Origin of the sequence: Pseudoprevotella muciniphila, assembly GCF_003265305.2 — a bacterium.
Taxonomy (GTDB): Bacteria; Bacteroidota; Bacteroidia; order Bacteroidales; family Bacteroidaceae; genus Alloprevotella; species Alloprevotella muciniphila.
Window position 1 is genome coordinate 1,672,474 of the sequence record NZ_CP033459.1, and the last position, 115,343, is coordinate 1,787,816.

95 protein-coding genes and 2 pseudogenes (1 of these 97 running past the window's edge) are annotated in these 115,343 nt (G+C 43.8%); 50 read left to right on the plus strand and 47 right to left on the minus strand.

Annotation, left to right across the window (positions count from 1 at the left end; genetic code table 11):
- Window positions 1-225: the final stretch of a M60 family metallopeptidase gene (locus C7Y71_RS06755; RefSeq protein WP_146739407.1), read on the plus strand. Its footprint begins 2,829 nt before the window's first position; only the last 225 of its 3,054 coding nucleotides appear in the window; the start codon falls outside the window, past its left edge; the stop codon is at window positions 223-225.
- Between the two features lie 118 nt (window positions 226-343).
- Here C7Y71_RS06755 and buk read toward each other — a convergent pair whose 3' ends face one another.
- Both buk and C7Y71_RS06765 read right to left on the minus strand, forming a co-directional pair.
- Window positions 344-1,453, minus strand: coding sequence for a butyrate kinase (gene buk / locus C7Y71_RS06760; protein WP_111898401.1), 1,110 nt, complete (start codon window positions 1,451-1,453; stop codon window positions 344-346).
- A gap of 31 nt (window positions 1,454-1,484) precedes the next feature.
- A complete protein-coding gene (locus C7Y71_RS06765) occupies window positions 1,485-2,393 on the minus strand; it encodes a phosphate acyltransferase (RefSeq protein WP_111898356.1) in 909 nt (302 codons plus the stop codon).
- 164 nt (window positions 2,394-2,557) lie between these two features.
- On the opposite strand from C7Y71_RS06765, the gene C7Y71_RS06770 reads away from it, so the two are divergent.
- The 10 genes from C7Y71_RS06770 to deoC all read left to right on the plus strand — a co-directional run bounded on the left by C7Y71_RS06770 (window position 2,558) and on the right by deoC (window position 18,698).
- Window positions 2,558-3,835 (plus strand): histidine phosphatase family protein, encoded by a 1,278-nt coding sequence (locus C7Y71_RS06770; RefSeq protein WP_111898355.1) that lies wholly within the window; start codon window positions 2,558-2,560, stop codon window positions 3,833-3,835.
- A 227-nt stretch (window positions 3,836-4,062) separates the two neighbouring features.
- A complete protein-coding gene (xerD, locus tag C7Y71_RS06775) occupies window positions 4,063-4,950 on the plus strand; it encodes a site-specific tyrosine recombinase XerD (protein ID WP_111898354.1) in 888 nt (295 codons plus the stop codon).
- 171 nt (window positions 4,951-5,121) lie between these two features.
- Window positions 5,122-8,955, plus strand: coding sequence for a CotH kinase family protein (locus C7Y71_RS06780; RefSeq protein WP_111898353.1), 3,834 nt, complete (start codon window positions 5,122-5,124; stop codon window positions 8,953-8,955).
- A 208-nt stretch (window positions 8,956-9,163) separates the two neighbouring features.
- Window positions 9,164-12,355 (plus strand): CotH kinase family protein, encoded by a 3,192-nt coding sequence (locus tag C7Y71_RS06785; RefSeq protein WP_111898352.1) that lies wholly within the window; start codon window positions 9,164-9,166, stop codon window positions 12,353-12,355.
- A gap of 193 nt (window positions 12,356-12,548) precedes the next feature.
- Window positions 12,549-14,426 (plus strand): tRNA uridine-5-carboxymethylaminomethyl(34) synthesis enzyme MnmG, encoded by a 1,878-nt coding sequence (gene mnmG, locus C7Y71_RS06790; RefSeq protein WP_111898400.1) that lies wholly within the window; start codon window positions 12,549-12,551, stop codon window positions 14,424-14,426.
- 67 nt (window positions 14,427-14,493) lie between these two features.
- Complete coding sequence (locus tag C7Y71_RS06795; protein WP_111898351.1) at window positions 14,494-15,027, plus strand: adenine phosphoribosyltransferase; 534 nt, start codon at window positions 14,494-14,496, stop codon at window positions 15,025-15,027.
- Window positions 15,028-15,062: 35 nt separating this feature from the next.
- Entirely contained in the window at window positions 15,063-16,907 is a 1,845-nt protein-coding gene (gene uvrC / locus C7Y71_RS06800; protein WP_111898350.1) for an excinuclease ABC subunit UvrC, read from the plus strand.
- 26 nt (window positions 16,908-16,933) lie between these two features.
- Window positions 16,934-17,386 (plus strand): D-aminoacyl-tRNA deacylase, encoded by a 453-nt coding sequence (gene dtd, locus C7Y71_RS06805; protein WP_111898349.1) that lies wholly within the window; start codon window positions 16,934-16,936, stop codon window positions 17,384-17,386.
- Window positions 17,387-17,393: 7 nt separating this feature from the next.
- Window positions 17,394-17,717 (plus strand): nucleotide pyrophosphohydrolase, encoded by a 324-nt coding sequence (locus C7Y71_RS06810; RefSeq protein ID WP_111898348.1) that lies wholly within the window; start codon window positions 17,394-17,396, stop codon window positions 17,715-17,717.
- A 45-nt stretch (window positions 17,718-17,762) separates the two neighbouring features.
- Window positions 17,763-18,698, plus strand: a complete 936-nt coding sequence (gene deoC / locus C7Y71_RS06815; protein WP_111898347.1) for a deoxyribose-phosphate aldolase — start codon at window positions 17,763-17,765, stop codon at window positions 18,696-18,698.
- A gap of 69 nt (window positions 18,699-18,767) precedes the next feature.
- On the opposite strand, the gene C7Y71_RS06820 is transcribed toward deoC, so the two are convergent.
- Window positions 18,768-19,742, minus strand: a complete 975-nt coding sequence (locus C7Y71_RS06820) for a polyprenyl synthetase family protein (protein WP_111898399.1) — start codon at window positions 19,740-19,742, stop codon at window positions 18,768-18,770.
- A gap of 99 nt (window positions 19,743-19,841) precedes the next feature.
- Here C7Y71_RS06820 and polA point away from each other — a divergent pair, with 99 nt between their 5' ends.
- Both polA and C7Y71_RS06830 read left to right on the plus strand, forming a co-directional pair.
- Entirely contained in the window at window positions 19,842-22,673 is a 2,832-nt protein-coding gene (gene polA, locus C7Y71_RS06825; protein WP_111898346.1) for a DNA polymerase I, read from the plus strand.
- 26 nt (window positions 22,674-22,699) lie between these two features.
- Window positions 22,700-23,614 carry a hypothetical protein gene (locus C7Y71_RS06830; protein WP_146739406.1) on the plus strand — a complete coding sequence of 305 codons (915 nt, stop codon included), beginning with the start codon at window positions 22,700-22,702 and terminating at the stop codon, window positions 23,612-23,614.
- A 65-nt stretch (window positions 23,615-23,679) separates the two neighbouring features.
- On the opposite strand, the gene C7Y71_RS06835 is transcribed toward C7Y71_RS06830, so the two are convergent.
- Window positions 23,680-24,204 carry a nitroreductase family protein gene (locus C7Y71_RS06835; RefSeq protein ID WP_111898344.1) on the minus strand — a complete coding sequence of 175 codons (525 nt, stop codon included), beginning with the start codon at window positions 24,202-24,204 and terminating at the stop codon, window positions 23,680-23,682.
- 5 nt (window positions 24,205-24,209) lie between these two features.
- Window positions 24,210-25,199, minus strand: a complete 990-nt coding sequence (gene ribD, locus C7Y71_RS06840) for a bifunctional diaminohydroxyphosphoribosylaminopyrimidine deaminase/5-amino-6-(5-phosphoribosylamino)uracil reductase RibD (protein ID WP_111898343.1) — start codon at window positions 25,197-25,199, stop codon at window positions 24,210-24,212.
- A 20-nt stretch (window positions 25,200-25,219) separates the two neighbouring features.
- Here ribD and prmC point away from each other — a divergent pair, with 20 nt between their 5' ends.
- Window positions 25,220-26,044: a peptide chain release factor N(5)-glutamine methyltransferase gene (gene prmC / locus C7Y71_RS06845; RefSeq protein WP_111898342.1), complete on the plus strand. Its 825-nt coding sequence runs from the start codon at window positions 25,220-25,222 to the stop codon at window positions 26,042-26,044.
- On the opposite strand, the gene C7Y71_RS06850 is transcribed toward prmC, so the two are convergent.
- The 4 genes from C7Y71_RS06850 to C7Y71_RS06865 all read right to left on the minus strand — a co-directional run bounded on the left by C7Y71_RS06850 (window position 26,038) and on the right by C7Y71_RS06865 (window position 30,463).
- The gene (locus C7Y71_RS06850; RefSeq protein WP_146739405.1) at window positions 26,038-27,894 is read right to left on the minus strand and encodes an SEL1-like repeat protein; all 1,857 of its coding nucleotides are present in this window, start codon (window positions 27,892-27,894) and stop codon (window positions 26,038-26,040) included. The genes prmC and C7Y71_RS06850 overlap by 7 nt on opposite strands.
- A gap of 10 nt (window positions 27,895-27,904) precedes the next feature.
- Window positions 27,905-28,534 carry a DUF4294 domain-containing protein gene (locus tag C7Y71_RS06855; RefSeq protein WP_111898340.1) on the minus strand — a complete coding sequence of 210 codons (630 nt, stop codon included), beginning with the start codon at window positions 28,532-28,534 and terminating at the stop codon, window positions 27,905-27,907.
- A 211-nt stretch (window positions 28,535-28,745) separates the two neighbouring features.
- The gene (locus C7Y71_RS06860; protein WP_111898339.1) at window positions 28,746-29,366 is read right to left on the minus strand and encodes a nitroreductase family protein; all 621 of its coding nucleotides are present in this window, start codon (window positions 29,364-29,366) and stop codon (window positions 28,746-28,748) included.
- Window positions 29,363-30,463, minus strand: a complete 1,101-nt coding sequence (locus tag C7Y71_RS06865) for a glycerate kinase (RefSeq protein ID WP_111898338.1) — start codon at window positions 30,461-30,463, stop codon at window positions 29,363-29,365. Before C7Y71_RS06865 ends, C7Y71_RS06860 begins: the two co-directional genes overlap by 4 nt.
- Before the next feature lie 139 nt (window positions 30,464-30,602).
- Between C7Y71_RS06865 and C7Y71_RS06870 the strand changes: the two genes are divergently transcribed.
- From C7Y71_RS06870 to C7Y71_RS06920, 11 genes are all read left to right on the plus strand, one after another.
- On the plus strand, window positions 30,603-31,133 hold the full coding sequence (locus C7Y71_RS06870) for a hypothetical protein (RefSeq protein WP_111898337.1): 531 nt from the start codon (window positions 30,603-30,605) through the stop codon (window positions 31,131-31,133).
- 33 nt (window positions 31,134-31,166) lie between these two features.
- The gene (uvrA, locus tag C7Y71_RS06875; protein ID WP_111898336.1) at window positions 31,167-34,040 is read left to right on the plus strand and encodes an excinuclease ABC subunit UvrA; all 2,874 of its coding nucleotides are present in this window, start codon (window positions 31,167-31,169) and stop codon (window positions 34,038-34,040) included.
- A gap of 450 nt (window positions 34,041-34,490) precedes the next feature.
- A complete protein-coding gene (locus C7Y71_RS06880; protein WP_111898335.1) occupies window positions 34,491-35,030 on the plus strand; it encodes an RNA methyltransferase in 540 nt (179 codons plus the stop codon).
- A 133-nt stretch (window positions 35,031-35,163) separates the two neighbouring features.
- Complete coding sequence (gene nhaD, locus C7Y71_RS06885; protein WP_111898334.1) at window positions 35,164-36,462, plus strand: sodium:proton antiporter NhaD; 1,299 nt, start codon at window positions 35,164-35,166, stop codon at window positions 36,460-36,462.
- 33 nt (window positions 36,463-36,495) lie between these two features.
- Window positions 36,496-37,128, plus strand: a complete 633-nt coding sequence (locus C7Y71_RS06890) for a porin family protein (RefSeq protein WP_111898398.1) — start codon at window positions 36,496-36,498, stop codon at window positions 37,126-37,128.
- Window positions 37,129-37,247: 119 nt separating this feature from the next.
- The gene (locus tag C7Y71_RS06895; protein WP_111898333.1) at window positions 37,248-38,177 is read left to right on the plus strand and encodes a rhomboid family intramembrane serine protease; all 930 of its coding nucleotides are present in this window, start codon (window positions 37,248-37,250) and stop codon (window positions 38,175-38,177) included.
- Window positions 38,178-38,395: 218 nt separating this feature from the next.
- On the plus strand, window positions 38,396-39,505 hold the full coding sequence (locus C7Y71_RS06900; RefSeq protein WP_111898332.1) for an endonuclease/exonuclease/phosphatase family protein: 1,110 nt from the start codon (window positions 38,396-38,398) through the stop codon (window positions 39,503-39,505).
- Window positions 39,506-39,516: 11 nt separating this feature from the next.
- A complete protein-coding gene (locus tag C7Y71_RS06905; protein ID WP_111898331.1) occupies window positions 39,517-40,650 on the plus strand; it encodes an endonuclease/exonuclease/phosphatase family protein in 1,134 nt (377 codons plus the stop codon).
- A 243-nt stretch (window positions 40,651-40,893) separates the two neighbouring features.
- The gene (locus C7Y71_RS06910) at window positions 40,894-44,049 is read left to right on the plus strand and encodes a type I restriction endonuclease subunit R (protein WP_111898330.1); all 3,156 of its coding nucleotides are present in this window, start codon (window positions 40,894-40,896) and stop codon (window positions 44,047-44,049) included.
- A 3-nt stretch (window positions 44,050-44,052) separates the two neighbouring features.
- On the plus strand, window positions 44,053-45,693 hold the full coding sequence (locus C7Y71_RS06915) for an HsdM family class I SAM-dependent methyltransferase (RefSeq protein WP_111898329.1): 1,641 nt from the start codon (window positions 44,053-44,055) through the stop codon (window positions 45,691-45,693).
- Complete coding sequence (locus tag C7Y71_RS06920) at window positions 45,686-46,891, plus strand: restriction endonuclease subunit S (RefSeq protein ID WP_226943411.1); 1,206 nt, start codon at window positions 45,686-45,688, stop codon at window positions 46,889-46,891. The genes C7Y71_RS06915 and C7Y71_RS06920 overlap by 8 nt, the downstream gene beginning before the upstream one ends.
- Here C7Y71_RS06920 and C7Y71_RS06925 read toward each other — a convergent pair.
- Window positions 46,824-47,426: a restriction endonuclease subunit S gene (locus C7Y71_RS06925; RefSeq protein WP_111898328.1), complete on the minus strand. Its 603-nt coding sequence runs from the start codon at window positions 47,424-47,426 to the stop codon at window positions 46,824-46,826. The two genes, C7Y71_RS06920 and C7Y71_RS06925, sit on opposite strands and share 68 nt — an antisense overlap.
- Window positions 47,427-47,479: 53 nt before the next feature.
- On the minus strand, window positions 47,480-48,469 hold the full coding sequence (gene xerA / locus C7Y71_RS06930; protein WP_111898396.1) for a site-specific tyrosine recombinase/integron integrase: 990 nt from the start codon (window positions 48,467-48,469) through the stop codon (window positions 47,480-47,482).
- A gap of 38 nt (window positions 48,470-48,507) precedes the next feature.
- On the opposite strand from xerA, the pseudogene C7Y71_RS06935 reads away from it, so the two are divergent.
- From C7Y71_RS06935 to C7Y71_RS06970, 8 genes and pseudogenes are all read left to right on the plus strand, one after another.
- Window positions 48,508-49,278: pseudogene (locus C7Y71_RS06935) on the plus strand (restriction endonuclease subunit S); the annotation flags it as partial.
- A gap of 496 nt (window positions 49,279-49,774) precedes the next feature.
- Window positions 49,775-51,307 (plus strand): glutamate--tRNA ligase, encoded by a 1,533-nt coding sequence (gene gltX, locus C7Y71_RS06940; RefSeq protein WP_111898325.1) that lies wholly within the window; start codon window positions 49,775-49,777, stop codon window positions 51,305-51,307.
- 31 nt (window positions 51,308-51,338) lie between these two features.
- A complete protein-coding gene (locus tag C7Y71_RS06945) occupies window positions 51,339-52,628 on the plus strand; it encodes a 3-deoxy-D-manno-octulosonic acid transferase (RefSeq protein WP_111898324.1) in 1,290 nt (429 codons plus the stop codon).
- Window positions 52,629-52,708: 80 nt separating this feature from the next.
- On the plus strand, window positions 52,709-53,881 hold the full coding sequence (locus tag C7Y71_RS06950; protein WP_111898395.1) for a MalY/PatB family protein: 1,173 nt from the start codon (window positions 52,709-52,711) through the stop codon (window positions 53,879-53,881).
- 37 nt (window positions 53,882-53,918) lie between these two features.
- Window positions 53,919-54,626: an AlkZ-related protein gene (locus C7Y71_RS06955; RefSeq protein ID WP_111898323.1), complete on the plus strand. Its 708-nt coding sequence runs from the start codon at window positions 53,919-53,921 to the stop codon at window positions 54,624-54,626.
- Window positions 54,627-54,682: 56 nt separating this feature from the next.
- Window positions 54,683-55,774, plus strand: a complete 1,092-nt coding sequence (locus C7Y71_RS06960) for an acyltransferase family protein (protein ID WP_394366597.1) — start codon at window positions 54,683-54,685, stop codon at window positions 55,772-55,774.
- A gap of 113 nt (window positions 55,775-55,887) precedes the next feature.
- Window positions 55,888-58,911, plus strand: a complete 3,024-nt coding sequence (locus tag C7Y71_RS06965; RefSeq protein ID WP_111898321.1) for a beta-N-acetylhexosaminidase — start codon at window positions 55,888-55,890, stop codon at window positions 58,909-58,911.
- Window positions 58,912-58,950: 39 nt separating this feature from the next.
- Window positions 58,951-59,475 (plus strand): ferritin, encoded by a 525-nt coding sequence (locus C7Y71_RS06970; protein WP_111898320.1) that lies wholly within the window; start codon window positions 58,951-58,953, stop codon window positions 59,473-59,475.
- 79 nt (window positions 59,476-59,554) lie between these two features.
- Here C7Y71_RS06970 and crcB read toward each other — a convergent pair whose 3' ends face one another.
- The 4 genes from crcB to C7Y71_RS06990 all read right to left on the minus strand — a co-directional run bounded on the left by crcB (window position 59,555) and on the right by C7Y71_RS06990 (window position 64,419).
- A complete protein-coding gene (gene crcB / locus C7Y71_RS06975) occupies window positions 59,555-59,911 on the minus strand; it encodes a fluoride efflux transporter CrcB (protein WP_111898319.1) in 357 nt (118 codons plus the stop codon).
- Between the two features lie 27 nt (window positions 59,912-59,938).
- Window positions 59,939-60,622, minus strand: coding sequence for an SPOR domain-containing protein (locus tag C7Y71_RS06980; protein ID WP_111898318.1), 684 nt, complete (start codon window positions 60,620-60,622; stop codon window positions 59,939-59,941).
- Window positions 60,623-60,708: 86 nt separating this feature from the next.
- Window positions 60,709-63,327 carry a DNA mismatch repair protein MutS gene (gene mutS, locus C7Y71_RS06985; protein WP_111898317.1) on the minus strand — a complete coding sequence of 873 codons (2,619 nt, stop codon included), beginning with the start codon at window positions 63,325-63,327 and terminating at the stop codon, window positions 60,709-60,711.
- A 123-nt stretch (window positions 63,328-63,450) separates the two neighbouring features.
- Window positions 63,451-64,419 (minus strand): glycosyltransferase, encoded by a 969-nt coding sequence (locus C7Y71_RS06990; protein ID WP_111898316.1) that lies wholly within the window; start codon window positions 64,417-64,419, stop codon window positions 63,451-63,453.
- A 322-nt stretch (window positions 64,420-64,741) separates the two neighbouring features.
- On the opposite strand from C7Y71_RS06990, the gene C7Y71_RS06995 reads away from it, so the two are divergent.
- Window positions 64,742-66,559, plus strand: coding sequence for an aminotransferase class I/II-fold pyridoxal phosphate-dependent enzyme (locus C7Y71_RS06995; RefSeq protein ID WP_111898314.1), 1,818 nt, complete (start codon window positions 64,742-64,744; stop codon window positions 66,557-66,559).
- Between the two features lie 21 nt (window positions 66,560-66,580).
- The gene (locus tag C7Y71_RS07000) at window positions 66,581-67,540 is read left to right on the plus strand and encodes a Rossmann-fold NAD(P)-binding domain-containing protein (protein WP_111898313.1); all 960 of its coding nucleotides are present in this window, start codon (window positions 66,581-66,583) and stop codon (window positions 67,538-67,540) included.
- Window positions 67,541-67,548: 8 nt separating this feature from the next.
- On the opposite strand, the gene C7Y71_RS07005 is transcribed toward C7Y71_RS07000, so the two are convergent.
- The 18 genes from C7Y71_RS07005 to C7Y71_RS07090 all read right to left on the minus strand — a co-directional run bounded on the left by C7Y71_RS07005 (window position 67,549) and on the right by C7Y71_RS07090 (window position 88,840).
- Window positions 67,549-68,355, minus strand: a complete 807-nt coding sequence (locus C7Y71_RS07005) for a LicD family protein (RefSeq protein ID WP_111898312.1) — start codon at window positions 68,353-68,355, stop codon at window positions 67,549-67,551.
- A 36-nt stretch (window positions 68,356-68,391) separates the two neighbouring features.
- Window positions 68,392-69,081, minus strand: a complete 690-nt coding sequence (gene ispD, locus C7Y71_RS07010; RefSeq protein ID WP_111898311.1) for a 2-C-methyl-D-erythritol 4-phosphate cytidylyltransferase — start codon at window positions 69,079-69,081, stop codon at window positions 68,392-68,394.
- A gap of 30 nt (window positions 69,082-69,111) precedes the next feature.
- Entirely contained in the window at window positions 69,112-70,794 is a 1,683-nt protein-coding gene (locus C7Y71_RS07015; protein ID WP_111898310.1) for a putative transporter, read from the minus strand.
- A 54-nt stretch (window positions 70,795-70,848) separates the two neighbouring features.
- Window positions 70,849-72,762 carry an LTA synthase family protein gene (locus tag C7Y71_RS07020; protein ID WP_193215864.1) on the minus strand — a complete coding sequence of 638 codons (1,914 nt, stop codon included), beginning with the start codon at window positions 72,760-72,762 and terminating at the stop codon, window positions 70,849-70,851.
- 25 nt (window positions 72,763-72,787) lie between these two features.
- A complete protein-coding gene (locus C7Y71_RS07025; protein ID WP_111898394.1) occupies window positions 72,788-74,620 on the minus strand; it encodes an ABC transporter ATP-binding protein in 1,833 nt (610 codons plus the stop codon).
- A 72-nt stretch (window positions 74,621-74,692) separates the two neighbouring features.
- Complete coding sequence (locus C7Y71_RS07030; RefSeq protein WP_111898308.1) at window positions 74,693-75,364, minus strand: ribonuclease H1 domain-containing protein; 672 nt, start codon at window positions 75,362-75,364, stop codon at window positions 74,693-74,695.
- Between the two features lie 9 nt (window positions 75,365-75,373).
- The gene (locus C7Y71_RS07035) at window positions 75,374-76,333 is read right to left on the minus strand and encodes a DNA-methyltransferase (RefSeq protein ID WP_111898307.1); all 960 of its coding nucleotides are present in this window, start codon (window positions 76,331-76,333) and stop codon (window positions 75,374-75,376) included.
- 20 nt (window positions 76,334-76,353) lie between these two features.
- Entirely contained in the window at window positions 76,354-78,171 is a 1,818-nt protein-coding gene (argS, locus tag C7Y71_RS07040) for an arginine--tRNA ligase (protein ID WP_111898306.1), read from the minus strand.
- A 154-nt stretch (window positions 78,172-78,325) separates the two neighbouring features.
- Window positions 78,326-79,663, minus strand: a complete 1,338-nt coding sequence (locus C7Y71_RS07045) for a transglutaminase domain-containing protein (RefSeq protein WP_111898305.1) — start codon at window positions 79,661-79,663, stop codon at window positions 78,326-78,328.
- A gap of 176 nt (window positions 79,664-79,839) precedes the next feature.
- Window positions 79,840-80,349 carry a hypothetical protein gene (locus C7Y71_RS07050; RefSeq protein ID WP_111898304.1) on the minus strand — a complete coding sequence of 170 codons (510 nt, stop codon included), beginning with the start codon at window positions 80,347-80,349 and terminating at the stop codon, window positions 79,840-79,842.
- A gap of 105 nt (window positions 80,350-80,454) precedes the next feature.
- Window positions 80,455-80,799 (minus strand): hypothetical protein, encoded by a 345-nt coding sequence (locus C7Y71_RS07055; protein WP_111898303.1) that lies wholly within the window; start codon window positions 80,797-80,799, stop codon window positions 80,455-80,457.
- Window positions 80,800-80,803: 4 nt separating this feature from the next.
- Window positions 80,804-81,166 carry a YkvA family protein gene (locus tag C7Y71_RS07060; protein ID WP_394366598.1) on the minus strand — a complete coding sequence of 121 codons (363 nt, stop codon included), beginning with the start codon at window positions 81,164-81,166 and terminating at the stop codon, window positions 80,804-80,806.
- Between the two features lie 159 nt (window positions 81,167-81,325).
- Window positions 81,326-82,147 carry a hypothetical protein gene (locus C7Y71_RS07065; RefSeq protein WP_111898301.1) on the minus strand — a complete coding sequence of 274 codons (822 nt, stop codon included), beginning with the start codon at window positions 82,145-82,147 and terminating at the stop codon, window positions 81,326-81,328.
- Entirely contained in the window at window positions 82,144-85,230 is a 3,087-nt protein-coding gene (locus C7Y71_RS07070; protein ID WP_111898300.1) for an ATP-binding protein, read from the minus strand. The genes C7Y71_RS07065 and C7Y71_RS07070 overlap by 4 nt, the downstream gene beginning before the upstream one ends.
- Before the next feature lie 4 nt (window positions 85,231-85,234).
- Window positions 85,235-87,112 carry an Hsp70 family protein gene (locus C7Y71_RS07075; protein ID WP_111898299.1) on the minus strand — a complete coding sequence of 626 codons (1,878 nt, stop codon included), beginning with the start codon at window positions 87,110-87,112 and terminating at the stop codon, window positions 85,235-85,237.
- Window positions 87,113-87,188: 76 nt separating this feature from the next.
- A complete protein-coding gene (locus C7Y71_RS07080; RefSeq protein WP_111898298.1) occupies window positions 87,189-87,989 on the minus strand; it encodes a hypothetical protein in 801 nt (266 codons plus the stop codon).
- A 6-nt stretch (window positions 87,990-87,995) separates the two neighbouring features.
- Window positions 87,996-88,271, minus strand: coding sequence for a hypothetical protein (locus tag C7Y71_RS07085; protein WP_111898297.1), 276 nt, complete (start codon window positions 88,269-88,271; stop codon window positions 87,996-87,998).
- Window positions 88,268-88,840, minus strand: a complete 573-nt coding sequence (locus C7Y71_RS07090) for an RNA polymerase sigma factor (protein ID WP_111898296.1) — start codon at window positions 88,838-88,840, stop codon at window positions 88,268-88,270. Before C7Y71_RS07090 ends, C7Y71_RS07085 begins: the two co-directional genes overlap by 4 nt.
- 465 nt (window positions 88,841-89,305) lie before the next feature.
- Between C7Y71_RS07090 and C7Y71_RS07095 the strand changes: the two genes are divergently transcribed.
- Window positions 89,306-89,665, plus strand: coding sequence for a hypothetical protein (locus C7Y71_RS07095; protein ID WP_111898295.1), 360 nt, complete (start codon window positions 89,306-89,308; stop codon window positions 89,663-89,665).
- Window positions 89,666-89,919: 254 nt separating this feature from the next.
- On the opposite strand, the gene C7Y71_RS07100 is transcribed toward C7Y71_RS07095, so the two are convergent.
- The 3 genes from C7Y71_RS07100 to C7Y71_RS07110 form a co-directional block, all read right to left on the minus strand.
- On the minus strand, window positions 89,920-90,807 hold the full coding sequence (locus C7Y71_RS07100) for a serine O-acetyltransferase (protein WP_111898393.1): 888 nt from the start codon (window positions 90,805-90,807) through the stop codon (window positions 89,920-89,922).
- Window positions 90,808-90,871: 64 nt separating this feature from the next.
- Entirely contained in the window at window positions 90,872-91,798 is a 927-nt protein-coding gene (cysK, locus tag C7Y71_RS07105) for a cysteine synthase A (RefSeq protein WP_111898294.1), read from the minus strand.
- 107 nt (window positions 91,799-91,905) lie between these two features.
- Entirely contained in the window at window positions 91,906-92,445 is a 540-nt protein-coding gene (locus C7Y71_RS07110) for a hypothetical protein (protein ID WP_146739404.1), read from the minus strand.
- Between the two features lie 208 nt (window positions 92,446-92,653).
- Here C7Y71_RS07110 and C7Y71_RS07115 point away from each other — a divergent pair, with 208 nt between their 5' ends.
- Complete coding sequence (locus tag C7Y71_RS07115; protein ID WP_111898292.1) at window positions 92,654-93,121, plus strand: nucleoside deaminase; 468 nt, start codon at window positions 92,654-92,656, stop codon at window positions 93,119-93,121.
- A gap of 49 nt (window positions 93,122-93,170) precedes the next feature.
- Here the strand turns inward: C7Y71_RS07115 and C7Y71_RS07120 are convergent, their stop codons facing one another.
- The 6 genes and pseudogenes from C7Y71_RS07120 to C7Y71_RS12215 form a co-directional block, all read right to left on the minus strand.
- Window positions 93,171-93,953 carry a DNA/RNA non-specific endonuclease gene (locus tag C7Y71_RS07120; protein ID WP_111898291.1) on the minus strand — a complete coding sequence of 261 codons (783 nt, stop codon included), beginning with the start codon at window positions 93,951-93,953 and terminating at the stop codon, window positions 93,171-93,173.
- An 85-nt stretch (window positions 93,954-94,038) separates the two neighbouring features.
- Window positions 94,039-94,935, minus strand: a complete 897-nt coding sequence (folK, locus tag C7Y71_RS12170; protein WP_151908891.1) for a 2-amino-4-hydroxy-6-hydroxymethyldihydropteridine diphosphokinase — start codon at window positions 94,933-94,935, stop codon at window positions 94,039-94,041.
- A 19-nt stretch (window positions 94,936-94,954) separates the two neighbouring features.
- Window positions 94,955-96,010 carry a tRNA preQ1(34) S-adenosylmethionine ribosyltransferase-isomerase QueA gene (gene queA / locus C7Y71_RS07130; protein ID WP_111898290.1) on the minus strand — a complete coding sequence of 352 codons (1,056 nt, stop codon included), beginning with the start codon at window positions 96,008-96,010 and terminating at the stop codon, window positions 94,955-94,957.
- Window positions 96,011-96,098: 88 nt separating this feature from the next.
- The gene (gene truB, locus C7Y71_RS07135) at window positions 96,099-96,806 is read right to left on the minus strand and encodes a tRNA pseudouridine(55) synthase TruB (RefSeq protein ID WP_111898392.1); all 708 of its coding nucleotides are present in this window, start codon (window positions 96,804-96,806) and stop codon (window positions 96,099-96,101) included.
- 56 nt (window positions 96,807-96,862) lie between these two features.
- The gene (locus C7Y71_RS07140) at window positions 96,863-97,708 is read right to left on the minus strand and encodes an undecaprenyl-diphosphate phosphatase (RefSeq protein ID WP_111898289.1); all 846 of its coding nucleotides are present in this window, start codon (window positions 97,706-97,708) and stop codon (window positions 96,863-96,865) included.
- 158 nt (window positions 97,709-97,866) lie between these two features.
- Window positions 97,867-98,070, minus strand: a pseudogene (locus C7Y71_RS12215) (DUF3098 domain-containing protein); the annotation flags it as partial.
- Between the two features lie 470 nt (window positions 98,071-98,540).
- Here C7Y71_RS12215 and C7Y71_RS07150 point away from each other — a divergent pair.
- The 13 genes from C7Y71_RS07150 to C7Y71_RS07205 all read left to right on the plus strand — a co-directional run bounded on the left by C7Y71_RS07150 (window position 98,541) and on the right by C7Y71_RS07205 (window position 109,965).
- Window positions 98,541-99,482 (plus strand): WYL domain-containing protein, encoded by a 942-nt coding sequence (locus C7Y71_RS07150; RefSeq protein ID WP_111898287.1) that lies wholly within the window; start codon window positions 98,541-98,543, stop codon window positions 99,480-99,482.
- Between the two features lie 161 nt (window positions 99,483-99,643).
- Complete coding sequence (locus C7Y71_RS07155; protein WP_111898286.1) at window positions 99,644-100,135, plus strand: 3'-5' exonuclease; 492 nt, start codon at window positions 99,644-99,646, stop codon at window positions 100,133-100,135.
- Window positions 100,136-100,147: 12 nt separating this feature from the next.
- The gene (locus C7Y71_RS07160; protein ID WP_111898285.1) at window positions 100,148-100,891 is read left to right on the plus strand and encodes an AAA family ATPase; all 744 of its coding nucleotides are present in this window, start codon (window positions 100,148-100,150) and stop codon (window positions 100,889-100,891) included.
- A 124-nt stretch (window positions 100,892-101,015) separates the two neighbouring features.
- A complete protein-coding gene (locus C7Y71_RS07165) occupies window positions 101,016-102,335 on the plus strand; it encodes a PD-(D/E)XK nuclease family protein (protein WP_111898284.1) in 1,320 nt (439 codons plus the stop codon).
- 2 nt (window positions 102,336-102,337) lie between these two features.
- Window positions 102,338-102,850, plus strand: a complete 513-nt coding sequence (locus tag C7Y71_RS07170) for a phospholipase D family protein (RefSeq protein ID WP_111898283.1) — start codon at window positions 102,338-102,340, stop codon at window positions 102,848-102,850.
- A gap of 6 nt (window positions 102,851-102,856) precedes the next feature.
- Window positions 102,857-103,372 carry an HAD domain-containing protein gene (locus C7Y71_RS07175; protein ID WP_111898282.1) on the plus strand — a complete coding sequence of 172 codons (516 nt, stop codon included), beginning with the start codon at window positions 102,857-102,859 and terminating at the stop codon, window positions 103,370-103,372.
- A gap of 143 nt (window positions 103,373-103,515) precedes the next feature.
- Window positions 103,516-103,887: a hypothetical protein gene (locus C7Y71_RS07180; RefSeq protein WP_146739403.1), complete on the plus strand. Its 372-nt coding sequence runs from the start codon at window positions 103,516-103,518 to the stop codon at window positions 103,885-103,887.
- Between the two features lie 108 nt (window positions 103,888-103,995).
- On the plus strand, window positions 103,996-104,166 hold the full coding sequence (locus C7Y71_RS11835) for a hypothetical protein (RefSeq protein WP_193215865.1): 171 nt from the start codon (window positions 103,996-103,998) through the stop codon (window positions 104,164-104,166).
- A 5-nt stretch (window positions 104,167-104,171) separates the two neighbouring features.
- The gene (locus C7Y71_RS07185) at window positions 104,172-104,672 is read left to right on the plus strand and encodes a hypothetical protein (protein ID WP_146739402.1); all 501 of its coding nucleotides are present in this window, start codon (window positions 104,172-104,174) and stop codon (window positions 104,670-104,672) included.
- A 9-nt stretch (window positions 104,673-104,681) separates the two neighbouring features.
- Window positions 104,682-105,515, plus strand: a complete 834-nt coding sequence (locus tag C7Y71_RS07190; protein ID WP_111898279.1) for a hypothetical protein — start codon at window positions 104,682-104,684, stop codon at window positions 105,513-105,515.
- A gap of 23 nt (window positions 105,516-105,538) precedes the next feature.
- The gene (locus C7Y71_RS07195) at window positions 105,539-106,036 is read left to right on the plus strand and encodes a leucine-rich repeat domain-containing protein (RefSeq protein WP_111898278.1); all 498 of its coding nucleotides are present in this window, start codon (window positions 105,539-105,541) and stop codon (window positions 106,034-106,036) included.
- Window positions 106,037-106,326: 290 nt separating this feature from the next.
- Complete coding sequence (locus C7Y71_RS07200; RefSeq protein ID WP_111898277.1) at window positions 106,327-108,075, plus strand: DUF262 domain-containing protein; 1,749 nt, start codon at window positions 106,327-106,329, stop codon at window positions 108,073-108,075.
- 9 nt (window positions 108,076-108,084) lie between these two features.
- Window positions 108,085-109,965 carry a DUF262 domain-containing protein gene (locus tag C7Y71_RS07205; RefSeq protein ID WP_111898276.1) on the plus strand — a complete coding sequence of 627 codons (1,881 nt, stop codon included), beginning with the start codon at window positions 108,085-108,087 and terminating at the stop codon, window positions 109,963-109,965.
- 246 nt (window positions 109,966-110,211) lie between these two features.
- On the opposite strand, the gene C7Y71_RS07210 is transcribed toward C7Y71_RS07205, so the two are convergent.
- The 5 genes from C7Y71_RS07210 to C7Y71_RS07230 all read right to left on the minus strand — a co-directional run bounded on the left by C7Y71_RS07210 (window position 110,212) and on the right by C7Y71_RS07230 (window position 115,285).
- Window positions 110,212-110,901, minus strand: coding sequence for a hypothetical protein (locus tag C7Y71_RS07210; protein WP_111898275.1), 690 nt, complete (start codon window positions 110,899-110,901; stop codon window positions 110,212-110,214).
- A 158-nt stretch (window positions 110,902-111,059) separates the two neighbouring features.
- Window positions 111,060-112,055: a quinolinate synthase NadA gene (gene nadA / locus C7Y71_RS07215; protein ID WP_111898274.1), complete on the minus strand. Its 996-nt coding sequence runs from the start codon at window positions 112,053-112,055 to the stop codon at window positions 111,060-111,062.
- Window positions 112,056-112,302: 247 nt separating this feature from the next.
- Complete coding sequence (locus C7Y71_RS07220; protein ID WP_111898273.1) at window positions 112,303-113,316, minus strand: calycin-like domain-containing protein; 1,014 nt, start codon at window positions 113,314-113,316, stop codon at window positions 112,303-112,305.
- A gap of 17 nt (window positions 113,317-113,333) precedes the next feature.
- Complete coding sequence (locus C7Y71_RS07225) at window positions 113,334-114,149, minus strand: porin family protein (protein WP_111898272.1); 816 nt, start codon at window positions 114,147-114,149, stop codon at window positions 113,334-113,336.
- Window positions 114,140-115,285, minus strand: a complete 1,146-nt coding sequence (locus C7Y71_RS07230) for a PCMD domain-containing protein (protein WP_111898271.1) — start codon at window positions 115,283-115,285, stop codon at window positions 114,140-114,142. Before C7Y71_RS07230 ends, C7Y71_RS07225 begins: the two co-directional genes overlap by 10 nt.
- Between the last annotated feature and the right edge of the window lie 58 nt (window positions 115,286-115,343).

Below are 115,343 nucleotides of genomic sequence, written 5' to 3' on the forward strand. Positions count from 1 at the left end.
GAAGGTCGTTACTCTCTTGTTGCTTCGCTTGGCGACGACACAGACTTGTTGCTTAGCGGTCCTCCCACTATTTATACAAACAATGAAACGACAGGCATTTCTTCAATTCGAGATGAACAATTCGCAAACAACAGTTGGTACACCATTGGAGGCGTAAAACTAAACGGCAGACCTACTGCAAAAGGTGTTTATATTATCGATGGTAAGAAGGTTATAATTAAATAAGAATTCAGTAGTTAACATACTTTTCAAAATACCCATCCGAAATGCTTATTATAGGCATTGCGGATGGGTAATTTTTTTCTTCTGACTTTTACCGGTCAGCAATAACTTATTATTCTTCCTAAGATTGTTCTTCCGCAAAGAGGTTTTTTGTCTTACGGAAAACACTATCGTTGAATTCCTTTATTGGCAATTCACCTCGCAACACTGCAAGTGCATTGCCTGCCAACGCCTTCATTTCGTCTTCTCCCGGGAATACATGTACGGGGGCAATGTGCTGTATGCGCTCCACGATACCCTCTCTGATGTATTGGTCTTTACAAAGTCCTCCCGTGAGGAGAATGGCATCTACCTTTCCATAAAGAACCGTTGACATTCCTGCAATTTCTTTTGCCGTTTGAAGAATTAGTGCGTCCATAACGAGTTTCGCCTTGTAGTCGCCCTTCTCCACCCTGTCCATCACCTCAAACATGTTGCTCGTGCCAAGATATGCCCTGACACCACAATTCTTAAAGAAGAAGTTGTCGAGTGTATGTTTGTCGTATTTTCCGGAGAAACAGAGTTCCACTACTCCACGTGCCGGCAGCGATCCGCTTCGCGTGATAGAGAAAGGTCCGTCGTCGCCCATGCCGTTGTTTGAATCGACAGCACGCCCGTGGCGGTGCACTGCTATTGATGTGCCTCCGCCCAGGTGACAGACGATGAGATTGAGTTCTTCATACTTTTTGCCTGCCTGCTTGGCGTATGTGCGTGCTATGGCTCGCTGATTAAGCGTGTGCCAGAATGGTTCTCGCTCGATGAGCGGAAAACCGCTGATACGGGAGATTTCATCGTATTCGTCTGTCATGCCCGAATCGGCAGTAAGTGCCATACATCCTTCTATCTGTTGCGCCAGGATGTAGGCAAGAATGGAACCGAAGTTGCAGGGATGCTCACGTACGGGGTGTTGCAGCGCCTCGTACATTCTGTCGTTCACCTCATACACACCGCCTTCTATGGGACCGAGCAATCCTGCACGCCCCACAATGGCGTCAAAGTTGAAGTCTATGTTTGCATCCACAAGTTCCGTAAGAATATGGTTGCGTCGATAGTCCAGTTGTTGTGCTATGGTCTTTAATTTTTCAAGTTCGCTGAAAGAATGGTTGATGCCTTTTTCAAAAACCACTTGTTCGTCTTCGTAAACGGCGATTTTTGTACTTGTCGAACCTGGATTTATGGCCAATATCCGCATATTTTGTTTTTGTTTATTCGTGTTTATTTGTTTATTTACCAACAACAGCCGCCATGGCTAAACTATAGAATTTCGATTCTCCGTCATCTCCCCGTGATGACACCACCACCGGGCACGATGTGCCGCAGAGTATGCACGCCTGCTTGGCTTCTCCGAAAAAGGAAAGTGTCTTGTAGAATGCATTTGCTGCTTCGAGGTCGGAAAAAATAAGCGCGTCTGCACGGCCTGCTATAGGCGACTTTATGCCCTTTACCTCCATGGCTTCCGAGTCAACAGATGTCCTGACATCCAGAGGCCCGTCGATGATGGCTTTTCCCCATTTTCCTTCCCGCGACTCCTGGGACAGATCGGCATAGTCCACAGAACATGGGAATTTCTCGCTGACTTTCTCTGTGAAATGTATGAGCGAGATGCGTGGTTCTTCTATTCCGAAAGCGTTGCAAACGTCGATGGTGTACTTCACCTGCCACTCGCGCTGTTTGCGGGTAGGTACAGGTATGACAGCCGGGTCGGAAAAGAAAAGAAGTTTGTCGTATGCTGCCGTTTCTGCCACAGCAATGAGTGTTAGGATGTTTCCTGCGGGTAACAATCCTTTTTCCTTGTCCAGGACTGCCCGTAACAAGTTGTCGGTATGAACCAGCCCCTTCATCAGGAAATCTGCCTTGCCTTCGCGAACGAGAGTCACGGCAAATTGTGCTGACTCGTCTTCATCTTCCATGGGAAATTGCTGTATGTTAGCCTTATGGGGTAAAAACTCCTGATGCTTTTCAAAATCGGGTATCTGCCCAACAAAGATTACATCGATAAAACCAGCCTCAAGCCCACGATGAAGGGCATAGAGGGTGCTCTCGTCTGTACCTGAAATCACAGCGACACGTTTGCGTTGCTCCATTTCGTTGAGGTGGCTGACAAGTTGCTTGAAACTTTTAATTCTTTCCATCTTTTACAAATACTTAGGTGGCAAATTTAACACTTAATCGATAAGCGAGAAATAATTGTTGAGATAAAAGTTTTATTTTTAACCTTTTGGCGTGCGCGTTTTCTAAAAACGACTTGCCGACTTTACAATAAAAGCACTAACTTTGCACAAAACATCTCTACATCATGAAAAAAATTTGTTTATTCCTTGTTGTTGCTTTGTCGTTGGGTCCCGTTTTCGCCCAGACAGCGCGTGAAGAAATCTATGAGGACGTACATTGTTCTGCAGCCAATTATTATGCCTACCCTGACCCTGTCGGTGTGAAATATACCACAGCACCTAAAGGTTACAAGCCATTCTACATCAGCCACTATGCCCGCCACGGCTCACGCTGGCTGATTGGCAAGAAAGAATACTCGGGTCCGGCAGAAACCATGCGCAAGGCATACGAGGCGGGTGCATTAACAGCCAAAGGCATGGAAGTGATGCACGTTCTCGATAGTCTGGACCACATGTCGAAAGGGCGACTGGGCGAACTCACCCCTCTTGGCGCTCGCCAGCACCGCGGCATAGCCAAGCGTATGTACGAAAACTTCCCGGAAGTATTCGCCGGCAATGCCCCCATCGATGCCCGCTCAACCGTAGTAATCCGCTGCATCCTCTCGATGATGGCAGAATGTCTGCAACTTCAGACCATGAACCCCGACCTTCAGATCAAGAACGACGCCAGTTATCACGACATGTACTACATGAACTATGAGCACGACGACAATATCTCCAAATACCGCAAAAGCGAGGAAGCCCAAAAGGTGCGCACAGATTGGTGGAACAAGACTATCCAACCCGACCGCTTCATCAGCATGCTGTTCTCCGACACAGCCTACGTCAGCCAAAACATCAACAAAGGTGGCCTGATGTGGAACATCTTCGACATAGCCGCCAACATGCAAAGCCTGGACACTGACCTCGACCTTTATCCGCTTTTCACAAAAGAAGAATGCTACGCCATCTGGACGAACAAAAACCTAAGTTGGTATCACAACTACGGACCTTCAAAACTCACTCAAGGTAAGTTGCCCTACTTTGAAGCCAACCTGCTGAAAAATATCGTTGAAACCGCTGATTCCTGCATCAAGTTGAATAAACCCGGTGCCACCTTGCGCTTTGGTCACGAAGTGGTGGTCTATCCGCTAACTTGCCTTATGGAACTCGGCGACTACGGCACCACAGAAGAAGATCCTGCCAAACTCGACGAGAAATGGCGAAACTATAAAATCTTCCCGATGGCAAGCAACGTGCAACTCGTTTTCTACCGCAAGAAAGGCAGCAACGACATCCTCGTAAAGGTGATGCTCAACGAACACGAGATGAGTCTCCCGGTGAAGAGCGACATGGCACCTTACTACCATTGGTCCGATGTGTCAGACTACTACAAAGACAAACTCAGCAAGATGTCCTTCTGAATTGGGTAATAGTCAAGAATTTGAGAATTATAGAATTTAAGTTTCGTAGCGTAGCATTCGCGTCATCGCCGAGCGAAGCAATGGCAAAAATCGAAAACATTACGACAAAGTCTGTTTAATCCGTGTCCGTCGCGTTCCAAAAACTGTCGTCATTAGCATTCTAACTATAGCGAAGCGAAAGATGCAAAATCTAAATTCTATAATTCTCTAATTGAAGATAATTGAAAATGGTTGATAAATACCGCACTTACATCCTTCTTGAGCAAGGTCTTTCGGAAAACACGCGAGAGGCCTACCTGCGCGATGTGCGGAAATTTCTCGACTACCTCAAGGACGAAAACATCGACGTCAAGGACGTCAACCTTGAAGTGATCCACCGTTTTTCTTGGACCCTTGTTGACATCGGCATTTCGCAACGCAGCATAGCGCGCCAGCACAGTGCCTTGCGGTCTTTCTTCAAATTTCTTGTACTCGACGGTTTCATCGACTCCGACCCCACCGAACTCTTGGAATCGCCAAAGAAAAGCAAACACCTGCCCGAGGTGCTTACTCTCGAAGAAGTGGATGCCATCATCAGCACCATCGACCTGAGCCAACCTTTCGGACAGCGCGACCGCGCCATTATAGAGATGCTCTACAGTTGCGGGCTGCGTGTGAGCGAACTCTGCAACCTGAAACTGAGCGACCTCTTTCTCGACGAAGGCTTCATCCGCGTTGTAGGAAAAGGCGACAAACAACGTCTTGTGCCCGTATCACCCCGTGCAGAACAGGAACTGAAACTGTGGTTCATTGACCGCAATGCCATCACTCCAAAAGATGGCGAAGAAGACTACGTTTTCCTAAGCGAGCGCCGCCGCCAGCACCTCTCACGCATAACGGTATTTCACAACATCAGGCTATACGCAGAAGCCGCCGGAATAACAAAGACCATCAGTCCGCACACCTTCCGACACACCTTCGCCACCCATCTGCTCGAAGGCGGGGCTAACCTCCGCGCCATACAGGCCATGCTGGGCCATGAAAGCATAGCAACGACTGAAATCTACACCCACATCGACCGCAGTTTCCTCCGACGTCAAATACTCGATTATTTCCCACGCAACAAAGAGAAGTGATTTCTAATTATGTATGTCTTCTTCTTTCTACGAGTATTTTACATTTTTTTATCGAGAATTTTTGTTCACTCGTACTAATTTTGAGCACGTTTATCAATTATTATCACTTTGATTCTTTTTTATAATCAGTTTCCCGTAATTTTGCGGCGCTTTTATATACATCACTCTAACATGAAGAAGTTTTTACTCTTACACTTCGCTTTTATGCTATGCCTCATCAGCTTAAAAGCACAATCTTATTCTTCAGCCACACTGTCGAATTATTCCTCCACTGCGATAACTTCGCTATCTGACATCACAGAAGGTAGCCGTTTCCTTGTGTGGAACAATGGGCGCAACTGCTACATCTATGAAAGTTCCTCAAACCAAATGATGCAGAACAGCATGCCAGACATCTCATACGTGCTAACATTCGACAATGTGACCAACTACGGTTCATACGTTACCGCCAATATCCGCGCAGCAAGCGGCAACTTATTGCCCGACCTGAGCAAAAGCGCTAATGTTTATACTTCTTCTACAAAAGTGCTCTACACCATCACGATGAGCAATAATCTGTTCCAGTTTGTCAGTCCAAGCGGCATAGGCTTGAACGGCAATGGGTCAAATGGTAGTGGCAACGGGTCGAATGTTATAGGCTGGACGGCAGGCAACGGTTCCAATGGTTCTTTCAAACTCTACAGCGCTACGATTGATGGTGATGAACAAAGCGTTTTCAACGAAAATGAGACCTATCGCCTGTGTTGCAAAAGTTATGATGGTGCTATCGGTTTGGGAGCATACCACAACACCTCCATACTCATCTACTATGTAACCGGTCAAGACGTTCAGGACGAAGACTGCTGGTGGAACATCATCCCCGACGGCGACGCAGGCTATATCATCCAGAATGCCCTTACCGGCGACTACCTGAAATACGTAGGCGAATATGGTAACACAGTAAAATATCTCACTACAACCGATGACCCTTCTACAACTGATGCGCTTTGGACGTTTACATACGACGCCACCAACGAGGCATACTACGTCACCAATGTTGCCCAGCCAAATTATCGTTTCAACCTGAGGACAAGCGGATCAACAGCAAACCTGTTAGGTTGTTACAGCAACACCAGCAAACCGACAAATAATGAACTTTTCGCTATATACGACAGCAACGGGAACCTTATTACAGGCACACAGAGTTCCTCGGGTGGGAATTCCGGCGGCAGCGAAACAGTTGACGTGGGCAACTTTGCCATCTATGTGGATTCGCTCCAATTCAACGACAAATGCCTCATCTATGACAACTACGGCAATGGGCGCTACATGTTCTCCCTGCCGCAGTCAGTGCGCGGCGGCGGCGACTTTACGGCAACCTTGAAATTCAAGAACCTGACGAACGATGACATCTCCTTTAGGATTGACGGTCAGACCGTATCGAATGGTGGTACATTCACTTTAAATAACGTTACCTGCCAGTCTGCGTACGACCTGTACATTCTCGTGAACGGCACTCCGACACGCAAATGTAGCCTGAACTTCACTTTCATGCCTATCGTTTCGGTGAATGTGAGCAGTTGCGGCACAAGTTATTACACCGCCGGCACTTTCCATCTCCTCGATGGCGATGCGGCAACCGACGACAGTACCTACTATGCCAAATACCGCCACCGCGGTGCCACGGCATCTGGAAAGCCAAAGAAAGCATACGCTGTCAAGATGATAGACGAGAACGGCAACAGTGTTGACCGCAGTTTCCTCGGTATGCGCTCGGACAACAACTGGATTCTCGATGCAGCATACGTTGACCCGAGCCGTATGCGCAACCGCGTCAGCACAGACCTTTGGAACGACTTCGCACACGACCCCTACCAACAAGCGTTCGAGAACAAAAAAGTTTCTACAGGCACACATGGCCAGTTTGTAGAAGTCCTGCTCAACGGCACATATCGCGGTATATATTGCTTCACAGAGAAGATGGACCGCAAGCAACTGCGATTGGAGAAAACGGACTCTGTTTTTGACATTTTCACAGATGAAACGGAAGTTACCGTGCGTGGCACACTTTATAAAACCACGAGTTGGGGTTACGAAGTATTTATGGGACACAATACAGGCTCAAAATCGTATCCACGGACAGCACCTTCTTCCTATAGAAACACATCTGCGTCATGGTGCAGCTATGAAGGAAAATATCCCGATGTGGAAGATGGCGAGAAATTTGACTACGGACCAATCTGGCGAGCAGTAAACCTCGTAGCAGCAGGTTCTGACCAAGAGTTTGTGGATAGTTTTGCTTACTATTTCGACAAACCCGTACTCGATGATTATTACCTCTTCATTGAACTTCTCCTTTCCACCGACAATCACGGCAAAAATATGTACTATTATGCTTACGACACCAATCCTTCTACTAAGAAACTCAACAAAGGTTTTACGGAAAAGGATAAAATAGGTGTGGCTGTATGGGACCTTGACGGGACTTGGGGTTGTCGCTGGGAAGGTTCTACGAACGTTACCAACACCACCAATTATAAAAAATACGACACATACGATGATTTCCTTTGGGCTTACGAACATGGACAGTTGACCTACTTCACCCGTCTTCGCGAACTTTCCGCGTTCGACTGGGAAAACACACTCGCCAACCGCTATGCCGAACTGCGCCGCACATGGTTCCAGCCCGACAGTCTCTGCAAGCGTTTTACAGACTATTACAGCCTCTTCCAGGAGAGCGGTGCCGACTCGCGCGAAAACACACTGTGGAGTACCAATATCAGTAACAACATCAGTTATACCACTCAATGGATTCAAGACCGCATAGCCTACCTCGACGAGCAATACGGTTACAGCGAAAGTACCATTTCGCTGACCATGCCTGCCGGCGGATTTACCACATACTATAGCAGCAATGCGCTCAAACTTCCATCGGGGCTTACAGCAGGCATCGTAACTGCAGTCACATCCGATGAAGTAACCATCGATTGGCTCTATCCTGAAGGAAGTGTGGTACCGGCGGGTACAGGCATCATACTCAAAGGCGATGCAGGAACATATACCCTCGTGACATACGCCGCCTATTCGGGCGAAACTGCACCAGAAGGCAACCTGCTGCATGGCAGCGACGTGGCAGCAACAACGACCGGCGGAACCTACTACTACCGCATCAATAACAGAAGCAACGCCCAAACAGTAGGTTTCTATCAGGCTAACAGCAATGCCGGTGCATTTACGGCTAACGCACACGAAGCCTACCTCGCGCTCGATGAATACATAGGAACTTCTGTTCTCCTGAACAAGACTGTGCTTCTTGGCGACGCTAACGAAGACAACAGCGTAAACGTTAGCGATATCGTGGCTACAGTGAACTACATACTTGGTTCCACGTCCTCCACATTCAACACCACCAACGCTGATATCAACAGCGACAACGCCGTAAACGTGAGCGATATTGTGGGCATCGTAAACATTATTCTCGGCAACACAACAAGTGCTACAAGCAAACTTGAGTCCATGACCGAAGAAACTGCTATTGATCAACTCACGATGCAACTCTCTTCTACCAACAAACTGTTGATGATCCTCAACAACGAGAACGACTTCACCGCCTTCCAGTTCGACCTCGTCCTGCCCGAAGGCACCACGCTGCAGGATGCCAGCCTGAAACGCAGCAGTGGTCATAGTGTGGTTTTCGCACCTCGTGGCAATAATCGTTATACCATCCTCGCCTACTCCGTCTTCAACGCATTGCTTCCCGGCAGCATGGGCGACCTGCTCGAACTCACCCTCAGCAACCAACCCCTCGGAACCATCACAGCCGGCGACATCACGTTCAGCACACAAAGTTCCGAGAGCCACCAGTTCAGCCCGCTGACACTCATCATCGACAGCACCACAGGCGTAAACACTGCGGCACAGAGTTCCGACTCAAAGGAAACGCTCTACGATCTTCATGGCAGACGCGTGAGAAATACGAACGCAAACGGTATTTATATCGAAAACGGAAAGAAAGTGTTGAAATAAACATTGTTCATCTATTAACACCCTATCGGCAGGAAAGCACTGGCTAACCTGCCGATATTTATTCGATTGTACCAGATTAGCACCTAATTATATACTTTTTTTCTCAAAAAACTCACAAAAACAGCGAGCAGTTCTTTTTCTTTTGTAATTTTGCCTTTTACTATAAACTGTATAAATAATTTACCTGAAAAGGTCAAAAAATAGAATCATGAAAAGATTTATCTTCTTGATGTTTTCTTTGTTCGGACTATTGGCGGTAAACGCCCAGATAGACTTCGATGAAACAAAAGAATACTACATCAAATCCATTTACAACAACGGTTGGATTGGGCGCGGCGCACAACATAACGCCACCCCTCAAATCTACTGTGTAACCACAGGTGCTGTGGATTACGATGGGTGGTGGATTATCAAAAAAACAACTGACGGTACGAGTTATACCATTCAAAATTCGCAATCGGGCGAATATCTGGTTTTTGATGCCGTTACCTACAACAGCACGAACAAATACCTCATGCTCTCCACAGACGGCACTTCTGACGAGGCTAAATGGACTTTTGACTATTATTCTTCACAAAACGCACTTCGTGTCATCAGTGTAGCCGACAATGAATATGTGTTCAATTTAAGAACAAGCGGGACCCCAAATCTCCTTGGTTGCTACCGAAACGTGAACAGTGCATCAAACAACGAATTGTTCCAGTTTATAGACAAAGACGGCAACCAGGTTCCCACTACAGAAGTTAAACCGGACGACCCCGACCCAATCACCGGATCTTTCTCTGAATATGTGGACTCATTACAATTAGACAACAAGAACCTTGTTTACAATAAAAGTAGTGAGACTTTCATGATGTCGCTTTCCGAATCATTGCGCGGCGGTAAAGACTACAAACCGACAGTCAGTTTTAAACAAATCAGAAATGGAAACATACGCATACGCATCGGAAACAATTATGCCGGCAATGGTGAAGAACTGTCTATTCCTGCCGTAACATGCGCATCGCCTTACAATATCGCTGTGGAACTCAACGGTGAAATTGTGGCATCGACTACGCTCTCATTCACATTCCTCCCCATCGTGCAAATGAATGTGGCATCATGTAACGGCAGTTACTACACGAACGGCACATTCCACCTGCTCGACCCTGACCGCCTGTTTGACGACAGCCTCTACACCGCTAAATTCAAATATCGCGGTGCTACGGCACAAGGCTACGAAAAGAAAGCCTACAACGTGAAGATGATTGACGCTGCGGGCAACAAGGTGGACCGCACGTTCCTCGGTATGCGCGAAGACAACAATTGGGTGCTTGATGCCATGGCGATAGATAAAGCAGATATGCGCAACCGCGTTGCCACAGACCTTTGGAACGACTTCTCGCACGAGCCATATCACCAACCCTTTGAAAATAAGAAAGTTAGCACAGGAACTCACGGACGATTTGTGGAGGTTTTCCTCAACGGCGAATACCGCGGCATCTATTGTTTTACAGAAAAAGTGGACCGCAAGCAACTGCGTCTTGAGTCGCTCGATACAGATCTGTTTACAGAAGAACAAACCATCCGCGGCACCCTTTACAAAACCACAAGTTGGGGCTACGAAGTGTTCATGGGACATGAGACAGACAGATCAAATTTTCCTCGCAGGGCTCCGAGTTCCTACAATAACAAGAGCACATCGTGGTGCTATTACGAAGGAAAATACCCTGACGTGGAAGACGGTGAGCCTTTTGATTATGGACCTATCTGGCGTGCCGTAAACATAGTGGCTGCCGGATCAGACGAACAGTTTGTTGACAGTTTTGAATACTACTTTGACAAACCCGTCATTGACGACTATTATCTCTTCCTTGAACTCATCCTTGCCACCGACAACCATGGCAAGAATATGTTCTACTATTGTTACGACACCAACCCTTCTGCAAAAAAACTGGCAAAAGGTTTCACGGAGAAAGACAAAGTGGGCATTGCCGTTTGGGACCTCGATGGCACCTGGGGCAGGCGCTGGGATGGCGGAAACTCTTACACGAGCAATCCGCAAACCGATTTCGAGACCTTCATCAGCAGATATGAACACGGGCAACTGACTTACTTCACACGTCTGCGAAACATATCCTATTTCAACTGGGAAGAGACACTTGCGAGCCGATACTGCCAGGTGCGCCGCACATGGTTCAACCCCGATAGTCTGTGCAAGCGTTTTACCGACTACTACAGCCTCTTCGAAGAGAGCGGAGCAGACACCCGTGAGGAGGACAGATGGTATTCCTACCATTACTCTGTAGGCATCGGAGAAGACGTGGAATGGACATGCAACTGGATACGCAACCGCATTGCATATCTTGACAATAAATACGGCTATGCAGAAAGCACGGGAAGCATCACCATTTCTGCCAGTGGCTACAACACACACTTCAGCACGGAAGCCTACCGCGTTCCTGAGGGCGTGGAAGCAGGTGTGGTTACTGCCGTGAGAAACGACTCTATGAACATTGACTTCTGCTACCAGCCGGGAAGCATTATTCCCGCAAAAGCGGCAGTGATTGTTAAGGGTCAACCTGGCACATACAACACCACGATCTATGGTTCTACCTTACATGAAGAAATGCCAGAAACGAACCTCCTTAAAGCCTATGTACAAAGTGCAATAACCACAGGCGGAGCCGGCTACTTCCGCTTCAGTCATTCCAATGACTCAGCGTTAGTGGGCTTCTACGCACAAAGGAGTGCCCAAGGTGCATGGCAAGCAAGAGCCGGAGAGGTGTACCTTGTTACACCTACAAAGAATTCTGCAGACAGTGTGCTTATCAACCACCCGCAAAAACCTGTCATAGAAGAAGTAAGTATCACCATCAGCGAAGGTGGATACACCACCTACTTCAGCAGCAATTCCTATACCCTGCCAGCAGGTACAGAAGCAGGTATCGTAACCGCAGCCAGCAACACGGACATGACGGTGGATTACATCTACAAAGCAGGCGACGTCATCCCCGCCAACACGCCTGTAATCATAAAAGGCGCAACAGGTAACTACACCATTGCCATCATTGCTCCTGAAGGCACAGCGCCCTCTCCCAACCTACTCGTCGGTAGCGATGAGCCTACAGCGGTAACAGGCGATTACACCTATCGTTTCGACAAGGAAAACAGCGGAGAAACAATAGGTTTCTATAGGACAGATACATTTACGACTGGTGCACACGAGGCCTATCTCTCATTGTCAGCATTCAGTGAGGCAGACGCCTACTTGCTTAATGGTGGTGTGATTTCTGGTATCAACGAAATCAATGAAATGAGCAAGACAGGCATTGTTTACGACTTACAGGGTCGTATCGTGAAGAAGCCTGTGCGAGGAGGTATTTACCTCATCAACGGCAAGAAAGTTATTCTTAAATAACTATCCTGAACTATCATCTTTTAGCAAGCGCTCCTTTTTGGTGCGCTTGCTTTTTTTGGCAGAGAATTGTGCTTTTGGTAAAGCAAAACGTCTGATGGTTGCTTAATCCGAGTTAAAACCGTAAATTTGCATATCAAAACAAGGATCCGTTTGCCGGAAGGCATTGGAAGACATTGCTCGTACGACAAATTTCATGCAACAAGATTTCAAATACGACATCATTGTGGTTGGTGCCGGTCACGCCGGGTGCGAAGCGGCAGTTGCCGCTGCGCGCATGGGTGCCCGTACATGCATCATCACCATGGATATGAACAAGATTGCACAAATGAGTTGCAATCCTGCCGTAGGAGGCATTGCCAAGGGGCAGATCGTTCGCGAAATAGACGCCTTGGGAGGTCAGATGGGTCTTATAACCGATGCTGCATCCATACAGTTCCGTATGCTTAATCGCTCCAAGGGACCTGCAATGTGGAGTCCACGTGCACAGTGCGACCGCATCCGCTTCATACAAGAATGGCGCAAGGTGCTGGAGAATACGCCCAACCTTCACATTTGGCAAGATGAAGTTTGCGAACTGCTGACAAACAAAGGGCAAGTGAACGGTGTCCGCACCATTTGGGGTGCAGAATTCACTGCACGCTGCGTCATCATCACGGCAGGCACTTTCCTCAACGGCCTAATGCATGTGGGACGAAAACAGATTCCCGGCGGTCGCTGTGCCGAACCAGCAGTGCTTCACCTTACAGAGTCCATCACACAGCACGGCATCCGTGCGGAACGAATGAAAACCGGCACACCTGTCAGAATAGACAAGCGGAGTGTGCATCTTGACGAAATGGGATTAGAGCCTGGGGATGAAGACATGCGGACATTCTCATACATATCCGAAGGTCATCCCCTACCCCAACAGCCTTGCTGGACTTGTAACACAAACGAAGATGTGCACGATATTCTGCGCGGAGGATTGCCCGACTCTCCACTCTACAATGGCCAGATTCAAAGCATAGGTCCGAGATATTGCCCATCGATAGAAACCAAACTCGTTACCTTTGAGGGACGAGACCACCACCCGCTTTTTCTTGAGCCCGAAGGTGTCGACACCAACGAGATGTACCTCAATGGATTCTCGTCAAGCCTTCCCATGGATGTTCAGATTGAGGCATTGCGAAAAATACCTGCTCTGCGTGATGTGGTTGTCTATCGTCCTGGCTATGCCATAGAGTATGACTTCTTCGACCCGACCCAACTGACTCACAGTTTGGAATCCAAGCTCATAGACGGCCTCTTTTTTGCAGGTCAGGTAAATGGTACCACAGGCTATGAAGAAGCGGCAGGACAAGGTCTTATGGCAGGAATTAACGCTGTTTTGAAGTGTTCCGGTAACTCTTCCTTCACATTAGGACGCGACGAGGCATATATAGGTGTGCTGATTGACGACCTTGTAACCAAGGGTGTCGATGAGCCTTATCGTATGTTTACTTCACGCGCCGAATACCGCATCCTGCTCCGCCAGGACAACGCAGACATGCGGCTCACTCCCCACGCTCTCCGCTTAGGGTTGGCTACTAACAAAAGACGCTCTGTCTTTGAAAAGAAGGAAAAAGACATTCAAAGCCTGATGCAGTTTGTAAAAGAGACTGTTATACGCCCCGAATTCATCAACAACTTTCTTCAAAGCGTCGGAAGTTCTTCACTTAGAGGAAGTTGCAGGCTTTCTGATTTATTGGCTCGTCCTCAGGTAAACATGAACGCCCTGGCTGACAACGTGCCTATACTTCAGCAACACCTCGACCAGGTTTCTACTCGCAGGAAGGAAGTGGCCGAGGCTGCGGAGATAGAAATCAAATATGCTGGCTACATCTCCCGCGAGCAACAGTTGGCTGAGAAAATGCAGCGACTGGAGGATATAAAAATTAAAGGACATTTCGACTACGCCTCGCTTCATGAAATATCCACCGAGGGGCGACAAAAACTTATTGCAATAGATCCGGAAACACTTGGACAAGCGAGCAGAATTCCCGGCGTTTCGCCAAGCGATATCAGCGTCTTGCTTATTCTTTCAGGAAGATAAACGAAATGTTTCACGTGAAACAAAAAAAACAAGCAAACCGTTTCACGTGAAACAAAATATTTATAAAATGAATAAAGATTGTATTTTAGAAAACTTAAGAAACATCCCGAACTACCCCAAGCCTGGGATTCAATTTCAAGACGTCAGCACAATTTTCAAAAACGCTGAATGCCTAAAGGAAATGGCTGACGAGATTGTAAACCTTTACAAAGACAAAGGCGTCACCAAGGTTGTTGGTATAGAATCGCGAGGCTTTGTTCTCGGCGCGATTGTTGCATCACGATTGGGTGCAGGGTTTGTGATGTGTAGAAAACCCGGAAAACTACCCGGCACAACGCGTAAAGCATCGTACCAAAAAGAATATGGATACGACTGCATAGAAATTCACGACGATGCCATCAACGAAAACGACACTATCCTAATACACGACGACCTATTGGCGACAGGCGGTTCTATGTTGGCAGCATATAATCTGGTGAAGTCATTCAAACCGAAAGACATCTACATCAATTTCATCATTGAACTTTGCATGGAGGGTCTTGGGGGAAGAAAAACACTTGAGGGTACGAACCTTACCACACTGTTGCAAGTTTCAAGATAACAGATATGTTATAAAATCGTGTTTGTTTGAATAAAATGGATGCGGCGTTAGAGAGTAAATTAAAAAACATCGTAACAAACTTACCGGAGTCGCCAGGAAGTTATCAATACCTCGACGAAACCGGTAAAATTATCTATGTCGGCAAGGCGAAAAACCTTAAACGTCGTGTAAGTTCATATTTCAACAAAGACCAACAGTCACAGAAGACAAAACTTCTTGTTTCAAAAATACGTGATATACATTATATCGTCGTTAAAACGGAAGAAGACGCGCTTCTGCTTGAAAACAACTTAATCAAGCAACACAAGCCCAAATATAACATTCTTCTCAAAGACGGCAAGACGTACCCGTCAATTGCTGTAACAAAGGAATTTCTGCCACGGATTTTCAAGACCAGGAACCGCAATCTGAAACACGCTCTCCTATTCGGTCCTTACAGCCACGCGGGAACAATGTATGCTTTATTAGATTTATGCAAGGAACTTTATCAAGTACGCCCCTGCATGACACCCATAACCAAGGAGGGCGTTGAAACCGGAAAATACGACGTCTGTCTCCGCTATCATTTGCACAAGTGTAAAGCCCCATGCTGTGGCAGGCAAACCCATGAAGAATATGTCGCAAACATCGGACAATGTATTGAAATATTAAAAGGCAACACAGCAGAATTATCACGAAATCTTCGGAAGAAGATGGAGACGCTAAGCGAAGAATTGCGATTTGAAGAAGCCGAAGAAATAAGAAAAAAATACGAAATCATCGAAAATTTCCGTTCAAAAAGTACGGTTATTTCGAGTGTTGAGCACAACATTGACGTTTTCAACATTGACAGCGATGAAAAGGCGGCTTATGTCAACTACCTGCACGTAGTAAAAGGTTCCATTACGCAAGCCTATACTTTAGAATGTAAAAAGAAACTAGACGAATCCAACGAAGAAATTATAGCATACGCTATTATTGAACTGCGTGAAAAATTTGCATCAAACTCTAAGGAAATCGTTGTGCCATTTAAGGTAGATATTCCCGAATCCATCGCTATTCAAACCATACCACAACGCGGCGACAAATACCATCTGCTTGAACTTTCTGCGCTCAATGTAAAACAGTACAAGTTTGACAAACTTAAACAGGCTGAAAAACTGAATCCTGAACAGAAATCAGTACGACTGATGAAGGAGATACAAAAAGACCTTGGATTGAGTTCCCTACCCTATCGCATCGAACTGTTCGACAATTCAAACATCAGCGGTGAGGACGCTGTGGCTGCGTGTGTTGTGTTTGAGAAACTGAAACCTGCAAAAAAAGAATATCGCACTTATAATATTAAAACAGTTACAGGTCCTGACGACTATGCATCAATGAAAGAAGTTGTCAGAAGAAGATACAGCCGTATATTTGAAGAACTATCTTCCCTACCCGACCTGATTATTGCGGATGGCGGCAAAGGGCAAATGGAAGTGATACGCGAGGTTACAGAGGATGAACTAAAACTTAACATCCCTATTGCCGGACTTGCAAAAGACAAACGTCACCGCACACGCGAACTTCTGTTCGGTTTTCCGCAGAAGAGTATAGGAGTAGACCCTTCTTCACAACTCTTTCGCACACTTACCCAAATGCAGGACGAAGTACACCGCTTTGCCATCAAGTTCCACAGAAACAAAAGAAGCAAAAGACAGGTCGCCAGCGAACTTGATAAAATCGATGGAATCGGCAAAAAAACGAAAGAATTGCTGTTGAAGAAGTTCGGCAGCGTCAAAGTGATTAAAAACGCCGATGAAACCGCGCTTCAGAAGATTCTTGGACCTATAAAGGGTTCGAAGATATACCACAATTTACATAAAGGTGACATTTCTTCAGAGAAGATAAACGACATTTAAACTTTTCTGCTTAATTTTGTGTTACAATGAGAGTAGTCATACAGCGTACACAATCCGCATCTGTTAAAATTGATGGAAAAACCAACGGTGAAATCGGCAAAGGTTTGCTGATTTTATTGGGCATCGAACCATCCGACACACAAGAAGATGTTTTATGGTTGGTAAAAAAAGCGGCAATGCTGCGCATATTCGATGACGATGAAGGCGTGATGAACAAATCCGTTATTGATATAAATGGCGATGTCATGGTGGTGAGTCAATTCACTCTCATGGCAAGTTATAAAAAAGGAAACCGACCATCGTATATTCGCGCAGCAGGTCCTGAAATCGCCATACCACTCTACGATTATTTCTGCAGCGAAATGGAAAAAACTATAGAAAAACCCGTTAAAACCGGTGTTTTTGGTGCGAATATGCAAGTTGAATTGCTAAACGATGGCCCTGTAACCATCTGCATGGATTCTAAACGAAAAGAATAGTAGTGGCATGACAATAGAAGAAGCCCAGAAAAAAGTAGACCAATGGATAAAGACATTCGGTGTTCGCTATTTCAGCGAACTTACCAACATGGCATGCCTTACAGAAGAAGTGGGTGAATTGGCAAGGATTATTGCCAGAAAATATGGCGACCAATCTTTTAAATCCGGTGAGAAAGAAGATTTGTCCGATGAAATGGCAGATATTTTATGGGTTCTGATTTGCCTTGCCAACCAAACTGGCGTTGATTTGACCGATGCTCTGAAAAAATCATTCGACAAAAAAACCAAAAGAGATGCTAAGCGACACCTAGACAATCCAAAACTGAAATAAATAACATATTTTTTAGGCAACAAAAATAATAATCTTCAAATAATTATGGCAAATAATTGTAACTGTGGACACGACCACAACCATGATCATCTTGGCTGCAAAGACAAATACAGCCTGGCCTTTGAAAAGTTTGACCTCCACCGACACGATGAAATAGTTCATGAAGAGGTTACTAAACTCATTGAGAAAAACAAGGGAAAATACAACACACCGGAAGTGATGCTCCATCTGCTTCAGGCTGTAGAATTGACTACGCTGAAAGTAACCGACAGCGAAGAAAGCGTTCTGGCTATGGTTGAGCGCGTCAACAAGTTTTATGATGAGCGCCCGGAACTTCCACCGATGGCCACCATCTGCGTATATCCCAAATTCGCAAAATTAGTCAGTCAAAGCCTCGAAGTAGAGGGTACAGAAACTACGGTTGTAAGCGGTGGTTTTCCTTCTTCACAAACCTTTGCAGAAGTAAAAACCATCGAAACGTCGCTGGCTGTACACGATGGCGCAGAACAGGTAGATTGTGTCTTGAATGTTGGTGCTTTCCTTTCTGGCGATTATGAGACTGTTTCCGATGAAATCGCCGAAATTAAGGCAGCATGTAACGGTGTTCCACTGAAAGTCATTCTCGAGACCGGAGCGCTTCAAACGGCAGAAAACATCAAACGTGCCAGTATTCTCGCTATCTATGCCGGTGCAGACTTTATCAAGACGAGTACTGGAAAAATAGAGCCAGCAGCCACTCCTGAAGCAGCACTGATGATGTGCGAAACCATCAAGGAATACTACAAACTAACAGGAACGAAAATTGGCTTTAAGGCTGCCGGCGGACTGAAAACCATTGACGATGCCCTTAACTACTACACAATAGTTATGGAACTTCTCGGAAAAGAGTGGATTGACGACAAACTATTTCGTCTCGGAACAAGCCGTTTGGCTAACAAAATTGTTTCTAAGGTGGTTGGTGAAGAAATTAACCCTTTCTAAAGCAACTGTGATAAAGGTCCAAATAAAAGCGATGAATCTTACGGTTTCATCGCTTTTATTTTTATATTTTTACATCTCGCGTCCTACCACATAGTCTATATAGAGTTCCAAAGAACGACGCACGTCCGAATCTTTGCAACGTATAAGATAGGATAGGGCGTTGTTTCTGTATTGCATCATTGTTTCTCGTGCAGAATCTATACCACCTTGTCCCTTGGTGAACTTAACGAGTCGCTCGATGTCGTCCTTGCTTGCTTTCATCGCCCTCACCTTTGCTGCCAAAGCGTGTATTTCTTCATCGTGCGTATTTTGGAGCGCTCGCAGAACCGGCAGAGAAAGTTTACCTTCACGCATGTCGTTGCCCGTTGGTTTTCCAATCTTTGCATCGTCAAAATAATCAAAGATATCGTCTCGTATTTGGAAACAAATACCCGCGGTTTCACCGAAAAGTTTTGCTTCTTCTATTGTTTGCTTATCTGCACCGACAGACAAAGCGCCAAGTTCGGCACAAACACCGAAGAGTGAAGCCGTTTTGTGCCTTATTATTTGCATATAAGTCTCCTCCGACAATTTCGGATTCAGATTACTCGGCAACTGAAGCAACTCTCCTTCAGCCAAATCGGACCCAAGCCTACCTATTGCAGATATGGGCTCCATACTATTCATCTTGGCAGCCATCTGAATAGTCTTTGACAAAATGTAATCACCTATCAGGATAGCAGGCTTGTTGTCAAACACCTTGTTTAATGATTTGTCGCCTCGTCGCTCCTGACTCTCATCTACAACATCGTCGTGAATGAGACTTGCAGTATGCAACATTTCGAGAACTACAGCCGAGGTATATGTGTTATCGTTTACTTCGCCCAAGGCTTTTGCAGTAAGCAATACGAGTATGGGGCGCATCAACTTACCTTGCTTGGCACGCACATGTTCAAGTGCAGAACCCAACAAACTGTTTTGGTGGGTAAGAGTAGCGTTGAACAATGCAGAGTAGTGCTGCAATTCTGCCTCGATGGGCTTACGGATCCGTTCTAAATTATTCATCATTACCAGTAAATCATTGCAAAATTACGACATATTTTGCAAGTCGATAAATTTTTGCGTACATTTACAACGAAAAAACCAAAACAAAAGTAATACCACATGCAAAAACTTTGCCTTCTCGATGCATACGCTCTGATTTATCGCTCCTATTATGCGCTCATACGCTCACCGCGTATCAATTCAAAGGGAGAAAACACATCGGCAATATTCGGATTTGTCAACACGCTTGAAGATGTCCTAAAGAAAGAAAATCCCGATTTCATCGGCATTGCTTTCGACCCAAAGGGCAAGACTTTCCGTCATGAAACATATCCTGAGTACAAGGCTCAGCGTGAGAGCACTCCTGAAGACATAAGGTTTGCTGTGCCCATCATCAAAGACATCATACGTGCCTACAACATTCCCATTCTTGAAGTTGAGCGTTATGAGGCAGATGACGTAATTGGTACTATTGCAAAAAAGGCGGCTTCATCGGGACTTTTTGTAGAAATGATAACCCCCGACAAGGACTATGGACAACTTGTGGAAGAAAACATCATTATGCTCCGGCCGGGACATGGTGCCAGTCCTATGGAAAGGATGGGGGAGAAAGAAGTTTGCGAAAAGTATGGTCTGCAAAAAACTTCTCAAATTATCGACTACCTCGGACTTATGGGTGATGCGTCAGACAATGTGCCCGGCTGTCCTGGGGTGGGAGCGAAGACTGCCGCTAAACTCATAGAGCAATTCGGCGACATAGGGCATTTGCTTGAGCGGACCGATGAACTTAAAGGCGCCTTGAAGACAAAAGTAGAAGAAAACAAGGAAAAAATTCTCTTTTCCAAATTTCTTGTTACAATAAAAACCGATGTTCCCATCGAACTGAATCTGGATGAACTCAAAAGAAAGGAACCAGACAAGGAAAGTTTGAAAAAAATATTTGAACGTCTCGAATTTCGCTCGTTTATTTCAAAAATGTTCAAACCTGAAACTATTCAAGGAGAACTATTTCAAAACCCAACTAAACCACAATACATTCAAGGCGATCTCTTTGGCAATCCCATAAATTCCGTTGCAAACGAAACTAATAGTTCTGAAGTTTTATTTGACGCTGGTAAGGAAATCGTGGTTGCAGAAAATCTCACAGATTTAAAAAACACAAAACATGAATATCATCTAATTGATAATGAGGAAGAATGCCTTCAATTGTGTCAAAAATTATTGACAAATAAAATTTTGAGTTTTGACACAGAAACCACATCTACCGACGCTATCAGTGCACGGCTTGTTGGTTTCAGTTTTTCTGTGAGACCTTTTGAAGCATATTATATTTCTGTCCCTCAAGATTTTGAAGAAGCAAAAAAAATTGTTGGCATATTCAAGCCACTCTATGAATCGGAGGAGATTTTGAAAGTAGGACAAAACATAAAATACGACATAATTGTACTGAAGCACTATGGCATAAACGTGCGCGGTCCACTTTTCGACACCATGCTGGCGCACTATGTTGTTCAGCCAGAATTACGACACAACATGGACTACCTCGCTGAGATATATCTTCATTACCGCACCATACACATAGACGAACTCATTGGTCCTGCAGGCAAAAAGCAGAAAAACATGTCAGAACTCAAACCCGAGGAAGTATATGAATATGCCTGCGAGGATGCTGATGTTACTCTACGCCTGGTAGAACCTCTCAAGAAGGAGATGGATAGGGTAGGGGCGACAAAAATTTTCTACGAACTTGAAATGCCTCTTGTTCCTGTTCTTGCAAAAATGGAAATGGACGGAGTGGTGCTCGACACAAAAGCCATCAACGAAACAGGCAACCTCTTCCGCGAGAGAATGAAAAATCTCGAAAGGGACATTTACACGATGGCTGGCCACGAATTCCTGCTTACTTCGCCAAGACAAGTGGGCGAGGTTCTCTTTGGAGAAATGAAATTGTCGGAAAAAGCAAAGAAAACTAAAAGCGGGCAATACCAAACTTCTGAAGCCGTGCTGGAAGGATTGAAATCCAAACATCCCATTGTAGAAAAGATTCTTGCACACAGAGGGCTAAAAAAACTCATCAGCACATACATTGATGCACTCCCCAAACTCATCAATCCGGAAACAGGACACCTGCACACATCTTTCAACCAAGCCGTTACTGCCACAGGGCGGTTGAGTTCATCGAACCCCAATCTGCAAAACATTCCTGTTCGCGGCGACGATGGAAAAGAAATCCGAAAGGCTTTCGTTCCGGAGTTTGGATGCATATTCTTCTCTGCCGACTACTCTCAGATAGAACTTCGCATTATGGCACATCTGAGCGGCGATAAAAACATGACAGAGGCATTCTGTCACGGAGAAGATGTTCACGCAGCCACAGCCGCGAAAATATACAAAAAAGCTTTGTCAGAAATCTCTATAGACGAACGACGTAAAGCCAAGACAGCCAATTTCGGAATCATCTACGGCATCAGTGCCTTCGGTCTGGCAGAACGAATGGAAGTTTCACGTACAGAAGCCCGCGAACTCATCGACAACTATTTCGCCACCTTCCCTGCCGTAAGTTCCTTCATTGAGACCTGTAAGGAAAAGGCGCGCAGACAAGGCTATATAGAAACCGTATTTGGCCGGCGTCGCTATCTGCCCGACATCAACAGCGGAAATGCCGTGGTCAGGGGTTATGCAGAGCGAAACGCCGTGAATGCACCCATACAAGGCACAGCAGCCGACATCATCAAACTCGCCATGATACGCATTGCTCAAAGGTTTGAAAAAGAGCACATCCGCTCAAAGATGATACTGCAAGTGCACGATGAACTCAATTTCTCCGTTTACCCGGAAGAACTGGACCGAGTACGCAGCATTGTCATCGGAGAGATGGAGAATGCATACAAGATGACCGTTCCTCTCATTGCAGACTGTGGAGTCGGCCAAAACTGGCTTGAGGCACATTGAAAATCTATCTCATTAAATACATACCCATGAAATATTCTAACAAAACCATCTTGCTGCTCGTGGCTTTTATTGTTTCTACGGCAGCGTTTGCCACTAACGAAGAACCTGACGACACTATCAAAACAGTGCTCGAAAACATGACAAAAAGTTATTACAGCACACTCTCGACAGTCACAAAATATTTCAGCAAACGAACCTACGATGTCATGTATGACACAGAAAAAGCAGAAACCCTGCCTGTCATGAAAGGTTACGTGCCTTCAGAAGACTTTAACGTGCGCTACGGGAGAAATTGTCCCACTTCTTCGCCAATAAGAATTCTTGACATCAATTATCCTCATCGCGACACAGCCATCGTCAGCGTAATCGTTACTTACAGCGGAGACGACGGTATGGCACACAGCGACAATTTCGACTACCGCATGGTTAATGAGAAAAAATACGGATGGGTGGTGGACGACATCTCTAACTTCAAAGGCGAGATGGGTGGTCTGTGGATGACGGAAGTGCTCAAAACCAAACAAGAAGATGTAAAAAAATTCATCGACCCAATCGACAAAAGGCTGAACGAACTGTTCTGTCAACAGTATAGCGACAGCCTGATGGACGAGTTCTATTCCAAAGAATTAGCAGGTTTGTGCCGTAAATATGCCAAAGAAAAGAACAAAGACTTTTTTAAAAACTTTGCACTCTATTTAGGCTTGGAACCTGTGGCTGTAACACATGGATTTGGTCTACGTTGGCATTATTATGAAGAAGGTCGTCTTAAATTTGTTTACGACGCCCCTTATCGCAATCGCGCGAACTCCGGCCCGTTAGTGGGAGAAATAGTTTACTATCTCAAAAACGAAAGAGGTAAATGGCGAATAGACGATGTTAATGCCTATGGTTACGTCCTATCTCTTAAGGAAAGATTAACAGAAAGTTTGAAAAAAGAATAAATCCAATCATTAATATGCCCGCCAATAATGCTTTTTGTGGCGGGCATTTTTTTCTCCTTTTGTGCTTACTTTATGATGCGATAATACCCCTCTTTGCGTGGATAAGCCTGTCGCATTGGCGCAGCAGGATAACCCAACGATATAGAACCTACACCAACGATGCCTTCAGGAAGTCCCAATTCCTTACGCAAGACTTCACCTTCGTCCGTGGCGAACATCTTATCCACACGGTTTATCCAACACGAACCTAGTCCGACGGCATGTGCTGCAAGCATCATGTTTTCAAGTACACAGGACGCATCGCGCTCCGCATTGGTGTTGTCGGCAGAAGCCACCACCAACACTATTGTCGGCGCCCCATAATAAGGATCGCTTGTAGTACCCATTATCTCGGCATTCAGTTTTACAATCCTTTCACGTAAAACAGGGTTTTGCACAGCAACAATCCACGGGTCTTGCGTATTCTTACCTGTAGGAGCATAGGTGCCCGCTTCAAGCACTGCTGCAAGTTCTTCATTCTTTATCTGTTCTGTCAAATATTTACGACAACTGCGTCGTGTTTTTATCAAATCCAAAAACTCGTTCTTCATATCTATTACTGTTTTATGTTTTTGTAATGCTTTATTGTTACATTCCATATTTCCTCTTCTTCACAATCATCCAGCGGCATTTCTGGAGCCTCCACACCCGAACCTAACACCTTCGCAGAACATTCTTCATGTGCCTCGTCCCAAAGTCCGTTGTCGATGAAAAACTGCAACGTCTTCCGCCCGCCTTCCACCAACAACGATTGTATCTGTCGTTCATAAAGGGAAGCCAACAATGTTTCTGCGCTTTCAAAAGTCTCAAATCCTTCCGGCAGTTCTTCTTGCGGAACATGGCCTAACACGCATTTCAAGGGTTGGGGTCCATCCCAATGCACCACATTCAGGTGTGGATGGTCGAGCAACAGCGTGTTGTGCCCTACGAGAATAGCCTGATGCTCTGCGCGTAACCGATGTACGCGAAGCATTGTGTGAGGAGTGGATAGTTTTGCTGCTTCTCCGTCGTTTCGAATTAAATCTATATACCCATCTGCAGAACGTGCCCATTTCAGGGTGACATAGGGCCGTTTCTTTTCGTGAAAAGTGAAGAATTTTTTGTTCAGACTGCGGCATTCGTCTTCCAACACACCAACTATCACCTGAACTCCTGCATCGCGAAGCATGGAAACGCCCTTACCTTTTACTTTTGCAAAACTGTCCACACAACCTACTACAACCCGTGGAATACCTGTTTTAATTATCAATTCTGCACAAGGCGGTGTTTTCCCATAATGCGCACAAGGCTCAAGACTGACGTAGATGGTGCTTTCTGGCAGAAGGGCTTTATCTTCCGGTTTCACACTGTTCACTGCACTCACTTCTGCATGTGCCTCGCCACACCGTGCATGATAGCCTTCGCCAATAATGCGTTCACCATGAACAATGACAGCACCTACCATTGGGTTGGGAGGTGCTCCGTACCTGCCGTTTTTCGCCAACAGCAGACAGCGAGACATATACTTCTCCGCCAATAATTGCTCAAAAATTATTCCTTTACTCATTTTTTTCTACTTTTGCAGCAATGAATGCCATCTATCACAAACTCCTTTCTGTTCTCTCGCTTTATTCAGAAGAAAGAGAAGCGCGTGCTGAAGCCTTTTATATCCTCGAAGAAGTCTTCGGCATCACACGTACAGACGTTTATGCTGACAAAGTTAGGAATTTATCAGGTGAGGAGCAACGTCTTTTCAACGAAATAGTTGACAGGGTGGGGCAGGGTATGCCTGTACAATACGCTGTTGGGCATTCTTGGTTCAAAGGCAGAAAATTCTCAGTAAACCCTGATGTTCTCATTCCCAGACCGGAAACGGAAGAACTTGTGGACATGGTTGCTGCCTGGTGTAAAAACAAATCATATACCATCCTTGACGCAGGAACAGGGAGCGGCTGCATAGCCATCAGTTTGAAACTTGCCTTACCACAATGCACCGTCACGGCGTGCGACATCAGCGAAAAAGCGCTTGCCACTGCCAGTGAAAATGCTGAAAGACTTGGTGCAGATGTTATTTTAGAAAAACAGGACATTCTCTGTTTTCCTTCTGATAAAACATTCGATATATTAGTGAGCAATCCACCTTATGTATGCGAAAGCGAAAAATCAAGCATGCAACGCCAAGTCATTGGCTTCGAACCGCATACGGCACTCTTCGTCAGCGACAAAGACCCGCTCATATTCTACAAATCTCTTGCCGTTATGGGAAAAACGGCAAAAGGTGTTTTCTGCGAACTCAATGCTGCATTAGCACTACAAACACAATTTTTATTCGAAGCCGAAGGTTATAAACACGTCGTTATCGAAAAGGATGCTTTTGGAAAAAACAGATTTCTGAAAACTGAGTTTCACTGATTTTCCTTTTTCGTGTCTTCTTTTTGCTTTAATCTTTTCTGCCAGAACAAAGCCCTTTCCTTGTCTTTTTTTCCTATAATTCCATTCTCATATATTTGAATCAGCATGTTCATGGCATCTGTGTCGCCATTTTCGGCGGCACGCAACCACCACGTCATGGCTTCCACATCACTCTTTTCTACATATCTTCCTATAAAATATAAATTCGCTAAATATGTCTGTGCAGGCGGATAGTTGCCTTCTGCCGCTGAACGATAGAGTTGGAAAGCCTTTGTTGTATCTTTTTCTACCACTATACCATCCGCATAATAGTATGCCAAATGATATTTTGCTCTGTAATTGCCTTTTTCTGATCCCTTTTGATATAATTCTACCGCCTTGCGTTCATCTTTATCCACCCTGATGCCATTAACATAATAATAAGCCATTTCCACGTATGCATCGGTTTGGGCGTTTTCAACAGCCTTGCATAACCATTCATAACTGCGTTCTTCATTCTTGGCAACACCATAGCCTTTGTAATACTTTTTTGCTATATAATACTGTGCATCTGCATCACCTTGTTCGGCAGCCTTTTCCATCCAATAAGCGGAATAGGTATCATCTTTTTCGCAACCATAACCCATTTCGTAGAAATAAGCCAGTTTCATCTGTGCTTCTGCCAACCCTTGCTTAGCCGCTTTCTCGCACCATGCGAATGCTTTGAGCGAATCTACAGGAAGACCGTCTCCCAACATGTAATAGACAGACATATTCCATTGGGCATCAGCAATATCTGCTTTTGCAGCCACTTCACACCAACGCATGGCAAGCGGCATATTAGGTGATGTGCCGTAACCTTTACGATAGTATTCAGAAAGCGGAAAAGCAGCCATTGCGTTTCCTTCTTCTGCAGCAGTCTTTATCAAAGAAAAGGCTTTGTATGGATTTTCTTTCCTTCCGCCTTCACCATACAAGGCAAAGGCTAAAAAAACCTTTGCATCACTATTACCCTGATCAGACGACTTAAGCAAGTATTTTTCACCCAAATCTATATTTTCAGGAACATATTCGCCCAATACATACAATTTTCCCAAATTGTACTGCGAATTGCTGTAACCTCCATCGGCTGCCTTTTGCCAAAGTGCCAAAGCCTTTTCCGGGTTGCGTCTCTCATAAATGCTGTCCATATATAAAGAAGCCAGAGCATCTGCTGCCTGTAAAGAACCAGCGTTTGCAGCCTTTTCCATCCACACTATGCTTTTCTCGAAATCAGCAGTTTCGGCATCTGCATCCAAATACAGCCGTGCCAAAAATATCATGGCATCTTCCAATCCTTTATTTGCTGCATCTTCCAACAAAAACATACCCTTTTCTTTGTCTTGAAGAAGACCTGCACCATTTAGATAACAACATCCTAAGTTGAACTGACTCAACAAGTCTTTCTGTTTGTATCCTCTTTCAAACCAAACAACAGCCTCCGATGTGTTTTTCTCTATACCTGTCCCAGTCAGATAACACATACCTAACCAATTCTGCGCTTCAGTATTGCCGGCTTCAGCACCTTTTCGAAACATCACAACAGCGGCTACGGGATTGTCGTGCTGCATCAAATAATAGCCGTAAGCAGACATTGCAGGCGGATAATTATTATTGGCAGACTCTTGATACTGCAGGGCTGCTAATGTTTCGTCCTTTTTCACATACCAACCGTTTTCATAGCATTTTCCTAATTGGTAGAGTGCCTTTGCATTACCTTTGCCTGCTTTCTTCGATATTGTGGAAAATTCCTTTTCCGTAGGCTTATCCTGAGCCCTTAGAAAAGGAATATTTATCAACAAAAACAGGATGAATAAAATTTTTATTCTCATTTCTGCCTTTTTATATTTGTCCGCTTTCAACGAGTTTTACCAAACGCTCTGTTATTCTGTCTGCACCTTTCGGATCATAACGTCGCTTAAGGTCCTGTCCGAACATTTTTCCTAATAACTGATATTTACCCGCATCAAAAGATCCCAGGAATGTCTTGGCTATCTCATAACCACTCATCCCACATTCGCGGTCAATCAATTTTGTAAGCAAAACACCCTCCGAAGTACTGAGTTTCTTGAAAATTGGCAGATATTTTGAACGGAGTTCTTTTTCAAGTATTTTAATATGTTTCTTCCGCTCCTTCTCATCCATGCATTGAAGCAACTGATAAGTTTCCAGAATCAGTTGTTTCGCCGACACTGCATAAGGCAATACTTTCTTAATGTGCTTGACGAGTTTGTAATAATTCTCACGCGACCGCTCGTCTGCAAAGGCAGGTGGTGGTATTTTCAGAACTTTCGGCAATGTGATGCAAAGGTATTTTCCATTCTCATCAGCAACGGTATCTACCAAAAATTGAATGGGTATCTGATAATCCATTTCTGTGGCTTCTATGCTGTCCTTATCTGCATTTTGCGCTCTGACATTCAGCGACTGAACAGCCAACAACATAAAAAATATGATATGAATTTGCTTCATTAACCCTTTGTAATTAAGGTATATTCTATTAATTCTTCTATTTTTTTACATCCTTCGGAAATGTTCCATATTGACCGTTTTATAAAACGTCTCAACATAATTAATAGAACATACCTTAAATGAATGCAAAAATAACTATAAAAAATCCCTTACTATTCCTTTTAGAAATAAAATGAGGGATTTTTATGTTTTTTTTGCTTTTACACCTTAACTATTTTGGAAAACCTATAGGATTGTTCAGTATTAAAATTTGCTTGTCGGTCAGATGAAGTTCTTTTTTGAGTGTTTCTTTGTCCATACTCATGCGTGGCACTGTGGCAAGTCCGAGAGCCGTACAAGCCAAACAGATGTTTTCACTTACATATCCGGCATCAATCATTCCAATTGTCTCGGCATTACCGTGCCTAAACTTTACACCATCGCTAACCATAATCAGACTTACAGGTGCTTCGGCTGCAAAAGTCTGATTGCCTGCCACTGCTTTTCGTAAATCAAGATCTGATACTTTTTCAAGCGTATTGTCAATGGGATGGTAAAGATAAGCCCCGTCAGCACGACATACATATACCAATATATCCTGAGCATTTATGGCTGAAGGTGCCGTTATTTTCTTTTCTTCAGGACGATTGATGCCACATGCAGACCACAGAATGGTGGAAAGCGTTGCATCGTTTATAACTATATTACTGAAAGACCTTTCAGACTTACGCTGACTCAAGACCTGAAAAAAACTTTTCGATGAAGAATTGAGGTCGGGTGCGGGTAATTGGATGGTTTGTGCATTGCTGCTCAATCCTAATACAAAAAATACTGAAACCAATAATTTTCTCATTTCCTTTCAAAATTTATCTGATGAATAATTCTTTCTATATTTTTCTTGGTATTTGAAGGGTTTATGGCTTCGCTCAATGTCTGGTTGCGTGGCGTTATTTCGAAAACATCATCAAAAACTGTCTGCAATACTGTTTTGTCTTCTATTCTGCCAGATAGCAATATAATACGCTTTTGGTGTTTCTTTGCCAATCTGCCAACTTCGTATGCCACTTTTCCCATCAATGTCTGTCGGTCGCTCTTGCCTTCTCCTGTTATTATTAAATCTGCATTTTTTACGGCAGTTTCCAAATTCATTTTTTCAAAAATAACATCCGTTCCATGGCATAATTCTGCTCCCATAAAAGCATGTAAACCACCTGCCATACCACCCGCACTACCACTGCCTTCTATATGCTGCAAATTTATGCCTTTTTCTGAAATAATCAATCCATTGAAATGATGTAAACCTTCGTCAAGTTCTTCCACCGCGTCTTCAGTAGCACCCTTTTGACGCGCAAAAACCTTTGCAGCACCCTTACTACCATAAAAAATATTACGCACATCGCAGAGACACACTATTTTTGCAGGTACATTTTTTTCTTTTTCATCAAAACTACTTATACCTTTCAGAAATTGTCCGCCAAATCCTATATTTTCCCCCATTTCATCGAAAAATTTTACACCTAATGCCTGCAACATTCCTACTCCTGCATCATTTGTAGAAGTACCGCCAAGACCTAAAGCAATTACTTCGCAACCCTTTTTTACCGCATCATTCACCATCTGACCAACACCGTATGATGTAGTAATAAGGGGATTGCGCTGACAGTGAGGAATAAGTTGGAGTCCGCAGGCTGAAGCAGATTCTATGTATGCCGTACTGCCTACTATGCCATACTCAGCAGAAATCATTTTTCCAAGCGGACCACATACATTTACAGAAACTATTTTTCCTCCAAACTGTTTTGTCAGTATTTGAGCAAAACCTTCGCCACCATCACTCAACGGCATAGAAATTATTTCATAATCCTTAGATAACAGAGTAGCAACAGTCTCGCAAACTTCACCTGCAGAAAGACAATCCTTAAAACTATCAAAAGCAAGAAGAATCTTCATTATATAATCACTTTTCAAGGGTTTTATATAGTAGTTTTAAATAAATCATATTTGAATGATAAAAAAATAAATTATTAGCATCAACTTGTAAACCGCCATTTTTGCGTAAATTTGCCAATTACTAAAAGGAATTACAAAAATGAAAAATATTTTTTACACTTTTATTGTTAGTGTGTGCTTTTTTTGCATACATACATCGGTAAATGCCATCGGTTATTTCCGTAATGACCCACCGGCTGATGCTTTTTTTACACAAAATATAGGCGGGTTTTCTATTTGTATTCCCAACAACTTCAAGTTAACAAGAATAGATTCTGAAAACCTAAATTATGAAAATGGGGTTTTCGGTATTGAAATAACTGTTTTCCGACTTGGAGAAGAAAAAGTGAAAGGTGGTAAATATAAGTCCCTTCAGGATGCATTTGAAACCAACGCAGACTTCTATAGTAAATTCGGACTTATGCTCGACAAGGAAAACTACGATAATTACACAAGTAACGATACTTGTTTTGCATACGGACCGAGAATGTATCAACTGGGGTTAAGAAAGGCTAATAATTTCTGTATCATCAATATATATCATGATGATGAAAATCCTGCCAATGACGAAAAAAACATGGCTTACATTAAAGAAATTATTGAATATTATTTCCCTTACATAAAACAATGAATTTCTTAATCAAGAAATTATTTTTCTTTACAGATGAAGAATAAGGATAACGATTTTATCGTCATCAAAGGTGCTCGGGCAAACAACCTGAAAAACTTTGATTTAAACATACCTCGCAACAAACTCATCGTTATAACAGGTCTGAGTGGTTCAGGAAAATCATCCTTGGCATTCGATACGCTTTATGCCGAAGGGCAACGAAGATATGTGGAAAGTCTTTCTGCATACGCCCGACAATTCTTAGGCAGAATGCATAAACCTGAGTGCGACTATATAAAAGGACTTCCACCGGCAATAGCCATAGAACAAAAAGTAACAAGCAGAAACCCAAAATCTACTGTAGGTACATCAACAGAGATATACGACTATCTCCGCCTGCTTTTTGCCAGAATAGGACATACTTTTTCACCCATCAGCGGAAAGGAAGTAAAACGACATTCAGAGCAAGATATAGTAGATTGTGTGCTCTCGTATTCAAAAGGCACTAAATTCACATTGCTTTCACCTCTGAAAATACGTCATGAAAGAACGCTTAAGGAACAACTTCAAGTCAACCTGAAACAAGGTATCACACGCCTTGATGTGGATGGAGTTATCACACACATTGAGGATGTAATAGATATATTTGAAAATGCTGAACAAAAGAAAGAAGAACTTGAAGTATTCAATAAGCAAATAGAATCAGGAAATATTTATCTGCTCATAGATCGTCTTACTGTTGACGACAGTAAAGAAAACATATCCCGTATTTGGGATTCCGTTCAAACCGCATTCTATGAAGGTGAAGGTGAATGTATGCTGAGATTTTATCCGGCAAGAACATTACACTATTTCAGTACTCGTTTCGAAGCCGATGGCATCACTTTCGAAGAACCCAACGACAACATGTTTTCCTTTAATTCTCCTCTCGGTGCATGTCCCGAATGTGAAGGATTTGGAAAAATAATTGGCATAGACGAAAATCTTGTCATACCCGATAAAAATCTTTCGGTATATGATGGTGCCGTTATGTGCTGGAGAGGAGAAAAAATGAGTATGTGGACAAAAGAATTCTGCAGACGTGCGCTGAATAACAATTTTCCTATATTCAAACCTTATTCAGAACTGACAAAAACTGAAAAGGATATTCTCTGGTATGGCGATGAAAAGGAAAAACAACTGCCAGATGAAGAAAGAGTTACTATAGACGCATTTTTTAATTTCCTGCAAAGAAACCAATACAAAATACAATACCGTGTGATGCTTGCAAGATACAGGGGAAAGACTACCTGTCCCAAATGCCGTGGCACACGACTAAAAAAAGAAGCAAACTATGTAAAGATATGTGGCAAAACCATAACTGAACTGGTGGATATGCCTATAAATGAATTACAAGTCTTCTTTAATGAAATAAATATTTCAGAACATGACGAAAAAGTAGGTAAAAGATTGCTTACTGAAATAAGAAACCGACTTAAATTCCTTTGCGATGTAGGATTAGGTTACCTCACGCTCAATCGTACTTCAAACACACTTTCAGGCGGTGAAAGCCAAAGGATAAACCTCGCTACCTCTTTAGGAAGTTCGCTTGTAGGTTCACTATATATACTCGATGAACCAAGTATAGGCTTGCATAGTCGCGATACCTCACGACTTATCAATGTCCTCAAAGAATTGCGCAATATAGGAAACACTGTAATCATTGTTGAACACGATGAAGACATCATGCGTGCTGCAGATTATGTCATAGACATAGGTCCTGAAGCAGGAAGATTAGGAGGAGAAGTGGTGCTAAGCGGTGAGATGGAAAAAATAAAAAAAATGACAGAAAAAGATGCTGAAAAAAGTAAAAGTCATACGGCAAAATACCTGAACGGCATCGAAAAAATAAATATACCAACTACACGCAGACATTGGAATAAGTTTATAGAAATAAAAGGTGCCCGAGAAAACAATCTTCGTGGAATAGACGTAAAAATACCGCTAAACGTGCTATCTGTCGTAACGGGTGTGAGCGGTTCTGGTAAAAGCACACTCGTACGCGACATTTTTTTCCGTGCCATGCAGCGCGAATTGGACATTACATCCGAAAGACCGGGTGATTTTTCTTCTATAACAGGCGATATAAAAACAATAAAACACGTGGAATTTGTAGATCAGAATCCTATAGGCAAATCTTCACGTTCAAATCCTGTTACCTACGTAAAAGCCTACGATGAAATAAGAAAACTAATGGCAGATCAGCCGCTGTCTAAACAAATGGACTTCACCGCAGCCTATTTTTCATTCAATGCTGACGGAGGAAGATGCGAAGAATGCAAAGGAGATGGAGTTGTGAAGGTGGAAATGCAATTCATGGCAGATCTGGAACTTACTTGCGAAGCCTGTGAAGGAAAGCGTTTTCAAAGACAAATACTCGAAGTGAAATACCATGACAAGAATATCTACGATATTCTGGAAATGACCGTAAACCAAGCCATAGAATTTTTCACAGAACACAATAAAAGGAAAATAGTAAAACTACTCAAACCGCTTCAGGACGTAGGTCTCGGATACATCAAACTGGGACAATCATCCAACACGCTGTCCGGTGGAGAAAACCAGCGTGTAAAACTGGCATACTATCTTGCACAGGAACAATCTGAACCTACACTGTTTATATTCGATGAACCAACCACTGGTCTGCATTTTCATGACATAAAAAAACTGCTTGATTCTTTCAATAGTCTTATAGAAAGAGGACATACCATACTTATCATCGAACACAATATGGAAATTATAAAATGTGCTGATCATGTCATCGACTTAGGACCGGAAGGAGGAAAAGAAGGCGGACAAGTGGTTGCTGTAGGCACACCGGAAGAAATAGTAAAGAAACAAAAAGGATATACCTGGAAATATCTGAAAAAAGCAATAGATTTCAACTGATTTCTATTTTTCTACAATCCATAATTATTCATTATTATTGTTTTATTTTTTTCTTTTAAATAAAATTATTAAAAATATGATGATTTAGATGATGTGGTGTGGATAAGGTTGAAAAAAAATAAGGTAAAAATTCTTATATAAAGTTATTAACTTGAGAACAATTATTTTACACTTATATTTCACATTTAATGAAGAAAATTCTAACGTCTGAAAAATAACTGATTAAGTATGAATATTCAGATTTTATACACTTCTATATTGATAACTCCAAAAATTACAAAAAAGTACGCTTTCATCGGTGAATTTAATGTATAAAAATATATTTTTAAAGTATAAAAACAATTAAAATTAGTGGATAAAAAATGAATTCTACAATTATAAAGAAAACTTATTTTTTAAGGTTTATTTCCACAAGTTTTACACATAAAATAAATCACTTATAAACAGCAAATGCAAAAACTTACAGTAGAAGAACTCAACAGAATAAGCATCGAAAATTTCAGGGAGGCTAAAAAACTTCCCCTTGTCGTAGTACTCGACAATATAAGAAGTTTACACAACGTAGGTTCTGTTTTCAGAACAGCCGATGCCTTTCGTCTGGAGGGAATTTTTTTATGTGGTATTACAGCCACACCGCCTGCTATAGAAATACATAAGACAGCGCTTGGTGCTGAAGACAGTGTGGAATGGAAATATGAAGAAAAAACCATAGATGCAGTAAACAAATTAAAAGAAGACGGGTATGTGGTATTAGCATTGGAACAAGTGAAAGAAAGCAAAATGTTGGATAAATACAAGTTTGAAGGTTCGAAGAAATATGCAATTATATTAGGTAATGAAGTTAAAGGCGTGCAACAGGAAGTTGTTGATGCTTGCAACGACACCATAGAAATACCTCAATATGGCACAAAACATTCTCTGAATGTAAGTGTAAGTGCCGGTATAGCCATTTGGGAAGTTTTTTTTCAATTAAGAGAAAAATTGATGTAAATTTGAAACATTCACTTATCAAAAATGCAAATAATATAAAACCTTTCTATATGTTTAAGTATTAAGTAGTTGAGTTATAAAAAGTAATTTTATATAAATGCTTAATTTTGTGCAGAATTAAGAATAAAAAATTATGGAATTGACAACACTTTTCATTATTATTGTTTTCGTAGTGGGATACGTTTGTATTGCTATTGAGGATGCCATAAAGGTAACAAAGTCGGCTACTGCACTCCTGATGTGTGCCATTACATGGACTCTTTATTCATTAGGAACTGGTGATGGTTTTGATCTTCATGCTTTAGGTGATACAAGCCAAACTATATTCTTTCTGATGGGTGCCATGACCATCGTTGAGGTGGTTGACCAGCAAGGCGGATTTAATTTTGTGCGTGATGCTTTGAGCACACGTTCCAAGCGGTCGCTTCTCTGGCGTATTGCTTTTATGACATTTTTCCTTTCAGCATTGCTCGACAATCTTACAACGAGTATAGTAATGATTATGGTGTTGCGCAAACTTGTTGCCGACCACAAAGACCGTATCATCTATGCAGCACTCATTGTGATTTCAGCAAACGCAGGTGGTGCGTGGAGTCCTATAGGAGACGTTACAACAATCATGCTATGGATAAATAAAAGCGTAACTTCTCTTGGTGTAATGAAGGAAATTATTATTCCAAGTTTGATTGCAATGATTGTTCCTGCATTAATACTTCAATTCCAATTAAAAGGTGATTTACAAAAGCCACAAGCAGACATGAGTCTTGCTGAACTCGACTTCAGTAAGCGCGAGCGCGACTTGGTGTTTTGGATTGGTGTAGGGGGGTTAGTTTTTGTGCCTATTTTCCATAGTGTTACAAATCTGCCTCCTTTCATGGGTATCCTTTTAGCCTTGAGTATGATTTGGATTGCTACAGAATTACTCTATAGTCGCAAAAAGCAGAAGAATAACAAAAAGAAAAAACGTGTTGCAGCGCTTGTAAAGCGTATAGACATGTCAACGTTGCTTTTCTTCCTCGGTATTCTTCTTACTGTTACTACGCTCGAAAAAACTCATGTATTAGAAAATGTAGGTATTTGGTTAAATAATGTAAGTAACGGTAATCATTATCTTGTAACGGGAGTTATAGGTGTCCTTTCATCTATTGTAGATAATGTACCACTCGTTGCATGCTGCATGAAGATGTATGCAATAGATCCCAATGTAGCATCCGACTTTGCTCAAGATGGTATATTCTGGCAACTGTTGGCTTACTGTGCAGGTGTGGGTGGTTCCATGCTCATCATTGGTAGTGCTGCCGGTGTGGTAGTGATGGGACTTGAAAAAATAAGTTTCGGCTGGTATATGAGAAAAATAACGTGGATAGCCTTTGTGGGTTATATTGCAGGTATTGCATACTACTGGTTGGAACGCTCTGTTTTAGGATTATAAAAATTATTGTCAACCTATAAAAAAATGAAAGTTATGAAAAAAATGATGTTTTTGTTGGCAGCCGCTATGCTGTTGTCAGTATCCACTTCCCAAGCACAGATACAGTGGGGAGTAGTAGCAGGTACAAACCTTTCGAAGGTGAATTTCTCCAAAGATTTGGACAGGTTTGCACACGACAATCTGAAGTCGAAGAACATGTCGGGATGGTATGTAGGTCCGAAAGTTAATGTAAAAATACCTTTAGTAGGTCTCGGACTTGATGCTGCACTGGAATATTCTCAGAAAAAACTGCAGACGCACAACAATACTACGGGTGGTAGTTCAAGCAAGACTTTCCGTTCCGTAGAAATACCTATAAACCTTCGTTACAACTTCGGTGTAAGCAAATTGGCTTCGGTTTATTTGGCAACCGGACCGCAGTTTGGTTTTAATGTAGGAAATAAGAATTGGACCTTGAAAAATGTAATATCTACTTCAGAACAAACTTTCAAAAAAAGCAATATGAGTACAAGTTGGAATGTAGGTGCCGGTGTGAAAGTGCTCAACCATTTGGAAGTAGGTCTGCTCTATAACATTGCACTCAGCAAATACTACAAGGCTGCAGGCAATGACGACTACACTTTCAAGAGCAACAGTTTCCAAATTCAGGCTGCCATCCTGTTCTGATACAAAAACTTTGTTTTAGAAATTCTTAATAAGGCAAATAAAGAGACCGGGAACACTTTTTGCATAAAGTTTCCTTGTCTCTTTGTTTAAAACAATACCGGTAATAATAAAGATAACCTATGTATAAAAACATTCCGCCAGTAACGCGAAATCTGCTGATAATAAATTTCATAGTCTATCTCGCCCAAATAGCCTTTGCAGGTCATAACACCGACTTGGCAGACGTCTTTGGCTTGCATTTCATTCTGGCGTCCGATTTTAGGATTTATCAGCTCTTCACATACATGTTCCTTCATGGCGGATTCACACACCTTTTCTTCAACATGTTCTCGCTTTGGATGTTTGCACGCATCATAGAGCAGGAATTTGGAAGCAAGAAATTCCTGATTTTATACATAGTAAGCGGCGTAGGTGCCGGCATCTGTCAGGAGTGCTGGCAGTTGGGGCAATACTACATAGAAGGTTGGGGAAACTATGCCGTAGTAAATACAGGCGGGTCTGTAATGTCAATGGCAAATTATCTCAACATGATGACTACCGTGGGCGCCAGTGGTGCTGTATATGGCATACTCCTTGCCTTCGGCATGCAGCACCCGAACGACACCATTATGCTCATTTTCCCGCCCATTCCGCTCAAGGCGAAGTACATGATAGGTGGTTTTATCGTCATAGAAGTGCTGTCGTCATTCAGTTCCAACACCAACGTGGCGCATTTTGCACACCTTGGCGGTATGCTGTTTGCCTGGTTGCTTATCCTTTATTGGCGGAAGAAATATAGGACGCATACAAGCAGTTTCAGAGGGTGGAACACATGGACTCCGGAAAGTGAAAACACCACTATCCTGCAGCGCATACGAAACCTCTTCAAGCCGAAGGAAAAACCGACATACAAACAGAACACCACCACCCATTCTGCCGACTACAACTACAATGCGCATAAGAGGGAAAATGAGAAAAGAATTGACGAAATACTCGACAAGGTAAAGAAATCAGGCTATCAGAGCCTTACGGAGGACGAGAAAAAAGAACTGTTCAGACGAAGCAGGTAAAAAAGCATTTCAGATTTCTGAAGTTAACGCTTCGCTCGAAGTTAACGAAGTTAGAGAAGTTAACGACGATACTTTGGTACGATAAATAACAAAGAAAAGAAAAAGATATCAGTATTAGGTAACTCGTTAACTTCAAGTAAAGCGATATCTTCAATAACTTCGTTAACTTCAAGCAAATGAAATTTGCTAAACCAGAATAAAACATTTCATCAGACGTTATGGCAAAAAGAAAAAGTAATAATAAATGGCTGCAGCGCAAGCGCGATAAAATAGTGCTGGCATTTGGCATAGTTGCCGTTGTTTTGCTTTTGCTCAGCAGTCTGGCTGTCTATGTCAATCCTGCCGGTTTTCCTGTTGCTGCATTGTTTTGTCTGGCATTTCCATTCTTTGCTGTTCTGCTCATTGTGGCAATCATTATTTCGCTTTTAGTCAACCATAAACTGGCAATAGTTCCGGCGCTTGGATTGCTGATGTGCTTTCCGGCATTGAGAAACTATTGTCCAATAAATATATTTTCGGATAAATCGGCTGTAGATAGCATAAAGGTGCTGTCGTTCAATACGCGCAATTTCGGAGGCCATGAAAGCGACGATTTAGGGAAAAACTATGTGTTGAGCCACATGATGGACAGCAAGGCGGACATCATCTGTTTTCAGGAAGGTGCATGTGAGAGAGCGTATTATGAGCATGTGATATTTCCGGAACTAAAAAAAATCAAGTATTACTACTCAGTAGCGCGTTCAGGACGCTACAACACTATAGGCATTTTTTCCAAGTTTCCCATCATACGTAAGGAGAAAGTAAACGTTACGGGCTACAATATAGTGATGGCTTACACACTTCGGCTGAACAACGGAGACTCGTTGCTCGTGGTGAACAACCACCTCGTGAGTAATGCGCTGTCTGAAGAAGACAGAAGTGTTTACAGCAGCGTGGTGAAAGGTGAAAAAAAAGTGTCGCAACAAGCCGTTGGAGAAAGTTCCAAAAACATTCTGAAAAGTCTCATCAGTTCTGCTAAGCGAAGAGGCGAACAGGTGGACAGTGTAAAACTCTTTCTGGACCGGCACAAAGGGCAGAGCATGTTGGTTTTGGGCGATTTCAACGACACACCCGTCAGTTATGCCCACCAGCGCCTGAGCGATGGCTTGACCGACTGCTTCCGTGCCGCAGGGAACGGCATAGGCAGGTCGTTCAACAAAGACGCGTTCGTCGTACGCATCGACCATATTTTCTGTTCAAAGGACTGGGAGCCAGCCTCCTGCAAAGTGGAAAGAGTATATACTTATTCCGACCACTTCCCTGTTGAATGTGTGCTCTATAAGAAATAAACAAATTTTTCGTGGCAAAAAAGAAGGACGATAAAGAGAAAAATGGCGGTTTCATCGATGTTTTCAACATAATGAAACAACTCCTTTTCGTGCTCTCCGTAGTGAGTGCATCGCTACTGACGCTCTGCTCGCTCAGCGTCTTTGTCAATCCTGTCAGAATGCCTTGGTTGGGCGTTTTCCAACTGCTCTTTCCCGTCTTTCTCATCTCCACGGTGGTCTTCATCTTGCTCTGCCTTATCTTCGTGCGCTCAAAGGTATGGCTGCCGGCACTGATTCTGCTGCTCAATTTCTTCAGCATAAGAAACTATATCCCCTTCAACATCCCAGCCGAGACACCGATGGGCAGCATAAAAGTGATGACCTACAACACCATGGGCTTCGCACTCGGCAAGACAGAAAAGGACGGGCGCGACATGATGGCAAAATACATCGGCGACCAGGACGCGGACATCATTTGCCTGCAGGAAACAGCCATACACCATGACTATTTTACAAACAAAATAAAAAAAGAAATAGAACGCGGCAGAACGATGTATTTGGACTCCATATCCAACCAGACGGAAGACATCAGTCCCATCACCTGCTTCTCTAAATACCCCATCGTGGGCAAGAAACTGCTGGTCAGGCAGAAAGGCAATGTATGTGCTGCGTTCGAACTGCTGCTGGCACCCGGCGATACCCTCAGTGTGGTGAATTGTCACCTCTCGTCAATGGATTTGTCCGACGACGAAAAATCCGGCGTCTCCGGAATCATCCACAACGAGGACAGCGAGAGGGCAGGGGAGGCGAAAAAGAGTGTCGTCATGCTGACCACAAAAATAAGCGTAGCATCGGTGAAACGGGCAGAAATGGTGGAGAAAGTGTGTAAATACCTGAGCGAAAACCGCGGCAAAAACATCATCCTCATGGGCGACTTCAACGACACACCAATCAGTTATGCCCACCAGCGCTTTTCCTATTATCTCACCGATTGCTATGTGGCATCAGGACAAGGTTTCGGACGCTCGTTCAACAAAAACTCCATGGTAGTGCGCATAGACAACATCTTCTGCAGCGCACAGTGGAAACCCTACAACTGCTATGTTGACAATAGCATTTTGTGGTCAGACCACTACCCCATGATCTGCTACCTGAAGCGAGACTGAAGCCACCGCCCCTCCAAACACTCTGAACACTCTGATAATTCAGACCCCTCCGACCCCCTAATTTCCAGAAAACCACACCCAACCCCCGATTTCCGCAAAAATTTTATTATTTTTGCGCTTACAGCATACCAATCCTGCACCACTGACCGCAAAACACTAACAACTTCACACAAATAACCCTCCCGTAGCAATAGGCATGGTCGGCACGCAGGGGCTGCGGGGGAGAACCTGAAATTGATAAATATGAAATTTAACGAAGCAACACGTGTTCAGATGCCTGCTATGGTACACCTAACACGGTTAGGATATAAATATTTCGGGAAAATTCACGAAGAGACCAAAGGTATAGTCTATGATGGCGATACCAATATTCTGTTGGAGGTGTTCAAAAAGAAGTTTGAGGATTTGAACCCCGGACACGAAGGAGAGTTTCTACAACTATTACGCGACATTCGTAGAGAGTTGAATGACGATGACCTCGGTAGAGGTTTTTATAAGCGTCTTAAGTCTGTTTCTCCCGTCCGCTTGATAGATTTTGAGAATCCTCTGAACAACGAATTCCATTTCACGGCAGAGTTTACGTGCAAGAATGGGCAAGATGAATTTCGACCTGATATTACCTTGTTTGTGAATGGTCTTCCACTTTGCTTTGTTGAAGTGAAAAAACCAAATAATCATGGGGGGATGGTTGCAGAAAGCACCCGTATGAACAAGGAGCGTTTTCCTAACAAGAAATTCCGCCGTTTTATCAACATAACCCAACTGATGATATTTTCCAATAACATGGAATACGATGCATTGGGTGGTATAGTGCCGATACAAGGGGCTTTTTATTGTACAGGAGCAAGGAAATTTGCGCCATTCAACTGTTTCAGGGAAGAAAACCCAAGCAGCATGAAAGTGGCACCCTACAATAAAGATTTTCCTTATCTCAATATAGATAGAAATACCGAGAAGAAAATTTTGAGCGACTATAATTGTCAAGTAATTCATACCAGTCCGGAATACCAGACAAATCTCGGAGAGAATACCCCCACAAACAGAATACTCACATCTATGTGCAGCCCTGAACGTTTGCTTTTTATTCTTCAATATGGCATTGCATACGTACGGATGGAGCGCGAGGTCGATGGTAAGATAGAATCTACAGACCAAAAGCACATAATGCGTTATCAGCAGATGTTCGCGGCATTAGCTATCAGAAAAAAACTATCTGAAGGCGTAAAATCAGGTGTGGTATGGCATACGCAAGGAAGTGGTAAAACAGCTCTTTCATACTATCTTACCTATATTCTTAACGATTTCTATGCAAAACAAAATAAAGTAGCCAAGTTTTACTTCATTGTTGACCGTCTTGACCTTCTGGAACAAGCCAAGCAAGAATTTGAAGCACGTGGTCTAATTGTGGCGACAGCAAACACAAGAGCGGAACTGATGGCACAATTCAGGCAGAATCAGGCACAGCAAGGAGCAAGCGGACAGGCAGAAATCACGGTAGTCAATATCCAACGTTTTGCAGAGGACAAAGAAAAAGTCAACATAACCGATTATGCAACTAATTTACAGCGCATCTTTATTCTCGATGAGGCACATCGTGGATATAAACCTGGAGGTTGTTTTCTTGCTAATTTGTTTGATGCAGACAAAGAATCTATAAAGATTGCTTTGACAGGTACTCCGCTACTGAGAGAAGAGCGAGCTTCCTGCAAGGTTTTTGGCGATTATCTTCATACATACTACTACGACCGTTCAATAGCAGACGGTTATACTCTGAAAATTATCCGTGAAGACATCGAAACATCATACAGAGAAAAACTTACTCAGGTTTATGATAAGCTTGACACCCTCGTTGAAAAAAAAGAGATTACAAAGGGTGATATAATTCAGCATGACAACTATGTCAACGAATTGCTTCGCTATATCATCAATGACCTTATAAATTTCAGGACAGTCCAAGGAGACAACACTTTGGGAGGAATGATTATTTGCGAAACAAGCAGACAGGCAGAAAAGTTGTTTGCAAACTTTGATGATATCCAAAAAGAAATAGACCCGAAGCTCAACCTGAAAGCAGGGTTGATACTTCACGACCATGAGGACAAAGAGGTAAGAAAGCAGATAGTCAAGGATTTTAAGAAGAACATGACCATTGATGTTTTGATTGTATTCAATATGCTTCTTACGGGTTTTGACGCTCCGCGCCTGAAACGGCTTTATTTTGGACGTAAGCTAAAAGACCACAACCTGCTTCAAGCAATTACGCGCGTGAATCGTCCTTATAAAGATATGCGTTATGGTTTCTTGATTGACTTTGCGGACATAAAGCGCAACTTTGACGAGACAAATGAGGCATACTTGCAAGAGTTGAACCGATTCAATGATGTGAAAGAAACGGGAGAAGGCAACAACACCGACACCTTTGTTCAAGTCATAGAGAACAAAGATGAAATTGTAAGTCAAATGAAGGAAATACGACAGGTGCTGTTTGAATATTCTTATGATAATGCTGAAGAATTCTCTACAGAAATATCTACAGAGGAAGACAAAGCCGTTCTGCTTGACTTGAAGAAAGCACTTACATCTGCCAAGAATATGTCAAATATTGTCCGCACTTTCGGCGATGACGATATGAAGGAAAAGTTTGCAAAAGTGGAAATATCCAAACTGCCCGAACTACTTTCTGAGGTGCAGCACCGTATTGACATTATCAATCAAAAAGAGGCTTTCAGTGTTAGTGATGAAACAAAAGTGCTAATCAATGAAGCCATGATGGATATTGAGTTCAACTTCAATAAAATAGGCACAGAGGAACTGAGACTAATAGCCGGTGGTATTGAGTTGAAAGAAAAGTGGCAGCGCACAATATCTTCTTTTACTAACAACATTGATCAAGAAGACCCTGAATTTGTAACTTTGCGCGAAGCATTCATGGAAAGATTCAAAGAACATGGCTTTGTAATTGATACCATAGCCAAGTTCAACGAAGAAACAAAAGCGTTAGATGACATCATACAAAGACTTCAAGACCTCCAGAAGCGCAACAACGCCCTTTTGAAGAAATACAATGGAGACTCTAAGTTTGCCCGTGTTCACAAACGCATTCGTGAAGTTAACAAGGAGCGTGAAGAAAAGCATCAGAAACCAATGTTCTCATTCTTGGACGAAGAGATTATGGTTATCCTAAAAATCATAAAAGAGGATATAGACTCTAAGGTTTATGACAGGAATGACATTTTAAAGAAAGATGCTTACTTCAATAAAACAGTGCTCTCCCTTATAAATGGATGCCTGTATCAATTTCCACAGATTCAACCCGAAATGGAGGATTACAAGTTTATCCAACAGAGAATATCACAACAATACATCAATCAATATAATGCCACTTACGGCAACGCATAAACTATTATGACAATTAAGGAAAAGACTCTCCGTCTTATTGACCAACTGAAGTCAACCTGTGCTACTTATGGCATGGGAAACGATGGAAACGAATATAAGATTATCACGCAGGTTTTTCTGTATAAGTTCTTAAATGATAAGTTCGGCTACGAGATTAAGAATGCCCGAAGCGAGATTGCAAAGAAGATAAAGGCAGCTGAAAAGTGGGAAATTGCATACACGGAACTGAGTGAGAATGAAAGACTGTTGTTGCAGAGTGCTCTTTCGCCGGATGTACCAATGTTGGAACCTTACCACTTGATTTCAAACCTTTGGAATCAACAGGGCAGGGGCGACTTCGATACCATTTTCGACAATACGATGACCGACATTGCAGAGAAGAATGCCGATATCTTCTCTACTCAGACAACGGAGAACACCAAGATTCCCCTCTTCGAAACGTTGACAAATTTTGTTACGGATACGGCACAACGCGCACCTTTTGCACGTGCCTTGGTTGACAAATTGGTGAATTTCTCTTTTGAGGAAGCTTTTGCAGAACACTATGACTTCTTTGCATCTATCTTTGAATATCTTATCAAGGACTACAACACTGCCGGTGGTGGCAAATATGCAGAGTATTACACACCCCACGCTATCGCAACCATCATGGCACGACTGTTGGTTGGCGACAATGCCGACCTTCACAGCATGGAATGTTATGACCCGTCTGCCGGTACGGGAACTTTGCTTATGGCTCTTGGTCATCAGATTGGCGAAGACCGTTGTACCATTTTCTCACAGGACATTTCCCAGCGTTCAAATAAAATGCTGAAATTGAATTTGCTTTTGAACGGGTTGGTGTCTTCGCTTGATAATGCCATTCAAGGCGACACTCTCGTTGCTCCTTTTCACAAAAGTGATGATGGCCAGCACCTCCGCACATTCGACTTTGTGGTAAGCAATCCACCTTTCAAGATGGATTTTTCCGACACACGCGAAAAAATTGCAGCGATGCCCGCACGGTTCTGGGCAGGCGTTCCCAAGGTGCCTGCCAAGAAGAAAGAAGCGATGGCAATTTATACTTGTTTCATTCAGCACGTCATTAACTCGCTGAACGAAACAGGCAAAGGGGCAATCGTCATTCCTACAGGCTTCATTGCGGCTAAGTCGGGCATTGAGAAGAAAATCCTGCAGCACATCGTTAACGAGAAAATCGTTTACGGTTGTATATCTATGCCTTCTAACGTGTTTGCCAACACAGGAACCAATGTTTCTGTTTTGTTCTTTGACAATTCACGCACAGCTGAGAAAGTAACCCTCATCGATGCAAGTAAACTTGGCGAAGAATATAAAGAGGGCAACTTGAAGAAGCGCCGTTTGCGCGATGAAGAAATAGACAAAATAGTTTCCACTTTCCGCGAACAAAAAGCTGAGGACGATTTCTCAGTAGTCGTTGGCTACGACGAAATAAAAGAAAGGGGCTATTCCTTGTCGGCTGGGCAATACTTCGACATCAAGATTGAGTATGTCGATATTACCGAAGAAGAGTTCAATAGTCGCATTGCTGACTATGAGGCAACACTCAAACAACAATTTGAGGAAAGCCACAAATTGGAAGAAGATATAATCCAGCAACTTCAACAATTACAATTTAATGGTTGATATGGAGTTAAGGAAATATAAATTAAAAGATATTGCAGAAATTGTCAATGGTGCGACACCATCTTCATCTAATGCCGATTATTATGATGGAGATGTGATTTGGTTTACACCAAAAGACCTTTCTGATCAGAAGACAAAATATATTGAAAAAGGAGAAAGAAATCTGACACTAAAAGGGTATGAAAGTTGTTCTGCAAAAATGCTGCCTGCATATAGTATTCTTATGTCATCACGTGCTCCCATTGGCTTATTATCTATCAATGTTAATCCATGTTGTACAAACCAAGGGTTTAAAAGCTTGATACTTAATAAAGAAATCTGTGATGTTGATTATCTTTATTACTATCTTAAATACCACATGCCTGAGGTTGAAAGCTTAGGTTCAGGAACAACATTTAAAGAAGTCTCTAAAGTTGCTCTTGAATCCTTGGAGGTAAATTTACCTTCTCTACAATTCCAGTCAAAAATAGCTAAGATATTATCTCTTCTTGATGACAAGATTTCTCTTAATCGGGAGATAAATCGGAATTTAGAAGCACTCGCCAAGCAGCTTTACGACTACTGGTTTGTGCAGTTTGATTTCCCAAATGAGGAAGGCAAGCCGTACAAATCGAGTGGTGGAAAAATGGTATGGAATGAGAAACTAAAACGTGATATTCCTAAAGGATGGGAGAATACAACATTAGGTGATTTCTGTGAAATGTATCAGCCACAAACTATTGGTACAAACGAGTTGGTTTCGAATGGACTTTATCGTGTTTATGGAGCGAACGGTATTGTAGGAAGATACGATAAATATAATCACGAAGAAAGTGAAATTGCGATGGCATGCAGAGGCAATAGTTGCGGAGTCCTAAACAGAACTATGCCTTATTCTTGGATAACGGGAAATGCAATGGTCATTAGAATGAGAAACAATGATTGTTGTAATGAATTTATAAAACAAGCCCTTCCATATATGAATATCGCTGGTGCAATAACAGGATCTGGTCAACCACAATTAACAAGGGAAAATCTGAGTGCGGTTTCTTGTATAAAGCCCATGAAGACTATTCTACAGGCTTTTTCAAATAAAGTCACTCCAATCGTTTCCTTTCAATTACAATTAACACTGGAGAACGAAGAATTGATTAAGCAGCGCGACGAACTCCTACCGCTCTTGATGAACGGTCAGGTGTCGCTAAATTCCGATTTATAGCAATGTTTAAGGTTATCTTTTCATCTAAATGACGAAGTAGTTTTCCTATCCGTTTTTGTTCTTCTATTGCAGGAATAAAAACCTTACATTGTTTTATTCTATCAGGGGATGTATGACGGATTTTTGTTTGCTGTGCACCTGATGCTAATTGTTTTTTAACGAAATTAGAAGATAATAGATAAAAACAAAAGTCCTTATCTAAAAGAGACTCATTTGGTGTTACTAACGCGACATCTTGGCTTTGAATATATTTTCCACTTTCTGGAATAAATGCAGTACTTCCTATTAAACCTGGAGTTTGCTCTGTTAAAGGAGTTATTATATCATTATGCTTTAATATATATTTATCCTTTACCTCTCCAATATAGTATAGGTTTTCCTTCGAAGTATTATGCTTAAATCTATTATTTTGGTAGTCAAAATTGCCTCCAGTTAAACGTATGAACTTACCTTCGGAAGAATAAAATTCTCCCGAAAGGCTTGTGCCACGAGTAACCTCTGCAAGCTGACCTATTGTATATTCTTTTAATTTCATTTAGTCCGATTTCTGCTTGCAAAAGTAGCAAAATCGAACGAGATAAGGAATTTTTATCCTATATACTTGCGATGAGCAATCTTTACATTCGCTTGATTTACCATTGCGTATTGAAGTGTGGTATCAATCTTTACATGCCCCAATAGACGTTGTACTTGCTCAATCGGCATCCCTTTATCTATGGCAAATGTGGCGAGTGTGCGTCTAAATTTATGAGGGTGAATTTTCCTGATTCTTGCTTGTTTTCCAAGCCTCTTTAGACGCTTTTCAACTCCGCTTATTGTTAGCCGATTATAAGGTGCATGTAGCGATACGAATAATGCTTTATTGTTATCTTTCCTCTTATTCAGATAATCTTCCAAATGTATTTTTGTTCGTGCATTGAAATATACAATTCGCTCTTTGTTCCCTTTTCCAAAAACTACACACTGTCGTTCTTTGAAGTCAATGTCTGTTCGGTTGAGTAACACCAATTCCCCGACGCGAACGCCAGTAGAAACAAGGAAATCAACGAGTGCCAAGTCGCGTTGCTCTATACAGCTGTCGCGAAGCCGCTCCAAATCCTCATCGCTCAAAGTTTCTTTTACCACTTGGTTTGTTTTTATCTTACGTATGCGCCTCACTGGGCTTTTTCCGATATAATCCTCGTCTTCCAACCACGCAAAGAAAGTTGAAAGAATACGCCTCATATTGTCTATCGTTACTTTACTGACCTGTTGCCTTTGTTCATAAGATGATAAGTAGTTCCTTATACAATCCGTATCTACTTGAGCTATGCCACATTTTAAGGTAGCAAGGAAAGAGACAATGGTATTGGCGTAATAGTTTAGCGTTTTACAAGAACATCCCTCAATCTGTTTGGCAGACAAAAAAATATCAAGTAATTGTTCATTTTCGTTTTCCGTCTGTGTACTGTTTTTTAGAGGTTGCACTTCTACTTGGTTTAATGTTTGTCGCAGGGTTTCTTTTAATAGTTTGATTTGTCGGCAGTCAAGGCTTCGCTGCATCGCACAAACCACTGTGTTAATGATGTTTTCTTTCATTGTTCCGATTTGTTTGGTTATTTCTATAATATAAGACGGCAACAAATCGGAATTTAGAAGCCCTTGCTAAGCAACTCTATGACTATTGGTTTGTTCAGTTTGATTTTCCTAACGAGGAGGGTAAACCGTACAAATCAAGTGGTGGCGTTATGGTGTATAATGAGAACTTAAAAAGACATATTCCACAAGACTGGAACGATGGCATATTTGCTGATATTGCCAATATAACAATGGGACAATCTCCAGATGGTTCAAGTTACAATGAAACTGGAGAAGGCGAAATCTTCTATCAGGGTAGCACAGATTTTAGAATCCGTTTCCCTTCTGTGCGTATGTACACAACATCCCCAACAAGATTTGCAAAGCAAGGTGATATTCTGATGAGTGTAAGAGCACCTGTCGGTGCAGTAAATATTGCAAATACGGACTGCTGTATTGGACGTGGCTTATCCGCTATCAATTCAAAGATTGGGTCAATAACCTATATATATTATGTAGTTCATTATCTCAAAGTCAGATTTGACAACCTCAATTCTGCTGGAACGACCTTTGGCTCAATAACGAAAGATGATTTGTACAACCTCCCTGTGGTGATTCCTCCTTCTGAGATAATAGAATTATTTGAAAAGGTCTGCAAACCAATATTTGATAAGCAGATGGAAATAGGATTTGAAATAGAATCGCTGACTAAGCAGCGCGACGAACTATTGCCGCTCTTGATGAACGGCCAGGTATCGCTAAATTCCGATTTATTGACATTCTTTTATTTATTTCCCATATACTCCAAACCGCGTACCGTTTCTTCATAATTCTGCAACGCCGTGAACCACGTCACGGGAGTTTTATCCTTCACAGAGCGAACTTTAGAAAAGGGTTTGCCGTCAAGATGTTACAAAAAATCGCGCCAGTTGGTGTCAAAATGTTACAAAAAACCATGCCGGTTGGTGTCAAATTGTTACAAAAAAGTTCAGATCGGTTGATGTGCATATACACAAACCCTTTTTGTCTGTATTTCTGCTTTTGCACTTGCAGCGCGTCATGACAATCAATCATATTCACCCTGGGCGATGTCCTGAGCTATGAGCGTTTGGGGCTTTCGGCCTGTTTGCCGGACACCAATCATGCTGAATACCTTGACATAACGGACGGGTAATTTCTGTCCGAAAACCCTGCCGTCTTTTTTAGGTTTTCTTTTCCTGATAATTGCCGTTAATTGCTTACCTTTGCAAAACATAAAAACGACCTACAAGGAACATATCTGAAGAATATTAAACAATTATCAGAATAAATAGAACATACCTTAAAATGGCAGAAAGAAAAGTTCGTGTACGTTTTGCCCCGAGCCCTACCGGTCCGCTACACATAGGAGGAGTGCGCACAGCGCTCTACAACTATCTGTTTGCGCGCCAGAATGGTGGCGATATGGTTTTCAGAATAGAAGACACAGACAGTAACCGCTTTGTACCCGGTGCAGAAGAATACATCCTCGAAGCCTTCAACTGGCTCGGCATTGTGTTCGACGAAGGTGTTAGTTTCGGGGGCGACAAGGGGCCCTACCGGCAGTCGGAAAGGCGTGATATTTACAAAAAATACGTAGATATTCTCCTCGAAGAGGGTAAGGCATACATAGCGTTCGACACACCGCAGGAACTCGAGGCAAAGCGCAACGAAATAAAGAATTTTCAGTACGATGCTTCCACACGCGGCATGATGCGCAACTCGCTCACGCTGCCGAAGGAGGAAGTTGAGGCACTCATCGCAGCAGGCACGCAGTATGTCGTGCGCTTCAAGATAGAACCGGGCGAGGAGGTGCACGTAAGAGACCTCATACGTGGCGACGTGAAAATCAGTTCTTCCGTACTCGACGACAAGGTGCTCTATAAGAGTGCCGACCAACTCCCCACATACCATCTGGCTAACATCGTGGACGACCACCTGATGGAGATAAGCCATGTGATACGTGGCGAAGAGTGGTTGCCGAGCGCACCGCTGCATGTGTTGCTCTACCGCGCCTTCGGATGGGAAGATACCATGCCGCAGTTCGCACACCTGTCATTGCTGCTCAAACCCGACGGCAAAGGAAAACTGTCGAAGCGTGACGGCGACCGGCTCGGATTTCCCGTCTTCCCGCTCCTGTGGAAAGACCCCAAGACGGGAGAAGAGTCGCGCGGATACCGTGAGGACGGCTATCTGCCGGAGGCGGTCATCAATTTCCTCGCCCTATTGGGATGGAACCCGGGCACGGATCAGGAAATCCTGTCTATGGAAGAACTGATCAACCAGTTCGACATCACGAAATGTTCGAAGGCAGGTGCAAAATTTGATTATGTGAAAGGACAGTGGTTCAACCACGAATATATCCTGCAAAAGCCCGACGCAGAACTCATGCCCCATTTCCAGAAAATACTGAAAGAAAATGGCATAGAAGTGCCCGACGAACGTGCACAGAAGGTGGTGGAACTCATGAAGAGCCGTGTGAATTTCATCAAGGAGTTGTGGCCCCTGTGCAGTTTCTTCTTCGAGGCACCGACGACCTACGACGAGAAGACCACACGCAAGCGCTGGAAAGCGCACAGTCCGAAGCAGATGTCGGAACTGCTGGAGGTGGTACGTGAGATAGACGATTTCTCCATCGAAAATCAGGAAGCAGTGGTTCATGGCTGGATAGAACAGAAAGAATACAAGATGGGCGATGTGATGAATGCATGGCGCCTGATGCTCGTGGGCGAAGGAAAAGGTCCGGGCATGTTCGACATCACGGCCTTCCTCGGGAAGGAAGAGACCCTCAGCCGAATGGAAAAGGCACTGAAAGAACTACCGGCAGCACCAACTGAATAAAAACAGAGGTTCCACACCACAACGTCACAACATGTACTCATTTATCATATTCCTATATGCCCTGGCTGTTTATATAGTTGCGTTTTTTGGCCACAAGAAAGCCCGAAAGATGGTACGGGGCCAAATGAAAACCTGGCACAAACTGAAATACCGGATTGACAAGAACGAAAAGTACATCTGGTTTCATGCTGCATCGCTCGGGGAGTTTGAACAGGGAAGACCACTCATCGAGCGAATAAAGAAAGAGCACCCGGAAAAGAAAATACTGCTCACTTTCTTTTCACCAAGCGGATATGAGGTGAGAAAGGACTATCCGTACGCCGACGTAGTGTGTTACCTGCCGTTCGATACAAAAATAAGCGCAAAAGCTTTCTTGCATTATGTGAAACTCGAAAAGGTTTTCTTCATCAAATACGAGTTTTGGCGCAACTACATCACACAGCTCAAAAAGAAAAACGTACCCATCTACAGTGTCAGTTCCATCTTCAGGCGTAAGCAGATTTTCTTCCGCTGGTATGGCTGGTGGTACAAATATATGCTCCGTCGGTTTACGCATTTCTTTGTGCAGGACGAGCGCAGCAAGGAACTTTTGGCTACTCTCGGCGTGAACCAGGTTACGGTAATGGGCGACACGCGATTCGACCGTGTCATCGACATCATGAAAGCCTCAAAAGAGTTTCCATTGGTGGATAAATTTACATACAGGGCAGAAAATCAGAAGAAAAACCAGACTGACATAGAGAAATACGACGACAAATTTCCAGTCTTGGTCTGCGGCAGCACATGGCCGGTCGATGAGGAATTCATCATACCTTATTTCAACAGGAACTTCAGAATGAAAATGGTGCTGGCACCTCATGTGGTCAGCGAAGAGCACCTCCAGCAAATAGAACAAAAACTCACACGCCCGTCCGTGAGATACACCAAAGCATCGAAGGAAGAGATAGACAAGGCGGAATGCCTCATCATCGACTGCTACGGCTTGCTCTCGAGTGTGTACAGATATGCTACAGTGGCTTACGTAGGCGGAGGCTTCGGGGTAGGCATACACAATGTGCCCGAGGCAGCAGTGTATGGCATACCGGTCATTATAGGACCAAACAATGAGAAGTTCCGCGAAGCGCAGCAACTGCTTGAAATAGGAGGATGTAAGGAGGTTAACAACGCCAGAGAATTTGAAAAATTGCTCGATACATTCTTTGCACACCCGGAACTCAAAAAGAGGGCGGGCGAGGCTGCCGGAAACTACATTATGGATCATGCCGGAGCAGCAGAAAAGATTTATCGCTTCGTGTTCCAATCAGAGGAAGAAAAGGATTGAAGTTCCTTGCCAAACTTTATTTTATTTAAATGATGACGAAAAAGTATATTTAAATGATGACGAAAAAGTATATTTAAATGATGACGAAAAAGTATAATTTTGACGAGATAATTTCGCGCGAAGGAAGTGGCGACTACAAAAACGGCGCACTCCTTCGCCTTTTTGGTCGCACGGACCTCATACCGATGTGGGTGGCTGACATGGATTGGGCTACACCGCCTTTCATCGTTGATGCACTGAAAAAACGCATGGAGCACCCCATATTCGGCTATACCCTTACGCCGCGCAACATGTGGACCGTCGTACGCAAGTGGATACGCGAACATCATCAGTGGGATGTGCCGGAAGAATGGATGACGTATATACCGGGCATAGTGAAAGGAATAGGCATGGCAATCAATGTCTTTCTGAAAGAAGACGAGAAAGTCATCATCCAACCACCCGTTTACCACCCGTTCCGACTCACACCCGAAGGCAACAGGCGCGAGGTGGTGTTCAACCCGCTGAAAGAACTGCCGAACGGCTCATACGCCATGGATTTTGACAACTTGGAGCAAGTGTGCGACGAAAAATGCAAGATGCTCATCCTCTCCAACCCACACAACCCTGCCGGCATCGTGTGGGACATAGAAACCTTGCAAACCCTGGCGCATTTCTGTGCTTCGAGGGGCATACTTGTCATTAGCGATGAAATCCATTGCGACATGGTGCTGACCGGACATAAACACCTGCCATTTGCTGCAGTGAGCGAGGAGGCAGCACAATGTAGCATCACTTTCGGAGCACCCTCTAAAACGTTCAACATAGCAGGAATAGTCAGTTCATACGCCATAGTGCCCAACGACGAGTTGCGCAAGAAGTTCTATGAATGGCTCGAAGCCAACGAACTCAACGAACCCACCATCTTCTCGCCAATAGCCACCATTGCAGCCTTCGGGCAGGGTGAAGAATGGAGACAGGAAATGCTGCAGTATGTGGAAGAAAACATAAAATTGGTGGTGGACTACTGTGCGCAGCACCTGCCGAAGATAAAACCACTCGTGCCTGATGCATCCTTTCTTGTATGGCTCGACTGTCGCGACATGGGGCTTGACCACGATGCACTCATCGACTTTTTTGTGAACAAAGCCCGTCTGGCGCTCAACGATGGCGAAATGTTCGGACCTGGCGGAGAAGGACACATGCGCATGAATGTGGCAGCACCAAGGTGTGTGATATTAAAAGCACTCGAACAACTGAAAGAGGTGTATTAACACACATTCTTTATCAAACAAAAGCCCTCGGAACGCTATGATACAAAGCATGCAAGATGTTGAAAAAATGGCGATGAAATGGGGTTTTTTGCCTTTTTTTGAATGTGGAATCAGGGGAATGTCCATAGCAGAGCATACACCGCCCGAACTATGGTTTTCCGACGATGTGGATGGTCCCTGGGAATGGAAAGGACCGCTCATAGGGCAAGGTTCCCTGGTATACGGGAAATTCTTCGATAAAAAGGCAGGATTTGTCAGTCTGGAATGGGTCGGTCATCTCATCAACTATCGCCGCGCAAAGGCTGTTGCACCACTGACACCAAAAGAAAAAGAAGTGTATGACTGTATAGTCGGCCATCAGGTGCTGCTGTCAAAAGAACTCAAAAAACGCTGCGGCTTCGTCAACCCTCGGTTACCTCGTCAAAATCAGTTAGAGAAAATCATCATGAAGGAGGTGAAACCGCCACGAAAGAAAGCAAAGGGCGAGTCCTTCGATGGTATTCTTACTCGCTTGCAAATGTCTCTTCGTGTATGCATAGCCGATTTTCGGTATAATTACGATAAAAACGGGAAAAGATACGGATGGGGAGTGGCAGAATATACCACCCCCGAACTGATGTATGGCGATGAAATAATTATGCCAAGTTGCAGTCCGGAGGAGTCCTATCGAAGAATGTTTTTGCAAATCATTCAAAAATTTCCGTATGCCACAGAAGAATCTGTCAGCCGCCTTTTGAAATTTTAAGAAAATTATAGACAACACCAAGAAAACAGCGCACACCTCTCATGAAAAGTAGTCAAATGAAAGCCAAAACACATTTCCTGCTGCTCGACGCTTTGCGTGGTGTAGCGGCACTGATTGTGCTGGTTTATCATTTTTTTGAGGGTTTCGCCACATCTTCGCAGGACCAGATGTGCAACCACGGCTATCTTGCCGTCGATTTCTTCTTTATCCTTTCGGGGTTTGTGATAGGCTATGCCTACGACGACAGATGGAAGACAATGAGCATGGGCACATTCTTCAAGCGGCGACTCATACGTCTGCATCCGATGGTCATCGCAGGAGTGCTGATTGGTGCTGCAACATTTGTTCTGCAAGGCAGTGAGCATTGGGACGGCACAAAAGTGAGCACTTCGATGCTGATGTTGGCAATGTTGCTCAACCTCTTCATGTTGCCCGTCTTTCCCGGCATGGGACCGGAAGTGCGCGGCAATGGCGAAATGTTTCCGTTGAATGGGCCCAACTGGTCGCTCTTTTTTGAATATATAGGTAACATCTGCTACGCCATTTTCATCCACCGGCTGTCCACGAAAGTCCTCACAGGGTTGGTCGTCATTTTGGGAGCAATGCTCGGAGCATATTGTTTGTTCAATATGTCGGGCGATTGGCATCTTGGGGTAGGGTGGAGCATGGACAGCTGGGGATTTCCCGGCGGGCTGCTCAGAATGCTCTTTTCATATACTTTGGGCATGTTGTTGTCGCGTAAGTTCCGCCCTTGTCGTGCACCGGGTGCTTTCGGCATAAGCACGTTTATTCTGGTGGCATTGCTGCCGTTGCCTTTCCTCGGAGAGGTGTATAATGCGCTTTTCGAGTTCTTTTGCATAGCGGCAGTCTTCCCGTTCGTAGTTTGGTATGCTGCATCAGGCAGTGTGAGCGGAAAGGTTTCGAAGAAAGTATGCACGTTCCTAGGCGACATATCCTATCCGGTTTATGTGGTACACTATCCTTTCATGTATCTCTTCTACGACTGGGTGTGGGACAACAAGGTACCGCTCGCCCAGGCCTGGCCCTACGGGGTGCTCGTCATCGTGGGGTCTGTATTGCTCGCATGGGTGCTACTCAATGTTTATGACAAGCCCGTTCGGAAATGGATGGGAAATAGGTTGACATAGAACACCCCGCAAAGACGTGGCGACTTACGCAAAACCTATAATTTTCTCATTATGAAATAAATGTGTATTTTTGCAATAGATAAAAACCTGTTAAGGGATAAATATAATTTAATATGAAGAGAATAACGATCCTTATCCTAACCATCATTGTCTCAACAATTTCGTTGATGGCGCAACCTTCCAATTCCAGTTCTTCTAATCCTGTTTGGTACATGATTAAGTGTGTGAATGGTGGTGGTTTTCTTACTACTCAAGGTAGTGGAAACATTATCACAACAGCCAAGGGAATAGGCTCCAGTGCCCAATTCTTTCGTTTTGAGGATAATGGAGACAATACTTGCACAATCATTAGCAAGGACGGGTTGACGCTTTATGCTGAAAGTGTGGCAAGGTCAGGCAAAATATACGCCGCAACCTCTGCCACAGGCAACAACAAATTCAAAATCGTAAAAAAGACAAATGGGTTTGAAATTCAGCCCGCCACGTCCTCTGCCATAGCCTTCAACCAGTTTGGCGGAACAGCCATCGGCAATCAAATAGGACTCTGGGACACTAACGACACGGGCAACCTGATGACTTTCCTTGCAGAAGATGATCCGACTGTCGAAGCCCTTGTTGAAGCAGCAAAGGATGCTGAAGAGCAGAAGGCACAAATGGCAGAAGGTGCAGCGAAGGGCTTCCACGTCATACCTTTCCCTAAGAAAGCGATACTTGGAAACAAAATCGACATCGACCAAAATATCATTCTCGCCACTATCGAAAAGGCTGCAACCATCCTCACAGGAAAGGTGGACAACATTACCTTCGCAACAGACAACACTATTGCCCCGGAAGGATATAAACTTACTGTAACAGAAAGCAATGCCGTTACTATAACGTCGAGTGCTTCGAGAGGAGCATATTATGGCTTGATGACACTCAAGCAAATGGCACTTACAGATGGCTATTTTGCATGTAACATAGAAGACGCTCCAAAACTTGAACACCGCGGATTGATGCTCGATGTGGCTCGCCATTTCTTTGATATGGACGAGGTGAAGAAGATTATCGACGTGATGTCGCTCTACAAACTCAACCGCTTCCATTGGCACCTTACCGATGACCAAGGCTGGCGTGTGGAGATACCTGAATACCCCTTGCTCACCGAAGTGGGAGCCATCAGAAAGGCCTCGCTTGTCAACAGCATTGGCTATAATGGCTTGTATGACGATACAGAATATGGTCGCGGCTGCTATTACACTCTTGACCAACTGCGCGAGATAGTGGAATACGCAAAAAACAAGCAAGTGGACATCATGCCAGAAATAGACCTACCGGGACACATGGTTGCTGCCATTGCATCCTATCCTGAACTCTCTTGCGACCCTGCGAAGAGTTATGAAGTGCGGGTGGAGGCTGGCATCTCATCTGACCTGCTGGCAGTACACAAAAGTGGTACAATGGATTTCCTCAAATGTGTGCTTGGACACATAGCAGACGTATTCCCGTTCAAATATATACACATCGGTGGTGACGAATGCAAAGTAACAAGTAGTTCGTGGCAGACGCTCTACAACAATAATGATGTGGAGTTCAGAAGTTTTATGAACAAATATAATCTTTCGTCTGTAAATGATGTGCAGGCATGGCTTGCCGATACGCTCGGAAGATGGATTACGCATAATTATGGTAAGGAAATCATTGTGTGGAACGAAGTGGTAAGCCACTGGCGAGATGGCTATCTCAAGCCAGCAGGGGTTATGGCATATAGTGCGGGCGAAAACTGGGAAAGCAAGGCGGCAGCAAAGGGTATGAAGTCTATTTCAACTCCAACTTTCCCTCTTTATTTTGACATGATGCAGGGCGACACTAAATTAGAGGACCCGTATAGCGGTGGCTATGGCAACAATAGTGTGCCAACCGTTTACAACTATTCCATTCTTGGAGCATACGGATCATATCCCGAATCATACTGTCTTGGCGCACAAGGCAACCTCTGGACTGAAAGTACGAACAAAAACATTGAAGTGGAGCACAACCTCTTTCCAAGAGGCATAGCACTTGCGGAGAATTGCTGGATGCCAGAAAGTGCCAAACTCTACTCCAATTTCCGTACACGTTTGCAGAGTCATGCACCTATCCTCAAAAGTATGGACGTGAAGTATGCCACACAGGAAATTGACGAGAAGACAACTTATGCCGACCTCGTAAAAGAATACTATGCCGACTACCATGCTGATGAAATAGGTTTTCCCGATGCCGCTTCTTATGCACGGTTGAAGAAAGCCATTGACGCCACTGCTTCTGAGGCAGCAATGAAGAATGTGGCTAATCAGTTCAAGATGAAAGTAACCCTGCCTGCAGAGAAAAAACTTGTTAAAATCATTTCTGCTGCTACAAAGTGGGACCAAAGATTCCTTGGTTCGTCCGTATATCTCAAAGACAGCAATTCACTACACATTCACTACACAGAACAGTTTGAGCCGGAAGAATTGTTCTACATGGACATCGCAGGTTCAAAACGCTACAATTTAATCAATGTGGTGGCAGAGAAGAAAATCGATTTGGCTGACGGCAAGGCTTCGCTTGTTGACCCCACATCAAGTACAACATTCATTACGCTCTCGAAACCAGGAACAACTACGTCGGGAAGCACCACAGTGGATTATAAACCAGGTGTGCTACTCATCAGCCAAGGAGACTATGCCTTGTGTACAGACAATACAGGAAATGTCTATTCGGGTACACAAAACTTGACTTATTGTTATCCTACAACCTGGTATATCTTCGAAGTAAAGGATTTTAATGCTTACAACCAAGGTCTCATACGCAAGTGCGAACAGTGGATAAGAAAAGGAGCAAATGGTTCGCTCACAGCTGCTGCGCTGAATTTCTTAAACCAATACGTTTACACTCCTGCAAAGAATGCAGCCGAAGCAGGAAAGGTGAGTGAGAACACCTATATGAATCTGCTCGGGCTGTACAGAATGTTTCTTAATAATGCTGATAAGGACACCATGCCCGATATCACAGACGTAAAAGAGTTGGAGATGTTAGACAACTTCGGCAATTCAGCACTCTATGACCTTAGCGGTCGTCTTGTCGGCAAGCCCTCTCAAGGCATTTACATTCAGAATGGAAAGAAAGTAATGCTATAAAAGAAGATCAAAGTATAACCATTAAAACAGAAACTCATTATGCTTAACAAAAGAATAGAAGCAGCACTGAACAAACAAATCAATGCAGAACTATGGTCTGCATATCTCTACCTGTCAATGGCAACCTACTGCCACGCCAAAGGCTATTCTGGCATCGCGTCGTGGTATGAAGTGCAGTTTCGTGAAGAGCAAGATCATGCAAAAATCCTCTTCAACTATGTGGTACAGCGTAACGGGCGCGTCGTTCTTGCACCAATCGATGCTGTACCGACTGAGTGGAACGGACTGCTTGACGTGTTCGAAAGCACACTCGCACACGAAGAAAAGGTTACGGAAATGATTAACAATCTTGCCGCGCTTGCTGCTGATGAAAAGGATTTTGCCACACAGAGCATGCTCAAGTGGTTCATCGACGAACAAGTGGAAGAGGAAGACAACGCCAACACTATCATCGACAACCTCAAGATGATCAACGACAACGGCTACGGGCTGTATATGCTCGACAAGGAACTCGGCGCAAGGACATACACACAGGCTTCACCTCTCGCAGATTCCAATCTCTGATTAGTTGAAAAAAATTCTGAGTACTCTGATTATTCAGGGTACTCAGAATTATTTTGTAATTCTCGTCTGGACTAAACCATCAGGCAGAGAAGCGTAAACCCAGCCACACAGCCAATACGCCCACCACAATACTTGCACCAACGTATAACGCGGCAAGAAGGGCATCACCCGCTTTTAGCATACCAAAACTCTCGTTGGTAAACGTGCTGAATGTAGTAAAACCACCACAGAACCCTGTAATCAACAGTAGTTTTATACCATCAGAAATAACACCCTTTGTGGTCCATCCCACCAACAGACCGATAAGTAGCGAACCGAGGATGTTGACAGCAAAGGTCCCCCACGGAAAGGAGGTGTGAGAAAAGCACGATATGACATACCTGCATACCGACCCCACAGCACCGCCAAGCGCAACAAGAAGAATGTTTTTTAGCATATAATATATATTCAGAAAACGGAAAGACTATAGAGTTAAAACCCACGCACCATTGAAACTGTATTTGAGGTTGTCGCATACATTTTGTGCGTCATAATACGAATCTGTGGTATATGCTATTACGCGGTACCAGCGACCCTTGTTTCTTATGTTAAATGGAACAACCTGTCCGTAATATCCCGTTGAGTTGCTGACTGTTGAAGCAAATCTTTCTGCCTCTGCAGGATTTTGAAAACTTCCTACTATCACGCTGTATCTATTCAGACGGCTTTGGGCAACGGCATCTTGTGCGTTTTGCTGAGCCATGTATGCTCTGTTTGCAGATTGCGTTTTGGCCTCTTTTGCTTCGTTTTTGGCTTCTTCGGCTTTTGCATTGGCTTCTTCGGCAAGTTTTTTTGCCTGTTCCACCTCTTGCTTAGCCTGCTCGGCCTTCAGACGTTCCGTTTCTGCAAGCCTGCGGGTGGATTCGGCTTCTTGGTGCTGAAGGAACAGAAGAACACCTCCAAGTATCAGAATAGTCGTTACTAATGCAGCAACAATGCCGTAAAGCCAGGTTTTTGAATTCTTCTTAGGCGTATTCGTAGGTGGTCCGGCATAAGGATTTTCTGCAACAGGGTTTTCTGTGAATTCTATTGTGCAGCCACAATAAGGGCAAAAAGCAGACTTTTCCGGAACAGGCTGCCCGCAATGTTGACATTGAATTGTTGACATGGTTATGTAGATTATTTGTTAAGGAAAACGATTTCTCCGCAGGTATAGGCTCTGCCATTATAACGTTCCGACTTCGAAAAGCCGCCTTACTTCCCTTTCAGTATCCGCTTGATTTCGTTCAGTTTGTTGAGTGCCTCAAGCGGGGTGAGGTTGTTCACGTCGAGGTTGAGCAGTTCGTCGCGTATCTGTTTCAGGACAGGGTCGTCGAGTTGGAAGAAACTGAGTTGTGAGGCGGGTGTGGCATCGGGCGCAAGGGTCTCCACGTTGATACCTCCATTTCCACGGTTGTTTGCCTCCAGTTCTTTGAGGATTTGTTCTGCGCGGCGTATGATGCTACGGGGCATACCTGCTATTTTTGCCACATGGATACCGAAAGAGTGTTCGGAACCGCCACGCATCAGTTTGCGAAGGAAGATGACTTGACCATTCTGTTCTCGCACAGTAACGTTGTAGTTCTTGATGCGACAGAAATGCTTTTCCATCTCGTTCAACTCGTGATAATGCGTGGCAAAGAGTGTGCGGGCATGTGCCTGCGGGTTTTCGTGGAGGTATTCCACTATTGCCCAGGCAATGCTGATGCCGTCGTAGGTGGATGTGCCGCGCCCCAGTTCATCGAAGAGTACGAGTGAGCGGTCAGTGAGGTTGTTCATGATGTTCGACGCCTCGCTCATCTCGTTCATAAATGTACTCTCGCCTACGGATATATTGTCGCTTGCACCCACACGGGTAAAAATCTTATCCACGATGCCTATCCGTGCACTTTCTGCCGGTACATACGAGCCTGCCTGAGCCAATAATGCAATGAGGGCGGTTTGGCGCAGCAAGGCACTTTTACCTGCCATGTTAGGACCGGTGATGATGACGATTTGCTGCTTTTGGTTGTCGAGGAAGGTGTCGTTAGCCACATATTCTTCGCCAGGCGGCATGAGACGTTCGATGACGGGATGGCGACCGTTGTGGATGTCGAGTTCGCAGGTTTCGTCCACAACGGGGCGCACGTATCGCTGCTGTTGTGCCACACATGCAAAACCATGCAGACAGTCAAGGGTGGCTATGGCTGCGGCATTGTGCTGCAACTCACCAATGTATTTTGAAGCAAAGAGCACCAGTTCGCTGTAGATTTTCGTTTCGAGAGCAAGAATCTTGTCCTCTGCACCAAGGATTTTCTCTTCGTACTCCTTGAGTTCCTGAGTGATGTATCGCTCGGCGTTCACCAGTGTTTGCTTTCTTACCCATTCCGCTGGCACATTGTTCTTGTAGGTGTTGCGCACTTCAATGTAGTAGCCGAAGGTGGTGCTGTAGCCTATTTTGAGCGACGGAATTTGTGTGGTTTCGCTCTCGCGTTGCTGTATCTGCATAAGGTAGTCCTTCGACGAGGTGGAAATCTTCCTCAACTCATCGAGTTCTTCGTTTACGCCCGCAGCGATGACGTTTCCCTTTGCTACCTGTGCCGGCGGGTCAAGTCGCAGAGCGCGTTGCAGCGCATCGCGCAGGGTGTCGCAGGGGTCCATGCGTTCACCGAGGGTGCGATGAGGGGTACTATCTGTGTCTTTACATGCCTTTTTGAGTAGCGCCACACTCTCGAGTGTAAAGCGTAGTTGCTGCAGTTCCCGTGGGTTCACACGCTGGGTGGATATCTTCGAGGCGAGGCGCTCCAAGTCGCCTATCTTGCCGAGTTCTTGCTCGCAAAGGTCGCGGAACGCAGGGTCTTTGAAGAAGTATTCCACACCATCCTGCCGCCAAGTGATGTCTTTCACCGTACGCAGTGGGAAAAGCAACCAGCGCCGCAGTTGGCGGGCACCCATCGGTGTCAGTGTGCGGTCTGTCACGCTGAGTAGCGATGTGCCACCCTCCTGCATCGGAGCAATCAGTTCAAGGTTGCGCGCGGTGAATTGGTCGATGCGCACATAGCGCTCTTCCTCTATGCGGCGTATGCTCGTGATGTGCTGAGTATGGGTGTGCTGAGTAAGTTCGAGGTACGACAGGATAGCACCGGCACTCACGATGGCTGTCTTCAGATGGTCGATGCCAAAGCCCTTCAGTGTTTTCACCTGGAACTGCTTGAGCAGTTTGTGACGGGCGGTGTCTTCGGTGAAGATCCAGTCGTCCACCTCATACACATAGTATTTCGAGCCGAAGATGCTCTCGAAACGAGCACGCATGCCGCGAACAACGAGTATTTCTTTCGGAGCAAAGTTCTGGATGAGTTTCTCAATGAGTTCGGGCAGCCCTTCAGCCACGAGGAATTCGCCTGTGCTGAGGTCGAGCAGTGAAAGCCCAAGAGAACTCTTCCCGAAATTCACGGCACAGAGGAAGTTGTTCTCGCGGGCATTGAGCACATTGTCGTCCATTGCCACACCGGGCGTAACGAGTTCAGTTATGCCGCGTTTCACGAGTTTCTTTGCCAACTTCGGGTCTTCCAACTGGTCGCATATTGCCACGCGAAAACCTGCGCGAATCAGGCGGGGCAGGTAGGTGTCGAGGGCATGGTAAGGAAAACCTGCCATCTCCATGGCAGCCGAAGTGGCACTCTTGCCATTGCTGCGCTTGGTCAGCGTGATACCCAGCACCTGCGAAGCCGTCACGGCATCCTTGCTGTATGTCTCATAGAAGTCGCCACAACGAAAAAGCAGCAAAGCATCGGGGTGCTTCGCTTTCAGGTCGAAAAATTGCTTCATCATCGGGGTCAACTCTTCCTTCACCATATCAATTCATTTTATAGAAATAATAATTATTCGCACAAAAAGCAAAGATAAGCCTTTTTTTGAAGAAGGGCAAGAAGGGGGGCGTTTATTTGAAAATATGCTATGTCGTAAGTTCATTAAACTTTACTTCAATTTAAATCGGAAACTATACAGGCACATGATTGGGTAGAGCCATCCGCGGATGTATTTTACGAGGCTAAACCCTTCTGTTTTGAAAAGCCAGTTGCAGTTTTTGGAGTATAAATAACCTAAACGCAACTTACTCCAAAATCCTGATTTAAGATGGAGTTCCATCATGCGAATGGCTGTATGGCTGATTTCGTTGTCGCAATTCAAGGAACGAAGGAGTTCAAGCCTCGCTTCTACATATATGTCTGAATGAGGTTTTGCTTCATGATAATGCTTAATACACCATCGCAGGATGTAGAAAAAATTACCTATACCGGGTAGTGAGCGCGAGAAATCTTTATATGTTTCTGCTTCTTTGTGTCTTCGATGCCGTACAAGTACCTTGTCCGTGTATATTAGGCTACAATGTGCAGCAGCGATAAAGGCGTATGTGCCGTCGTACATGGCAACTTTACGCACAGATACATCAGGAGGCAACAGATTTAGTATTTCTCGTTTCATCAAGATGTTGTGTCCGGGAGCCCCTGTAAAAAAGAATTGTCCAAGTTTGTAATTTGGAATTCTTTGGTCGTTGTGTATAAAAGAGCCGTCATCGGTAAAATACCAAGAGCGCCCGATGCAAAGCATGGCATCTCCTATTTTCTCTATTTGATGTGCTATCTTATCTGACTCCCAAATGTCATCTTGGTCGCTGATGGCAATGTAGTCGCCGGTGGCTCGGCTGAGTGCCTTGTGAAAATTGGCATTTGCCCCTAGTTTCTCTTCATTCTTGAAAATTTTAATGATGTCGTTGTCAGAAGCGTATGATTGAAGTATCTCCATCGTCCCGTCGTCCGAAATATCATCCTGAATGATGATTTCATGAATGGGGTAGGTCTGTGCCAGAATGGAATCAAGTTGTTCTTTGATATATTTTGCTCCATTGTAAGTGCACATCACGATTGATACAGTTCTTTCTTCCATGTTTATGTCATATAAATTAAACAACAGTCGGTCTCGTTTTTATGATAAAAGTGCGGAATCTATGAAAAAACATGAGATTTCGCACCAAAATAAATCATAATTGTGCGAAAAGAGAATTCAAAGTTTCACTCTGCAAAGTTAAAAAACTTCTTTGAGCAATATGGAAAAAGTGCAAAATATCAACCTGTTATCCGGTTTTGTCAACATTGCTCCCTCAAATTCTGAAAAACCATACCCCGTCCTGTATGGTTCAAAATTATAGTAATACTGTATTTCAACGATTGTTATTATCTTTGCAAAAGCAACGAAATTAAATATATAGATGCAAGCAATCATATTAGCCGCAGGCATGGGGCGTCGGCTTGGAGAACTGACGCAAAACAATACGAAGTGTATGATTAGCGTGAACAAAGTTACGCTGATAGACCGTATGCTCACGCAATTAAGTCGTTTGGATTTGTCGAGGGTAGTCATCGTCGTTGGTTACAAAGGCGCAGAACTGAAGTCATTTATCGGAATGAGATACGACCGACAACTGAAGATAGAATATGTGGAAAACCCTATCTATGATAAAACAAACAATATCTATTCATTGGCTCTTGCTAAAGAACAACTGCAAGAGGATGATACGTTGCTGATAGAAAGCGATTTGATTGTGGAAGACAGTCTTTTCGACCTTATTCTTAACGATGAACATCCTAACATAGCGCTTGTAGCAAAGTATCAGACATGGATGGATGGCACTATGGTCTGCATCAACGACGACCTGAATATCGTAAACTTTGTTCCCAAAAAGGCATTTAAGTACGATGATACAGACCACTACTACAAGACGGTTAATATATACAAGTTCAGCAAGTCGTTCAGCCGCAATAAGTATGTGCCGTTTCTCGAGGCTTACAGCAAGGCGTTAGGTAATAATGAATATTATGAACAAGTGCTGCGCGTCATCACGTTCCTTGACAACACAGACCTTAAGGCACTGCCCATAGGCGAAAGGAAATGGTATGAAATAGACGATATTCAGGATCTCGACATTGCTGAGACTATTTTTGCATCGAAAGAGCAGATGATGGAACGCTATAACAAACGCTATGGCGGGCATTGGCGATTCCCCAAATTGTTAGACTACTGCTATCTTGTCAATCCTTACTTTCCGACAAAGCGGATGAAAGATGAAATACGTGCTAATTTCGACACGTTGCTCACACAGTATCCTTCAGGCATGTATGTCAACTCGCTACTTGCTGCAAAGTATGTCAATGTGCGACAAGACTACATAGTTGTCGGTAATGGTGCAGCCGAACTTATTAAGAGTTTGATGGAGAACACGAAAGGCAACGTGGGGGTGGTATATCCTACTTTTGAAGAATATCCCAACCGCTCTTGCGACGGGGAGAATAAGATAGTGGCATATATCCCTGAGGCGGAAGACTTTTCGTATTGCGCGGACGACCTTAAAAGTTTTTTTGCAGACAAGAATCTAAGCATGCTGTTGCTTATCAACCCGGACAACCCCTCTGGCAACTTCATTCCTAAAGCTGATGTCATTCAGTTGGCAGAGTGGTGTAAAGAAAAGCATATCCGGCTTGTGGTGGATGAGTCTTTCGTGGATTTCAGCGACGACTTCCGGAATAACTCATTGTACGACAACGACATTCTCGACAATAATCACAATTTGATAGTCGTCAAAAGCATTTCAAAATCGTATGGCGTACCGGGGCTCCGACTCGGATTTCTTGCCTCTGCCGACACCGACCTCATTCAAAGGATGAAAAAAGATGTCGCGATATGGAACATCAATTCCTTTGCAGAATTCTACATGCAGATCTTTGGAAAATACACCATGGACTATGATGCTGCATGCAGGAAATTCATCTCAGAACGCTGCCGTTTCAGAGAAAGGTTGGAAAAAGTGCCATTCATCAGAGTTCTGCCTTCTCAAGCAAATTATTTTCTCATAGAAATAACGGAGAAATATACTTCAACCCAACTGACACAAATCCTGCTCGAAAAATATGACATCCTGGTGAAGGACGGCAAGTCGAAAAAGTCACTACAGAACAGAAATTTTATAAGAATAGCCATCAGAGACAGTAAAGACAATGACAAACTTGTTGATGCCTTGATGGAGTTATAAGCGTTGAACAATCTTGTAATTATGGAAACAAAAATTTCAATTATAAATCATAGCGATATTTTGGAACTAAAAATCTCGCCTTTGAGATGTTTGCAATGGGTAGAAGAGTCTTTCAGAAGGAAATACGAATCTCAAATACCTCCCAAAATAAGTTTACATCCAAGAGAGTGGGATTTCTTTAATACAATGCCATGTCTTTTGCCTAACGATATTGATAGGTTTTCTGTTAAAGTCGTAAACAGGATAGAGGGCGAAATACCGTCTTTAAAAAGTCAAATTCTGCTTTACGAGTGCAGCACAGGAAATTTATTGGCAGTTCTGGAGAGTTCTTGGATTACTACCATGCGTACGGGAGCGGTCGCTGCTTTAAGTAGTAGATTGTTTGAAAAATCAGATGCAAGTGTTTATGGGTTTGTTGGTCTTGGAAACACAGCAAGAGCAACAGCGTTGTGCTTGTTGTCTGAAAAAGATTCAAAAACTGTAACATTCAAATTATTAAAATATAAAGACCAGGCGGAGAGTTTTATAGAAAGATTTTCAGAATATAGCAATATTAACTTTGAAATTGTAGATAGTGCAGAGGAAGTTGTGGCCACGAGTGATGTTGTTTTTTCTTCAATTACTTCTGCAAATGGCCTGTTGTGTCCGAATGATGCTTATTTCAAGCCAGGCGTTCTGATAGTTCCAATTCATACCAGGGGATTTCAAAATTGTGATTTGTTTTTTGACAAAATTTATGCAGATGACGAAGGACACGTAAAAGGATTTAAGTATTTTTCAAAATTTCTGAATTTCAATGAGTTGAGTAGAGTTCTATTGGGAGAAGCCAAAGGAAGAGAAAATGACGAAGAAAGGATTTTATCATACAATATAGGGTTAGGGATGCATGATGGTTGGTTTGCAACGCATATTTATGACATGATTGGGAAGCAAGCCCCAACCTTCAAAATGGAAAAAATAGAGAATAAATTCTGGATATAGGCTTGAGTTTATAAACTCAAATCGTGTGTAAAAAAGACGGAGTGTCCCACTCGTTTCTCTTCAGGAGGTAATTGCATATAGTCTCCAAAGAGGTCTTTCAGATAGGTGTCATTATCATTGGGACACATAAGAGATATCCCTTCAAACTCTATCTCTTTCAAGGGGAAAATGGTTTCCTTTAGGTGCATATTACCGAACCAGCTGCAAGAAGGGATAAATCCGTATTTATCGCCTTTCCCGAAAAATTTGTAAGATAGATTCCAGCATAGTTTGAAGTATAGTTTGCGGAAGCCGAAGTAGAAGAATTCGGCTGTGCTGCGCATGGAGTAGTCATGCTTTCTGTTGAGAATAAAATATGCCTTGTTGTATTCCCTGGCAAACTTCCTGATGCGTTTAGGTGAGATGGCAGGATAGTCTGTCGTGGGAAAGATGTCAACAAAGAGCCCTTTGTGGTATGGTTGCTGAAAATCATAGTCGGGTTCTACGATGAAAGAATTGTTGTCGCGCACCTTGACGTAGGTAATGTTGTACGTGGGATCAGTTTCTTTGTTCTGAACAAAAAGATGGTTGGGCAGTTCTTTTTTTGCCGCTTCTACAAACCGGGGGATGTCTTCCAGAGGTATGCAGATGTCCACGTCGTCGTCCCAGGGAATGAAGCCGCCGTGACGCACAGCACCTAACAGTGTTCCGCTGTCTAACCAGTAAGGAATGTCGTTGTTCCGGCAAACCTGATCGATGGCTTTAAGTATTTCCAATTCTTTCAGTTGTGCAGCGCGAAGGTGGTTTTTGTTATGTTGTTTTAGTGCTGTATTCATTGGGGGAAATTTAGATTTCTGTTTTTAGCAAAACTCTTATCTCAAATCTTCCGGATAAGTAATTTTTCTGTTGCGTTCTTCGCCTTCCACGAGTGCTATTTCTACGTCGGGTCTGTAGCGGAAGACAACGGTGCAGTCGTCGGTGGCTTTGAAGTTGTGGTCGGACAGGGCGCGTTGATAGGCGTCGTTGATGATATCGTAGGTGAAGCCTTGTGGTGTTTGCACGCGGCGCAGGGTGCTGCGGTCGGGTGCTGCGGTCATTTTTGTGCCGTCAGCCACTATGATAGTATCGGGCGTGGGGATGGTCACATTTACCGCGTCGTGTGTCTGAAGAGCATGGCAAACATCGTTGATGATGTGTTGGGAAACGAAAGGACGTGCAGCATCGTGAAAAAGAACTTTTATGTTACACCATTTTTCTCCGGTTTCATCGCAGATTTTCTCGCAAAACCGTATGCCGTTTACCGAAGAGTCATAGCGCTCCTTTCCCCCTGCTACTATGCCTGCCACTTTCTGCCATAGTGGATTTTTATTAATAATGGCTTGTGTATCGTCTATGAAGTCGGGATGCGAAACAATGCAAATCTTGTCGATGAAACCGTTGTTTTCGAAAGCATCAATACTGTGTTCGAGAATGGTTCTGCCTTCTATCTCCAGAAACTGCTTCGGACGTTCTCCGCCCACGCGTTTCCCGCTTCCGCCAGCCAGAATGATTGCTATGTACATATCGGTTTCGTTTTCCTTGATTTGAAGAATCTAACAACTCATGATAACGATAATTTGGGCGATGATAACGCGCAGGAACATGGCGAGGGGATACACCGTGGCGTATGCTATGCTTGCCTTGTCGCCCTTTGTCGTATCGTTCACATAACTCAGTGCTATAGGGTTTGCCATCGCACCGCAGAGCATACCTGCCGTTGTGGCATAGTTGCGCTTTGAGAAACGAACGCCCACGAATGCAAATATCCATATCGGCACGAAGGTGATGAGGAGTGCTATAAGCACCCAGAACAGAGCCTGTGGTTGCATTACAACGCTGAGGAAATCGCGTCCGGCATCGAGCCCGAGGCAACCGAGATACATCGACAGCCCCAGTGAGCGCAGAATGAGGTTGGCGCTCGAGGTGGTGTATGTTACCATGTGGATACGCGGTCCGAAAGCACCTATCAGGATGCCCATGACGATGGGACCGCCGGCGAGTCCGAGTCTTACGGGATAACTCATGCCGGGGAAGAGTGGCACACAACCAAGCAACAGACCCAGAACGATACCGATGAAGATAGCCACCATATTGGGCTCATCGAGGGTTTTAACCGTATTGCCCAATTCTGCCGAAACGCGCTTGATGGCATCTTTCTGACCCACTACGGTCAGGCGGTCGCCAACACGAAGAATCAGTCCCGGCCGTGCCACCAGTTGTATGTCGCCGCGCTTCACACGGCTCACGTTCACACCATAGCGTGTGCGAAGGTTGAGCGAAGAGAGTTTCTTGCCGTTGATGTTGGGTTTGGTAATCAAGATGCGCTCAGAGATGAGGTGGCTGTCGATGGCATTCCAGTCGATATCGTTTTTGTTCCAGTCGGTAGTGTCTCTTTTGCCAAAGAAGACGGTGAGGCTCTTGAGTTCGTTCTCTTGTGTAATGAGGAGCAATCGATCGCCTTCCTGGAGCACGGTGTCATTCTGCGGCAGAAGCACCTTGCCTTCACGCCACAGACGCGTCACGGTGAAGAGGTTGTTGTCCATTTGTGCCACTTCGGCTATTGTCAGACCGAAGATGGCTGGATTGAGCACTTCGAAAGAGGCAATGAACGCCTCGTCTTCTGCATCGTTCTTCGTCTGTTCCGGTTCGATTCTTTTGAGTGGGCGCTGTGCAAGCATCAGTGCGAAAATCACGCCTATCAACCCCAGAGGATAGGTCACAGCGCAAGCCAGTGCCGCAGTGGAGGCATCGGCATTCAGTCCGAGGTGTTTCAGTGCCTGCTGCGCCGCACCGAGGGCGGGTGTGTTTGTCGTAGCACCGCAGAGGATGCCCATCATCTCGCTCAGGCTGAAATGCCCGGTCCAGAAGAAGGTCATTGCCATGAGTGTGCCCACAGCCACCACACCGAATGAAAGCATGTTCAACTGAGTGCCACCCTTACGGAAAGCGGAGAAAAAGCCTGGTCCCACTTGCAAGCCGAGCGCATATACGAAAATGACCAAGCCGAAACTCTCGGCATAGTCGAGCATGTTAGGATCTATGAGGGGTTTGTCGGGTACAAAATAATTACCCAAGGCGCCTGCGAGGATTCCGATGAAAAAGACGTATGTAACCCCAAGGCTGATGCCGCGTAAGCGCAGTTTGGCAAGCAAGAGTCCAATGGCACAAATCAGGCAGATGATGATGACTGCCTGAATGGCTGAGTGCGATAACAAGGTTTGGCTGAACCAATCCATATATCTTATGATATTACTATAGCGTGTGCAAAGTTAATGTATATTTCTGAACACTTACTTCTGTTGAGGAATATTTTCGCTCAAGTCTTTGTAAACCGTTTGCAGATAGGCGCGTATGCGCTGCATGCGATTCTCTTGTGTGGCAGACGTGTTGAGCAAGACGCGTTTGGCACTTGTGTCGTAAACCGTGGTGCCATCAGGCGCAACACAGCCTATGCCGCTCGCCCATGTGAAGAATGCACAGGGTTGGTACTTCTCGCTCATGATGTTGCGGCTGAAGCGGAAATCTTCATGTGGTAAGCGCAGTTGGCTGAGCAGTGTGGCAGCCATGTCGCTCTGGTTGCAAATCTTGTCGATGACAGTATGACCCTTTACAGCACCACCAATCCACAGCATAGGAATGCGATGTTTTTCTGGCATGTCTTCTGTCATGCCGGACGGATACAGAATGCCATGGTCGGGGAGGATGACAACGACGGTGTTCTGCCATTGCGGAGTCTGCCGGAAGCGGTCTATAAATTTCCCTATGCAGTCGTCGAGGTATGCCATGCCGTTTGCCATCTTGTCGTCAGGAATGCGGTCGTACGGCACACCCCACGGCTCGTGGCTTGCCAGCGTCAGCATACTGATGTGCCAGGGTAAGGTTTGTGGTTGGCGAACAATGTGCTGATAGAGCGTATCGAATACTATATTGTCGGTAACGCCCCAAGCATGTGTGCGGCGCACAGAAAGTGGAAAGTCTTCTTCACCCATCGTGTGCTGATAACCTGTCTGGAGCAGGTAGCCCTTCATGTTGGTGAAGTTGATGTCGCCGCCATAGACGAAGTCCGTATTGTAGCCTGCGTCGCGCAATGTTTTAGCAATGCCGGGGAGCACATTCACTTTCGACTGTACACGCATCACGCTCACTGTGGGTGCTCCGGCATGTCCGCTCAAAGTGCTTACCATACCGCGGTCGGTGCGGTAGGAGTTGGCATAGCAATTAGTGAACCACACACCTTCTTGTGACAGACGGTCTATGTTAGGGGTTACACCTGCCTTCCCACCGAGAGAATCAACGAACTGTGCGCCCATACCCTCCATCAGGATGATGAGCACATTGGGGCGGTCGGTATTCAGAAGGTTGGCTGCGGTAGTGGTGTCTGAAGAATTGAATCCCATTCCATCGAAGATTTTTGCACGCTCGCCTTCTTCAAAGAATTGGAAATGCTTGGAAAAATTTTCACTCTTGCTGATGCTTGAGATAAGGCTGAACACAGGATTCACGGCAGCGTGGTTGCTCTTCGTGTCGTTGCAGTAATATGCCATGCCCACATTGGCGGTGCTGCGCCCCACACCTCCACGGATACCAAGGAATATCAAACCGCCGACAAGGATGAGAACAACGGTATCTGCCACACGGTGTTTCGACACCCTGACGGGTATGCTGATGGGTATGCTCCAAATGAGCAGCGATACAACCAAGAACATCATCCATAGCGCTATGCCCATGAGAATGGTGCCTGGCGTCACGCTGTTCGTAATACCTTCCGGCTGGCCCAGGTAGTTGAAGATGGTGGCATCTATTTTGAAAAGCCAGTAAGGGTAGAGCATTGTGTCGCCAACGATGATGGCAGAAGTGAGCAGGGCTATGATGACGAGATAAACGAAGAGTATCCATTTCCGCAAACGCGGATAACTCTTGCCAATCCATACCGTTATAAGCAGGAAGAGCCAGATGGGGAGCAGGATGTAGCCTGTTGTTGCCACATCGAGCCAAAAACCATGTAGCCATGCCTCACTGCCCTTGCGGAGTGCTTCGTGCCAGTCTAAGCCGAGTCCCTGCCACGCAAAGAGTAATTTGCCTATATAGAAAACCACGAGAGTGGTCAGAAAAAAGGCGGCAAGCATCATCAGTCGGGAGACGGAAACTTTCTTTACAACTGAAAGCATCCTTAAGAACCATTCTTTGATGGGAACAGATTTCATAATAACATCTAACCTTTTAGTGCTTTTAGAGTTGCTGCATGTCGTTGAGCCGCTTGTAATAGCCATCCTTGGCAATGAGTGCTTCATGGGTGCCCCGTTCCACGATGCGACCCTCATGGAGTACGCAAATCTCGTTGGCATTCTTGATGGTAGAGAGACGGTGGGCAATGGCTATCGTGGTGCGTGTTTTCATGAGGTGGTTCAGGGCGTCCTGAACGAGACGTTCGCTTTCTGTGTCGAGGGCACTCGTGGCTTCGTCGAGGATGAGTATGTCGGGATTCTTCAGTATGGCGCGCGCTATGCTTATGCGTTGCCGCTGTCCACCGGAAAGGCGGCATCCGCGGTCGCCAACGTTTGTGTTGTAGCCGTCTTCGCTCTCCATGATGAAGTCGTGGGCATTAGCCACCTTTGCCGCCTCAACAACTTGTTCCATCGTGGCATTTTCCACACCGAATGTGATGTTGTTGTAGAAAGAGTCGTTGAAGAGGATGGCTTCTTGGTTCACATTGCCGATGATGCTCCGCAGACTCGCTATTTTCAAGCCTTTCACATTCTTGCCATCAACAAGTATCTCGCCCGAAACAACGTCGTGGTAGCGCGGCAGGAGGTCAACGAGTGTAGATTTTCCGCTACCCGACTGTCCCACGAGGGCAATGGTCTCGCCACGCTTCACGGTCAGATTCACATCGCTCAGGACAGGAGTCTTGCCATTGTACGAGAAACTCACATTGCGAAATTCTATCTTGTCGTGCAAACCGTCAATATCCTCTGCTTCGGGCACCTCTTTGATGGGATTTTCAGTGTATAGAATCTTGTTGACGCGTTCCATGCTCGCCATACCTTTAGGTATGTTGTACGAGGCGCGTGAGAAGTCTTTCAGCGGTTGGATGATGCTGTAGAGGATGACCATATAGAAAATGAATGTAGGTGCATCGATGATTTTCGAACCGCTGAATATCAGTGTGCCGCCGTACCAAAGGACTATGACGATGAGCACTGTGCCCAGAAACTCGCTTACGGGATGCGCTGAAACCTGGCGTATCTGTACGCGGCTCATTTGTCGGCGATAGTCGTCGGTAACGTCATTGAAACGGTCTTCCATCTTCTTCTCGGCTGTGAATGCCTTGATGATGCGCATGCCGCCAAGCGTTTCTTCAAGTTGCGACATGGTTTCACTCCATTTTGTCTGCGCCTTGAGCGACTTCTTCTTGAGTTTTCGCCCTATGGCACCCATCGCCCACACCATCAGTGGCAGGACCAGAATGGTAAACAGCGTGAGTTGCCAACTTGTATAGACAAGCACACCGAGGTAGCAAACGATGAGAATGGGGTTCTTGATGAGCATCTCCAGCGATCCCGTGATGCTGTTTTCTATTTCTCCCACGTCGCCGCTCATTCGCGCTATGATGTCGCCTTTCCGTTCTTCGGAAAAGAAAGCGAGGGGCAGAGCGAGAATCTTGCGGTAGATTTCATTGCGAATGTCGCGCACGATACCCGTCCGCATGGGGACGATAATGGCAGCAGAGGCAAAGTAACTGCCTGTCTTGAGAAGAGTGGCTGTAATGAGAAAAAGACCGATGAGCAAAAGGGTTGTTCCTGCACCGTAAATAGCCATGAGTTGCTGAGTGTAGTAGTAGAGGTTGTTGATGGCTATGTCCTTGATGCTGCCGGTGCTGTCCCAGGGAATGAAGTTATAGTGCATGTTGTCCATGTTGAACAGCAACTGGAGCATGGGAATGAGCGACATGAACGAAAAGACATTCAGTATGGCAGAAAGCAGATTGAAGAACAGCGACCCTATGAGATATCGCTTGTATGGCGCCACAAAGCGCGACATGAGTTTGAAAAATTCCTTCACTATATAGGTATTTACGAGGAGGCCGGCATTTTCTTTCAAATCATCTTTGAGTGGCTGGCATCCTGATGTTTCTTATTTTCTGCCGAAGTCAGCGGGAATTTCCCCCCAGAGTTCGGTTTTCCATTTCACGATGGGTGTGTTGATGGTGTTGTAGGCAAGCCAATGTTCTGCACGCTCTATGAGTTGGAACAATTTGTCTGTACGACTGTTGCGTTGCAGGGTGGTCTTACATTTCCTGTTTTTCACCCATAGCATGGCATTGCGGCTGTCGCTGTAGATGGTCTTGTCGCTCTGTTGCTGTTTAAGCAGTGCCAAACCATGCACTATGGCAAGAAACTCACCGACGTTGTTTGTTCCGAAAACAGGACCGTAGTGGAATATCTCCTCTCCTGTGGCAAGGTCCACACCGCGATATTCCATTTTCCCGGGATTGCCCGAACAGGCGGCATCCACAGCGATGGCGCTCGCCGATACCTCTGGCGGAAGCGGGAGAACAGTGTCGTGGTGGTAATCGGGTGGATTGTCGGGCAGGGCAGTCGTTGACGTTCGTTTAGTTCCTTTCCTGCCATTGTATGTAGGTGGTGGCTCCTTGAAGGCGGTTTGTGCCGCGCTCTCACTTTCGAACGACTTGTATTTGGCACCGGCGAAGCCTGCAACTTGCTGTTTGCAAGTGTCCCAGTCGGTGTATATGCCGGGTTCGTGTCCCACCCACACCACATAGTATTTCTGCTTCGCTTTTTTCATAAAACCACTTTATTCCTCCTTGGTGTTGTTGCCGTCTTGTTTGTTGGGTAATGGCTGGCTGTTGCGCTCCCAGAAGATGCCGTCGGCAAGTCCTTGGATGCGTTTGTCGCTTTCTGCCATAATCAAGCGCTTTTCTGCCATAAAGCAGTAGTCCTCACTGATTTCCACACCACAAAAATGCCTGCCAAGTTTTTTGGCAACCACACTTGTCGTACCGCTTCCCAACAGGGGGTCGAACACCATGTCGCCGGGGTTGGACGAGGCGAGAATGAGTTTTGCTATGAGTTTTTCAGGCTTTTGAGTGGGGTGCTCCGTGTTTTCGGGCATCGACCAGAATGGCACACAGAGGTCGTCCCAGAAATTCGACGGATAGGTGTCGCGGAATTTTCCTTCATCCGTTTCATTCCAGTCTTTTGGCAGTCCGTCTTTGCGATAGGGTGCCAGCACCTTGCGTTTCATCTTCACGTCTGCTACGTTGAAGGTGTAATGACGCTTGTCTTTCACACCGAACCAAATGTCCTCCAGCGCATTCTTCCAGTTTCGCATGGCACCGCGCCCTTTCTCGCGCTGCCACGTTATGCGGTTGAGCAAGTGCAGTTCTTCTTCCATGGCGGCTTGCAATATGCCGGCAGAGCGCCAGTCGCCGCAAATGTAGAGCGACCCGTGGGGCTTGAGTTTACGACATACGGCAGGAAACCACGATTGCAGGTAGAAGGCGTAGTCTTCGTGCGACAGTGCATCGAACTTCATGCTGCCGAAATCCTTCGACAGGTTGTAGGGTGGGTCGATGATGACTAAATCGGCGAATTCATCGGGAAGTTTCTGCAAGGTGTCGAGCAAGTTGCCGTGTATGGTGCGGTCTGTGAAGTTGCTGCCTGAAATGTCTTTCGGAAGGAGCAGGCGCTGCCGCAGCAAAGGCTTTTCGGCTTCACTGACCTGAAGTGTTCGGTTTCTCGATGCTCTTGCCATGCTGATAAAGAAACAACACTTTACATACGTTCGGGCATCTCAATGCCAAGCAATCCCATTCCCAGTTTCACAACCTTTGCCACTTGTGCCGACAACACCAGGCGGAATGCACGCTTGTTCTGGTCGGTTTCCTTGAGAATGGTGAAGTCGTGGTAGAACTGGTTATACTCCTTCACGAGTTCGTAGCAGTAGTTGGCTATACCGCTCGGACTGAACGTATTGCCCGCATCTCTCACCACAGTTGCAAAGTCGCTCACATGCTGGATGATTTCTTCTTCTTTCAGGGATATTTCTGTATCAGCGGGAAGCGTTGCAGGCACGTCGATGCCCTGCGCTACCGCCTTGCGAAGTATACTGCGGATACGCGCGTAGGTGTATTGAATGAATGGTCCTGTGTTGCCGTTGAAGTCGATGCTCTCTTCTGGGTTGAAAAGCATGTTCTTGCGGGGGTCAACTTTCAGCAGGAAGTATTTCAGGGCGCCCATGCCGACAATGCGCGACACTTCTTGTTTTTCTGCTTCGTCCATGTCGTCGAACTTTCCCGCAGCGTCCACTGTGGCGCGCGCTTCAGCAATCATGCCTGCAATCAAGTCGTCGGCATCAACCACCGTGCCTTCCCGGCTCTTCATCTTGCCGTTGGGCAGTTCCACCATACCATAGGAGAAATGCATGAGGTCCTTGCCCCACTTGAAACCAAGGCGGTCGAGCAGGATGGAAAGCACCTGGAAATGGTAGTTCTGCTCATTACCTACCACATAAATCATCCGGTCGATAGGGAAGTCTTCATAGCGCATCTTGGCGGTGCCGATGTCCTGGGTCATGTAAACACTCGTGCCGTCTGCACGAAGCAGAAGTTTTTCGTCCAGACCGTCGCCGCTGAGGTCTGCCCAGACTGAGCCGTCTTCTTTGCGGAAGAAGAGCCCCTCTTCCAAACCGCGCTCCACGAGCGACTTGCCCTGAAGATAGGTATCGCTTTCATAATAGATTTTATCGAACGACACACCTAATGCCTTATAAGTCTCATCAAAACCGGCATAAACCCATGCGTTCATCTTTTGCCACAAATCCCTGACTTCTTTGTCGCCTTGTTCCCACTTCAGAAGCATTGCGCGAGCCTCCTGCATTAAAGGTGATTCTTTTTCAGCCCGTGCTTTTGCACTTTCGGCATCCATGCCTTCTGCTGTGAATTTTTCAGTGAGTTCAGCCACTTCTGCACGATAGTGCTTGTCGAAAGCCACATAATAGTCGCCAATAAGGTGATCTCCCTTCTTGCCGCTCGTGTCGGGTGTCTCTCCGTTGCCGTATTTCAGCCAGGCCAGCATAGATTTGCAGATGTGGATGCCGCGGTCGTTGACGATGTTGGTCTTTACCACTTTGTTGCCACAGGCCTCTGCTATTTGCGACACAGCCCAGCCCAGCAAGTTGTTTCTCACATGCCCAAGATGAAGTGGTTTGTTAGTGTTGGGAGAACTGTATTCTATCATTACCAAAGGAGCATCACTGCCAGCGGCAGTAATACCATACTTCGCGTCAGCAGCAATGTCGTTGAGCAAGGAAATCCATGCAGATGGAGAGATAACAAGGTTCAAAAAGCCTTTCACCACGTTAAAATCTGCCACCAAGCCCGTTTGTTCCTTCAGATAGTTGCCTATGTCTGTGCCCGTTTCCTCCGGCTTCTTGCGTGATAAGCGGAGGAAGGGGAATACTACGATGGTCAGATGACCCGTAAACTGGCGTTGGGTCTTCTGAAGTTGGATTTGATCAGTTGTAACTTCTGCCCCATAGAGTGTTTTGAGGGCAGCCTGAGTGGATCTTCTCAGTTCTGTAGAAATGTTCATTTGTCGGATACCTTTATTAAACTGCAAAGATACGACTTTTTTATGTAATTGAAAGTGTGTATAAAGTGGAGTCAATATCCGTCAACTGATGCATCACAAAAAACCGACGTGGTAAACGTCGGTTTTAGTCAAATCTTCTCTGTCAAAAAGAAATTTAATCGATAGTGACAGGTTTTATGCCTGTAGGAGCACTGCCCTTGATAATCTGGCAATCTTCAGCCACACCAACGAACGTGTGTTCCGTTGGGCTACTGCTGGTCGTCTCATACCAGTTACTGTCGAAGTCGTAATAGGTGCAACCGCTTTCAGGCACATAGATGTATTTCACATTGGGGCAGTTCTCGATGGCCCAAGGCTCAACCTTTTTCACACTTGAAGGAATAACCACATTGAATGCGTTGGGGTGGTAGTAGAGAGAGTTCTTGTCAAGAACGGTGAGAAGATTGGAGAATGTAACCCACTTCATGCCCAGAGGCACATAATAAATGTTGATTTCATCGCCATTACGTCTGTAAACGATGCCATTTTCGCTGTAAAGATCGGTGTTGTCCGATTTCACATGGATGGCCTCAATGTTTGTGCCATAGTAGTTCAAGCCTATATTGTCTTCTGTGCCAAGTCTGGAAACACTCGCGGGGAGGTATAATTCCTTGACGCCCGAAGGAACATCGCTTGTGGGATTGACGCTTTCAATCTGCATTTTGCCGTCAATACTATAGGGAATGGAAACTATGGCATCTGTCTTCTTGATTTTTACTACGGAAACAAAGCCGTTGTGCCAAGAATAGTCAAAGTCATCGCGCACCATAAGCACTTCGTCAACTTCTAAAGGCTGCAGTTCTGTTTCGTAATTTGCCACAGAGGCAATCTCGAAGTAGCGTTTGTTTGTGGTGTCAACAACACGCCAGCGCTTATCTATTTTGACGTAGTTCCAGGCATGACCACCATAGAGACCACCGCCCATGTGCAACATTCCGTTAATGTTCAGCGCACGCAGACCGGCGGCATAGCACATGACACGGGTAAGATTGGAATAACCCTGGCAGTTGCCCAACTTTTGGGTAAAAGTGAAATATGCAGTCTGTCCGATGTTTGTACCATCGATGTCGTATTTCACGTTTTTGGTAATCCAATCGTAGATAGCCTTGAATTTTTGGTCGTCTGTGGTACAACCCTCAATGATGTATTGCACCTCATCTGCAATTTCCGCATATTGTTCATCGGTAATTTCTACCATGCCCAGCGTAGTACCCACATTTTCGTCAGCACGAGCCAGCATGCGGTAGAAACCTGCTGCCAAGGAGTACTTTCTCGAATAGCATTCCGCACCGTCGCTCTCAGCAAAGAGGCTCTCGTCAACATCCTTAGTCTGATTTTGAATAGGATTTGTAACAGATGCTTCTGCGAGCACCTCCTCGTCCAAATCGCTGCTGCAAGAACCTAAAAGCAAGATACTTGCCAATAAAGGAAGAATAGTGTAAAGAATCTTCATATCACGAATTATTTATGGTTATAATTTTGACGCAAAATTACAAAATTCTTTATTGCAACACTTTATAAATCACAAAATAATCGAGAATGAAAAAGATTTTGAATTTTGAGGAAATTATGAAGACTCAATGAACGCCTGACTTCAAAGAAGAAGTCTGCGCATGGAAATAAAGACAATTAATGCACTTGATGTTTGCACACCATTTCAACAGCACGCTTTCGCAACAAAACTTTTTGCTTGTCAGTCATTGAGCGAAACGGAATAAGCACGTTACAGTGCTTGTCGATGTATGCATGTACACAATCGCTGTGTTCCTCCTCTTTTCCATGCCCATATAGGTATTCACAGTAGTTGTAATAACGAGTCAGGCGTGCAACGCCATCTTCGAAGTCATGCATAATGATGCCGCTGCGATTGGAGAGAGTATAAACTCCAAGGCCATGTGAGACTTTTTCAATTGCATCATGGTCTATGTTCTCGTCCGTAAAGACAGTAAGATGCCCTTGTCTTGTCACCAACTCAAAGCACTCATGGTTTTCTGTATCTACCAGATATACCCAACCAAGTGTAGGCTTTTTATGCGCAAAGAAAAGCATACCCTCTTTGCAATCGCTAACGTTGAATTCTTCGTCGTTGGCATAGCATTCCATCAGTTCTTCGTATGTCCAATGTTGGCGTTTATTCATTAGTTTTTTGTTTCTTTAAACATTTTCCAGTTTTTCCAAATCCATGGCACAACCTTCTTGCTTATTGTATACACCCCTTTTAATACCACGCTCTAAAATCGTATTCTATTCCCTTTTTTCACACCATTGCCTCATATAGAAGTCGGCACTGCCTTTATGTTCATGAAATCGTTCGTACATTGCTTCCACGAGAGCCTTTCCGTTCTTTGTTCCTGTTCGGAGCATTAGTTTCTTGGTGTTTTCTTTATCCCAGATGTGGTTATGTTCCACCTCTCCGTGGCGATTGTATTCGTAGTCAATCTCACTACCCCAAAAGTAATGATTCATTCCACACTCACCATCTTCATAAACAAAATCAAGATGTTCACCCACCTTGGCTTTCTTTTCATAGATAGTGACTTCGTAGTGCTCATGCTTGGGCTTATAGCCATAGTATTTCTTATGGCCCATGTTGCTAATCTGCAATTAGTTCGTAAGGAGTGTATTCAGGAAACCAGCGGTCAAGTATATCATCCACTTTTGTTTCCATTTCTGGAGTGATGTGCTTGCACACCTTCTGGTAGGCTACAGAGATTGATGCTATCTCATCAAACCACCCAATAATAGGTAGCCGCTTCGCATCAAGGATGTCAATTGGAAACACAAGGTAAGACAGCGCAGAAAACACAAGCAACTTGTCTGCCTTTGGCGTGTCTTTGCTCTTCATCACAAAGAATAGCAGCAATACAGGTCTTGTTGTTACCCGACCTGCTTTTATAGCAAATGTGCTCAACTTGTCCCAAAAGACATCATAATTGATAAAATTTCTCTTGTTCATACTCATTGCGTTTATTGGTTATGGGTATAGAGGGTATAGACAGGAAAAATCTATCATTGCAATTATATATTTTGTCCTCAGCGTACCACTATTTATTGAAGTATTATAGCTGCCCGCAATTTACGGACAGCTACTATTTCTTGCACTCTATTGCATACTTTAACCATTTAAATGGTCACGAGCCCATTTTGCTTCTTTTATCCAATGCTCCTGTTCTGAGCCAGAGGAAATTCGAGCCTGATGTTCATACCATTCAACATCTGCCATGGTCGCATTCTTTACGCCTGAATAATCTAATGCATTATAGTTAAAATGCTGACGATATTCTGCAATCAAGCCCCCCTTATCTTCAATATGTTGATTCAGGCGCTCAAGACAATTGTTATAAGTTGGTTCAATACCCTGATCCTTGAGTTCTTGTGCCACTTGTTTGCCATATTCTATAAATTTGGCGCGAAGGGCACCATTTGGATGAGTGTTTCCACCCTCTGTAGAACCAAGGGATGCCTCAAAATTATCAATATTCATACCTTCTATGCCAGCATGAACACCTGCAAAGAAATCACATGCCAATTCCTCTTCCCATGCATCGTTGTACGCACCTTGCAAAGTGCGGTGAGCACATTCATGCGTATAAATGAGAGTAAGAGAATCTTCGCCAGAGATACCAAGAGACATTAATTGCTGACGGTTAAAGCCAAACACATCGTCATTATATGTTCTCGTGTCATTTGGCCACACACAAGCACCGTGTGCATTGATAATTGGAACTTCGGGTATACCGAAAAATTTGCATGCACGATGCACAGCATTTACAACCATCTCGTCTGGGAGTGTTTTGTCTCTTAAATTATCTCCTTTCTCTAAATTTGCCAACGAAGAGTTACGTTCTGACTCTTCAAGCTTCGTAGTGTCTTTTGACAACTGCTCTAAGGGGCTTTCTTGTCTTGTTCTTTCAAAATTATGTTCTTCGATGTTCATGACATTAATTGTTTTTTAGTTTCAGAATACCACGCATCATAAATTTTCCTTCTGCTGTCGCTTTTCTCGCCATATTGGATCATAAGGCATTGTCGCGTAACCAGCATATGTTTTTCTTCAATAGAGACTTTTTCCGAAACAAATCTATCAAGCAAAGAATCTAATTCCTTGAAATTTTTTGCTTTGCTCACGGCTTGTTCCAAATAAGTTCTTGCAGACAGTAATTCTACGACAAGATTCGATAAAAGACTAAAGTTGTTGTCATCCCATATTGTACTTTCGCCTTTTGATATTTCATTAGCAATGTTAACAATCTCAATTTTCAATGATGTTGGAATTCTACAGTTTATAATTTTTTTTAGAATAAGATCAATATTGCATACAATAGGAGGGTTAACTCTTCCACTTATTAGCATTTTCAATATTTCTGTAAGCAATGCTTTGTCACTACATTGACCACCTAATTCCTTTATCTGTTTGAAGGCAGTCCGCTCTCCTTTATACATATCAACTTTACACAACACGGGGGATACCCAATCATTTTGATATACGACAGCAACTCCAGTGGGCAACTTTGCTATTTCGTCAATTTGATAGTCCTTCATGCTTGCCGCCTTACCAGAAACAACACGATCGTTTCCATCTGGCAGACGCATTATAATTTTTGTATTTGTGTTCTTGATTGCAGCAGGGGCAACTGATGTGGGTGATTGATCTACTATGACGAAGCTTTCACCGTATGTACGCATTTCGGCTATGGCATTGGTTATCATCTCAACTGATTTTCCAGCAACATTGCTGCCCTCCATTGACTGTTCCGTTGATGTACGTTTCAATATATTATGTGCTTCTTCCAATACAGTAATGTGTCGTAGAGCGCTATTAGATTCTTTTGCCATTGACATCCTGTATTCATTTAGTCGCATTATTAAAAATCCCATAATGAGTGATTTGGTCTCTTGTGACCCAATACGGCTCAAATCGACAATTACATTCTCATCGAATAATTGCTTGTCACTCAAATCTTCAGAGGAAAAGATTTCTCCATTTAGTCCATTAGTCAGCGATTCTACTCTTGTTACTAACGAACCCGTGTAATTGCTTTTTACCTCTTCTGAATAAGCTGAAACTTCAATGGATAGTTCAAGTTGTTGTAGGAGATCTGCAAATGTCGGGAAGAATTCTTTTCCATAATAATTGATAGATGTCCTTAAATCCCATCCACATTTTTCATAACTTGACAAAACAGCTTTTTTCATAATAGCAGGCATAGCTGCATACATTGGCCAACACACATTAAATATTTCAACTAACCTATCAACATGCTCTAACACATGTATGCCATTATCAACGTTTGGGAATTGAAATGGATTGATATGCAATAGTTTTGTTAGTCTTGGATTGGTGCCATACACATTGACATTACCAAACACATTTTTATACTCGCCTTTTGCTGGTTCTATTATTAGGAAGTTGGCACCAGAAGAGCGTGCTTCGTCAATAAGCCTATATACCGTTTCACTCTTTCCGCATCCTGTCGAGCCAGTGATAAAAACGTGCTTTGTAAGACTTTCTTTTTGAAGAGTCACTCGGTTTTGAGGGCACTTTAATCCGTAGTCAAACACACAACCCAAATCTAATCCTTTTTGAATTTGATGGCTATAACGAACAACCTCCTTGGCCAAAGAAATATGTTCAACTACCGGCACGCCAGAAACAGAATTAAGCGGGAGATTTATCATTGCCGATAGTTCTCTAGTTGTTAGTAGTGTTGCAAGTTGTGAGAAATCAGTACCAAAAGGGTGACTAAAATACTTACCTTCTTCTCTTGTATACCTTATCGTCAAAGAAGATGTTTTTGCTGTTCCTTTAACAAAGCCATCAGCATCAGCAAGAGCTTTTGTAACGTCATGGGATCGAATAGGTTCTAATGATGATTCTTTACCATTGAATAGCGATTTTATTAACCATGACGCAGCAGAGTCTTTTTTTTGTGTAAAGAGATAGCAGTACACATTCCATGCCCCAGTCGCTTTAGCCATTTCATAGCGTTGTTCATAGGAAGCTAATTGGCGACAAGCAGCTTCAACATGTTTGTTAATAAGTGTTTTACTGATACCTTCTGAAATACCTTCAGAAAAGCTGGTACTTTTGGTGTCGCTCTGAGATTTTCCACCGCTTACAGATGCTGTTTCGCTTTCTGTATTTTGGGGAATAAAATCTTCAAATCCGAAAATCCATTTGAGAAAATTAAATTCTCGCTTTGAAGTACTGATAGAAACTGCTTTGCTCCAATTATCTGATGTTGTATTGGATTTACTAATAGATTCCGTCTTGTTCTTCTGAATAGACTGAGTTATGTTCATTGATTTTACAGATTCTAATTGACCTGCAATTTCGCGGCACTGAATAAGTAGATTCTCAATCCTGTTACTTTCCACGGGATCTGCAGTTACAAGATATGCATATTCCTGCCCTCGCATTCCTTGCATAACTTGTTCTATTGTTGTAACAGAAGCATCTTTTGCATCTGTCACAGTGGGAATGCCCGTAAAAGCAGTGACTTGCTTGTATTTCTTTGCAAAGAATTCTTTCTGTACATCATCCTCTTCATCAACTTTTTTCGTTACAAGCCCTGGCCAACAACTTCTTGAAAAATCTTGTAGTTCGCCGATTTCTCTTCTAACATTATCTTTGGTCGAACCAAGATCCCGCAAGCCAAGATATAAATTATTTTTCACACCATCACCTATGACTAGAAATGTCAGCCGTCTGTTTGGTATAGCGCATGATTGAAGAATCTTCTGTATATAGAAGAAACAACTGGCCTCTCCATTAATGGCTGGTTTCCCAACTTGCTCAACTTTCATCCATGAAATAGGAGCAAATGAAGAAGATTGGGATGCATTATCCTGTATCACCTCTATAATGGGATGTTTTACAGATAAAGCATCCAGATAATTCTTTTCTAGACAGCAATTCAATGATTGTGCTATCATCGATGCCGCAACGACGTTTTTAGCATTTTCAATGTTTTTTGACATTTGACGCTGCCCGTCTTCATAATTTAGACCTTCATTCATTTTCCTATCCTCCTAAAAACATACGCATCGTAGCATATCGGATATATTCTTCTGTTTTTTCAATTACAAAATCACAAACGCTCTTCTTCAGAGAATCTATTCCAGAAATGTTTACATCATTTTTTAGGAAATAGTTCCAATCAGAATCACTAAATATTGAATAATAATGATCCTGATAATATTTGTAATGCCGCTCTAGTGCATCATTAGACCTATTCCTTTTTAGGTTAAAACCCACCATAATTCCCCAGGAGTCATCAGACACCGCATCATAAATGACGTGACCATCTCCTTCTGCTGTAAATTTATTTATGAGTTTTGTAATACCACTCTCCCACAGTTTGGCGGAAATTTTCACATCAAAATCTTTGGGAACTAGCTTGTCACTATACTCATAATCACTAAACGCCTCTTGTATTCTTGAAAATATTTTGTTTAGGATTTTCTCCTTAATTAAAACATTACTTTGTTTTGCAAAATCATAAGATCGATAACTTTCAAAGGCTGATCTAAACCGCGCTATTAAAGCTGCAACAGTAGGGGAATAACTATCAAACTCGTCTGTTCCTTTTATGTTACCGAGTTTCCAGTCGTACATAACACTAAAAGCCCTACTTTTAATGCCATCTTTTACGATTGGGAATATTACTGCATTCAATTCTTTATGCCAATTGAAACCGTTTAGGATTGCATCCCTTGTTTTGCGAAAAGCCACCTTGTTTCCTTCATTTTTATAATCTATATAGCTAAGATGTGCAACACCTTCAGCAACAATAGAAGATGGGTCATTATCTCTAGGTAAGTATTTTTCGTCAAGGTCAAATACTTTCATGAAAATATCTCTCACAAAATCCATGCGTGATGCGCCTCCAGTAAGGAAAACGCATGAGACCTCTTTTCCTTTAAGATAATCGTTCTTGAATTTTTGTACAGCTTCCGTAACATTTTCGATATACGATTTTAACAATGTTCTTATGTCCCCAGATTCGATGCGAAAAGTTTTCTCTCCTTCACATTGCACCTTTTCAGAGGAGGTAAGATAACCAATATCTGTTGGACAGGAAAGACGAATACTTGTTTGTTTTGAATAAAACTCCTCTTTTGCTTTACGAAAATCAAAAAGAATTCCATTATATGGATTGGATTTGGGATTTCTACCATACAACTGATAAAATTTCTGATATTCTTTATCATTACAGTTCTCTAAAGCATAACGCATTATTCCTTTTTCCACTGCACTGGCGCCCAAATCTGTTCCTTCTGTGCCATCTGCAATAGGTTGTGTGAGACTGAGGCTACAGTATGTAAAATCTATAGTACTTGAACCGTAATCAACAACGAGTACACCGCTTTTCTTAGCGTGCTCATCTACTGTTGTCATAATACCCGTTCTTGCTCTATAATATGCGGCAATTGACTCTTTGTATGCTCCTGCGATTGGCATACCAGCTTCTGCTGCCATTGATATATAAAGATTCTCTTCTTTATCCCATGAATTATTTGACGGACGTGCGATAAAAACAACATGATTCCCGTCATTTAAAGTTGCATTTTGCCCCCTGATACCATTATAAACTCCTCTCATAAAGGAAACCATCATATTTTTCTCTTCTGCATTCATTAAACTGGGACGCTTTTTGAAAGAAATCTGAATTTTTTTTGCACTTCCCATCCAATCTATAGCTTCTTCTCCAATAACAACATTTTCTTTTCCCTCTTGCAAAATAATAGCCACGGCAGAAGGAACAACGTGATGCCCTGGAATAATATCAATCTTATCTACTTTTTTTAGGGTAATATCATATAATGCTGCTGCTGTTTCTCCATGACCGAAATCAATTCCGATTACATATTTTGTGTTATTGTCGTTTATTTTATGCATAGGTGTTTCTTTAATACTATTATCCGTTTTATGAATAACGTAAATAATTTTTGAATAATACTCATTTATTCTTCAATTATTGGTTTTGTTGTTCAGGGACATATACTATTCCTTTTTCCACGACTATTTCTTTACTTTCGCCATCCGTTTTTTTTGTAATTGCAGGTAAATACATGGTTTCACTATCAACTTTGGGGTTAATTTTGTAAGAGAAATACGAACGGGTCTCTGGTGATAGTTTTACTATCTTATATCCATAGTTCTCAAAGTCAGCAATCAATGATTCAACATACTTATTATTGCTACTTTCACCATTGTTGTTTTCTTTCCAAAGATACCTTAAAGTAGAAAGCAGTTGTGGGTACATCTTGTCTAGAGTGCATTCTTGCAGGAGTTTCTCATAATGCTTTTTCATTTCCTCGCGATTATTCTTAACTCGATTAAGGATGTTATCTATTTCAGAACAGACGGTTTCAAGTTCTCCAATAATTCCATTTATAAGTTCTTCAGTGATGGGCTGAGAATTATCGGTTTCTTTTTCTGCATACCTTCCATTGATAGATTGAACTATTATAAACTGCCAATCTGGTATCCATGTCTTTTCTTTTTGTTTAGAAAGCCTTACGTAGTCGATACTTTCATTAATCGATGTATCATATGAAGGAAGATGTATACGAATTAATGAATTTAACAATTTCACATCAGTGTCTATCAGACTAAGGCGAACTTCATTATCTCCTGCAAGAAGTTCCAAGAACGTAGCTTTCAACATCTCTTGAATTTTCTGAAAATCGCGAGGAAGTTTCTTGCCACGCAGTTGATTGCGGAGTTCATCTTTCGATTGCTCGAATAATTGTTTTAAACTAATTGCTTCCATGTCGTTTCAAATTATGTTATTATTTGGTTTGTCTATTTCTTTCTTCAACTCTTGGAATAGAGATTCCGGCGACACATCTAAATCTGGCATGTCACAATCAATTCCTTCTGTCTTTTCAACAATTTCAGGATTATCTTTAATATCAGATACTATATCCAATATCTCTTGAAACTCCTCATTGTTAATATAGTTTTCAATAATACTCTTTTCTATAGGAATTGCATTGCCATCTAGATATGCAGCAAGCATTTCGTCCGTAATGAATTGCTCAAAGTCTTTCATACCCAATCCTCCTTTCTGCCCATCACGAGGCGAAGCTGCACCAAGGCGCGGCGGTGAATGTTATACAAGTTATCTACTGTCACGTTCATTTCTTCTGCTAATAGCTCAGGGCGAACATCTTGCAAGTCCAAAATCTCAATGACTTTACGATAACGTTCATTGGGCATTTTTTTTAGTGCCTCACGAATGTCTATTCGTTGTTCAAGAGTCAAGGCTGTGCTGTGAATCTGCCCGGCTTGATTGTTTAGAGAGGTTGACAAAGGTGAATCTATCAGTTGAGCACGTTTGGCGATAAAAAATCTCACCGAGACAACGCTAACGTATGTCATGAGCGAGCTACGGAACTGAAACTTACGGAACACTTGCCAATCATTTTGAGCCATAAACAGATAGAGTTCACTAACAAGTTCACGCTTGTCAATGTTCCCGTCAAATACGTTTTGAAGTATATACGATAGTAAGGGCGAACACTTCTTAGTAAAGAAGTATTCTAAGACGGATTTGTTGTTGTTTAATATGCCGTCTACAATTTGTCTGTCGCTTAATTTACTATAATCCATCGATGACATGTTCCTCCCTTCTTGAAAGAACTTACACCCGCAAAACATAAATGCGAGTTATGTTTCGTATTTTTTGATATAAGAAAAGCGTGAAGATTTGTTTTGATTCTTCAAACTTCGGGTACTGGAAATAACCTTGCAAATGTGAATCAACAATAACCTCACGCTGTGGAACATATAGCATGTATGCAGCGTGAGGCCACAATAATGTATATATCACAGCGGAGCATTTTGTCGTCCTTACCCTATTTGCATAGAAATTTTCCAGTTTTCGAAGTTTAGGATAAAGCAAACGTTTTCTTAATCATGCGGATTTCTCCCCGCTTGATTTGGCAAATATACAAAAAAATATGAACAAAAAGAGATTTCAAGAAAAAAGAATAATCTTTTTATTTGGTTGAAAGATTGATTGCTATTGCTTTATTTTGCCGTGTTTTTGTCGTAGATTTGCAATAAAATTAGAGAAGTTAATCTATGGCAAAGAAAAAGAAAAAGAACAAAAGACAGCAGACACAGCAGCACCTTTCGCCAGAGCAGTTTATAAAGCAAAAGGCTCGCGCTTTGGAGATAGGGCCTTGCTATCTGACCGACGACCTCACAGATATGAAGGAGGGCTATGTTGTAGTAACGCGTAGGCACACAGGCGGAAGGGTCAGTCTGGCGATGTTCCTCGTGGATGTCTATTGCCTCGGCGTGAAAGACTCGTTCTATCGGCTGAGGATGGACCCGGATGAGTTTGAGGATTTTGTTGAAAACATACCCAGGGTAAAAGAATGTACTTACAATGAGGCGCATAATTGGGTATATGGTTCCATAGCCTTTGCTGAACATTGATATATATGAGTATGATATATACAAGCAGATAAAGGAAATCCTTAAAAGTTTATCCTCCCTTTACCCCTCCATCTGAGTTGGTACGATGACAGAATTGTGGTCAGCCCAAAACAGCTTTTCCTAAGGCGAGACCCAGTTCGCGGGCATTATTGAGGTCGTCCGCTTTAGGCGATTGTTTCCATTCGAGCGTATCGCCCACGAATTGCATCTTCAAATATTCATTCTTTAAGCGTGTCAGGTTTTTGCAAGCAGAATCACATGGTTTTTGCATCGCCCTGACGAATAACCGAACCTGCCGGAACATCGTTGGTCACCCAGATGTTGCCACCGATGACCACGTTGTCGCCTATCGTTATGCGACCGAGGATGGTGGCATTGCTGTAAACCACAATATTGTTGCCCAAAATGGGGTGGCGGGGGATGCCTTTGACAGGATTGCCGTTTTCGTCCAGACAGAAACTCTTGGCACCGAGCGTAACACCCTGATAGAGTTTCACGTTGTTGCCAATGATGCAGGTGGCGCCTATGACAACACCCGTGCCATGATCGATAGTGAAGTGTGTGCCTATCGTGGCACCAGGATGTATGTCTATGCCCGTCTCGCTATGCGCCAGTTCGGTGATGAGGCGGGGAATGAGCGGCACGCCTAAAAGGTGAAGTTCGTGTGCCACGCGATAGTTGGTCAAGGCTTTAATTACAGGATAACAACAGATGATTTCATCGTAGCTCTCTGCTGCTGGGTCGCCATTGTAGGCGGCTTCCACGTCGGTGATGAGTGTTTTCCTGACATCGGGTAGTTTGGCTATCAGTTCTACGGTAATCTCAGCAGCACGCTTTTTCAAGGCATTCTTGTCGTCTGTGCGAGTACAGAAGGCTGCCTCTATTTGCTCAGGCAGAATTTTTCTGAGTCGCTCCACTTCCATACCAACGTGAAAGAGTAGTGAACTTTCGTCCGGCAGGGCATTGCTGTAGAAGGTGGGAAAGAGTACGGCGCGACAAAGACTGACGATTTCCTGCAAGGCGGACTGGGAGGGTAGCGAAACGTCTGGTTTTTCTTCATGGATGATGTCTCTCAGTTGGTCAGGGTCTGAAAGATAGTTAATAGCCTTATTAAGAAGATGTTGTTCTTTATTCACGGAGATGTCTTTTTTTTGTTTTGGGTGCAAAAATACATTAAAAGTCCGAAAAGCTATATGGTTTCAGTCTTTATTCCCACTTGAAGAGGTCGGTGGAGAGATAGCGCTCGCCTGTGTCGGGAAGCAGGGCAACTATGGTCTTACCGCGGTTTTCAGGGCGTTTTGCAAGTCGGATGGCGGCAGCAAGGGCGGCACCGCTCGAAATACCTACGAGCAAACCCTCCGTACGAGCCAGACGTTGGGCTGTCCCAATGGCATCGTCGTTGGAGATACGCACGATTTCATCGATAACTTCCGCATTGAAATTCTTAGGAACGAATCCTGCACCTATGCCTTGTATCTTGTGCGGACCGGCGCTTCCGCCGCTAAGCACGGGCGAACTTTCCGGTTCCACGGCTACGCCCTTCACTTCCGGATTCTTTTCCTTAAGCACAGTCGTTACACCGCTCACCGTGCCGCCAGTGCCAACACCAGCCACGAAAATATCCACACTGCCCTCCGTGTCGTTCCATATCTCTTCGGCAGTAATGCGGTGGGCTGCAGGATTGGCGGGATTGTCGAACTGGCTCAGTATGACACTGTTCGGTGTTGCTGCCTGCAGTTCCTGTGCCTTGGCTATGGCGCCTTTCATGCCCTCGCTGCCGGGTGTGAGCACAATGGTAGCGCCAAGTGCCTGCAAGAGTTTGCGACGCTCCACACTCATGGTCTCGGGCATGGTAAGGACACTCTTGTAGCCTTTCACGCTGCTTACCCAGGCTATGCCAATGCCGGTGTTGCCACTGGTGGGTTCAATGATGGTGCCGCCGGGTTTCAGAATACCGGAACGCTCGGCATCTTCAATCATGGCGAGTGCGATGCGGTCTTTCACACTGCCACCGGGGTTGCTGCGTTCGAGTTTGGCAACAAGGCGGGCTTCGATGCCTTCTGCCTCGGCTGTTTTCCTGAGTTCTACGAGGGGAGTCCCTCCAATGAGTTCTGTGAGATTATTGTAAATCATTATGATAAAAATATTAAGTTGATAAAATGATATGAACTAAAAAAGAGGAACCTTTGCAGGCTCCTCTCTTTATGCTGTTGATTTGTTTTTTGAATAAACAACGTTGATTAGTAACCCGAACCTACGTACTTCACAGTGTTTGGCACGTCCATGAAACAGGCCACAACATCGTATGCACCCTGATGACGGTTTGATGCTGTCATGTAAAGACGGATGATGCCGTATTCAGTGCCGAGATTGTCGTAGATATGGAAGTCGGTGGACTTTTCGCCACGACATTTGCCGCTTCTCACTTTAGCGCCACGATACCATTTCTTCAAGAAATCTTTCATGCCCTTCAATGAAGCCTTTGCGTCCTTTGCATCCATGCAATGTGAAATAGCATCTACTTCATAAACCATCTTCAGGGGCTTGTAGTAGATGATTTCAAGGTCTGCGGGGCGACCGGCAAAGCGACCGATCATGTAGCGCACGTTATTCTTCACTTCCATGGTTTGTGGGTGAACATTGAAACCATGGTTTATCATGCTGTTCTGGAAATTGTCAACATGTCCGTCGATGGCTGTTTCCATAAACATCAGGTGTTGTTGAGAATAACCGAAAAGCACTACGCATGAAAATACCAATAAACTAAGGATACGTTTCATAACAATTTAATTTTGAGATTTTTAGATATTAGGATTAGTTTTGAACGAAAATAATTAATTAAGGTGATGACTACCGGATAAAAAACCGGAAAACCTTTTTTCAAGGGCAAAGATAATAATATTTGCTATTAAAAAAAACTTTTTGTTACAATTTTTCCTTTCTTGAATGTTTTTATCTAATTTTGTCGCAACAGTAACTATAAGTATTATGACAAACAAGGAACTGATGCGGAGGGCAATACAACTCTCTGTGGAAAATGTGAAAAATGGTGGCGGTCCGTTTGGGGCTGTAATAGCCAAGGACGGAGAAATTGTGGCAGAAGGCTGCAACCGGGTTACGGCGAACAACGACCCCACGGCGCACGCTGAAGTAACAGCCATACGAAATGCCTGTCAGAAGTTGGGCACGTTCGACCTCAGCGGATATGAGATATTTACGAGTTGTGAGCCGTGCCCCATGTGTCTCGCTGCCATCTATTGGGCAAGACTCGACAAGATATTTTTTGCCAACAACAAGGATGATGCAGACCGTATAGGTTTCGGCGATGCCTTCATCTACAAGGAAATGGCACTCGACCGAAGCAAGCGCAGCAAACCATCCGTCGTACTCCTGCGCGACGAGGCACTGAAGGCTTTCGAAGAGTGGATGAAAAAAGAGGACAAAGTGGAATACTAAGTCCTCTGATTATAGTCTTTCAGTAGCCACCATAGATACTGAAGTCTTGTTACATTTCAGGCCCTGCTGCATCTATGGCTTGTCTTGTTTCAGCACTCAAACTTGGAAAGAATTTTATTCCTGTGATGCGCTCCACCTGCGAGAGCGAATTAACGTATAGGTCTTTTTTACCACTGCCATCAGTGTTTTTACATACGTAGCAAATGGCACGAGGTTCTGCGCCCAAGCGGAGAATGACTTTAAAAAAGGCTTCTGGAACGGGAATTTGGTTTGGTCCTATGCGCTCGTGTTCGGTTCGATAGAAAATTGGACCACAGACGATGTAGATTTTACCATAGCGCTTCGCCCACTCGCGGCATGATATCTCAATTTGGTTCCATACACCGCTGTTTAAATTATCGTTTTGAGGGCATATATTGCTCAGCAAAAACGTTTCGTACATCGCATCGCTATCCCATTTGTTATCACCTGCAGGACAAAGATGTCCACGAGTCCATCCGCTACCTTTGTAGTCTTGCAGAGTGGCGCGTGGGTAAGGTACTTCTAAATCTTCGCGGAAGGCGTTGTTAGGACGATTCACAGAACCATAGGTATGTTCGGCTGTCAATTGCCATGCTACCCAATTGGGCTGCATAGTTGTTGAGTTGTACGACACCACGTAAGATTTCCTGATAAGTCGCTGTTCGGGTGTGCCTTGTGGATTTTGCTGCCACAATAGTGGATCCGTTTCCTGAGTAGGCGTGTTGGGAATAGGATCACTGGTATCGTTGCAGCCCATCAGTACAGATGCGCAACAAATGAATAAAAGTAATGTGATGAATCTTGTTTTCATTGTTTCCCTCTTTTGATTTGAAAATGATATTACATAGTGGTCTATACCATCATTTGCAAATCTGTTGCCAAAAAGGTGGTTTTTCTCAAAAATCCATGCGATATACGTTTGTATTCCGCTGTTCAAAATTGGATGTTTTGTACAATTCGTTGGCAGCCACGCGTTCAGGGCGGCTCGTCAGGTTGAGTGAAGCGGCACCGAGAATTTTTGCCGATGAAATGGCATATTTTATCATCTGTCGGGCATAGCCGCGCCCGCGAGCCGTTTCGTCCACAACAAGGTCTTCCAGCCATGCTTTGTCGCCCGTGAGCGAAGAGGCAAGGCAGAGGCAACAGGTAGCCATAACCGCTCCCGTCTCGTCGAGCCCCACGAACAGGTGCGTCTGATCATGGGCGATGGTACGCTCAAGGTCTGCCGTGGTCATCTCTGTGAAATGACGCGACAGTTGATGCATCAGGCGGTTGAGGGAGCAAAGAAGCGACGGATCGGCAGCATTTACTTCGGTAATGTGGAGGGTGTTCAGGTGTTGAAGGAGTTCCTTTGCAGAAAGATGGAGGGTGGGGTGTATGAATTCGGGGAAGATCTCGCAGAGCGGTTCTAAGACGAAACGGCGCTCGTGCATGCGGGGATGGGGAAGTGTGAGTTCGGGAGTGTCAACAACGAAATCGTCTATTGCCAGAATATCTATGTCTATGGGCCGGTCATGATAAATACCGTCCGTACTTTTTACAGTGCGCCCTAATTGTCGCTCCACGTCCTGCGTCAGGTGCAGCAATTCCATCGGTCCGAGGTCGGAATGGAACACAGCCGCTGCATTCAGAAAAGTATTGGAGGAAACAAAATCGACAGGCAACGTTTCATAAAAACGCGAGCACCCCTCGAGCGTCATGCCACGCTCTGCGAGTGCTGCGAATGCTGCTTTCATCTGTTGCTTGCGGTTGCCTAAGTTAGCGCCGAGAGCAATGACAACACGATGTTTCATGATTTTTTCTTTGGTGTTTTCAGTCCACTATAAGCAAGGCATCGCCGAAAGGACCGAACTTGTAGCCTTCCTTGATGGCGACATCATAGGCGTGCATCGTTTCGTCGTAGCCGCCGAAGGCTGCCGTCAGCATCAGTTGCGGAGAAATGGGCAGGTTGAAGTTCGACAGAAGCGAATCGCAAACACGGAAGTCGTAGGGTGGATAAATGAATTTGTTGGTCCAGCCGTCGTATTCCTTGATGCGACCGTATGTGCCTACAACTGCGGTTTCAATGGCGCGTTGCACAGAGCAACCTATTGCCAGAATGCGTTGGTTCTTATCGCGAGCCTCGTTCACACGTTCTACGCAGGGCGTGTCAACTATCATTTGTTCGCTGTCAACCTTGTTCTTCGACAGGTCTTCCACGTCTGCGCTCTGGAATTGTCCCAAACCGCAATGGAAAGTAACGAACGCGCTGTCGATACCCTTAATTTCCATGCGTTTCAGCATTTGGCGGGAAAAGTGGAGTCCTGCAGCAGGTGCTGAAACTGCACCCTCATGCTTGGCAAAGATGGTCTGATAACGCTCTATGTCCTCTGCCTCAGTCTCACGGTTCAAATAGCGGGGAATGGGGGCTTCACCAAGCGAATAGAGCAACTGCTTGAACTCTTCGTGGTCGCCGTCGTAGAGAAATCTCAGCGTGCGTCCGCGGTTGGTAGTGTTGTCTATCACTTCGGCAACGACCGACTCATCCTCGCCGAAGAACAACTTGTTGCCGATGCGGATTTTGCGGGCGGGATCGACAATCACGTCCCAGAGAAAGAATTCCTCATTCAGTTCGCGAAGAAGGAATACTTCTATGCGGGCACCGGTCTTCTCTTTGTTGGCATACAGACGGGCGGGGAACACCTTCGTGTCGTTGAAAACGAAGAGGTCGTTCTCGTCGTAGTAGTCAAGAATGTTGATGAAATCTTTGTGCTCAACGTCACCGGTGGTGCGATGGAGAACCATGAGGCGACACGTGTCGCGGTTCAGTGCCGGATACTGTGCAATCAGTTCCTGTGGGAGATTGAATTTGAATTGTGATAATTTCATTACCTTCGTTTATATTATTGCGGGCTGAAAACCCGACATCCTGCAAAAAATCAGTTGTTTCGGCAAGTCGTGCCGAAGTCTTTTCCACCTATTGTGGCAGTTCATTCACCACCTCCTGATGGTTCAGCCATTCTTCGAACGAATCGATGGTGAAAGCGTCCTCCACACGATAGTCGCCCACGCGTGTGCGGCGCAAAGAGGTGAGGTGTGCACCGCTGTCGAGTGCTTCGCCTATGTCGCGCGCCAGAGAGCGGATGTATGTGCCCTTGCCGCAGGTAACGTCTATGTTCACGTCGGGCAGGCGAAAATCGTTCACCGCGATGCGGCTGATGTGGATGCGTTTAGGAGCGAGCGACACTTCCTTGCCCTTACGCGCAAGGTCGCACGCACGGTCGCCTTTTATCTTGCATGCCGAGAAAACGGGCGGCGTCTGCTCGATATCCCCCTCAAAACCAGCCAACACTTCTTCAAGGCGCTCGCGGGTAATGTGTTCGTAAGGAAAAGTGGCGTCTATCTCATGCTCCAGGTCGTAACTTGGAGTGGTGGCGCCAAGACGCAGACCGGCACTGTATTGCTTCTCATGCAGTTGAAATTCCTCTATCCGCTTCGTGGCGCGGCCCGTGCAGAGCAGGAGAACACCTGTAGCCAACGGGTCGAGCGTGCCGGCATGACCCACCTTGAAGCGTTTCACACCCATCTTTCGGCACAACAGCCAGCGCACTTTCGACACAAGTGCGAACGATGTCATGCGATAGGGCTTGTCGAAGACCAATACCTGGCCCGCAAGGAAGTTGATGGGCATATTATGATGTTCGGAGTGAAATGTCGCTCCTGAAAAATTCGTGTAAATACTTAATCTACCATCTCAAGGGTCACACCAAAGAGCGGAAGCAGTAAAATAATGGCACCTACAATGATACGATACCAACCAAAGGCGGAAAAACCATATTTAGTAACATAGTTGATAAAGAACTTGATAGCTGCTATCGCTACAACGAATGCCACCACGTTGCCGATGATGAGCACCCAGAGGTTGTTGCCTTCTGTAAGAACAGAGAAACCGCCATCTTTGACGAGGTCGTACAATTTCTTTAAAGTAGCACCAAACATTGTAGGCACTGCGAGGAAGAATGAGAACTCAGCAGCGGCTTTGCGAGTCAGTTTCTGTTGCATACCACCCACGATGGTTGCCATGGAGCGAGAAGTGCCAGGCAGAAGTGCTGCAATGCACTGATAAATACCGATGATGAAAGAACGCTTGTAGGTAAGAGGAGTCTTTTCGCTACCTTTGTTGAACCACTTGTCGCAAAACAACATAAACACACCACCGATAATGAGCATAACAGCAACAACCCAGACCTTACCTAAGTTCTTATCAATGAAATCATCAAGGAGCAAACCCACGATTACTGCAGGAATTACGCCAACTATCAGTTTGAGGTAAAAACGCCAAATGGCTTGCCACCACGACTGACCATTCGATTTTAATTCTTCAGGGTAGAAGAACTTACGCCAATAAAGACATACCACACTTAAAATGGCACCAAACTGGATAATGACAGTAAAAGCCTTGAGAAAAGCATCACTCTTCATACCCAAAAGACCTTCAGTAATAATCATGTGCCCCGTTGACGAAACGGGGAGGAATTCAGTCAAGCCTTCAACGATGGCTATGATGATAGTTTCTATCCAAGTCATAACTATTAGTGACGCTTATTCTTGCCGATTTGTACCTTCGTGTTTTTAATCTGACCTTTGATAGCATTGCCCTTGTTAGGCATTTTTACAAATGGTTTTGCTGGTTTTGGTGCAGCTACAGGCTCATCGTCTATCTCCTGACGGCGCTTGCTCGGGAACATGATAGCTACAATCATCAGAATATAGCCCAAAAGGCATACCAGAGGAGCCACCTTGATGCGAGTAGCACTGAAAATGTCTGGGTTGAAAGCGTCCTTTGTCGAACCGTCGCCCGACATCAGAATCATACCAACAACAACTACTGCCATAGCCACGGCAAGCAGAATGAAATTCAATCGTGTGAAAGCGAAATACTGCTTCATGTATAAATATGTTTTACGTATCCTTTTAGTACTGTGAAACCCCTCTTTCAGGGCATTCTATTCCAAATTGCGTGCAAATTTACATAAAGAAATTGATTTACAACACCTTGAAAATACTTTTTATTTCACCATGACATCATTAAGCACACAAAGACTGTTACATTGCAATATTTTTGAAAAATTTTTCCAACCTCTGCCACAATTTGGCACACCTATGTCGTATCTTTGCAGAAGAAGAATTATTCAAGTTAACAATGTAGAATAAATTGAAGAAGTTAACGCTTCGCTCGAAGTTAAGAAGTTAGCGAAGTTAACGACGATACTTTGGAACGATAAATAACAAAGAAAGAAGAAATAAAGAATGATATCAGCATAAGGTAATGTCATTAACTTCAAGCGAAGCGATAACTTCATTAACTTCGTTAACTTCAAACAAAAAAACTTCAGAAAGCAGAATAATAGTAAAAAACATGGCAAGCAAAGAAAGAGGACCGAACCTGATAAGGAAATATGTTTGGGTGTTAGAAACCATCTGTCGCGCCAAGGAGAAAGGAATCACGTTCAACGAATTGAACGAGAAATGGATGGAAGATGACATCAGCGGCGGTGTGGATCTCCCTAAACGTACCTTCAATAATTGGAGGGTTGTAATTTCTGATATATTTAACATCGACATCGAATGTAATCCCAGTGAATATCGCTATTACATCAGACAAAAGGCTGAATTCTCCAGGAACGGACTCCGTTCGTGGCTATACAATACAATCAGTGTCAGCAATGCCTTACTGAACAGCCAAAAGATCAAAGACCGCATCTTGTTGGAGTACGTACCATCAGGACAAGAGCATCTCTACACCATCATCGAAGCCATGAAGGAAAACCGCGTGCTCAGCATCACCTATTACAGTTACTCGAAGGACGAAGAGTATAGTTTCGACGTGCAGCCCTACTGCGTAAAACTGTTCCGTCAGCGCTGGTACTTGGTGGCACTTAGTACATATACCTATTATAAAGAAAAGGGACCTCGCCTCTATGCCCTCGACCGCATCAAGTCGCTGCAGACAACAGAAGAAACCTTCGAAATGCCGGAGGACTGGAGTGCTGAAGACTACTTTTATGGTTGCTTTGGTATAATAGCAGAGCAATCTGTAAAGATGGAAACTGTAAAACTGAAAGTCAAGGCATCACAAGCCAACTATATCCGCGACCTGAAGATGCACGAATCACAGAAAGAAACAGAGCGCAACGATGAATACAGCATCTTTGAGTACTACCTCAGACCACAATACGATTTCATACAGGAATTGCTATGGCATGGGGAAGGCATGGAAGTGCTCGAACCCCTCACTCTCCGCGAGCAAATAATCGGAAAAATTGAAGCCATGTTAAATAACTATAAATCAACTGTCTGAAGTTATCGAAGTTAAAGACTATACTTTGGACCGATAAAAACAAAAAAAAGAAAGGCATCAGCATAAGGTAATGTCATTAACTTCGAGCGAAGCGATAACTTCAATAACTTCGTTAACTTCAAGCAAGTGGAACTTAAAAAATTATAAAAAGGGTTAAAAATATGCAAAACTTTGCAGCAATAGATTTTGAAACGGCGAACAACGAACGCAGCAGCGTCTGCTCCGTAGGGATCGTCATCGTGCGTGGTGGCGAGATAACAGACACGTTCTACTCGCTCATACAGCCCGAACCGAACTACTACAACTACTGGTGCAGTCAGGTACACGGGCTATGCCGCAACGATACCGACGAAGCACCCACCTTCCCCGAGGTGTGGGCACAGATAGAACCACTGATAAAAGGCTTACCCCTCGTAGCCCACAACCGCCCATTCGATGAAGGCTGCCTAAAAGCCGTCTTCCGCACCTATCAGATGGACTACCCCGACTACGAGTTCCATGACACCCTATGTGCCGCACGCCGCAAACTACCCCGCCTCGAAAACCACCAACTACACACCGTAGCCGTCGCCTGCGGATACAACCTCCAAAACCACCACCACGCCCTCGCCGACGCAGAAGCATGCGCATGGATTGCGCGAGAGATATTGTAAAAACAAAGAGCAATGAATATTAATGGTCAGAATATTTTCCTAAGAGCTATACGAAATAAACATACGCCATCTCCGGATGATACTTATCCGTTTAACCTGCCCATTGTGCGCAATCTGAATACCTTGGAGTTTTCAAAAAGCGTAACCTATATTGTTGGAGAAAATGGATCAGGAAAATCAACCCTTCTCGAAGCAATAGCATGCTTGTTGGGATTGAATGCAGAAGGAGGCAGTAAGAATATTAATTTTAGGACACAGGAGACGCACTCATCGCTCTTCGAAGAGTTGAGTGCTGTCAGGGCAGATTTGGACTATAGAAACTCTTTCTTCTTCAGGGCTGAAAGTTTCTATAATGTCGCTTCTGAGGTGGATAAAATAGCAAGAGAAGACATAACAATACTAAAGAGTTATGGAGGAGAAAGCCTACACGAACAATCACATGGAGAAAGCTTTATGGCACTATTTACCAATAGATTAAGAAACAAAGGTTTATATATTTTTGACGAACCTGAGGCAGCTTTATCCTATATGAACCAACTCCGTTTCTTGGTGTGGATGAAAAATTCAGTTGCAGCAGGCTCACAAATCATCATCTCTACTCATTCACCGGTCATTCTTGCATATCCCGATGCCGAAATCTTTGTGGCAGAAGACGGAAACTTGAATAGTACGACATACAACGACTGCTACATCTTCCGCGATATGTTAGCATTTATAACGAATAAAGACTTGGTTATCAAAGAACTCTTTTCATAGCCAAATGGACAAAATGGATTTTTTAATAGGTGCGGCATGTTATGCGTTTTATGTATTTTTGTAGCATATACATCTTAGTTTCTCAGTTCAATAGTAAATTAATTATCAACAAGAATGTAGGATTATGGCACAAGAGAATAAATCAATAAAGGATGCTCTGACTTTATTGCAGGACATTCAGTTAGCAGTTGAGGAAGAATGCAAAAGTCTTTTGGATTTCGTAAGCGAGTTTGCAAAACGCTACGAAGAAGAAAAGCGCAAACTTCCTTTTCATCTGAATGTCATCGACGAACTTCATATCAATGAAAATGCGCATAGTCGCATACTGATGAAGTTGTTGTGTTATCAAAATGATAAAGGTGAACATGAGATACTCCAGTCTTTGTTGGAGTATATTCAATCCATAAAGGGTCATCCAGAGACTTTTAACGATATTATAATTAAAAACCCAACGATTACTCAAGAAGAACAGAGGATAGACCTGTGGGTTCGAGATGAAGGTTATGCGATTATTTTTGAAAACAAGATATATAACGCAAAAGATCAAGAGGAACAAATCTGTCGATATATTAAAAAGACAAAAGATAATAATTATAAAGAAGAAAACATATATGTAATATATTTGTCACAAGATGGAATAGAACCGGAAGGACAGACATGGGGAAATTATAAAGATATATTTAAAGATAGATATCTAAATCTTTCTTTTCGTTATAACATCCTTTCGTGGTTACGGGAACTCGTACTCCCTAACATTCGTTACAAAGAAGATTATCTTAAATGCGCAATAAAACAATATATAGACTATTTAGACGGTCTATTCGATTTACGAACCATTCAAAAACCGATGATTATGGAATTAAACAAATTTATTAAGGAAAAACTTAACCTTAATGACAAAACCCCACAAGAGTGTCTTGAGAGTCTCAAAGGTCTCAAAGAGAAAAAAGATAGTTTACAAGAACTGGCTACGGTTATGGAACGTCTGTGTAATGAGTATATACAGAAAACAGCAGATTCAATCATAAAGCCCGAATTGATTAGTTTTCTTAAAAGAGAAGATTTTGAACAACGTCTTAAATTAGAAGAATTTTCTTTCTCTATAGATAATTTAGAGATAAGAGTTTCAAATGTTTCATGGAAGAAATGTCACATCATAGTAAGTTTAGAGAAAGAAAAGATTTTTGGAGGACTACGACATAAAGACACAAAAGACCCTCTTTCACCAAATGAGTTAGATCTATTAAAAAATAGGTTGGCAGATTGGGAAGGTAGTGATGAAAATGATCCAAGATGGACGTTTTTTGGTGCCAAAGGATATTTTGATAAAGAATATTTGAATAATTGTAGTAATTGGAGTTTAGAAACTTGGCAAGCATTTGAAAAAGGTATAGAAAAATTGATTCAAGACATTTATGAAAAATGTAAAGGCATAGAATTGTAAAAATGCTAACCTACATAGCCAACACCGCCCACTACAAGGAAGTGCTGTCGAGGGTTCCGTCCGTGAAACATACGCTATGGATAGGCACTGCCGACATCAAGGACCTGTATCTCGAAACTGGGAATGACATCAAGCCGTTCCTCTCTCTCATCGCACTGCTCATTCGCCGCGGTGTCGAAGTACGTCTGATTCATGCAAAAGAACCCGGACCGAACTTCCGCGAAGAATTCGACAACTACCCGGTGCTCTACGACCGCCTCGAGCGCGTGCTCTGCCCCCGTGTACATTTCAAGATGCTCATCTTCGACGGAAAGGAAGCCTACATCGGTAGCGCCAACCTCACAGGCGCCGGCATAGGAATGAAGAGCGACAGCAGACGCAACTTTGAGGCCGGCATACTGACCGATGACCCGGAAATAGTAGCACAGGCCATGAACCAGTTTGATGAAGTATGGATGGGAAAACACTGCAAAACCTGCAAACGCAGAGACTTCTGTGCAGACCCGATAGTATAGACAATAATGCCCAAGAAGATAATCTTCCTCGATTTTGACGGTGTATTGAACACGGAGCACTATCAGAATTTGCTCTGTTACAAGGGCGAGCCATGTCAGGATGAGTACGGAACGCTTTTCGACCCTGATGCTGTGGAACAGTTGAGACGCATTGTTGAGGCGACGAATGCGGACATTGTAGTATCGTCCTCTTGGAAAATACTCGGTTTGAAGGCGATGCAAACACTTTGGGACGCACGCCGGATGCCCGGAAAAGTCATTGACATCACACCATCAGCCGCAAGCGACAACTGGCTGCTCACGGCGGACCTCGATGACCTCGACCCGGCAACGTGGCAAGGCAAGGGCATGGAAATAGCCTCCTGGCTGGCGGACCATGCAAAGGACGATGCGCGATATGTCATCATAGACGACGAACACGTCATCTTAGACTCCCAGCAACAGCACTTCATCCTGACAAATTCCCACGATGGCATCACAGAAGAACTGGCAGACAGGGCAATTTACATTCTGAACTGCTAAAATCTCCAAAAAATACATTTTAAAATACATTTTTCCATGACCTCTGCCACAATTTGGCAGAGGTCGTTGTTTTCTTTGCACCAAGATAGATTATTAACTCTTTATTAAGAGTAAGTTCAATGAATTAAAAAATAGTAATAGTTATGACTCATATCATGAACTGTCAAGCAAAGGCATTGGAACTGAAGGAGTTTCTTCTTAAAATATATCGTTGCAAAAAAAAATTTGAACTTTTGGTCATTGACAAGAAGCCAAAAACGAGAGCCGGGGTGTATAATATAGAGAAACAGAGGATAAGAGTTTATTCAAAATGGAGTTGCTGCATGTCATTGAAAGAGATTGCTATACATGAGTATGCACATCATATTCACGAAACGGAAAAACGAAAAAATCCTAACAGACGCCAGGAAAGAGCGCACGGGCAAGAGTTTTGGAGAATATATTCGGCTCTGTGTTGTAAAGCAGCACAAATGGGATTATATGTCGACAAGCATATAGCAGATATTGTAACTTGAACAACTAAAATTCTCTAAAAAAATACATTTTTCCACGACCTCTGCCGCAGTTTGGCAGAGGCAGTTGTTTTCTTTGCAGCATGTTTAACAATATAAAAATCAAAGACAATGGAAGAAGAAATGTGGTTTTTTGTGGTTCCCGAGAATGGAATCCCTGTAGAGTTCCCTTTAAGTTATTTGCTGGAGGCAAACTTTGGGTTTTATGACAGCAAAGAAGAAATTGTGAAAGAACTGAATAAACTCATCCAAGAAATAGAGAAATTTCGGGACAATCTATGAACACTATGGCAGATACACACGATATGGAACAGACAAACTTAATCGCCGTTGGCTCAAATGCCTTAAAATCGTTCCTTGAACACAAAGGGGATGAGTTGATGAAGATAGGTATTCACGTTATCTTTATTGATACTGATGATGAAGATGCAAACGACGACGTGCTTGACGAACTTATAGCCGTGCAAAACCAGCGCAACATTCTGTTTGCATTCCTCAATTCATGGAAAGTAAAAAAGGATATAGGCGCTGTCATGTGCATGTGGGGAGTGGATGAAGGGACACCTGCCGACGATGTTTCCAATCTGCGCTATGTCTTCATGCTTCCCTTCAATTTTGAGGATTATAGTATGAAAACAGTCTATGAAGTACGGCAACTTTGCAGAAATCTTAAAGGCTCTTATATCGACTGCGAAGAAAGAATGCAGAAGTCGCTCGAAATGCCACTTCTGGATTTTATAAACGACCTTTATGATGAAATTTTCAACCAGATTCTCAAATCGTCATAAAAAACTCAAATGAAAAGCCTGACAAAAGAACTCATTAAGAGTAAGTTCAAAGAATTAAATATAGATGACAAGTTCTTCAATAACTTTGAGCATGAAGTAAGACGAGTTTACGGTGAATTACAGACCGCTAACCCAAACGATAATCCGGAAGAAAGCAATGTCGATGCAAGCATTCGTTCAGCAAAAGAATACATGGCTTTTTATGTTGCTGAAATAAGGAAAGGTCATCGTAAAGAATGGGCACATTCATTTGCATTGGATAGTATGATTTCCAAGTGCGATGTTGAGAAAGCTCGCAATGCGCTTGATGCAATAGAAGACGAGACGGAAAAAGAAAAAGAATTTATTATCCACGCATGGGCGCTTAAGCCGGATCTTCATTTCCTGAAATGCTATAAGTTCTTGTTCTATGAAGGCGAAGAAGCAGCCTACAATAAAGCAGTTGCCTATACCGAGGCATATCACAGATGTATCGATAACGGCAAAAGCGAAATTTATGCACATGCCTATGCAAATGCAAGTATATTTGATGTGGTTTTAGTAGCCAAGGAGCCTGAAGAAACATACTATGACTTATATGCCGAAGCGTTTGAACTTGCTGTCAGGCATGGGATGAATGAAGTAGAAGCCCATTTTTTCTGCGACTCTTGTGCAATGGCATCAGATTGGCGTTATCTGTGTAACATGGAAGGATACCTTAAACAATTCCATGAGGCTTGGCAGATTGATTACTATAAAAGGCTCTCGTGCAATAGCGCGAATCAAGAAAAGAGCCTTACAAAAGAGGAAAAAAGGAAGATAATAAACGATGTTTCGCAGATGTACGCTAAATACTTACTATAGAACACCCCTTAATATCAAACATTATGAGCGAACTGACAAGAGACAATTTCCATAAATTCGGCAATTCAAGGGACGATGCACACATCATTATCCCAAGCGTCATCACGAGTATAGGAAAGCGCGCGTTCTATAACTGCATGAACTTGGAAAAGATTACAATCCCCGACACTGTGAAGAGTATTGGAAACGAGGTTTTCTTCAACTGCTATAGCTTAGAGAGTATTGTTATACCCGACTCTGTTACGAGTATGGGATACTGGATGTTCTATTGTTGCAAGAACTTGAAAAATGTCATCATTGGTCGTTCGGTAACTAAAGTTGCTCCCTACACGTTTCATACATGCAAAAGTTTAGAGAACGTAACTATTCTTGGCTCCGTAACAGAAATAGGGGAGGCTGCTTTTGGAGAATGCACGAGCCTGAAGACCATCAAGGTTCCAGCCAATAGGGGCGATTACTTTAAAACGCTACTCCCCGAAGATCTGCATGACTTGATAGTGGAATTCCCTGATGGTCAATAAAAGCAACAAGACTGAAATGGAACAAAAAGGAATTCTTTGATGTGTAATATGTTCTATATTTTTCTATTTTTGTAGAAAAATTCAAGGATGTCCGCAACTTTCAAGAAATTGAAAGGAGAAATGGCTTGCAAATGATGATATCAGTAAAGGACAAAACACCCCAGAACGCACTTGCCGATGCAGAGGAATGTGTTATAGATTATAAGAGAAATATTATAAGTTAAAGAGTATATGATATGTAGGTTCGTAAACATGATTTTAGATAGATAATTCAATAACTTGCAAAAAATATGAAAGAAATAACAAAAGAAGAATTTGAGAAATATGTTCAACAAGAGTTCCCGAACACCCCTTCTCGTTACGAAGATGACTATTGTTTTATACAAGCAGGTAGTTCTCTCGGTGAAAATTTGCATTACGAGCTTAATGCAGGTAAGATACACCTTGACATTGAGGGACAGCATTGGCGTCCTATAAGAAACTATCTTTGGGATCATGTAGTTGACTCACGGGTATCAGACAGTCATTGGGGTCGATATGGTTGTCGTTGGACATTAGATAAAAATATTGAGTCAAAAGAAGATGTGGAGCAAGGATTCCTACAAATGAAGAGGATAATGGAACCTCATATACTTAAATTCGAGCGCCTGAATTCCCAGAAAAACAATGCGCAAGAATCATTATTGGATTCTATTTCTGCCAGTTTCTATACAATTCAAGATCTCTTGGATACAAATCTATCTATACCAGAATATCAACGTCCATATAGGTGGAATCTGAAAAACGTAGAACAACTTTTAAATGACATATTCAAAAATCAAAGTGATGGTCATAATGTATATTTGATAGGCACTGTTATTGTTCATAAAAAAGAAGATACATTTTACTTGGTTGATGGTCAGCAACGAATTACAACTTTAGTTCTTCTTCTAAAGGCACTTTACTATCAAGGGAATTTACCATCTTTAAAATATAATCATAGTGACTCTTTTATCCATATACAGGAGAATTTTTCCTTTATTGAAAAGTGGCTTTCATATAACATAAAGGAAAGAGATGCATTCAAGGATTATATTCTCAAATCATGCCAAGTGGTTCGCATTGTGGTAAATAAACTTAATGAAGCATTCCAAATGTTTGAGTCACAGAATGGTCGCGGCAAAGAACTAGAAGCTTATAATTTATTAAAGGCGTATCATATTAGAGCCATGTCAAATGATTCCCGTGCGAGCAAAATAGAATATGACAAGCAATGGGAATCAGCTGCAATGTATAGTCGTAATGGATACAGAAACGATTTGCTGCGGCAGTTGTTCAATGAACAGCTGTTTAGAACAAGAAAATGGACTCGTGCAGAAGATGCTTATGAGTTCTCGAAGAAAGAAATTGAAGAATTCAAGGGTGTAACCATCACCAAAGACAGTCAGTTAGATTTTGCCTATCAAAATGTACTAATTCAACAAGAAATAGCAAGACAATATATGCTCACTATGAATCCTAGTCTGTTTAAAATAAAGAACAGATTTATTCATGGTGATCCAAATAATATTAATCCATTTGTATCGATGACCCAGTTAATATTAAATGGAAGTTCTTTCTTTGAATTCGTTGAATCATACGTTGAGATATACAAGAGATTATTTGTTTATTTGTCTTCCTCCCAACTTTATGATTTCAAGCAATTTTATTTAGAACATTGTCGGTATTCAGGCTATAATCGAAGAAAAGGTGATGGTTATATCCGTGAAGTATATAAGTCGGCCATTATGTTTTTATTTGATAGGTTTGGAGAGTTGGGTGTCAGAAATTATTATCGTGATATTTATATATGCCTTTACAAATTTCGTCTGACGCATAAACAGGTTCGTTATGAAACAATGGCCAAAAAAGGTAATGTGGCTTGGATTTTTCAGCTGATATCTAATTCGAAAAGTCTATCAGACCTTGTTGAATTAACAAAAGTTTCGCGTTCTATATGTTCAAATATTGAACATGAGATGAAATACTCTATTGATGAAGTTTTTTCTGTATTCAAATAAATAGTTACAATGAATAAAATTAATAAAACCATATCACAAATTTGGGATGACAACTATGTCGTGCCTATCTATCAGCGTAATTATGCTTGGGGTGAAGAACAAATAACACAGTTATTGCAGGATATATATGATGCCAGCAAAACCGAAGACTCAAATTACTTCATTGGCAGTCTTGTCGTCATGTTAAGAACAGATGGCATTTTTGAGGTCATTGATGGTCAACAAAGACTTACAACTCTTCATTTGATATGCAAAAAACTTGGAATACTTAACCAGTCTCATCTGTCATATGATTCGCGCCCAGAGGTTGAGGACTTTTTCAATAATTTATTTGCTTCCAAATCATGCGACGAATTCCTTGAGGATTGCTCAAAACGTGATACCAGAAAGATATATCATCTGGTTGAAGCTTTAGATATACTTGAAAACGCAAGTTTGCACACCAATGCTGGTCATGATGATGACACAGTCGTTAGTCTTAATTCTATGGATGAAAGAGTCAGGAACAGAATGGCTGAATATCTTAACAACAATGTTATTCTTGTAAGAATTATCTTACCAGATGATACGGATGTCGCAGCTTATTTTGAAATTATGAATAATCGTGGGGAGCAATTACAAGAACATGAGATAGTGAAAGCACTTATGATGAAATCATTGAAAAAAAATCAACGACAAGTGTTTGCAACTATATGGGATGCATGTTCACAGATGAATATCCCTATACAGCGTTCTTTGTCTTCTTTGCGGAACAACAATGACCCCATTTTTGGTCGTGAATATGACAATCTTTGCGAGGATTGTATTCATAAGTATAGTCTAAGTGATTCTAAGGAAGAACTCCTTTCTATAGATGATATTCTTGAAACAAAAAGCAATATGGGATTTGCAAGTAACGATGATAATCCAGAAGAAACTGAATATAATGCCATCATAGATTTTCCTAACTTTTTGATGCTCGTATTTAAAACATATGACAGTAATTGCCAACTAAATTCAAATTATTTGCAAGAGACCTATAATAATTTACAACGCATAGATTCAATGGATTTTATCGGAAAAATGCTTAAATATAGAACAGTATTTGATAGATTTGTTGTTAAAACTACTGGGTCGGAAGGTGATGATGAATACATACACTGGATAATGAAAAAACCATACAAGGATAATAAAGGTTCTTTGAGATTTAGGAACACATTCTCGACAGCTAATGACGAACCAGATGAAAATGAAGCAGAAAATGATGTTCAGAAAAGGATAGTCAAGCAGCTATCTATGCTACAAGTCACATTTAGAAATAAGAAATACAAAAATTGGCTTTTTGACTATTTACAATTCTTATGTGATAGTAAGATTGAAGATATTAGTGCAGTCAAGATAATAGAATTCTTAGATAAATGGATGCTTAAATTTTATAATCAATTATTGAAGGATACCGCAGACTCAAAAGTGTGGGCATTTGAGTCGCTTGGTGTTGACACACCCCATTTCCTTTTTAACTTCATAGATTATTTGTATTGGGTTGAATCTCGTAATCAAAAGCCTGAACATCATATATCATATATTGATGAGGTACAAGATTTTGACTTCAAATATTATAATTCTGTAGAACACCATCTTCCTCAATCTTATGAAAATATTGATGAAGTAAACATTGACAATATAGGAAATCTTTTCCTAATAAGTCGCAGTGGTAATTCTAGTCTGAATGATAAAGCACCAAAAGAAAAAGCTCGCATCGTACAAGGATTGTCTCCAAAACGCCGAATAATGTACACTATGACACAGAATAGCGATGGTGTTTGGAATAGAAAGAGTATTGAAAAACATTGTGAAGATATAAAAGAGCTTCTAAAAATAAGTAGTGATATTTTGAACATAAAAGTATAATATTGAAAGAGTATTTGCATAAGAAGTAGATAATTTTTTTGTAAATAATATCATTTTTCTTCAACCTCTGCCCCCACTCGGCAGAGGTTGTTATTTTTGATGGGGTATATGAGTGTTTCAAACAAGTAGTTGAAAAATGTATAAAGATATCAAAAGAGAAGTAGGAAAAATCGCCATGAATGTACTCATGGCGATTTTCTCATTATATGTTTATAGCCTAAGTTATTTGCCTATTTCGAGCATTTGCTATTCATCATAGCCTTCGTCATCCGGACCATAACTATCTTCGCCGACATGGTGGAACACATGCTTCTTGCCGTTCCAAGCATAGTGATGATACCATGAGTTTCCATCCTCGAGAATTTCCTCCACGATGACGGTTTGGTCATATTTTTCGCCCAGATAATAGTTGAGGACGGAGTGTTGTGATTTGCGCTTCAGGTCTTTGTAAGGCTCGTCCTCCGGTGTCAGTGTCTGCTTCTTGGGATTGTAGTCGTAGAAACAGCAGAAGGCTTTCTGCCCGGGCTTGGCTTGCCCGATGCGGACGGCAAAGAGCATGTGTCCGTTTTTGCGCTGGTAAGTGCGACATGCTAATCGTTGGCCGTCTGTGCCATCAGGGTTGTACCATGCAGTGCAGTAGTCTATATTATCTACGAACACGGGACTTTGACCTTCATACCATTCCTCAATGAAATCCTCCTTGTCGCCCGCTGTGCTGATGATGATGTCGGCAGCATCTGTATGCCACACGGCATTGAAAGCCCTGAGCAGTTGCATGACGGTGGGTGTCTTGCCGCCGTTCTGAACTACGATGGTTTTTGTTCGCCATCCGTTTTCGATGTCTGTGGGATCTGTGTTGAGATTGTCTTTGGAACTGTATGCTGACAGCGTAAGCAGAGCCAGAAAGAGTAAAGCGTACTGTTTAGTTTTGTTCATTTTGGACTAGTTAAGAAAAGTTTTATATTTATGTTCTATAAATTACTTTATCTTGATATTTTTCACGATGTTTTGGGCTTCGCCGTCATAGAATTTGGATTCCTTCTCGGGGTAGGCGATGTTGCCGCTTTATGGATGCCAAAAAACTTTTCCACTTATTACAACCCCAGCCGCTCACTGATTTCGAGCATCTTGTTGATGGGGCGCACAGCTCGTTCTGCCACTTTTTTTGGTACATCTACTGTGGGCCAGCCGAATTTCAGTGCATTATAAACCTTTTCAAGGGTGTTCAGGCGCATGAAGTTGCATTCGTTGCAGGCGCAGGTGGCATCGTCGGGCGGTACGGGGATGAATGTCTTTTCGGGACACGCTTTCTGCATCTGGTGCAGGATGCCGCTTTCCGTAACAACGAGGAAGGTGGTGTTGGCGCTTTCTGTGGCATATTTCAGCAGGCGTGCGGTGGAACCCACCACATCTGCCAACTTCACTATTGCGCCCTTACACTCGGGATGGACGAGAACCTTTGCGTCGGGGTGTTCCTTCTTCAGTGCCACGAGTTTCTCCACAGAGAAGCGCTCGTGCACGTGGCACGCACCGTCCCATAGCAGCATCTCCCTGCCCGTGATGGAGTTGATATAGTTGCCCAGGTTCTTGTCCGGACCAAATATCAGAGGCTGGTCCTCGGGAAAACTCTCTACTATCTGCCGTGCATTGCCACTCGTTACGACAACGTCCGTTACCGCCTTTGTAGCGGCACTCGTGTTGACATACGAAATCACCTTATGGTCGGGGTGGGCTGCCACAAAATCCGCGAATTCATCGGCAGGACAACTCTCTGCTAAAGAACAAGAAGCATTGAGGTCGGGAATGAGGATGGTCTTATCAGGACAAAGAATCTTATTCGTCTCAGCCATGAAATGCACGCCGCACATCACGATGACATCGGCGTCTGTCGTGGCGGCTTTTTGTGCAAGGGCAAGACTGTCGCCCACGAAGTCGGCTATGTCCTGCAAGTCGCCTATGGTGTAGTAGTGCGCCATGATGATGGCATTCTTTTCCTTGCACAGGCGGCGGATTTCCTTTTTCAGGTCAGTGCCTTCAGGTATGGGTTCGTTGGCGTAACCCAGTTTTTTCCAAGAAGATTTTATTTCCATCCTTGAATGTTGTTATTGGTATTTGTAGGTACTGTTTCTTAATTTGTCAAGAATATGAGAATTATAGTATTTATTTAATTCAAGTTTCGCAAGTTCTATTTTCTTGAAGTTAACGACGTATGTTATTTACATCCCGCATGATGGTATCGTCGATAACTTCGTTAACTCCGATAACTCCGAGCGTAGCGATAACTTCAGAAAGTTGAATGAGAATAATAATTCTCAACTTGAAAATAAAACTTTCAGATTACTTGACGTAAACCTTCTTCCCGTCGATGATATAAACACCGCGAGTGAGCGTCATGCTCGTAATCCTGCGACCCTGAAGATCGTACACACCCTTGCGCACGGGGCGTTTAACGAGAGTTGGGCGTATGCCTGTGGTATTAAGCAGACCGTTGTCGAGATAAACGTAGATGGCACTACCTGCCACACTTACGGTAACGTAGAAGCACTGGTGCTCGTCGTTGATGTAACTGTTCTCCGAGTCGAGGCTCACCATGACGGTAATCCCCATCAGTGAGATGGGCTGCGGCTCATTATAGCCGAAGCGGTAACTGCCGTCGTCCTGTTTGATTACGGGTATGTCCTCCAGCACGATGTCGCCGAGAGAGGTCTCGCCGTCGAGCGAGAAGTCGCGGATGGCAAAGGTGGCTGTATCGAACGAGGTGGCGATGATCTCCACGTCTACCTCGCCGAACCGCGGTGTTTCCACGGTGACGGGCTGACCCATTTCCACATACAGATCCTCGTTGTATGTGCCGGCTATCTCTTCAGCAGGACGTGGCTCGGGAACGTACGAAGCGTTGCTGCCCTCAAAGTTGGCTGTGATGTTCAGCGTACTTATAAAGACTTGGGTGGTAACATTGACGTTCACCACGGCGTTGCCTTGCGAAATCTTACTTGTTTTATCGTCCACATTGACCTGAGCAGTCACCATGCCACCCATCAGTTTCAAAGTCTGCGGCGCATTCTCTCCGAACAGCACGTCGCCATTCTCGTCGCGCGAAACGGGGATGTTGCTCAGTGCCACGTCACCAAGATTCATGCCGCTGTAGGAGAAGTTTTTCAGGGTCAGGACGATATGCTCGCCATCGGCGTCTTCTATGACGATGGTGGACTCTGAACTGCTTGTGCTGCCCGACACCGTAACGTCGATATTACCCGTATAGGTGCCGGCAGCCTCCTCACCCGCCGTACGCATACCCATGGTAGCGACAGAAGCGGTAAGGATTATAAATAGTAGTAGTGTTCTTTTCATAAGCGATTATTTTATTGTTAGAAAATATATTGTATTCCTAAATTGAAATAAATGGGTTTCAGGCTGAAAGTTACGCTTTCGAACTTGCTGTGGAAGATGTCGTTCATGCCCCAGTCCAGACGTGCCTGTACTGCCAGATGCTTGTAGGCGCGGTAACTGCCGCCGAACTCCAGACCCCACGCCACGCGGCGCAGGTCGTCGCTGAAGTCGTAAACGGCATGCGTTACTTCTGAATACTGCCCGGTGGGATTGCCTTGGCGAATGTAGCCGTCGTAGGCTTCACCATTGAAGTCGCCGTCGAGCAGCAGGCTGAAATAAGGTCCGACAAAGACGGTCCAACGCTTGTCGATGCGGTAGCTCATCGTAACGGGGATTGTGAGATAGGTGTTGCGTACCTTTGTCGTAACATGACCGGTAAAGTTGCCGCGCACCTTCTCTCCTTCGTCGGGAATCATCTCTGTGTAATAATTCTTCACGCGCGCCTTCGTCTTCATACCCTTGCTTTCAAAGCGCAAACCGCTGCCAATCAGCCACCGCCCGTCGTTGCTCACGGAGCGAGAGACATTGCCTTCCAGTCCAACGTTGAAGAGCGGGTTGTATTCTTCGATTTTACGTATTGAGCGTGGCATAGGAAGCGGAGCAAAACCGCCAATCTGAAAACCGGTGCCTAATGAAATCTGCCAACCCTTTTGCTCGATGAGTTCGAGGTTTTTGTCTGTATCGCTGACAGATGCTATTCTTTCTTTCGTCTGCTGTGCAAAGATGGGGCTCATTGTGCAGAGCAACGCGCAGCAGATAAATACCTTCTTTATCATAGTTCTCATCAGTTCCATGTTATTTTTATGTTGTCAACACACATCGTGCTTCCCGGTGCACCGCGGAAATAGGCGCCGCCACGGCTCGACGTCATCACAACGGCTATGGCATAGCCGCCTTGCTGCATACGCTCCTTGCTGAATGTCTTACCATTCATCGGCAAGAATGGCAACTCAAAGTAGGTCCATTCCGCAGGCTCTCCCGGATCGTCCATCTGGGCAATGCTCACGATGCGCTCGCTGGTCTTCACATCGTCGCCGTGAAGAGGGACAAATTTGTTGGGGTCTATCTCGAACAGCACGGCATATATGTCGCAAGAGTCGCGCTGGTCGAGCACTTGCTGCTGACGGTCAATCACTTTCTCACCGGGTGTGTATTTATACCACCCCGAGAGCATCTTGGGCTCGCCATGTACCAAAGGTTTACCCATCTTTGTAGCACCCAGCGGATTGCTCATGGCTGTAATCATGTCGAACTCGCCAACGAACAGATTGCCGGCAGCAATGGGCATGCCTACAAGTGCGCCGAGCGAACCCGTAGAGCGTGTGCAGAGTTTTGCGAAGCGACCGCTGACGCCCGTGCCGTCGTCAACGAAGGTGGTGGGAAATACTTCGGGCGAAGTGCCTTGACCGGTGAAACTGAAACCGGCATTGCCCGAATCCCAGATATTACCGTTCAGACTACCATCGTTCTGACGCTGTAGCAGCACCTGGTATTTACCCGTAGGGTCGTACGTGAAATCCTCAAAATCGCACGAATCGATGGGGTGGGGATATTCAAAGGTCACCGTATAGTCTTTGTTCCAGTTGCCATCCTCGCTTAAGACATTGTAAATTTGAGGAGTTGTGAAGTCGTGATTTTCGTCAGCAACAAAGTCGCGCAGCACACCATTCTCGCGAAAACGCAGGATGGCATTGGGCGTGATGGTAAATTGTGGGTTGAGCGCAGTGATATCCGCAGAGTCCTTTACCATAAACGTAACCGACTCGTTCCTGATCACAGGATTACCGACCAGAAAACCTTCCGGAAGGCTGTTAATCCAACTCTCTTCCACGCCCAGAATATCGCACTCCGTGTTCAGCGCTTCCTCGCGAATGCAGGAAGTCAGCGACACTAAAATGGCCAATAGCGCAGTCAATAATTTACAATTCATTTTTCTGATAATATGTTTCTGCCTGCAAAATTACGCAAAATAAATAGTTCTATGGTTT

Coding starts and splice junctions, on each gene's coding strand:
- C7Y71_RS07185 (WP_146739402.1), top strand. CDS start 104,172: ATGGCAGATACACACGATATGGAACAGACAAACTTAATCGCCGTTGGC.
- ribD (WP_111898343.1), bottom strand. CDS start 25,199: ATGAGTAAAGGAATAATTTTTGAGCAATTATTGGCGGAGAAGTATATG.
- C7Y71_RS07155 (WP_111898286.1), top strand. CDS start 99,644: ATGCAAAACTTTGCAGCAATAGATTTTGAAACGGCGAACAACGAACGC.
- buk (WP_111898401.1), bottom strand. CDS start 1,453: ATGCGGATATTGGCCATAAATCCAGGTTCGACAAGTACAAAAATCGCC.
- nhaD (WP_111898334.1), top strand. CDS start 35,164: ATGGAATTGACAACACTTTTCATTATTATTGTTTTCGTAGTGGGATAC.
- C7Y71_RS06965 (WP_111898321.1), top strand. CDS start 55,888: ATGAAGAGAATAACGATCCTTATCCTAACCATCATTGTCTCAACAATT.
- C7Y71_RS06890 (WP_111898398.1), top strand. CDS start 36,496: ATGAAAAAAATGATGTTTTTGTTGGCAGCCGCTATGCTGTTGTCAGTA.
- C7Y71_RS07140 (WP_111898289.1), bottom strand. CDS start 97,708: ATGACTTGGATAGAAACTATCATCATAGCCATCGTTGAAGGCTTGACT.
- C7Y71_RS06995 (WP_111898314.1), top strand. CDS start 64,742: ATGCAAGCAATCATATTAGCCGCAGGCATGGGGCGTCGGCTTGGAGAA.
- C7Y71_RS07065 (WP_111898301.1), bottom strand. CDS start 82,147: ATGAACATCGAAGAACATAATTTTGAAAGAACAAGACAAGAAAGCCCC.
- argS (WP_111898306.1), bottom strand. CDS start 78,171: ATGAACATTTCTACAGAACTGAGAAGATCCACTCAGGCTGCCCTCAAA.
- C7Y71_RS06850 (WP_146739405.1), bottom strand. CDS start 27,894: ATGAGAATAAAAATTTTATTCATCCTGTTTTTGTTGATAAATATTCCT.
- mnmG (WP_111898400.1), top strand. CDS start 12,549: ATGCAACAAGATTTCAAATACGACATCATTGTGGTTGGTGCCGGTCAC.
- polA (WP_111898346.1), top strand. CDS start 19,842: ATGCAAAAACTTTGCCTTCTCGATGCATACGCTCTGATTTATCGCTCC.
- C7Y71_RS07120 (WP_111898291.1), bottom strand. CDS start 93,953: ATGAAAACAAGATTCATCACATTACTTTTATTCATTTGTTGCGCATCT.
- C7Y71_RS07115 (WP_111898292.1), top strand. CDS start 92,654: ATGACAAACAAGGAACTGATGCGGAGGGCAATACAACTCTCTGTGGAA.
- C7Y71_RS07045 (WP_111898305.1), bottom strand. CDS start 79,663: ATGAAGATTCTTTACACTATTCTTCCTTTATTGGCAAGTATCTTGCTT.
- C7Y71_RS07050 (WP_111898304.1), bottom strand. CDS start 80,349: ATGAATAAACGCCAACATTGGACATACGAAGAACTGATGGAATGCTAT.
- queA (WP_111898290.1), bottom strand. CDS start 96,010: ATGAAATTATCACAATTCAAATTCAATCTCCCACAGGAACTGATTGCA.
- C7Y71_RS06910 (WP_111898330.1), top strand. CDS start 40,894: ATGAAATTTAACGAAGCAACACGTGTTCAGATGCCTGCTATGGTACAC.
- C7Y71_RS07080 (WP_111898298.1), bottom strand. CDS start 87,989: ATGGAAGCAATTAGTTTAAAACAATTATTCGAGCAATCGAAAGATGAA.
- mutS (WP_111898317.1), bottom strand. CDS start 63,327: ATGGTGAAGGAAGAGTTGACCCCGATGATGAAGCAATTTTTCGACCTG.
- C7Y71_RS07055 (WP_111898303.1), bottom strand. CDS start 80,799: ATGGGCCATAAGAAATACTATGGCTATAAGCCCAAGCATGAGCACTAC.
- uvrA (WP_111898336.1), top strand. CDS start 31,167: ATGAAGAATAAGGATAACGATTTTATCGTCATCAAAGGTGCTCGGGCA.
- C7Y71_RS07110 (WP_146739404.1), bottom strand. CDS start 92,445: ATGAAACGTATCCTTAGTTTATTGGTATTTTCATGCGTAGTGCTTTTC.
- ispD (WP_111898311.1), bottom strand. CDS start 69,081: ATGTACATAGCAATCATTCTGGCTGGCGGAAGCGGGAAACGCGTGGGC.
- C7Y71_RS07035 (WP_111898307.1), bottom strand. CDS start 76,333: ATGGCAAGAGCATCGAGAAACCGAACACTTCAGGTCAGTGAAGCCGAA.
- C7Y71_RS07020 (WP_193215864.1), bottom strand. CDS start 72,762: ATGAAATCTGTTCCCATCAAAGAATGGTTCTTAAGGATGCTTTCAGTT.
- C7Y71_RS07190 (WP_111898279.1), top strand. CDS start 104,682: ATGAAAAGCCTGACAAAAGAACTCATTAAGAGTAAGTTCAAAGAATTA.
- C7Y71_RS06900 (WP_111898332.1), top strand. CDS start 38,396: ATGGCAAAAAGAAAAAGTAATAATAAATGGCTGCAGCGCAAGCGCGAT.
- uvrC (WP_111898350.1), top strand. CDS start 15,063: ATGGATGCGGCGTTAGAGAGTAAATTAAAAAACATCGTAACAAACTTA.
- C7Y71_RS06780 (WP_111898353.1), top strand. CDS start 5,122: ATGAAGAAGTTTTTACTCTTACACTTCGCTTTTATGCTATGCCTCATC.
- C7Y71_RS07200 (WP_111898277.1), top strand. CDS start 106,327: ATGAAAGAAATAACAAAAGAAGAATTTGAGAAATATGTTCAACAAGAG.
- C7Y71_RS06870 (WP_111898337.1), top strand. CDS start 30,603: ATGAAAAATATTTTTTACACTTTTATTGTTAGTGTGTGCTTTTTTTGC.
- C7Y71_RS06970 (WP_111898320.1), top strand. CDS start 58,951: ATGCTTAACAAAAGAATAGAAGCAGCACTGAACAAACAAATCAATGCA.
- prmC (WP_111898342.1), top strand. CDS start 25,220: ATGAATGCCATCTATCACAAACTCCTTTCTGTTCTCTCGCTTTATTCA.
- C7Y71_RS06765 (WP_111898356.1), bottom strand. CDS start 2,393: ATGGAAAGAATTAAAAGTTTCAAGCAACTTGTCAGCCACCTCAACGAA.
- C7Y71_RS07030 (WP_111898308.1), bottom strand. CDS start 75,364: ATGAAAAAAGCGAAGCAGAAATACTATGTGGTGTGGGTGGGACACGAA.
- C7Y71_RS06925 (WP_111898328.1), bottom strand. CDS start 47,426: ATGAAATTAAAAGAATATACAATAGGTCAGCTTGCAGAGGTTACTCGT.
- C7Y71_RS07230 (WP_111898271.1), bottom strand. CDS start 115,285: ATGAATTGTAAATTATTGACTGCGCTATTGGCCATTTTAGTGTCGCTG.
- dtd (WP_111898349.1), top strand. CDS start 16,934: ATGAGAGTAGTCATACAGCGTACACAATCCGCATCTGTTAAAATTGAT.
- C7Y71_RS06955 (WP_111898323.1), top strand. CDS start 53,919: ATGATACAAAGCATGCAAGATGTTGAAAAAATGGCGATGAAATGGGGT.
- C7Y71_RS06920 (WP_226943411.1), top strand. CDS start 45,686: ATGGTTGATATGGAGTTAAGGAAATATAAATTAAAAGATATTGCAGAA.
- C7Y71_RS06830 (WP_146739406.1), top strand. CDS start 22,700: ATGAAATATTCTAACAAAACCATCTTGCTGCTCGTGGCTTTTATTGTT.
- nadA (WP_111898274.1), bottom strand. CDS start 112,055: ATGGAAATAAAATCTTCTTGGAAAAAACTGGGTTACGCCAACGAACCC.
- C7Y71_RS11835 (WP_193215865.1), top strand. CDS start 103,996: ATGGAAGAAGAAATGTGGTTTTTTGTGGTTCCCGAGAATGGAATCCCT.
- C7Y71_RS07070 (WP_111898300.1), bottom strand. CDS start 85,230: ATGAATGAAGGTCTAAATTATGAAGACGGGCAGCGTCAAATGTCAAAA.
- C7Y71_RS06895 (WP_111898333.1), top strand. CDS start 37,248: ATGTATAAAAACATTCCGCCAGTAACGCGAAATCTGCTGATAATAAAT.
- C7Y71_RS06990 (WP_111898316.1), bottom strand. CDS start 64,419: ATGGAAGAAAGAACTGTATCAATCGTGATGTGCACTTACAATGGAGCA.
- C7Y71_RS07165 (WP_111898284.1), top strand. CDS start 101,016: ATGGCACAAGAGAATAAATCAATAAAGGATGCTCTGACTTTATTGCAG.
- C7Y71_RS07060 (WP_394366598.1), bottom strand. CDS start 81,166: ATGAACAAGAGAAATTTTATCAATTATGATGTCTTTTGGGACAAGTTG.
- folK (WP_151908891.1), bottom strand. CDS start 94,935: ATGAAACATCGTGTTGTCATTGCTCTCGGCGCTAACTTAGGCAACCGC.
- C7Y71_RS06810 (WP_111898348.1), top strand. CDS start 17,394: ATGACAATAGAAGAAGCCCAGAAAAAAGTAGACCAATGGATAAAGACA.
- C7Y71_RS06820 (WP_111898399.1), bottom strand. CDS start 19,742: ATGAATAATTTAGAACGGATCCGTAAGCCCATCGAGGCAGAATTGCAG.
- C7Y71_RS06770 (WP_111898355.1), top strand. CDS start 2,558: ATGAAAAAAATTTGTTTATTCCTTGTTGTTGCTTTGTCGTTGGGTCCC.
- C7Y71_RS06865 (WP_111898338.1), bottom strand. CDS start 30,463: ATGAAGATTCTTCTTGCTTTTGATAGTTTTAAGGATTGTCTTTCTGCA.
- C7Y71_RS06785 (WP_111898352.1), top strand. CDS start 9,164: ATGAAAAGATTTATCTTCTTGATGTTTTCTTTGTTCGGACTATTGGCG.
- xerD (WP_111898354.1), top strand. CDS start 4,063: ATGGTTGATAAATACCGCACTTACATCCTTCTTGAGCAAGGTCTTTCG.
- xerA (WP_111898396.1), bottom strand. CDS start 48,469: ATGAAAGAAAACATCATTAACACAGTGGTTTGTGCGATGCAGCGAAGC.
- C7Y71_RS07175 (WP_111898282.1), top strand. CDS start 102,857: ATGCCCAAGAAGATAATCTTCCTCGATTTTGACGGTGTATTGAACACG.
- C7Y71_RS07005 (WP_111898312.1), bottom strand. CDS start 68,355: ATGAATACAGCACTAAAACAACATAACAAAAACCACCTTCGCGCTGCA.
- C7Y71_RS06835 (WP_111898344.1), bottom strand. CDS start 24,204: ATGAAGAACGAGTTTTTGGATTTGATAAAAACACGACGCAGTTGTCGT.
- C7Y71_RS07150 (WP_111898287.1), top strand. CDS start 98,541: ATGGCAAGCAAAGAAAGAGGACCGAACCTGATAAGGAAATATGTTTGG.
- C7Y71_RS06950 (WP_111898395.1), top strand. CDS start 52,709: ATGACGAAAAAGTATAATTTTGACGAGATAATTTCGCGCGAAGGAAGT.
- C7Y71_RS07205 (WP_111898276.1), top strand. CDS start 108,085: ATGAATAAAATTAATAAAACCATATCACAAATTTGGGATGACAACTAT.
- deoC (WP_111898347.1), top strand. CDS start 17,763: ATGGCAAATAATTGTAACTGTGGACACGACCACAACCATGATCATCTT.
- C7Y71_RS06945 (WP_111898324.1), top strand. CDS start 51,339: ATGTACTCATTTATCATATTCCTATATGCCCTGGCTGTTTATATAGTT.
- crcB (WP_111898319.1), bottom strand. CDS start 59,911: ATGCTAAAAAACATTCTTCTTGTTGCGCTTGGCGGTGCTGTGGGGTCG.
- C7Y71_RS06855 (WP_111898340.1), bottom strand. CDS start 28,534: ATGAAGCAAATTCATATCATATTTTTTATGTTGTTGGCTGTTCAGTCG.
- C7Y71_RS07095 (WP_111898295.1), top strand. CDS start 89,306: ATGGCAAAGAAAAAGAAAAAGAACAAAAGACAGCAGACACAGCAGCAC.
- C7Y71_RS07170 (WP_111898283.1), top strand. CDS start 102,338: ATGCTAACCTACATAGCCAACACCGCCCACTACAAGGAAGTGCTGTCG.
- C7Y71_RS07220 (WP_111898273.1), bottom strand. CDS start 113,316: ATGAAAAGAACACTACTACTATTTATAATCCTTACCGCTTCTGTCGCT.
- C7Y71_RS06860 (WP_111898339.1), bottom strand. CDS start 29,366: ATGAGAAAATTATTGGTTTCAGTATTTTTTGTATTAGGATTGAGCAGC.
- C7Y71_RS07225 (WP_111898272.1), bottom strand. CDS start 114,149: ATGGAACTGATGAGAACTATGATAAAGAAGGTATTTATCTGCTGCGCG.
- C7Y71_RS07015 (WP_111898310.1), bottom strand. CDS start 70,794: ATGGATTGGTTCAGCCAAACCTTGTTATCGCACTCAGCCATTCAGGCA.
- C7Y71_RS07195 (WP_111898278.1), top strand. CDS start 105,539: ATGAGCGAACTGACAAGAGACAATTTCCATAAATTCGGCAATTCAAGG.
- C7Y71_RS06880 (WP_111898335.1), top strand. CDS start 34,491: ATGCAAAAACTTACAGTAGAAGAACTCAACAGAATAAGCATCGAAAAT.
- C7Y71_RS06795 (WP_111898351.1), top strand. CDS start 14,494: ATGAATAAAGATTGTATTTTAGAAAACTTAAGAAACATCCCGAACTAC.
- C7Y71_RS07000 (WP_111898313.1), top strand. CDS start 66,581: ATGGAAACAAAAATTTCAATTATAAATCATAGCGATATTTTGGAACTA.
- C7Y71_RS07085 (WP_111898297.1), bottom strand. CDS start 88,271: ATGAAAGACTTTGAGCAATTCATTACGGACGAAATGCTTGCTGCATAT.
- C7Y71_RS07090 (WP_111898296.1), bottom strand. CDS start 88,840: ATGTCATCGATGGATTATAGTAAATTAAGCGACAGACAAATTGTAGAC.
- C7Y71_RS06980 (WP_111898318.1), bottom strand. CDS start 60,622: ATGTCAACAATTCAATGTCAACATTGCGGGCAGCCTGTTCCGGAAAAG.
- C7Y71_RS07160 (WP_111898285.1), top strand. CDS start 100,148: ATGAATATTAATGGTCAGAATATTTTCCTAAGAGCTATACGAAATAAA.
- C7Y71_RS07210 (WP_111898275.1), bottom strand. CDS start 110,901: ATGAACAAAACTAAACAGTACGCTTTACTCTTTCTGGCTCTGCTTACG.
- cysK (WP_111898294.1), bottom strand. CDS start 91,798: ATGATTTACAATAATCTCACAGAACTCATTGGAGGGACTCCCCTCGTA.
- C7Y71_RS07075 (WP_111898299.1), bottom strand. CDS start 87,112: ATGCATAAAATAAACGACAATAACACAAAATATGTAATCGGAATTGAT.
- C7Y71_RS06960 (WP_394366597.1), top strand. CDS start 54,683: ATGAAAGCCAAAACACATTTCCTGCTGCTCGACGCTTTGCGTGGTGTA.
- C7Y71_RS07180 (WP_146739403.1), top strand. CDS start 103,516: ATGACTCATATCATGAACTGTCAAGCAAAGGCATTGGAACTGAAGGAG.
- gltX (WP_111898325.1), top strand. CDS start 49,775: ATGGCAGAAAGAAAAGTTCGTGTACGTTTTGCCCCGAGCCCTACCGGT.